The organism is Serratia sp. BFP-2025 (assembly GCF_050880365.1).
In the GTDB taxonomy this organism is placed as follows: Bacteria; Pseudomonadota; Gammaproteobacteria; order Enterobacterales; family Enterobacteriaceae; genus Serratia; species Serratia surfactantfaciens.
This window is the reverse complement of sequence record NZ_JBPAFV010000001.1, coordinates 1,893,245-2,003,394: the sequence shown is the minus strand read 5'-3', so window position 1 is coordinate 2,003,394 and position 110,150 is coordinate 1,893,245. Positions and strand designations below refer to the sequence as shown.

114 protein-coding genes and 1 other annotated feature (1 of these 115 cut by a window edge) are annotated in these 110,150 nt (G+C 60.2%); of the genes, 50 read left to right on the top strand and 64 right to left on the bottom strand.

Translation table 11 applies throughout. The annotated features are described in order from the left end of the window. The 5 genes from ACRAWE_RS09420 to ACRAWE_RS09400 form a co-directional block, all read right to left on the bottom strand. On the bottom strand, positions 1 to 797 hold the 5' portion of the coding sequence (locus ACRAWE_RS09420; protein WP_432525273.1) for a DUF4062 domain-containing protein. It extends 214 nt beyond the left edge of the window; 797 of the gene's 1,011 nt are visible here — the first part of the coding sequence; the start codon lies at positions 795 to 797; its stop codon lies off the left edge, out of view. A gap of 405 nt (positions 798 to 1,202) precedes the next feature. Next, positions 1,203 to 1,739, bottom strand: coding sequence for a GNAT family N-acetyltransferase (locus ACRAWE_RS09415; protein WP_432525272.1), 537 nt, complete (start codon positions 1,737 to 1,739; stop codon positions 1,203 to 1,205). Positions 1,740 to 1,907: 168 nt separating this feature from the next. Further along, a complete protein-coding gene (locus ACRAWE_RS09410; RefSeq protein WP_432525271.1) occupies positions 1,908 to 2,201 on the bottom strand; it encodes a hypothetical protein in 294 nt (97 codons plus the stop codon). 66 nt (positions 2,202 to 2,267) lie between these two features. Beyond that, positions 2,268 to 2,480, bottom strand: coding sequence for a hypothetical protein (locus ACRAWE_RS09405; RefSeq protein ID WP_432525270.1), 213 nt, complete (start codon positions 2,478 to 2,480; stop codon positions 2,268 to 2,270). Between the two features lie 93 nt (positions 2,481 to 2,573). After that, the gene (locus ACRAWE_RS09400; RefSeq protein ID WP_432525269.1) at positions 2,574 to 3,689 is read right to left on the bottom strand and encodes an AI-2E family transporter; all 1,116 of its coding nucleotides are present in this window, start codon (positions 3,687 to 3,689) and stop codon (positions 2,574 to 2,576) included. A gap of 294 nt (positions 3,690 to 3,983) precedes the next feature. Between ACRAWE_RS09400 and ACRAWE_RS09395 the strand changes: the two genes are divergently transcribed. Next, the gene (locus ACRAWE_RS09395) at positions 3,984 to 4,121 is read left to right on the top strand and encodes a hypothetical protein (protein ID WP_019454820.1); all 138 of its coding nucleotides are present in this window, start codon (positions 3,984 to 3,986) and stop codon (positions 4,119 to 4,121) included. Between the two features lie 85 nt (positions 4,122 to 4,206). Here ACRAWE_RS09395 and ACRAWE_RS09390 read toward each other — a convergent pair whose 3' ends face one another. Next, positions 4,207 to 4,416, bottom strand: a complete 210-nt coding sequence (locus ACRAWE_RS09390; RefSeq protein ID WP_063919266.1) for a tautomerase family protein — start codon at positions 4,414 to 4,416, stop codon at positions 4,207 to 4,209. A gap of 16 nt (positions 4,417 to 4,432) precedes the next feature. Continuing rightward, entirely contained in the window at positions 4,433 to 5,173 is a 741-nt protein-coding gene (locus tag ACRAWE_RS09385) for an SDR family NAD(P)-dependent oxidoreductase (RefSeq protein ID WP_154747025.1), read from the bottom strand. Positions 5,174 to 5,295: 122 nt separating this feature from the next. Here ACRAWE_RS09385 and ACRAWE_RS09380 point away from each other — a divergent pair, with 122 nt between their 5' ends. Beyond that, complete coding sequence (locus ACRAWE_RS09380; RefSeq protein ID WP_063919268.1) at positions 5,296 to 6,198, top strand: LysR family transcriptional regulator; 903 nt, start codon at positions 5,296 to 5,298, stop codon at positions 6,196 to 6,198. Here ACRAWE_RS09380 and ACRAWE_RS09375 read toward each other — a convergent pair. Then, positions 6,173 to 7,381 (bottom strand): MFS transporter, encoded by a 1,209-nt coding sequence (locus ACRAWE_RS09375; RefSeq protein WP_063919269.1) that lies wholly within the window; start codon positions 7,379 to 7,381, stop codon positions 6,173 to 6,175. The two genes, ACRAWE_RS09380 and ACRAWE_RS09375, sit on opposite strands and share 26 nt — an antisense overlap. Before the next feature lie 231 nt (positions 7,382 to 7,612). Here ACRAWE_RS09375 and ACRAWE_RS09370 point away from each other — a divergent pair, with 231 nt between their 5' ends. Both ACRAWE_RS09370 and ACRAWE_RS09365 read left to right on the top strand, forming a co-directional pair. Next, positions 7,613 to 8,071: a hypothetical protein gene (locus ACRAWE_RS09370; RefSeq protein WP_019454825.1), complete on the top strand. Its 459-nt coding sequence runs from the start codon at positions 7,613 to 7,615 to the stop codon at positions 8,069 to 8,071. A gap of 98 nt (positions 8,072 to 8,169) precedes the next feature. Beyond that, positions 8,170 to 8,586, top strand: coding sequence for a DUF2000 domain-containing protein (locus ACRAWE_RS09365; protein ID WP_004941246.1), 417 nt, complete (start codon positions 8,170 to 8,172; stop codon positions 8,584 to 8,586). A 12-nt stretch (positions 8,587 to 8,598) separates the two neighbouring features. Here ACRAWE_RS09365 and ACRAWE_RS09360 read toward each other — a convergent pair whose 3' ends face one another. After that, positions 8,599 to 8,949 carry a GFA family protein gene (locus ACRAWE_RS09360; RefSeq protein ID WP_019454826.1) on the bottom strand — a complete coding sequence of 117 codons (351 nt, stop codon included), beginning with the start codon at positions 8,947 to 8,949 and terminating at the stop codon, positions 8,599 to 8,601. 141 nt (positions 8,950 to 9,090) lie between these two features. Here ACRAWE_RS09360 and ACRAWE_RS09355 point away from each other — a divergent pair, with 141 nt between their 5' ends. From ACRAWE_RS09355 to ACRAWE_RS09345, 3 genes are all read left to right on the top strand, one after another. Continuing rightward, positions 9,091 to 9,300 (top strand): hypothetical protein, encoded by a 210-nt coding sequence (locus tag ACRAWE_RS09355; RefSeq protein ID WP_025160266.1) that lies wholly within the window; start codon positions 9,091 to 9,093, stop codon positions 9,298 to 9,300. Between the two features lie 153 nt (positions 9,301 to 9,453). After that, positions 9,454 to 10,527 (top strand): SMP-30/gluconolactonase/LRE family protein, encoded by a 1,074-nt coding sequence (locus tag ACRAWE_RS09350; RefSeq protein ID WP_154747028.1) that lies wholly within the window; start codon positions 9,454 to 9,456, stop codon positions 10,525 to 10,527. Between the two features lie 75 nt (positions 10,528 to 10,602). After that, positions 10,603 to 11,247, top strand: coding sequence for a Qnr family pentapeptide repeat protein (locus ACRAWE_RS09345; protein ID WP_154747029.1), 645 nt, complete (start codon positions 10,603 to 10,605; stop codon positions 11,245 to 11,247). Here the strand turns inward: ACRAWE_RS09345 and ACRAWE_RS09340 are convergent. Further along, complete coding sequence (locus ACRAWE_RS09340) at positions 11,237 to 11,854, bottom strand: LysE family translocator (protein WP_019454830.1); 618 nt, start codon at positions 11,852 to 11,854, stop codon at positions 11,237 to 11,239. The genes ACRAWE_RS09345 and ACRAWE_RS09340 overlap by 11 nt on opposite strands. 269 nt (positions 11,855 to 12,123) lie before the next feature. On the opposite strand from ACRAWE_RS09340, the gene ACRAWE_RS09335 reads away from it, so the two are divergent. Continuing rightward, positions 12,124 to 12,552, top strand: a complete 429-nt coding sequence (locus tag ACRAWE_RS09335; protein WP_019454831.1) for a universal stress protein — start codon at positions 12,124 to 12,126, stop codon at positions 12,550 to 12,552. Positions 12,553 to 12,866: 314 nt separating this feature from the next. Then, positions 12,867 to 13,622 carry an SDR family NAD(P)-dependent oxidoreductase gene (locus tag ACRAWE_RS09330; protein ID WP_016928044.1) on the top strand — a complete coding sequence of 252 codons (756 nt, stop codon included), beginning with the start codon at positions 12,867 to 12,869 and terminating at the stop codon, positions 13,620 to 13,622. Positions 13,623 to 13,665: 43 nt separating this feature from the next. On the opposite strand, the gene ACRAWE_RS09325 is transcribed toward ACRAWE_RS09330, so the two are convergent. Genes ACRAWE_RS09325 through puuD form a run of 4 tightly spaced genes read right to left on the bottom strand, consistent with a single transcriptional unit; the run spans position 13,666 to position 17,785 of the window. After that, on the bottom strand, positions 13,666 to 14,946 hold the full coding sequence (locus ACRAWE_RS09325) for an NAD(P)/FAD-dependent oxidoreductase (protein WP_019454832.1): 1,281 nt from the start codon (positions 14,944 to 14,946) through the stop codon (positions 13,666 to 13,668). 11 nt (positions 14,947 to 14,957) lie between these two features. Further along, positions 14,958 to 16,454, bottom strand: a complete 1,497-nt coding sequence (puuC, locus tag ACRAWE_RS09320; protein ID WP_019454833.1) for an aldehyde dehydrogenase PuuC — start codon at positions 16,452 to 16,454, stop codon at positions 14,958 to 14,960. Between the two features lie 15 nt (positions 16,455 to 16,469). After that, on the bottom strand, positions 16,470 to 17,027 hold the full coding sequence (puuR, locus tag ACRAWE_RS09315) for an HTH-type transcriptional regulator PuuR (RefSeq protein ID WP_019454834.1): 558 nt from the start codon (positions 17,025 to 17,027) through the stop codon (positions 16,470 to 16,472). Beyond that, positions 17,024 to 17,785, bottom strand: a complete 762-nt coding sequence (gene puuD, locus ACRAWE_RS09310) for a gamma-glutamyl-gamma-aminobutyrate hydrolase (protein WP_025160264.1) — start codon at positions 17,783 to 17,785, stop codon at positions 17,024 to 17,026. Before puuD ends, puuR begins: the two co-directional genes overlap by 4 nt. Positions 17,786 to 18,004: 219 nt before the next feature. On the opposite strand from puuD, the gene ACRAWE_RS09305 reads away from it, so the two are divergent. The 5 genes from ACRAWE_RS09305 to ACRAWE_RS09285 all read left to right on the top strand — a co-directional run bounded on the left by ACRAWE_RS09305 (position 18,005) and on the right by ACRAWE_RS09285 (position 23,688). Next, positions 18,005 to 19,423: a glutamine synthetase family protein gene (locus ACRAWE_RS09305; RefSeq protein WP_019454836.1), complete on the top strand. Its 1,419-nt coding sequence runs from the start codon at positions 18,005 to 18,007 to the stop codon at positions 19,421 to 19,423. Between the two features lie 307 nt (positions 19,424 to 19,730). Beyond that, on the top strand, positions 19,731 to 21,101 hold the full coding sequence (locus ACRAWE_RS09300) for an APC family permease (protein ID WP_019454837.1): 1,371 nt from the start codon (positions 19,731 to 19,733) through the stop codon (positions 21,099 to 21,101). Between the two features lie 91 nt (positions 21,102 to 21,192). Then, entirely contained in the window at positions 21,193 to 22,086 is an 894-nt protein-coding gene (gene yddG / locus ACRAWE_RS09295) for an aromatic amino acid DMT transporter YddG (protein WP_432525268.1), read from the top strand. 73 nt (positions 22,087 to 22,159) lie between these two features. Continuing rightward, positions 22,160 to 22,432 carry a hypothetical protein gene (locus ACRAWE_RS09290; RefSeq protein WP_025160263.1) on the top strand — a complete coding sequence of 91 codons (273 nt, stop codon included), beginning with the start codon at positions 22,160 to 22,162 and terminating at the stop codon, positions 22,430 to 22,432. Between the two features lie 374 nt (positions 22,433 to 22,806). Next, positions 22,807 to 23,688, top strand: coding sequence for a nucleoside-specific channel-forming protein Tsx (locus tag ACRAWE_RS09285; protein ID WP_025160262.1), 882 nt, complete (start codon positions 22,807 to 22,809; stop codon positions 23,686 to 23,688). A gap of 54 nt (positions 23,689 to 23,742) precedes the next feature. Here ACRAWE_RS09285 and ACRAWE_RS09280 read toward each other — a convergent pair whose 3' ends face one another. Beyond that, positions 23,743 to 23,922, bottom strand: a complete 180-nt coding sequence (locus ACRAWE_RS09280) for a hypothetical protein (RefSeq protein ID WP_025160261.1) — start codon at positions 23,920 to 23,922, stop codon at positions 23,743 to 23,745. A 442-nt stretch (positions 23,923 to 24,364) separates the two neighbouring features. Here ACRAWE_RS09280 and ACRAWE_RS09275 point away from each other — a divergent pair, with 442 nt between their 5' ends. Continuing rightward, positions 24,365 to 24,871, top strand: coding sequence for an anti-virulence regulator CigR family protein (locus ACRAWE_RS09275; RefSeq protein WP_019454842.1), 507 nt, complete (start codon positions 24,365 to 24,367; stop codon positions 24,869 to 24,871). A 121-nt stretch (positions 24,872 to 24,992) separates the two neighbouring features. Beyond that, complete coding sequence (locus ACRAWE_RS09270; protein ID WP_211130495.1) at positions 24,993 to 25,523, top strand: chorismate mutase; 531 nt, start codon at positions 24,993 to 24,995, stop codon at positions 25,521 to 25,523. 3 nt (positions 25,524 to 25,526) lie between these two features. On the opposite strand, the gene ACRAWE_RS09265 is transcribed toward ACRAWE_RS09270, so the two are convergent. The 4 genes from ACRAWE_RS09265 to hutC all read right to left on the bottom strand — a co-directional run bounded on the left by ACRAWE_RS09265 (position 25,527) and on the right by hutC (position 30,244). Continuing rightward, entirely contained in the window at positions 25,527 to 27,062 is a 1,536-nt protein-coding gene (locus ACRAWE_RS09265; RefSeq protein ID WP_063919276.1) for a serine hydrolase domain-containing protein, read from the bottom strand. A 245-nt stretch (positions 27,063 to 27,307) separates the two neighbouring features. Further along, positions 27,308 to 28,111, bottom strand: coding sequence for an N-formylglutamate deformylase (hutG, locus tag ACRAWE_RS09260; protein ID WP_432525267.1), 804 nt, complete (start codon positions 28,109 to 28,111; stop codon positions 27,308 to 27,310). Continuing rightward, positions 28,108 to 29,331, bottom strand: coding sequence for an imidazolonepropionase (hutI, locus tag ACRAWE_RS09255; protein WP_063919278.1), 1,224 nt, complete (start codon positions 29,329 to 29,331; stop codon positions 28,108 to 28,110). The genes hutG and hutI overlap by 4 nt, the downstream gene beginning before the upstream one ends. 157 nt (positions 29,332 to 29,488) lie before the next feature. Then, positions 29,489 to 30,244, bottom strand: a complete 756-nt coding sequence (gene hutC / locus ACRAWE_RS09250; protein ID WP_025160260.1) for a histidine utilization repressor — start codon at positions 30,242 to 30,244, stop codon at positions 29,489 to 29,491. A gap of 180 nt (positions 30,245 to 30,424) precedes the next feature. Between hutC and ACRAWE_RS09245 the strand changes: the two genes are divergently transcribed. From ACRAWE_RS09245 to ACRAWE_RS09235, 3 genes are all read left to right on the top strand, one after another. Then, on the top strand, positions 30,425 to 31,795 hold the full coding sequence (locus ACRAWE_RS09245) for a formimidoylglutamate deiminase (protein WP_432525266.1): 1,371 nt from the start codon (positions 30,425 to 30,427) through the stop codon (positions 31,793 to 31,795). Then, positions 31,795 to 32,358: a HutD/Ves family protein gene (locus ACRAWE_RS09240; protein WP_432525265.1), complete on the top strand. Its 564-nt coding sequence runs from the start codon at positions 31,795 to 31,797 to the stop codon at positions 32,356 to 32,358. The genes ACRAWE_RS09245 and ACRAWE_RS09240 overlap by 1 nt, the downstream gene beginning before the upstream one ends. A gap of 69 nt (positions 32,359 to 32,427) precedes the next feature. Then, positions 32,428 to 33,429: a LacI family DNA-binding transcriptional regulator gene (locus ACRAWE_RS09235; RefSeq protein WP_432525264.1), complete on the top strand. Its 1,002-nt coding sequence runs from the start codon at positions 32,428 to 32,430 to the stop codon at positions 33,427 to 33,429. 41 nt (positions 33,430 to 33,470) lie between these two features. Here ACRAWE_RS09235 and ACRAWE_RS09230 read toward each other — a convergent pair whose 3' ends face one another. The 5 genes from ACRAWE_RS09230 to ACRAWE_RS09210 all read right to left on the bottom strand — a co-directional run bounded on the left by ACRAWE_RS09230 (position 33,471) and on the right by ACRAWE_RS09210 (position 38,901). Continuing rightward, positions 33,471 to 34,913: a glycoside hydrolase family 32 protein gene (locus ACRAWE_RS09230; protein ID WP_432525263.1), complete on the bottom strand. Its 1,443-nt coding sequence runs from the start codon at positions 34,911 to 34,913 to the stop codon at positions 33,471 to 33,473. Further along, positions 34,910 to 36,169: an MFS transporter gene (locus ACRAWE_RS09225; RefSeq protein ID WP_063919282.1), complete on the bottom strand. Its 1,260-nt coding sequence runs from the start codon at positions 36,167 to 36,169 to the stop codon at positions 34,910 to 34,912. Before ACRAWE_RS09225 ends, ACRAWE_RS09230 begins: the two co-directional genes overlap by 4 nt. A gap of 168 nt (positions 36,170 to 36,337) precedes the next feature. Next, positions 36,338 to 37,642, bottom strand: coding sequence for an MFS transporter (locus ACRAWE_RS09220; RefSeq protein ID WP_063919283.1), 1,305 nt, complete (start codon positions 37,640 to 37,642; stop codon positions 36,338 to 36,340). A 90-nt stretch (positions 37,643 to 37,732) separates the two neighbouring features. Then, positions 37,733 to 38,119, bottom strand: coding sequence for a GFA family protein (locus tag ACRAWE_RS09215; protein WP_154747035.1), 387 nt, complete (start codon positions 38,117 to 38,119; stop codon positions 37,733 to 37,735). 83 nt (positions 38,120 to 38,202) lie between these two features. After that, the gene (locus ACRAWE_RS09210; RefSeq protein WP_019454853.1) at positions 38,203 to 38,901 is read right to left on the bottom strand and encodes a DAPG hydrolase family protein; all 699 of its coding nucleotides are present in this window, start codon (positions 38,899 to 38,901) and stop codon (positions 38,203 to 38,205) included. A gap of 93 nt (positions 38,902 to 38,994) precedes the next feature. On the opposite strand from ACRAWE_RS09210, the gene ACRAWE_RS09205 reads away from it, so the two are divergent. The 3 genes from ACRAWE_RS09205 (at position 38,995) to ACRAWE_RS09195 (ending at position 41,822) form a co-directional block, all read left to right on the top strand. After that, complete coding sequence (locus ACRAWE_RS09205; RefSeq protein WP_154747037.1) at positions 38,995 to 39,660, top strand: TetR/AcrR family transcriptional regulator; 666 nt, start codon at positions 38,995 to 38,997, stop codon at positions 39,658 to 39,660. A gap of 60 nt (positions 39,661 to 39,720) precedes the next feature. Continuing rightward, on the top strand, positions 39,721 to 40,632 hold the full coding sequence (locus tag ACRAWE_RS09200; RefSeq protein ID WP_019454855.1) for a LysR family transcriptional regulator: 912 nt from the start codon (positions 39,721 to 39,723) through the stop codon (positions 40,630 to 40,632). 167 nt (positions 40,633 to 40,799) lie between these two features. Further along, the gene (locus ACRAWE_RS09195; protein ID WP_248004906.1) at positions 40,800 to 41,822 is read left to right on the top strand and encodes an alcohol dehydrogenase catalytic domain-containing protein; all 1,023 of its coding nucleotides are present in this window, start codon (positions 40,800 to 40,802) and stop codon (positions 41,820 to 41,822) included. 56 nt (positions 41,823 to 41,878) lie between these two features. Here ACRAWE_RS09195 and pckA read toward each other — a convergent pair whose 3' ends face one another. Further along, positions 41,879 to 43,498 carry a phosphoenolpyruvate carboxykinase (ATP) gene (gene pckA, locus ACRAWE_RS09190; protein ID WP_198636480.1) on the bottom strand — a complete coding sequence of 540 codons (1,620 nt, stop codon included), beginning with the start codon at positions 43,496 to 43,498 and terminating at the stop codon, positions 41,879 to 41,881. A 432-nt stretch (positions 43,499 to 43,930) separates the two neighbouring features. Between pckA and ACRAWE_RS09185 the strand changes: the two genes are divergently transcribed. Beyond that, positions 43,931 to 45,274: a 2-hydroxycarboxylate transporter family protein gene (locus ACRAWE_RS09185; protein WP_019454858.1), complete on the top strand. Its 1,344-nt coding sequence runs from the start codon at positions 43,931 to 43,933 to the stop codon at positions 45,272 to 45,274. 332 nt (positions 45,275 to 45,606) lie between these two features. Next, positions 45,607 to 47,025, top strand: a complete 1,419-nt coding sequence (locus tag ACRAWE_RS09180; protein WP_432525262.1) for a serralysin family metalloprotease — start codon at positions 45,607 to 45,609, stop codon at positions 47,023 to 47,025. 146 nt (positions 47,026 to 47,171) lie between these two features. Here the strand turns inward: ACRAWE_RS09180 and ACRAWE_RS09175 are convergent, their stop codons facing one another. Beyond that, the gene (locus tag ACRAWE_RS09175; protein ID WP_004931526.1) at positions 47,172 to 47,381 is read right to left on the bottom strand and encodes a hypothetical protein; all 210 of its coding nucleotides are present in this window, start codon (positions 47,379 to 47,381) and stop codon (positions 47,172 to 47,174) included. Positions 47,382 to 47,537: 156 nt separating this feature from the next. Here ACRAWE_RS09175 and ACRAWE_RS09170 point away from each other — a divergent pair, with 156 nt between their 5' ends. After that, entirely contained in the window at positions 47,538 to 47,693 is a 156-nt protein-coding gene (locus tag ACRAWE_RS09170; protein ID WP_019454860.1) for a hypothetical protein, read from the top strand. A 38-nt stretch (positions 47,694 to 47,731) separates the two neighbouring features. Here the strand turns inward: ACRAWE_RS09170 and yniD are convergent, their stop codons facing one another. Both yniD and ACRAWE_RS09160 read right to left on the bottom strand, forming a co-directional pair. Further along, positions 47,732 to 47,824, bottom strand: coding sequence for a small membrane protein YniD (gene yniD / locus ACRAWE_RS09165; protein WP_019454861.1), 93 nt, complete (start codon positions 47,822 to 47,824; stop codon positions 47,732 to 47,734). 24 nt (positions 47,825 to 47,848) lie between these two features. Further along, positions 47,849 to 48,100 carry a hypothetical protein gene (locus ACRAWE_RS09160; RefSeq protein WP_154747905.1) on the bottom strand — a complete coding sequence of 84 codons (252 nt, stop codon included), beginning with the start codon at positions 48,098 to 48,100 and terminating at the stop codon, positions 47,849 to 47,851. 51 nt (positions 48,101 to 48,151) lie between these two features. Here ACRAWE_RS09160 and ACRAWE_RS09155 point away from each other — a divergent pair, with 51 nt between their 5' ends. Beyond that, positions 48,152 to 48,544, top strand: a complete 393-nt coding sequence (locus ACRAWE_RS09155) for an ASCH domain-containing protein (protein WP_019454863.1) — start codon at positions 48,152 to 48,154, stop codon at positions 48,542 to 48,544. 4 nt (positions 48,545 to 48,548) lie between these two features. Continuing rightward, on the top strand, positions 48,549 to 49,148 hold the full coding sequence (locus ACRAWE_RS09150) for a hypothetical protein (RefSeq protein ID WP_063919288.1): 600 nt from the start codon (positions 48,549 to 48,551) through the stop codon (positions 49,146 to 49,148). A 55-nt stretch (positions 49,149 to 49,203) separates the two neighbouring features. Here ACRAWE_RS09150 and ACRAWE_RS09145 read toward each other — a convergent pair whose 3' ends face one another. The 11 genes from ACRAWE_RS09145 to yebS all read right to left on the bottom strand — a co-directional run bounded on the left by ACRAWE_RS09145 (position 49,204) and on the right by yebS (position 61,846). Then, positions 49,204 to 49,443 carry a YebV family protein gene (locus ACRAWE_RS09145; RefSeq protein WP_019454865.1) on the bottom strand — a complete coding sequence of 80 codons (240 nt, stop codon included), beginning with the start codon at positions 49,441 to 49,443 and terminating at the stop codon, positions 49,204 to 49,206. Between the two features lie 134 nt (positions 49,444 to 49,577). Further along, on the bottom strand, positions 49,578 to 50,513 hold the full coding sequence (locus ACRAWE_RS09140; RefSeq protein WP_177342836.1) for a Csu type fimbrial protein: 936 nt from the start codon (positions 50,511 to 50,513) through the stop codon (positions 49,578 to 49,580). A gap of 16 nt (positions 50,514 to 50,529) precedes the next feature. Further along, positions 50,530 to 52,977, bottom strand: a complete 2,448-nt coding sequence (locus tag ACRAWE_RS09135; RefSeq protein ID WP_432525577.1) for a fimbria/pilus outer membrane usher protein — start codon at positions 52,975 to 52,977, stop codon at positions 50,530 to 50,532. 46 nt (positions 52,978 to 53,023) lie between these two features. Further along, positions 53,024 to 53,791: a fimbrial biogenesis chaperone gene (locus ACRAWE_RS09130; RefSeq protein WP_019454868.1), complete on the bottom strand. Its 768-nt coding sequence runs from the start codon at positions 53,789 to 53,791 to the stop codon at positions 53,024 to 53,026. 20 nt (positions 53,792 to 53,811) lie between these two features. Beyond that, positions 53,812 to 54,354, bottom strand: a complete 543-nt coding sequence (locus tag ACRAWE_RS09125) for a Csu type fimbrial protein (protein WP_154747907.1) — start codon at positions 54,352 to 54,354, stop codon at positions 53,812 to 53,814. Further along, on the bottom strand, positions 54,348 to 54,851 hold the full coding sequence (locus tag ACRAWE_RS09120; RefSeq protein ID WP_197667533.1) for a Csu type fimbrial protein: 504 nt from the start codon (positions 54,849 to 54,851) through the stop codon (positions 54,348 to 54,350). Before ACRAWE_RS09120 ends, ACRAWE_RS09125 begins: the two co-directional genes overlap by 7 nt. Before the next feature lie 2 nt (positions 54,852 to 54,853). Continuing rightward, the gene (locus ACRAWE_RS09115; protein WP_063919290.1) at positions 54,854 to 55,390 is read right to left on the bottom strand and encodes a Csu type fimbrial protein; all 537 of its coding nucleotides are present in this window, start codon (positions 55,388 to 55,390) and stop codon (positions 54,854 to 54,856) included. 274 nt (positions 55,391 to 55,664) lie between these two features. Further along, positions 55,665 to 56,201, bottom strand: a complete 537-nt coding sequence (locus tag ACRAWE_RS09110; protein ID WP_019454873.1) for a Csu type fimbrial protein — start codon at positions 56,199 to 56,201, stop codon at positions 55,665 to 55,667. Between the two features lie 259 nt (positions 56,202 to 56,460). Beyond that, positions 56,461 to 57,897 (bottom strand): 16S rRNA (cytosine(1407)-C(5))-methyltransferase RsmF, encoded by a 1,437-nt coding sequence (rsmF, locus tag ACRAWE_RS09105; RefSeq protein ID WP_432525261.1) that lies wholly within the window; start codon positions 57,895 to 57,897, stop codon positions 56,461 to 56,463. A gap of 102 nt (positions 57,898 to 57,999) precedes the next feature. Then, entirely contained in the window at positions 58,000 to 60,630 is a 2,631-nt protein-coding gene (locus ACRAWE_RS09100) for an MlaD family protein (RefSeq protein WP_432525260.1), read from the bottom strand. Continuing rightward, on the bottom strand, positions 60,599 to 61,846 hold the full coding sequence (gene yebS / locus ACRAWE_RS09095) for a membrane integrity lipid transport subunit YebS (protein ID WP_211130011.1): 1,248 nt from the start codon (positions 61,844 to 61,846) through the stop codon (positions 60,599 to 60,601). Before yebS ends, ACRAWE_RS09100 begins: the two co-directional genes overlap by 32 nt. Before the next feature lie 256 nt (positions 61,847 to 62,102). On the opposite strand from yebS, the gene ACRAWE_RS09090 reads away from it, so the two are divergent. From ACRAWE_RS09090 to prc, 3 genes are all read left to right on the top strand, one after another. Continuing rightward, the gene (locus ACRAWE_RS09090) at positions 62,103 to 62,600 is read left to right on the top strand and encodes a GAF domain-containing protein (protein ID WP_019454877.1); all 498 of its coding nucleotides are present in this window, start codon (positions 62,103 to 62,105) and stop codon (positions 62,598 to 62,600) included. Positions 62,601 to 62,696: 96 nt separating this feature from the next. Further along, the gene (gene proQ, locus ACRAWE_RS09085) at positions 62,697 to 63,407 is read left to right on the top strand and encodes an RNA chaperone ProQ (protein ID WP_019454878.1); all 711 of its coding nucleotides are present in this window, start codon (positions 62,697 to 62,699) and stop codon (positions 63,405 to 63,407) included. A gap of 19 nt (positions 63,408 to 63,426) precedes the next feature. Then, complete coding sequence (gene prc / locus ACRAWE_RS09080) at positions 63,427 to 65,475, top strand: carboxy terminal-processing peptidase (RefSeq protein WP_019454879.1); 2,049 nt, start codon at positions 63,427 to 63,429, stop codon at positions 65,473 to 65,475. Positions 65,476 to 65,542: 67 nt separating this feature from the next. Here the strand turns inward: prc and ACRAWE_RS09075 are convergent, their stop codons facing one another. From ACRAWE_RS09075 to ACRAWE_RS09050, 6 genes are read right to left on the bottom strand one after another with little or no spacing between them, the layout of a single operon-like run. Then, positions 65,543 to 66,388, bottom strand: coding sequence for a DMT family transporter (locus ACRAWE_RS09075; RefSeq protein ID WP_019454880.1), 846 nt, complete (start codon positions 66,386 to 66,388; stop codon positions 65,543 to 65,545). Continuing rightward, complete coding sequence (locus ACRAWE_RS09070; RefSeq protein ID WP_063919294.1) at positions 66,385 to 67,692, bottom strand: opine metallophore biosynthesis dehydrogenase; 1,308 nt, start codon at positions 67,690 to 67,692, stop codon at positions 66,385 to 66,387. Before ACRAWE_RS09070 ends, ACRAWE_RS09075 begins: the two co-directional genes overlap by 4 nt. Continuing rightward, positions 67,685 to 68,482: a nicotianamine synthase family protein gene (locus tag ACRAWE_RS09065; protein ID WP_049240002.1), complete on the bottom strand. Its 798-nt coding sequence runs from the start codon at positions 68,480 to 68,482 to the stop codon at positions 67,685 to 67,687. The genes ACRAWE_RS09070 and ACRAWE_RS09065 overlap by 8 nt, the downstream gene beginning before the upstream one ends. Next, on the bottom strand, positions 68,470 to 69,255 hold the full coding sequence (locus ACRAWE_RS09060) for an ABC transporter ATP-binding protein (protein ID WP_211130009.1): 786 nt from the start codon (positions 69,253 to 69,255) through the stop codon (positions 68,470 to 68,472). The genes ACRAWE_RS09065 and ACRAWE_RS09060 overlap by 13 nt, the downstream gene beginning before the upstream one ends. After that, a complete protein-coding gene (locus ACRAWE_RS09055) occupies positions 69,252 to 70,292 on the bottom strand; it encodes a FecCD family ABC transporter permease (protein ID WP_432525259.1) in 1,041 nt (346 codons plus the stop codon). Before ACRAWE_RS09055 ends, ACRAWE_RS09060 begins: the two co-directional genes overlap by 4 nt. A gap of 2 nt (positions 70,293 to 70,294) precedes the next feature. Next, positions 70,295 to 71,386 carry an ABC transporter substrate-binding protein gene (locus ACRAWE_RS09050; protein ID WP_049239999.1) on the bottom strand — a complete coding sequence of 364 codons (1,092 nt, stop codon included), beginning with the start codon at positions 71,384 to 71,386 and terminating at the stop codon, positions 70,295 to 70,297. A 370-nt stretch (positions 71,387 to 71,756) separates the two neighbouring features. Here ACRAWE_RS09050 and htpX point away from each other — a divergent pair, with 370 nt between their 5' ends. Further along, entirely contained in the window at positions 71,757 to 72,641 is an 885-nt protein-coding gene (gene htpX, locus ACRAWE_RS09045) for a protease HtpX (RefSeq protein ID WP_004931482.1), read from the top strand. Between the two features lie 51 nt (positions 72,642 to 72,692). Here htpX and ACRAWE_RS09040 read toward each other — a convergent pair whose 3' ends face one another. Further along, on the bottom strand, positions 72,693 to 74,087 hold the full coding sequence (locus ACRAWE_RS09040) for an MFS transporter (protein WP_432525258.1): 1,395 nt from the start codon (positions 74,085 to 74,087) through the stop codon (positions 72,693 to 72,695). A gap of 231 nt (positions 74,088 to 74,318) precedes the next feature. Between ACRAWE_RS09040 and kdgR the strand changes: the two genes are divergently transcribed. After that, entirely contained in the window at positions 74,319 to 75,110 is a 792-nt protein-coding gene (gene kdgR, locus ACRAWE_RS09035; protein ID WP_025159928.1) for a DNA-binding transcriptional regulator KdgR, read from the top strand. 46 nt (positions 75,111 to 75,156) lie between these two features. Here kdgR and ACRAWE_RS09030 read toward each other — a convergent pair whose 3' ends face one another. The 5 genes from ACRAWE_RS09030 to phnR form a co-directional block, all read right to left on the bottom strand. Further along, positions 75,157 to 75,960 (bottom strand): ABC transporter permease, encoded by an 804-nt coding sequence (locus tag ACRAWE_RS09030; RefSeq protein WP_309531166.1) that lies wholly within the window; start codon positions 75,958 to 75,960, stop codon positions 75,157 to 75,159. A 2-nt stretch (positions 75,961 to 75,962) separates the two neighbouring features. After that, positions 75,963 to 76,826 (bottom strand): 2-aminoethylphosphonate ABC transporter permease subunit, encoded by an 864-nt coding sequence (phnU, locus tag ACRAWE_RS09025; protein ID WP_025159927.1) that lies wholly within the window; start codon positions 76,824 to 76,826, stop codon positions 75,963 to 75,965. 1 nt (position 76,827) lies between these two features. Beyond that, positions 76,828 to 77,952, bottom strand: a complete 1,125-nt coding sequence (phnT, locus tag ACRAWE_RS09020) for a 2-aminoethylphosphonate ABC transport system ATP-binding subunit PhnT (RefSeq protein ID WP_432525576.1) — start codon at positions 77,950 to 77,952, stop codon at positions 76,828 to 76,830. Positions 77,953 to 77,960: 8 nt separating this feature from the next. Continuing rightward, positions 77,961 to 78,971, bottom strand: a complete 1,011-nt coding sequence (locus ACRAWE_RS09015) for a 2-aminoethylphosphonate ABC transporter substrate-binding protein (protein ID WP_019454891.1) — start codon at positions 78,969 to 78,971, stop codon at positions 77,961 to 77,963. A 177-nt stretch (positions 78,972 to 79,148) separates the two neighbouring features. After that, on the bottom strand, positions 79,149 to 79,868 hold the full coding sequence (gene phnR, locus ACRAWE_RS09010) for a phosphonate utilization transcriptional regulator PhnR (protein ID WP_019454892.1): 720 nt from the start codon (positions 79,866 to 79,868) through the stop codon (positions 79,149 to 79,151). Positions 79,869 to 80,023: 155 nt separating this feature from the next. Between phnR and phnW the strand changes: the two genes are divergently transcribed. Both phnW and phnX read left to right on the top strand, forming a co-directional pair. Further along, a complete protein-coding gene (phnW, locus tag ACRAWE_RS09005) occupies positions 80,024 to 81,127 on the top strand; it encodes a 2-aminoethylphosphonate--pyruvate transaminase (protein WP_432525257.1) in 1,104 nt (367 codons plus the stop codon). 9 nt (positions 81,128 to 81,136) lie between these two features. Next, positions 81,137 to 81,946, top strand: a complete 810-nt coding sequence (phnX, locus tag ACRAWE_RS09000) for a phosphonoacetaldehyde hydrolase (protein ID WP_019454894.1) — start codon at positions 81,137 to 81,139, stop codon at positions 81,944 to 81,946. A gap of 63 nt (positions 81,947 to 82,009) precedes the next feature. On the opposite strand, the gene ACRAWE_RS08995 is transcribed toward phnX, so the two are convergent. From ACRAWE_RS08995 to ACRAWE_RS08980, 4 genes are all read right to left on the bottom strand, one after another. Further along, entirely contained in the window at positions 82,010 to 83,401 is a 1,392-nt protein-coding gene (locus ACRAWE_RS08995) for an L-cystine transporter (protein ID WP_019454895.1), read from the bottom strand. 181 nt (positions 83,402 to 83,582) lie between these two features. Then, positions 83,583 to 84,131 (bottom strand): metal-dependent hydrolase, encoded by a 549-nt coding sequence (locus ACRAWE_RS08990; protein WP_049212644.1) that lies wholly within the window; start codon positions 84,129 to 84,131, stop codon positions 83,583 to 83,585. Positions 84,132 to 84,554: 423 nt separating this feature from the next. Further along, the gene (gene hxpB, locus ACRAWE_RS08985; RefSeq protein ID WP_432525256.1) at positions 84,555 to 85,220 is read right to left on the bottom strand and encodes a hexitol phosphatase HxpB; all 666 of its coding nucleotides are present in this window, start codon (positions 85,218 to 85,220) and stop codon (positions 84,555 to 84,557) included. A 68-nt stretch (positions 85,221 to 85,288) separates the two neighbouring features. Further along, on the bottom strand, positions 85,289 to 86,569 hold the full coding sequence (locus ACRAWE_RS08980; RefSeq protein ID WP_432525255.1) for an HdeD family acid-resistance protein: 1,281 nt from the start codon (positions 86,567 to 86,569) through the stop codon (positions 85,289 to 85,291). 193 nt (positions 86,570 to 86,762) lie between these two features. On the opposite strand from ACRAWE_RS08980, the gene ACRAWE_RS08975 reads away from it, so the two are divergent. After that, positions 86,763 to 87,323 carry a YniB family protein gene (locus ACRAWE_RS08975; protein ID WP_004931453.1) on the top strand — a complete coding sequence of 187 codons (561 nt, stop codon included), beginning with the start codon at positions 86,763 to 86,765 and terminating at the stop codon, positions 87,321 to 87,323. Between the two features lie 38 nt (positions 87,324 to 87,361). On the opposite strand, the gene ACRAWE_RS08970 is transcribed toward ACRAWE_RS08975, so the two are convergent. The 6 genes from ACRAWE_RS08970 to ghoS all read right to left on the bottom strand — a co-directional run bounded on the left by ACRAWE_RS08970 (position 87,362) and on the right by ghoS (position 92,447). Next, positions 87,362 to 88,231, bottom strand: coding sequence for a fructosamine kinase family protein (locus tag ACRAWE_RS08970; RefSeq protein WP_025159926.1), 870 nt, complete (start codon positions 88,229 to 88,231; stop codon positions 87,362 to 87,364). Positions 88,232 to 88,470: 239 nt separating this feature from the next. Next, entirely contained in the window at positions 88,471 to 89,325 is an 855-nt protein-coding gene (locus ACRAWE_RS08965) for a metal ABC transporter permease (protein ID WP_063919304.1), read from the bottom strand. After that, positions 89,325 to 90,185: an iron/manganese ABC transporter permease subunit YfeC gene (gene yfeC, locus ACRAWE_RS08960; protein ID WP_019454901.1), complete on the bottom strand. Its 861-nt coding sequence runs from the start codon at positions 90,183 to 90,185 to the stop codon at positions 89,325 to 89,327. The genes ACRAWE_RS08965 and yfeC overlap by 1 nt, the downstream gene beginning before the upstream one ends. After that, the gene (locus tag ACRAWE_RS08955) at positions 90,185 to 91,075 is read right to left on the bottom strand and encodes a manganese/iron ABC transporter ATP-binding protein (protein ID WP_019454902.1); all 891 of its coding nucleotides are present in this window, start codon (positions 91,073 to 91,075) and stop codon (positions 90,185 to 90,187) included. The genes yfeC and ACRAWE_RS08955 overlap by 1 nt, the downstream gene beginning before the upstream one ends. After that, complete coding sequence (locus tag ACRAWE_RS08950) at positions 91,072 to 92,016, bottom strand: metal ABC transporter substrate-binding protein (RefSeq protein WP_432525254.1); 945 nt, start codon at positions 92,014 to 92,016, stop codon at positions 91,072 to 91,074. The genes ACRAWE_RS08955 and ACRAWE_RS08950 overlap by 4 nt, the downstream gene beginning before the upstream one ends. 131 nt (positions 92,017 to 92,147) lie before the next feature. After that, on the bottom strand, positions 92,148 to 92,447 hold the full coding sequence (gene ghoS, locus ACRAWE_RS08945) for a type V toxin-antitoxin system endoribonuclease antitoxin GhoS (RefSeq protein ID WP_025159925.1): 300 nt from the start codon (positions 92,445 to 92,447) through the stop codon (positions 92,148 to 92,150). A gap of 109 nt (positions 92,448 to 92,556) precedes the next feature. Between ghoS and ACRAWE_RS08940 the strand changes: the two genes are divergently transcribed. The 6 genes from ACRAWE_RS08940 to ACRAWE_RS08915 all read left to right on the top strand — a co-directional run bounded on the left by ACRAWE_RS08940 (position 92,557) and on the right by ACRAWE_RS08915 (position 100,212). After that, entirely contained in the window at positions 92,557 to 93,222 is a 666-nt protein-coding gene (locus ACRAWE_RS08940) for a transglycosylase SLT domain-containing protein (RefSeq protein WP_432525253.1), read from the top strand. A gap of 307 nt (positions 93,223 to 93,529) precedes the next feature. After that, the gene (locus ACRAWE_RS08935) at positions 93,530 to 94,255 is read left to right on the top strand and encodes a gluconate 2-dehydrogenase subunit 3 family protein (RefSeq protein WP_015377689.1); all 726 of its coding nucleotides are present in this window, start codon (positions 93,530 to 93,532) and stop codon (positions 94,253 to 94,255) included. A gap of 2 nt (positions 94,256 to 94,257) precedes the next feature. Continuing rightward, a complete protein-coding gene (locus ACRAWE_RS08930; RefSeq protein WP_025159923.1) occupies positions 94,258 to 96,039 on the top strand; it encodes a GMC family oxidoreductase in 1,782 nt (593 codons plus the stop codon). A 12-nt stretch (positions 96,040 to 96,051) separates the two neighbouring features. Continuing rightward, a complete protein-coding gene (locus ACRAWE_RS08925) occupies positions 96,052 to 97,389 on the top strand; it encodes a c-type cytochrome (RefSeq protein WP_432525252.1) in 1,338 nt (445 codons plus the stop codon). Between the two features lie 257 nt (positions 97,390 to 97,646). Next, a complete protein-coding gene (locus ACRAWE_RS08920) occupies positions 97,647 to 98,930 on the top strand; it encodes a serine/threonine protein kinase (RefSeq protein ID WP_025159921.1) in 1,284 nt (427 codons plus the stop codon). A 148-nt stretch (positions 98,931 to 99,078) separates the two neighbouring features. Then, positions 99,079 to 100,212, top strand: coding sequence for an ABC transporter substrate-binding protein (locus ACRAWE_RS08915; protein ID WP_432525251.1), 1,134 nt, complete (start codon positions 99,079 to 99,081; stop codon positions 100,210 to 100,212). Positions 100,213 to 100,246: 34 nt separating this feature from the next. Here ACRAWE_RS08915 and ACRAWE_RS08910 read toward each other — a convergent pair whose 3' ends face one another. Next, the gene (locus ACRAWE_RS08910; protein ID WP_019454910.1) at positions 100,247 to 100,936 is read right to left on the bottom strand and encodes a MarC family NAAT transporter; all 690 of its coding nucleotides are present in this window, start codon (positions 100,934 to 100,936) and stop codon (positions 100,247 to 100,249) included. A gap of 106 nt (positions 100,937 to 101,042) precedes the next feature. Beyond that, positions 101,043 to 101,240, bottom strand: coding sequence for a hypothetical protein (locus ACRAWE_RS08905; RefSeq protein ID WP_156785411.1), 198 nt, complete (start codon positions 101,238 to 101,240; stop codon positions 101,043 to 101,045). A 247-nt stretch (positions 101,241 to 101,487) separates the two neighbouring features. On the opposite strand from ACRAWE_RS08905, the gene ACRAWE_RS08900 reads away from it, so the two are divergent. From ACRAWE_RS08900 to ihfA, 9 genes are all read left to right on the top strand, one after another. Next, positions 101,488 to 102,111, top strand: a complete 624-nt coding sequence (locus ACRAWE_RS08900; protein WP_019454912.1) for a hypothetical protein — start codon at positions 101,488 to 101,490, stop codon at positions 102,109 to 102,111. A gap of 218 nt (positions 102,112 to 102,329) precedes the next feature. Beyond that, on the top strand, positions 102,330 to 104,258 hold the full coding sequence (gene thrS / locus ACRAWE_RS08895) for a threonine--tRNA ligase (protein ID WP_025159696.1): 1,929 nt from the start codon (positions 102,330 to 102,332) through the stop codon (positions 104,256 to 104,258). A 3-nt stretch (positions 104,259 to 104,261) separates the two neighbouring features. Then, positions 104,262 to 104,813, top strand: a complete 552-nt coding sequence (gene infC, locus ACRAWE_RS08890) for a translation initiation factor IF-3 (protein WP_048233542.1) — start codon at positions 104,262 to 104,264, stop codon at positions 104,811 to 104,813. 98 nt (positions 104,814 to 104,911) lie between these two features. Continuing rightward, positions 104,912 to 105,109, top strand: a complete 198-nt coding sequence (rpmI, locus tag ACRAWE_RS08885) for a 50S ribosomal protein L35 (protein WP_004931418.1) — start codon at positions 104,912 to 104,914, stop codon at positions 105,107 to 105,109. A gap of 44 nt (positions 105,110 to 105,153) precedes the next feature. Next, entirely contained in the window at positions 105,154 to 105,510 is a 357-nt protein-coding gene (rplT, locus tag ACRAWE_RS08880; RefSeq protein ID WP_004931417.1) for a 50S ribosomal protein L20, read from the top strand. Positions 105,511 to 105,623: 113 nt separating this feature from the next. Beyond that, positions 105,624 to 105,746 (top strand) — a sequence feature (Phe leader region). Continuing rightward, positions 105,628 to 105,672: a pheST operon leader peptide PheM gene (gene pheM / locus ACRAWE_RS08875; protein WP_139074214.1), complete on the top strand. Its 45-nt coding sequence runs from the start codon at positions 105,628 to 105,630 to the stop codon at positions 105,670 to 105,672. It overlaps the preceding feature by 45 nt. Positions 105,747 to 105,932: 186 nt before the next feature. Continuing rightward, the gene (gene pheS, locus ACRAWE_RS08870; protein ID WP_025159697.1) at positions 105,933 to 106,916 is read left to right on the top strand and encodes a phenylalanine--tRNA ligase subunit alpha; all 984 of its coding nucleotides are present in this window, start codon (positions 105,933 to 105,935) and stop codon (positions 106,914 to 106,916) included. Between the two features lie 14 nt (positions 106,917 to 106,930). Continuing rightward, complete coding sequence (gene pheT / locus ACRAWE_RS08865) at positions 106,931 to 109,318, top strand: phenylalanine--tRNA ligase subunit beta (protein ID WP_432525250.1); 2,388 nt, start codon at positions 106,931 to 106,933, stop codon at positions 109,316 to 109,318. Positions 109,319 to 109,322: 4 nt separating this feature from the next. After that, positions 109,323 to 109,619 (top strand): integration host factor subunit alpha, encoded by a 297-nt coding sequence (ihfA, locus tag ACRAWE_RS08860; RefSeq protein WP_004931414.1) that lies wholly within the window; start codon positions 109,323 to 109,325, stop codon positions 109,617 to 109,619. 189 nt (positions 109,620 to 109,808) lie between these two features. Here ihfA and ACRAWE_RS08855 read toward each other — a convergent pair whose 3' ends face one another. Continuing rightward, the gene (locus ACRAWE_RS08855; protein WP_255427997.1) at positions 109,809 to 109,940 is read right to left on the bottom strand and encodes a hypothetical protein; all 132 of its coding nucleotides are present in this window, start codon (positions 109,938 to 109,940) and stop codon (positions 109,809 to 109,811) included. Between the last annotated feature and the right edge of the window lie 210 nt (positions 109,941 to 110,150).

Below are 110,150 nucleotides of genomic sequence, written 5' to 3'. Positions count from 1 at the left end.
TCAGCATTGTTAGAAACGCCAAATGCCATAGAATACCTTGTGTCTTTTTCAGAATACTCATCGATTAAATATGGAGCTATTGATCTAAATATAGAAAAAAGGGTGGTGTTATAATCTTTGGCTTCATCCCATGATGTATAGTCATCCTTTCTGACAGATAGTTCCACATTATTGTTCTTCAATGTAAAATGTATTTTTTCAAAAACATCCTTATGTCCCGAGCCTTCTTTTTTCAACCTTTCATTCTCTTTTCTAAGTTCATTTAGTTCGGATAATATTTCATCTGATGCGACACGATCTGCTCTGACCCATCCAATCGCAGGAAATGTGGTAATTGTCCTATTTAAGCTGACAGATACTTGACCAGGTATATCATCAATTTTGCTCCAGAATTTAACTAATCTTCCTGAACATACTTTTTTCCTAAATACGTCTAGCTTTTTAGATATAGCCTGGTTTGTCTCTGTTTTATTTTTTGATAAAGCACCAATGTCATTATGGACAATAGCGATTACTTTAATTCCTTGGCTGATAGCATAGTCGTATTCCATTTCAGTATAACTTGTACCGGTATCAGGAGAAATGCTCCCATACTTTCCAGCAATAATTATTAGATAGTAATCACTATCATCAATAACTTTTTTTATAAACTCGAACTGTTCTTGATCAACTGCTGGGAAGTGCTCCATTCCTGCAGGTATGCAATCCATCTCCATTAGTGTTTGAGTGACTCTTTGTCGCTCCTCAATTAAATCTTTATACGTTGAGCTTACAAATACCTGATATCTTTTGTTCATTTCTTGCCTGATTAGTATAAAGTGTATTATGTGGGTATAATATATCATATTTACAACAAAGGCGTGAGTTCTGTTGCGGTTTTTAATCTGGGTGCATCGATTTTAAATGGTCAGTGGCTTATTAATAATGGATGTAATTTAATAGGTGTCTTATGATTGAAAAGCTTATAGTCACCCTTGAGTGTTGGCGATTTTAAGAGAGTGAATAGCTCTGAATAAATTGTTGCTCACCGCCAATACCTACGGTTCACGAGGCGCTTAAAAGCATTACATTGGATTTGTCCTGAGGCGGCCAGATCAGACTCTGGGACTAGGATACCACAGTGTCTTGCAGCGGGATCTTTTAGTAAAAAATTTAGGTGTTCACGTGACCTCCACCAGCCTGTGCGGCTGGTGGATTTAGATTTAAGTCTTTATTGTCCGTCTTAGTTTTAAGCAAGATACTCCTTTGTATTCGCATTGGCCAAATATTTGGTAACCCAGATATTGAGCTATTTTAACGGAAGGCCGATTGTTTTCGCCGATAAGGCAAACTGTTTGAACGGGTGATAACGTGCTGTCAATCCATTGATGCGCTGCGGTAGCCGCTTCTTGTGCGTCTCCCTGACCTTGGGCCTTCCGGGCAATAATCCATGCGGCTTCAGGGCTCCCATCGAAGTCATTGCCCAGACCCCGATGAAAATCCGCCAACCCGGTCTCGCCCAGGAACTGTCCGTCCACTTTGCGAAATATGGCGAACAGCCCATAGCCGAAAACCGACCAGTGGCCAATATAGCGCAGTAGTCTATTCCAACCATCTTCAGGTGAAAGATTGGGGGCGCTGATAAATTTGAACAGTTCCTTATCTGTAAACATGGAATACCAGGCATCGAAATCGGCCAGGTTGTGAGGACGCAATATCAACCGTTCGGTTTCGATGTGCACGGCAGGGAGTAAAGGCATAACGGTTCCTTTTCTGCGTTGCAGCGTATCGTAATGTTACCCTGAGAGAACGAGCGATAATTTCCCGTCTTGGCGCGCAGATGACAAGGTTACGGCTAAGGGGCGGGCAAGCTCTTTGTCGCAAATCACTTTATCATTGTGTTTAACGCGCCGGCTACTTGTTTGGTATTACCGATACATCATCGCGCTCACGCGCTCGCTTCGGTCTTTAAAACCGTTGCTGCGCATCGTTACCACATAGTAGCGATAGTGATGTTTCTGCGCGTATTCGCGCACCAGTTCTTCGGCGAACAGGCCGCTGAAGGTGACGGTGGTGACGAACGTCAGCCCTTTCACTTCGTAGGTGCTGATCTCTTGCGGAGCGCCGATATACGGCGGCGGGGACACGGTTTTGTGATACTGGCAGCCCGCCAGCAGCAGGGTAAACAGCAGGGGGATAACGGATGTTGACGGTAATCTCATCGGGAAATACTTTCCTTTCTTGGCGTGTGTTTTAGTCACTCTATAGGTGTTTTTTATCCCAGCGCGTTAATACAGCCTGACATCCACCGCCTGCTGTTGCAGCCAGGTGCTGACGTAGCCGTAAGCGGCATAGAAGGCCAGCAGCGCGAAGAGCAGCACGGAAAGCGAGGCCAGAAACTTGACGTCGCCGTGCTTCGACAGCTGATAGGCGCAATAAATAAAGGCCAACAGGCACAGCAGGGTGAAGGCGATGGCCAACGTGGCGTAGAGAATAAGCATAACGAAACCCGTTCTTCCTTGTGAGCCGGGCAAGGATACCACAGACGAAAAAAAGGGCCCAAACGGGCCCCTGCCTGATACGGCGCGAGAGCGTTACTCCGCCGCGTCGGGATGGTTTTTGCCTTCCTCGATGAATTCTTCGTCGATCTCTTCGATGTTCTCCTCGCTGTCGCGGCCGGACAGGATGTTCCAGCAGGCGATGAACAGCGCGGCGATCAAGGGGCCGATAACGAAGCCGTTGATACCGTAGACCTCCATGCCGCCCAGGGTGGAGATCAGGATCAGGTAGTCCGGCATTTTGGTGTCTTTGCCCACCAGCAGCGGGCGCAGGATGTTGTCCACCAGGCCGATCACCACCACGAAGAACACCACCAGGAAAATGGCTTTCCACAGCATGCCGGTGGCGAAGAAGTAGATCACCGCCGGCACCCAGATGATGGCGGAGCCCACCGCCGGGATGATCGACAGGAACGCCATCAGCGCGCCCCACAGCAGGCTGCCGTCGATGCCGGTAAAGTAAAACGCCAGCCCGCCGAGCGCGCCTTGCACCACGGCGACCACCACCGTGCCCTTGACGGTGGCGCGGGAGACGGCGGCGAACTTGACGAACAGGTGGTGCTTCACGTGCTGGGAGAGCGGCAGCGCTTCGAGCGCCAGGTTCACCAGATAGGGGCCGTCTTTCAGCAGGAAGAACAGCAGGTAGAGCATCACGCCGAAGCCGACGACGAAGTTGAAGGTGCCCTTGCCGATCAGGAACACGCTGCCCGCCAGGTATTGCCCGCCCTTGAGCGCCACGTCAGAAAGCTGCTTTTGGATCTCGGCGGCGCTGTTGAGGTTATGCTCCGCCAGGAAGCGCTGCGCCCAGCCGGGCAGGTGGCGCATAAAGTCCGCCAGCATGGTCGGCAACTGGCTGTTGTTGGTCTGCAGCTTGGTGTAGATCACGTTGAATTCCATCGCCAGCGACGAGGCGATGATCGCCAGCGGCGTGAACACGATCAGGCAGATCAGCGCCACCGTCAGCAGCGACACCACGCCGTTGCGTTCGCCGACGTACTGCTTCAGCTTCTTTTTCACCGGGTGGAAAATCACCGCCAGAATAATCGCCCACAGCACCGAGGAGTAGTAGGGCCCCAGCACGTCGAGAAAGGCGGCGGTGACGATAAACAGGATCAGAATAAAGAATCCTTTGGAAATGCCTTTAGACATCATAGTCGTCCCTCAAAAGATGAATTTTCAGCATAGATGATCTGAATGAAAACAACACTATCATCACCTTTACTTAACCGGTAGGGGATTTTTAGTGGCGTATTCCATAGGGGTATTAAGGGCAAGGCGGGCACCGCAGGGTGAACAGGTGGCAGCGCGAGAAAAGAAAGAGGGCTAAATAATTAAAAAAATTTATGAATTGTGTTTCATTTTGTGAGCCGAGCTTGTCGCCTGCGCCAGGCTTTCCTAGTGTTGATGAGGGCGGCCGTTCGCCCGAGACCACGAAGGAGTATGCAAATGACTGAACACAAAAGACTTGCCGTTATCGAAAAGGCACTGCTGATCGTTTTCGCCGGCGTGCTGATTTACCTTGCCGCGACCGGTGCCTTGTCATTATCGGGTCTGGACCATCACTGGCCTTATCCTTCGCGCTGAGCGTGATTGATCTCACCACGCAGACCCGATAACGATAACTAGCGGCTGTACCCTACGACACTGGACTCACAGAATAAATCACCCGTCATTCGCCTCGTTCTTTGGCGCGCAGGGCGGTGACGCTCTCGCCACCGACGCCCCAGTTGTCGGTTGCCACCTCGTCAATCACCACGAAAGTGGTGTGGCGCGGTTTATTCAGCACCCGCTCCAGCAGCGCGGTGGATCCCTCGATCAGCATGCGCTTTTGCGCGGCGCTGACCCCTTCGTCGGTCACTTTAATGTTGACGTATGGCATGACGTTTCTCCCCGTTTTACCAGACGCCGGCGGTTGCGCCGCCGTCAACCGCGAGCACCGTGCCGGTGACGAAATTAGCGTCGGTCAGATACAGCACCGCATCGACGATGTCCTGCGGCTGGCCGACGCGGCCGGTTGGCGCCAGTTGCCGCATCTGCGCCAGACTCTGTTCATCATTTTGATGCATCGGCGTGGCGATGATGCCGGGCGCCACGGCGTTGACCATCACGTTGTGCGGCGCCAGCTCCAACGCCAGCTCGCGCACGGCGTGGTTAAGGCCGCCCTTGATCAGCACCGGCAGCAAGGCGGGCACTTTGCTGTTGGGCTGCATGGCGATCGACGCGGTGATGGCGACGATGTGGCCGGCGCTGCGTTGCTGCATATGCCGGGCGGCGGCCTGCGCCGGGTAGAAGAAGCCTTTCAGATTGGTTGCCACCATCGCGTCGACCTCCTCCGGCGTATAGTCGGCGATCGGCTTGGCGATAAATATGCCGGCGTTATTGATAAGAATATCCACCTGGCCAAAAGCTTGTATTGCCAGACTGAACAACCGTTCGGTGGTTTCCGGCAGCGCGATGTCTCCCGGCACCAGCAGCAGATTGGCCGGGCGGCCGAGTTTGTCCGCCGCCGCCTGCAGCCGTTCAAGCGAACGGGCGTTTGCGACAACCTGATAGCCGCGCGCCAGGTAGGCTTGCGCGATGGCGAATCCCAAGCCGCTTGATGCGCCCGTGACAATGACCGTTTTTACTTTGCTCATTTTCTCTCCTCGACAGGATAGTGATTGACCGTATGTGAACGGTAATCCATACCTGTTGGTTGAAAAATGAGGGGGAAAGAACTTTAATTTATACCTCATGTAATGAATTGGCAGAAAGAGATATGCAACGCCATTTTGACGACGTTCAGGTCGGCAGTATCGAGCTGTTTTGCCTGACGGTAGAAACCGGCAGCTTCACCGCAGCGGCCAATGCCGCCGGGATAACCCCTGCGGCGGTCAGCCGCTCGGTCGCGCGGCTGGAGGCGCGATTGCAGGCGAAGCTGTTTATCCGCACGACGCGCCAGATGCGCGTCACGGATGTCGGCCAGCGTTATTACCTGGAATGCCGCCGGGCGCTGAGTCAGCTGATGGAGGCCGAGGCGAGAATTTCCGGCGAACGGGACAAACCGGTGGGCACGCTCAGCATCAGCGTGCCGACGCTGTATGCGCATTTTAGGCTGTTGCCGCGCTTGCCCGAGTTTGCGCATCGCTATCCCGATCTCAAGCTGAATCTGCACGTCAGCAATCAGAATATCGATTTCTCCGAAGATAAATTCGACGTCGCCATTCGCGGCAGCGAGCTGAACGACTCCGGCCTGGCGGCGCGGCGTCTGGAGGAGGCTGAACTGATCGTGGTGGCGACGCCGGGCTATTTGCAGCGACACCCTGCGCCGCTCACGCCGGCGGATCTGGCCCGGCACGATTGCATTCAGTATGCGTTGCCCAGCACCGGCAGAAAAACCGCCTGGACGTTTAAGGTTCAGGGCGAAAATAGCAAAGTGGAAACTGCCGGGCGCTGGCTTTGCCAGGAAGATTACCTCGCTACGCTGACGTTGGTGAAAAGCGGCGCCGGACTGATGCAGGTGTATCGCTTTACCGTCGAACAAGAGTTGAGCAGCGGGGCGCTGGTCGAGGTATTGAAAGATTACGCCGGCGCCTCGCGTCCCTTCATCCTGCTTTATCCCTATGCGCGCTTCGTCCCGCTCAAGGTACGGAAATTCATCGATTTCCTGACGCCAGCGTAGCCGCCAGCGCCAATACCGCTCCAGACACCGCCGCCGCCAACACCAGCCACGCCGGGGCCGCCCAGCCGGCCGCGGCCACGATGGAGCTCAGTGCGATCGGGCCGATCACCTGGCCGAGGTAGTTTCCCTGCATCACCAGCCCGAGGCTCAGCGGCAGCAGCGTCGGTTCCGGCGTCGCCGCCGGCGTGGCGGCCAGAATGGTGGCGGGCAGTATGCCGGCGATGGCGCAGAACAGGAAACACAGCGGGATCAGCAGGCCGTTGGGCGTCATCGGCAGAAAAATGCCGACGCCGAAGGCCCCGATCAACAGGCTGGTGGCGGCGAGCAGCGTTCTGGCGGACAGGCCGCGCGACAGCAGCACGCCGGCGGCGAGGTTGCCGATGATGTTGGCGGCCACCGCCGCCGCGCTGATACCGCCGGCGGCAGCCAGCGACAGGCCGATGCGCTGCATCAGGAAGATCGGCAGAAAGGTCATCACCGAGAAAAACTGCAGGTTGTATGTGGTGAACATCAGCGCCAGCAACAGCGGCTGACGCGCTCGCAGCATCGCTCCCAGCGCTTGCCGCAGCGGCAGAGACGGCGAGTGCGCGTCGGCGGCGCGGCGGGATGTGGTCAGCGGCAGCAGCAGGGCGGCCAGCAGCGTCAGTGCCGCACCGGCCTGCCAGCTCTGTTGCCAGTCGGCCAGATGCGGACCGAAAAACAGCGAAATGGCGATGCCCGCCGGCATAAAGGTGCTCCAGATGCCGAATACCAGGCTGCGCTGCGCCGGAGCGACGATGCGGTTCAGCACCGCCGGCGAAGCGACCACCACGATCACGAAGCCGAGCCCCTCGACAAAGCGGCTGACGATCAGCCCGCTGAAGTCGTGCAGCGTGGCACCAACGAAGCTGGCGGCGCTGATGATCAGCAGCCCGAGCGCCAGCAGGCGCCGGTCGCCCCAGCGGCGCACCAGCAGCCCGGCGGCGATGCCGGCGAACACCCCAACGAAGGGAAAGGCCGAGATGACCCAGCTGAGCGCCTCCAGCGAGCGGCCGAACTCGTCCTGCAGCGCCGGCAGCGCGATGGTGGCCTTGCCTACGTGCAGCGCCGCGGCGATGCCGGCGAACAGCACGTTGATGACGGCCAGCCAGGGCGTGGCGGCGGGGAGAACGCGGTCGATGGCGTCCGGTTTAATCGCGGTCATAACACTCTCCAGTAGCGGCAACGTCATCACTATGCCTCTGCGCTACGGCAAAGGCCGTTCAAATGCTGCGCTATCACGTGGGGAAACTATTCATTTCGAGCTTTATTGACGGTACGCCTTCGTTGTTTGGTGCGCCAGCGTGCCGCCCGGCGTGGACGCTCGCCCCCCTGCAGCGGTTTACTGTTCCGGCACGCAGCAGGCGTGTTGAATTCATTTTATAAGGAGCAGTGTATGTCAGAGATGATGAACGAGAGTGGAGCGCCGGCCATTGAATGGAGCTATGGCGGCCGGGGCGATGATATCAGCAGCAGCCTGAGCCTCGACACGGTTGAGGAGCAGCCGCAGGGCTTTCTGATGACGGTCGATCGGCCGGTGCAGATCTTTACAGAGGCGCTGTCGCCGATCATGGCCTTTGTCACGCTGCTGCGCCCGCTGTATGCCAAGACCAGCGAGGGCTTCCAGTTCGTGCCGGTTTCCAATCCCTGGACCGACGTGCAGCGCCTGCCGGCCAGCGCGGGCTATCTGGGGGTGCAGGTCAACGCCGGCCTGTTCTTCCACGGCGCCAAGCCGACGCACTATAAAGATCGCGACGGCCAGATGAAGCCTATCGACGGCGGCACTATTTTGCAGAACATCACCGTGCTGCATCAGGTGGCCCAGCCGCTGGGGCCTGGCGAAGGCGCGGTCTGAGCCGGCAGTGCTACCACGGGGCCGGACGCGGCCCCTTATCGCGCCTTGAAACCGTGCGCCGGTTGGGTAAAACTGGCTGCCTATTCAAGGAGAAGAGTATGTATAGCGACAACGAGAAAAAATTTTATATCATCCTCAACCGCAATCACGAACCGGCCACGCTGTTTAACGCCTCCTGCCATCTGACGGCGGGCATCACCGATCTGATCGAACAGCGCGAGTTTCACCATTACCCGAGCAGCCTCGACGGCGTCAGCGCCAACATGAGCCATTATCCGATCGTGATCCTGCAGGCCAAGAACAGCAGCCAGCTTAGCAACCTGATCCTGAAGTGCAAGGAAGAGGGCGTGCTGTCCAACTTCTTCACCACCACCATGCTGTCGCATTCCGCCGAGCAGCAGATCGCCGACACCGCCAACACGCCTTACGAGCAGTTGGATTTCGTGGCGGTGGCGCTCTACGGGGATACCGAGCAGCTTAAGCCGCTGACCAAGAAATTCTCCGTCTATCGCTGAAAACGCGCTATCTCAGACGCTGGCGCCGTCGTAGGCGTGGATCTGCAACGTATCCAGCGCAATGGCGGGCACACAGCGCAGGTTAACGGCGCACATCGCGGCGCCGTCCGGCGCGGTGCCGTAGGCGAAAGGCTGGGCGCCGCAGACTCGGCAGAACTGATGGCGGATCTTGTGCTGATTGAAGGTGTAGGTGCTGAGCTGGTCTTCGCCGCTGTTCAGTGTGAAGGCGGCGACGGGAAAGAAGGACAGCAGCAGCCCTTTGCGGCGGCAGATCGAACAGTTGCAGCTGAGGGCTTCGGTAGGCAGTTCGGCGTCGACGGAGAAGGTGACGGCGCCGCAGTGGCAGCTTCCCTGGAATGACATGGCGATGATCCTGTGACAGGGGAGAGTATTTGCCCAGTATAGTGCAATTTATCGTCACTCGGCCGCGCCGGGCGCGGTTTCCTTAGTAAATGCGCGGTTTTCTGTTAGGTTAGAGATTAACGTCATCAAAAGGAGAGCGCGATGTTAGAACATTACTACCCAGCGAATATGGGCGCCAAACCGGTCACGGACGAGCAGCACAAACGGCTGGTGGCGGTGCAGGCGGCGCTGGAATTGATCAAGGCCACGCTGTCGGACACCAACGACGGCAACGGCGTGGACTTTCAGCTGAAGGCGGCGGAAAAGCATATCGGTCCGATGGCCGACGCCATTCAGGAAGCCCTGAAATAACGGCTTGTCGCCAGCTAAACCGTCCATACCGGGCGGTTTTTTTTTGCGCTGATTACTGCGATTTTTTTAGTAGCGCATTGCCTTTTTACCGGCTGGTGCGGCTGCCGGCGCGGCTCTACTCTGAAGATCCCAGTCATCATCAGGTGCCCGCCCATGTTTCGCTTCAGCCTATTTTCTGTCTTATTACCGCTCAGTCGGCGCGTCACCCTGCTGGCCGGCGTAACGCTGTTTTTCAGCGGCGTGCCGCCGGCAAACGCGACGCAACGCATCGAGTTTTCGCCGGATCCCGCCGGCGCCTACCCTGAGGGCATCGCCTGGAATGCGCGCGCCGGCGCGTTTCTGGTGTCCTCCCTGCGCGGTGGCCAACTTGGGTTAGTCTATCCGGATGGTCGCTATCGGCGTTTTTCCATCGGCAAGGGGTTAATCACTACCTCCGGCATGCTGGTGGACGCCGAGCGCAACCGGGTGCTGGTGTGCAACGAAGACGTGGGCGTGTCCCTCCACTCTGCCGCCGGCACGCGCAATCGCGTAGCGCAGGTGTTGGAGTTCAGCCTCGATACCGGCGTGCTGCAGCAGAGGTACGATCTTTCATCGCTAAGCCATGGCCCGACGTTGGCCAACGATCTGACGCTCGACGCGCAGGGTAATATCTACGTGACCGACAGCTTCCAGCCGCAGATTTACAAGATTGACCGTGCAACGCGCCAGGTGTCGATTCTGGTGCGTTCGGCGCGTTTGATGCCGGCCGACGCACCCGCCGCAGCGCAGGGTACGCAGCCTTATCTCAATGGCATCGTCTATCACCCGGACGGCTTCCTGATTGCGGCGGACTACACCCGGGGGCTGCTGTGGAAAGTGACGCTGGATAACGCGCCTGCGGTAAGTGCAATCAGGTTGCCGCAACGCTTAAAAGGGCCGGACGGGTTGCGGCTCAAAAACGCCAACGAACTGGTGATCGTACAGTCTTTTCCGGGGGAAAAGGGGAGCATGTCCGGTGACGTGACGCTGCTCTCCTCGTCCGACGGCTGGGCTAGCGCGCGTACCGCCGCGGTTGCCGCGCCGCCGGAATTGGATGGGCCGACCGGCGCCGCGCTGCGCGATGGCGAGGTGTGGGTGGTCAATTCCCGTTATCCCCGGTTGTTTGCCGACGTCACTCAGGCGGAGAAAACCAGAACGTTCAGCATCGTCAAGGTTGCGTTAGAACAGCCTGCGCCAAAGGCACGCTGATCGACGCCGGTTGCCAACCCTGCCGGAATAGGATTAAATGCCGCACTGACTGTATAAATAAACAGGTGTGCTGCGATGAGTCTGATATTGAAGGGTGAAAAGATTGACCGTAACCGCTTTACCGGCGCGAAGATTGAAAACGGTAGCTTTATGCTGTGCGATTTTTCAGGCGCCGATCTGACCGGCACCGAGTTTATCGGCTGCCAGTTTTACGATAGCGACAGCCGGCAGGGGGGCAATTTCAGCCGCGCGATACTGAAAGACGCGAGTTTTAAAAGCTGCGATTTATCGATGGCGGATTTCCGTCACGCCGACGCGTTGGGCGTCGAGATCCGCGAGTGCCGCGCGCAGGGCGCCGATTTTCGCGGCGCCAGCTTTATGAATATGATCACCAGCCGCACCTGGTTTTGCAGCGCCTATATCACCAAAAGCAACCTGAGCTACGCTAACTTCGCCAAGGTGGTGCTGGAGAAGTGCGAGCTGTGGGAGAACCGTTGGCACGGCGCGCAGGTGCTCGGTGCCAGCTTCAGCGGCTCCGATCTGTCCGGCGGCGAGTTCTCTGGTTTCGACTGGCGCGCCGCCGACGTTACCGGATGCGATTTGAGCAATGCCGAACTGGGCGAGTTGGATTTGCGCACCACCGATCTGCAGGGCGTTAAAATGGACAGCCACCAGGCCGCGCAGCTGCTGGAGCGGCTGGGGATCGCGATCATCGGCTGAGCAACTGCCGCAGCCCCAGTGCGATGATCAAGGTGCCGCAGGCGCGATCGATCCAAGCCTTGCTGCGGCGGTAGGCGCCGGCGACAGGCGCGTGCGACAACACCAGGGCGACCAGCCCGTACCACAAGCTGGCTATCACCGCGACTTCCAGCAGCATGGCGAAAAAAGTCGGCGTAGAAACATGGCTGGGTGCCGCTGATGAGAAGACGGCGGCGTAAAACGCAATGGATTTGGGGTTGGCGATGTTGGTGGCGATACCCTGCAAAAAGGCGGCGCGAAAACCGCTTTTTCCGGCGGCCGCTGGGGTGCCGGAAGAGGGCGCCGCCTGGGCGATAAGCCGATAGCCGAACCACATTAAATAGCCGGCGCCGGCGACTTTAATCGCCACCGCCAACCAGGGGAACAGGGCGAAAACCACGCCGATGCCCAGAAGGGCACTGCTCGCCCAGAACAGATTGACCAGCACAATGCCGGCCACTAAGGCAAACGCCTCTGCCCGGCGTGCGGAAACGGCTTTGTGAGCGACGGCGACGAAATTAGGGCCGGGGATCACCACGCCGACAATATACACGGTGAAAACGGCGAGTACGGCGGACATATCGACCATGAAAGATTGCCTGTTACAACAAGAGTACCGTTAGTTTTATAACGAATCCCGCACAGAATCCACTCGACCAATTGCACCGGCGTCCCGATGGCGGCCGGGGAGAATTACGCATACGGCGCATGCCTGGGGCACCGAGGTGATAGCGCCCGTCGAGCGTTTGCCGAGGGGGCAGGCGAGCGACCCGGCGCTGGGCTAAACTTAAGGTGCATAAGAAACATGCGGCAAGGAGCGCCATCCTGTTCACGGTTTTGATGCGGAGGGCCGCCACTATGGCTTATCAGCATATCGTTGTCGCCACGGATCTCAGCGAAGACGCCGAGTTCCTGCTGGGCAAGGGCGCCAGGTTGGCCGCCGCGCTCAATGCCAAACTCTCCCTGATCTACATCGACATTCATCGCGCCGGTTATTACGTCGATCTGGGCGTGGGAGATTATAACTACACCGATCGCACCTTTTCGGAGCGGGTGAAGAACATGCTCAATGCGATCAAAGGGCAGTCGTCTTATCCGGTCGAAGAAGTGATCGTCAGCCGCGGCGCGTTGACGGAAGAACTGAACCGGGTGGCACAGGAAAAAGGGTTCGATCTGGTGATTTTCGGCCACCATCACGATGTCTGGAGCCGGCTGGTCTCTTCGGCTCGCCAGGCGATCAACGAGCTGAACGTCGATCTGTTGGTGGTCCCCATCGAGAAAAAATAGTCGCGGCCGCCTCTGGGCGGCTGCCGTTTTTCATTCGCATCGCTTATCTCTGTATGACCATAACCGCTGATTCGCAATAATTCCGCCGGCTGACAATCCGGCTTGTGAATAGTGACTGCCCGTAATTTTATTTTCTCTATCAGTATGTTGGCCAAAATCCGATAAAGGTTAACCCAGCGCATTGAAATAGCTGACATACCTCCTTTTGGTTAATAAACCGCACGTTTTGACTGGCTCTCAGGGGGACTGCGACTTATCCTCGGGTCATGAGATTTGTATGACTTATATAAATACGTTCACATGGAGGAGGTCTCATGCGTTTTGACAATAAAGTCGTGGTTATCACCGGTGCGGGCAATGGCATGGGGGAAGCGGCGGCGCGGCGTTTCTCCGCCGAGGGCGCGATCGTGGTGCTGGCCGACTGGGCCAAGGAAGCGGTAGACAAAGTCGCCGCTTCACTGCCGAAGGGCCGGGCGATGGCGGTGCATATCGACGTATCCGATCACGTCGCGGTTGAAAAAATGATGAATGAGGTGGCGGAAAAGCTGGGCCGCATCGACGTCCTGCTGAACAACGCCGGCGTGCATGTGGCGGGCAGCGTGCTGGAAACCAGCATCGACGACTGGCGTCGCATCGCCGGGGTCGATATCGACGGCGTGGTGTTCTGTTCCAAATTTGCCTTGCCGCACCTGCTGAAAACCAAAGGCTGCATCGTCAATACCGCGTCGGTGTCCGGCCTGGGCGGCGACTGGGGCGCGGCTTATTACTGCGCGGCGAAAGGCGCGGTGGTCAACCTGACGCGCGCCATGGCGCTGGATCACGGTGGTGACGGCGTGCGCATCAACTCGGTCTGCCCGAGCCTGGTGAAAACCAACATGACCAACGGCTGGCCGCAGGAGATCCGCGACAAGTTCAATGAGCGCATCGCGTTAGGCCGTGCGGCGGAGCCGGAAGAAGTGGCGGCGGTGATGGCGTTCCTGGCCAGCGACGACGCCAGCTTTATCAATGGCGCCAACATTCCGGTCGATGGCGGGGCGACCGCCTCGGACGGCCAACCGAAGATCGTCTAAGCGTTAACCCACAGGCCCGGCCAGGATGACCGGGCCTGCTATTTTAGACGCCGATACGATCGCGCAGCGTGTAGTAGGCCGCGCCGATGGCGGTGAACGGGATCTGCAGATTGCGCCCGCCGAAGAACGGCAGGTGCGGCAGCTTGGCGAAGGCGTCGAAGCGTTCGGCGTCGCCGCGCATCAGCTCGGCGATCAGCTTGCCCGCCAGATGGGTGCAGGTCACGCCGTGGCCGCTGTAGCCCTGCATGTAATATACGTTATTCTCCAACCGGCCGAACTGCGGCATGCGCGACAGCGTCAGCAGGAAGTTGCCGGTCCAGCGATAGTCGATACGCACCCCTTTCAGCTGCGGGAAGGTCTTCAGCAGCTTTGGCCGGATCAGGTTGTCGATGTCGTCCGGATCGCGCGCGCCATATACCACGCCGCCGCCGTACAGCAGGCGATGATCGGCGGTGATGCGGTAATAATCCAACAGGTAGTTGCAGTCCTCCACGCAGTAGTTCTGCGGGATCAGCGCCTGCGCGATCTCCGGCGCCAGCGGTTCGGTGGCCACCACCTGGGTGCCGCACGGCATGCTGCGCTTGGCCAGCCGCGGCTCCAGCTTGTCGCCCAGATAGGCGTTGCCGGCGACGATGACGAAGCGCGCCTTCACCTGGCCGTTGGCGGTGCTGATGAGCGCCGGTTCGCCGTGGCGGATGTTCGTTACCGCCGATTGCTCGAAGATGCGCCCACCCTGCAGGCGAATCGCCTCGGCCTCGCCCAGCGCCAGGTTGAGCGGATGGATGTGGCCGCCGCTGTGATCGAGCAGCGCGCCGACGTAGCGATCGCTGGCGACCTCCTGGCGCAGCCGATCCGCATCAAGCAGCTCGAGCTGAGTATTGCCGTAGCGTTCCCAGTTGCGCTTTTGCTCGATCAGCGCATGGAACTGCTTGTTGTTCAGCGCGGCGAAGATGCCGCCGGGGCGATAGTCGCAGTCGATGGCGTAGCGGCTGATGCGGCTGCGGATGATCTCCGCGCCTTCGAACATCATGCTGCCGAGCAGGCGGGCGCTTTCCGCGCCGTAGCGCTCTTCAATCACATCGATGTCGCGGCTGTAAGAGTTAACCAACTGGCCGCCGTTGCGGCCGCTGGCGCCGAAACCGATGCGCGCCGCTTCCAGCACCACCACGTCGTAACCGGCCTCTACCAGGAACAGCGCGGACGAGAGGCCGGTATAGCCGCCGCCGATCACGCAGACGTCGCATTCGATCGATTCATTCAATTGCGGATAGGGCTGATGAGCGTTGGCCGTGGCCGCATAGTAGCTTTTTACGTGTTCAGTCATGATGTAAGCCCTTATTCCAGCGAGATCCAGGTGGTTTTCAATTCGGTGAATTTGTCCAGTGCATGCAGCGATTTGTCGCGGCCGTTGCCGCTCTGCTTATAGCCGCCGAACGGCACGGTCATGTCGCCGTCGTTGTAGTTGTTGACGAACACAGTGCCGGCTTTCAGTTGGCGCGCCATGCGGTGCGCACGCGCCAGATCGCGGGTCCAGACCGCGGCGCCGAGGCCGTAGTCGCTATCGTTGGCCAGCTGCAGCGCCTGTTGCTCGTCGTCGAACGCCGTCACCGCCAGCACCGGGCCGAAAATTTCATCGCGCGCCACGCTCATGGCGTTGTTCACCTGGGTGAGGATGGTCGGCCCCAGATAGCCGGCGTGGTCGCCCTGCGGATGGTCGCGCCCGTCGAGGAACAGCGCGGCGCCCTGGCTCAGCCCCCGATCGATATAGCCGGCCACTTTCTCGCAGTGGCCGCTGTCGATCAGCGTGCCCATCACCGTGGCGGGATCGAGCGGGTCGCCGGGGATGAAGGCCGCCGCGTGTTTGCGCAGCGCTTGCAGGAATTCTTGCTGAATGCTCGCTTCGACCAGCAGGCGAGTGCCGGCGATGCACACCTGCCCCTGATTATAGAAGATGCCGGCGGCGGCGCTGCGGGCGGCCTGATCGAGATCCGGGCAGTCGGCGAAGACGATGTTGGCGCTTTTGCCGCCGGCCTCCAGCCAGACGCGTTTCATGTTCGACTCGCCGGCGTAGATCATCAGCTGCTTCGCCACCAGCGTGGAGCCGGTGAAGGTGAGGGCGTCGACGTCGCGGTGCAGCGCCAGCGCTTTGCCGGCGTCGTGCCCATAGCCGGGTACCACGTTCAGCACGCCGTCCGGCAGCCCGGCCTGCTGCGCCAGTTTGCCGAGCAGGATGGCGCTCAGCGGCGATTTTTCGGAGGGTTTGAGCACCACGCTGTTGCCGGCAGCCAGCGCCGGGCCGAGCTTCCAGCAGGCCAGCAGCAGCGGGAAGTTCCAGGGCACGATGGCGCCGACCACGCCGATCGGCTCGCGCTCGATCAGCGCCAGCGCGTCGCGACCGGTGGGGGCGATTTCACCGTACACCTTATCGATTGCTTCGGCGTACCAGCGGATGCAGCGGATGGCGCCCGGCACGTCGTCGCGCAGGCTGTGGCGAATCGGTTTGCCGGTGTCCAGCGTTTCCAGCAGTGCCAGCTCTTCGTGATGCTGCTCCATCAGCTCGGCGAAGCGCAGCAGCGTGGCCTTGCGCTGCGCCGGCGCGGCCTGGGCCCAGTCGCCGCGCTCAAAGGCGGCGCGCGCTGCGTTGACCGCCCGATCGATGTCGGCGGCTTCGCCGCGCGCGACCTGCGCCAGCTCACGGCGGCCGGCAGGATCTTCCACGGCGAAACTTTTCCCCGCGGCGGCCGGCTGGTAGCGGCCGTCGATAAACAGCTGGTGCTCAATCTTCAGGGCCTGCGCCCGTTGTTGCCAATACTGCAAATGGTGAAAGTTCATGCCTGGCTCCGTTGATCAGAATGTCGTCGGCGTATGGGCGCTGATAATCCGGCAAATGCGCGCCGACGTGTTGCTGAAACTGTGGGGGATGCCGGTATTGATGGCGTAGCTCTGCCCGGCCAGCAGGTGATAGCTCTGGCCGTTGACCTGCAGCACCACTTCGCCTTCCAGCAGCGTGCCGATCTCTTCCCCCTGGTGTTTGATGCGCTCACCGGTAGTGGTGCCCGGTTCGTAGGTTTCGATCATCATCGCCAGCGTGCGGTTCGGGTCGCCGTTGTGGATAAGCTTCATCGAAACGCCCTGGCTGCCGATTTCGATCAGATCGTCACTGCTTATCACGATCTGCGGTTCTGCCGGTTTTTCCGGCTCGGCGAAAAACGCCGACAGCGACAGACCGTATACCGTCAGCAACTTTTGCAGCGTGCTGATGGCCGGGCTGACCTTGTCCTGCTCGATAGTGCTGATGGCGCTGTGGGTTAACCCAGACAGTTCGGCGACCCGGCGCTGCGACAACCCCAATTGTTGACGGATCTGCGACAGACGTTTTCCCGGTGCCAAGCTGACGTCGCTCATGGGCGTTTTTCCTTTTGATAGTTCCGACAGGCGGTGATGAAACCATCAAACAACAGGCGCGACAGGGCGTACTCGTCGCTGTTCCACTCAGGGTGCCACTGCACGCCGAGCGCAAAGGGCTGATCGCGCACGCTGATCGCCTCCACCAGCCCGTCGGCGGCGTGCGCCTCGATGCGAATACTGGCGCCCAGGGTTTTGGCACCCTGGCCGTGCAGCGAGTTCACCCAGAATCTGTTGCAATCCGGTATCAGTTGCGAAAGCAGCCCCCCTTCCTGAACGATCACTTCGTGGGCGGGGGCGTATTGCTGTTCCAGCGGCAGGTCGTGATCTTCACGATGTTCCAGCAGCTCGGGCAGTTCATACAGGCGGCGATGCAGGGTGCCTTGAGTGGCGACCACCATCTCTTGCATGCCGCGGCAAATGGCGAAAAGGGGAATGCGCCTGTCGAACGCCTGGCGGATCAGCGCCAGGCTCAACGCGTCTCGACCAGGATCGGCGTCAGGCTCATCGCCGTTTTCACCATAAAGGTGCGGCTGCACATTACTGGGGCTGCCCGGCAGCAAAATACCGTCGAGGCGCGGCAACAGTTCCGCCAGCATTTCCGGCTCCGCCAGCGCGTGTGGCAGGGCGATCGGCAAACCGCCGGCGGTGATAACGGCATTCAGGTACTTTTCTTGCAAGGTCTGTGTGAGGTGCCCGTTTAACCTATACCTGCACATGACGACACCGATGACTGGCCTGTTAAATATATTGTCCATGCTATCCCCTTGGTACGTTCGAAATTATGAACGACAAGCTGTCATACCGCCTATTTCGTTCAATATTCTATAAATCTAGCAGTCGATTGGCCAATATTCAAACCAAAAGTAACACTTGCAAAACAAATTTGTTTCATCTACGTTTCATTTGTGGGCATTATATTGAACAATACGGTCAATAAACATCGACGACAGCAAAACACAAACGGCGGGTGAACCATGCAGACCAACATCGTAGAAGTGGAAAACTTTGTTCAGCACAGTGAAGAGAGACGAAGTAGCGCGTTCCAGCGCGAAGTGAAGAAGTACCTGGAACGTTATCCATTAACGCAACATGTCGACGTACTGTTGACCGATCTGAACGGCAGCTTCCGCGGCAAACGCATCCCGGTCGGCGGCCTGAGCAAGCTGGAGAAGGGCTGTTACTTCCCGGCGTCGGTATTTGCGATGGATATTCTCGGCAACGTGGTGGAAGAAGCCGGGCTGGGGCAGGAGCTGGGAGAGCCGGATCACGTGTGCGTGCCGGTGCCGGGCACGTTGACGCCGTCGGCGGCGGATCCGCAATATATTGCGCAGGTGCTGCTCACCATGCTGGATGAAGATGGCACTCCCTTTGACGTTGAACCGCGCAATGTGCTGAACCGAGTGTGGCAGCGTTTGCGTCAGCGCGGGCTCTCCCCCGTGGTAGCGGTAGAGTTGGAGTTCTATCTCATCGATCGTCAGCGCGATGCGGAGGGCTATCTGCAGCCGCCGTGCGCGCCGGGCACCCAAGAGCGCAACACCCAAAGCCAGGTCTATTCCGTCGATAACCTGAACCATTTCGCCGACGTACTGAGCGAGATCGACGAACTGGCGCGTTTGCAGGGCATTCCTGCGGACGGCGCGGTGGCGGAGGCGTCGCCGGGGCAGTTCGAGGTCAATCTGCATCATACCGACGACGTGCTGCAAGCCTGCGACCACGCGCTGGCGCTGAAGCGGCTGGTACGCATGGTGGCCGAGAACCACAACATGCAGGCGACCTTTATGGCCAAGCCTTATGAGGAGCACGCCGGCAGCGGCATGCACGTGCACATCAGCATGCTGAACGCGCAAGGCGACAACGTGCTCGCCGACGACGACGGTGAAGATTCGGCGCTGTTGAAACAGGCGCTGGCGGGCATGATCGCCCTGATGCCGTCCTCGATGGCGCTGCTGGCGCCGAACGTCAACGCGTATCGCCGCTTCCAGCCCGGCATGTATGTGCCGACCCAGGCTTCCTGGGGGCATAACAACCGCACCGTGGCGCTGCGCATTCCCTGCGGCGATCGCGACAACCACCGCGTGGAGTACCGCGTGGCGGGCGCCGACGCCAACCCGTATCTGGTGATGGCGACCATTCTGGCCGGCATCGTTTACGGCCTGGAAACCGCGCTGCCGCTGCCTGAACCGGTGACCGGCAACGGTCTGGAACAGGACGGGCTGCCGTTCCCGATCCGCCAGAGCGACGCGCTGTACGAGTTCGAACACCAGCCGGTGCTCAATGCGCTGCTGGGTGAACGCTTCAGCCACGTCTACCTGGCCTGCAAAACCGATGAGCTGGTGCAGTTTGAGCGCCTGATCACCGAAACCGAAATCGAGTGGATGCTGAAAAACGCCTGATCCCGCTCACCTGGCACTACCGCGCGCGTCCGGCGCATTTCATCGGCTCTCCTGTGGCCGGTGAGGCTGCGCGCTGCGGTACAGAATTTCTTCTATCACGGCGTACAGGACGCCGACGAGGAAATAACCATGACTCAGTCATCCCCATGCGCAGGCGTTTGCCTGTGCCGCAGTGCCTACGGGCCGGTCGCCGGCCGCCCGACAGTGACCCCAAACCGTTTTTCCCGCCGCCTGAACTGCAGTTTCCCCGCGGCCTCTCTGAATCACGTTGCACGATTGACAGCAGAGGACCAAGAGGGGAACTGCCATGACGATTAAAGCCATCGACAGCGGCCCAGCGGGCAAACCGCAGCTGCGCAAATCCCTTAAGCTGTGGCAGGTGGTGATGATGGGCCTGGCCTATCTGACGCCGATGACGGTGTTCGACACCTTCGGCATCGTCTCCGGCCTCACCGACGGCCATGTGCCGACCTCTTATCTGCTGGCGCTGGCCGGCGTGCTGTTCACCGCCATCAGCTACGGCAAACTGGTGCGCCAGTTTCCCACCGCCGGCTCCGCCTACACCTATGCGCAGAAAGCGATCAACCCGCACGTCGGTTTTCTGGTGGGGTGGTCGTCGCTGCTGGATTATCTGTTCCTGCCGATGATCAATACGCTGTTGGCGAAGATTTACCTGACCGCGCTGTTCCCGGAAGTGCCGCCCTGGGTGTGGGTGGTGGGCTTCGTTATCCTGATTACCGCCATCAACCTGAAAAGCGTCAATCTGGTGGCCAACTTCAATACCCTGTTCGTGCTGGCGCAGGTGGCGATCATTCTGGTGTTCATCTATCTGGTGGTGCGCGGCCTGCACAACGGCGAGGGGATGGGCACGGTGTGGAGCCTGCGGCCGTTCCTCAGCGAGAACGCCCACCTGTTGCCGATCATTACCGGCGCCACCATTCTGTGCTTCTCGTTCCTCGGCTTCGATGCGGTCACCACGTTGTGCGAAGAGACGCCCGACGCCGCCAAGGTGATCCCGCGCGCCATCTTCCTGACCGCACTGTACGGCGGGGTGATCTTTATCAGCGTGTCGTTCTTCATTCAGCTGTTTTTCCCGTCCATTCAACGTTTCCACCAGCCCGACGCCGCGCTGCCGGAGATCGCGCTGTACGTCGGCGGCAAGCTGTTCCAGTCGATCTTCCTGTGCGTGACCTTTATCAACACGTTGGCTTCCGGCCTGGCGTCGCACGCCAGCGTGTCGCGCCTGCTGTACGTGATGGGGCGCGATAACGTGTTCCCGGAAAAATTCTTCGGCTATATCCACCCCAAATGGCGCACGCCGGCGCTGAACGTGTTGATGGTCGGGCTGGTGGCGTTGTCGGCGCTGTCGTTCGATCTGGTTACCGCCACGGCGCTGATCAACTTTGGCGCACTGGTGGCCTTCACCTTCGTCAACCTGTCGGTGATCAGCCACTTCTTCATCCGCGAAGGGCGCAACAAAAGCTGGAAAGATCGCTTCAACTTCCTGTTCCTGCCGCTGGTGGGGGCGCTGACGGTGGGGGTGCTGTGGCTGAACCTGGAGAAAAGCTCGCTGACCATGGGGCTTATCTGGGCGACGCTGGGCTTCGGCTATTTGGCCTGGCTGACGCGGCGTTTTCGCCAGCCGCCGCCGCAGCTCGAGCGGCAGCCGCAGCAATAAAATCACAGGCGGGAATTTCCCGCCTTTCTTTTTGACGCGTGCGGCAGTAGAGTGAAAAACTCGATAAAAAATAACCCATTGGACCTGTCTTATGCCCGCTTTGCCCTCGCGTACCCGCGCTACGCTGTTCGGTTTGTTGGCTATCGTGTTGTGGAGCAGCGTCGTTGGCCTGATCCGCAGCGTCAGCGAAGGGCTGGGGCCGATCGGCGGCGCGGCGATGATCTACAGCGTCAGTGCGGCGTTCTTGCTGGTGGCGCTCGGCGTACCGAAATGGCGCAGCTTTCCTCGGCCTTACCTGATCGTCGGCAGCCTGCTGTTCGTCAGCTACGAGATCTGTCTGTCGCTGTCGCTCGGCTATGCCAATACCCGCCTGCAGGCGATAGAAGTGGGCATGATCAACTACCTGTGGCCCTGTTTCACCGTGCTGATGGCGCTGGCGCTCAACGGGCAACGGGCGAAATGGTGGCTGCTGCCGGGGCTGCTGCTGTCGCTGTTCGGCATCGGTTGGATCATGAGCGGCGAGGGCGGCTGGTCGGCGGCGCAGATGCTGGCCAACGTGCGCAGCAACCCGCTCAGCTACGCGCTGGCGTTCAGCGGTGCGGTGATCTGGGCGCTGTATTGCAACCTGACCAAGAAGATCGCTCAGGGCAGCAACGGCGTGGTGCTGTTTATCGTGCTGACCGCGCTGGCGCTGTGGCTGAAGTACGCCTTCAGTACGGAGAGCGGCATGCAGTTCAACGTCGGGGTGACCGTAACGCTGCTGTGCGCCGGGGTAGCGATGGGCGCGGGGTACGCCGCCTGGAACGTCGGCATTTTGCACGGCAACATGACGCTGCTGGCCACCGTCTCCTATTTTACCCCGGTGCTGTCAGCGGTGTTCGCCGCGCTGGTGTTGCACACCTCGCTGACCGTCAATTTCTGGCAGGGCGTGGCGATGGTCATCCTCGGCTCACTGATCTGTTGGCGGGCAACTCGCGGAAATTAACGGAAATTATCTGCCGTCGGCGCAATGTTGGACTAGAATTTAACTAGCCATGTTGCCTGAAGGAACGACGATGATGAGAAGCGACATTCAATTTATTCAACAACCCGATATCGACGCGCATCACTATGAGCGCGGCGATACCGTGCGCCTGACCACGGCGAATCTGCGGCACGAGTATCAGCTAGATGTGTATATTTTGCGCCGCGACGACAAGCTGATTTACGGTTCGGTCGTCGCGGCGGCGCCCAAGACCGATATTCCGGTCGCCAGCTGGGAGGTCAAAAACGGCGAAGAGGTGGCGTTCCGCCAGGAAAACATCGCCAAGGCGGTGCCGGCGGTGAACTGACTTCGCTGTGCGCGTTTTCCCCCGATTCTGATGAATGCCGACGTTTATGCGTCGGCTTTTTCTTTTCCACGCTGCGATGACGAGCAGGGTGACGTCCTGATGACATTTGGCTCAAAAACTGCGCTAAAAATCGATGTGCATGACAAAAATCACAGCGAATGTGAATTTGCATGAAACATAATTTGACAAATGTGAACGCAATCGATTACCTATTCGCGAAATGCGTAACTGGATCACAGATTCTTACAGTCAGTGGTTTCTATAATGCGCGCGTCATCCGAGTTTCTGTGTGAAGACAACGCCAGGTGTCGGCAGACTCATTGTCATCTTTTCTAAACGGGCAGGAAATGGCCCTTTAAGCATGTGGTAATAAAATGAAAAAAATAGCTCTCGCAGCAGGTGTACTGCTCGCAGCGTCTTACAGTGCATCATCAATGGCTGATAGCAAAGACAGTCAATATGTCTCCGACTGGTGGCACCAGAGCGTTAACGTGGTGGGCAGCTACCACACCCGCTTCGGACCGCAGCTGAACAACGACGTGTATCTCGAATATGAAGCCTTCGCCAAGAAAGACTGGTTCGATTTCTACGGTTACGTTGACGTGCCGAAATTCTTCGGCGTGGGCAACACGCCGGATCGCGGCATCTGGAACAAAGGTTCGCCGCTGTTTATGGAGATCGAACCGCGCTTCTCCATCGACAAGCTGACCGGCACCGATCTGAGCTTCGGTCCGTTCAAAGAGTGGTACTTCGCCAACAACTACATCTATGACCTGGGCCATAACGCCGACGGCCGTCAGAACACCTGGTACATGGGTCTGGGCACCGATATCGACACCGGCCTGCCGATGAGCCTGTCGATGAACATCTATGCCAAATACCAGTGGGAAAACTACCAGGCTGCCAATGAGAACAGCTGGGACGGTTACCGCTTCAAGGTGAAGTACTTCGTGCCGCTGACCCAGGTGTGGGGCGGCAACCTGAGCTACATCGGCTTCACCAACTTCGACTTCGGCTCCGATCTGGGCAAGGACAGCCACTGGGTTGACGGCACCGGCAAACAGGTGCGCACCGGCAACTCGATCGCCTCCAGCCACATTTTGGCGCTGAACTACGATCATTGGCACTATTCTTTCGTGGCGCGTTATTTCCATAACGGTGGCCAGTGGCAGGATGGCGCGGATATCGGTACGCCGCAGGGCCCGATCAAGTCTACCGGTTGGGGTTATTACCTCGTGGTTGGCTATAACTTCTGATTTTCCGTGTTATCAGAAACAGAAAACCCCGCCTGGCGGGGTTTTTTTTCGTCATCACTGGGCTTGTTCAACCGGGAGATGCTTCACCGGCATAAACAGCCTGCCTTTGATCACGTGACATTCATTATTTATCCAACTAATGATTTGTTCACGGCTGACGCCTTCCGACTGCGCATAACGATGAAGATCGCCGTTAAAGTGCCGAGTGATGTATTCCATGAGGGTCATTTGCACGTCTCTTGCTCCTGAACGCCCACCCGTTGCCAGACTGGCCACCGCGGGAGGTTGAGGTTTCTCAGACAGCGAATGTAAATTATCGGCAACTAAATCTCAACATAAAGCACCACATTGGTGCGGCGGAAAGGGTAAAAAGAGTCCCGCACGGAGAGGCGGGAAGTGTTCGCTATTATCATTATGGATGATAAGAATAAGATTTGAGGTGCGACGAAAAAGAGCACGCTAACTCTTTCTTGTTACTCTGCCAAATTAACGAAAGGCTTATTTTTCTTCAAGAAAAATCCGAAGTTGGTTTCGGAATTTTCGAGGGATTTTGCGTCAGAGCAAGCTTTGGACGCGATCGCCGTAAAACCGCACCGCCATCTCGGAGTTTTCCTTATACTTTGTCTGGAAAAGGCCAACTATAGTAAACAGAGTCACCCATGCAGGAATACATAACATGAACAAAGGTCGTACGACGCTTACGGTGTTAGCGCTGATTGCATCGCTGGGATTGTCATCCGCACCGGCTTTGGCCGACAAAGGCGGTAACGGCAACGGTAACGGCCATGGCAACAGCGGTAACAACGGTAACCATGGCAATAACGGTAATCACGGCAATAATGGCAATCACGGTAACAAAGGCAATAAAGACCAATACGATAACGGCGTCTATCGCAACGACAACAATCTGATCACCGTCACCCTCTCGCGCGATCGCGCCCGTTCGCTGGCGCACAACCATGGGCTGACCGGCTACCGTTCGTTGCCGCCGGGCATCGCCAAGAATCTGGCGCGCGGCAAGCCGCTGCCGCCGGGCATCGCCAAAAAAGTGGTGCCGTACTCGATGCTGCGTGAACTGCCGCAGTACCCGGGTTATGAGTGGCGTATCGCCGGCGATGATCTGGTGCTGGTTGCGCTCAGCACCGCGATTGTGGCTTCCGTGATCAATGGCGTGTTCAACTAACGCCTGTGGAGCATGATCAGGCCTCGCTGCGGCGGGGCCTTTTTATTTGCCAGCGTCGGGCTGACGTGGTGAACTTTGTGCCTGACGTTTTCACTGCATGACATGATGATAAGGAGATGCCATGTTCAGGGCGTTGTTGATAGCTTGTTGTTTGACCAGTTTTCCGGCGTTGGCGGACGGCACCGCCGCTCTCGGCGAGCTGGTGAACCAACGATTGTCGCTGATGAAAGACGTCGCCGGTTACAAGGCGCAGCAGCATTTGCCGATCGAAGACCTGGCGCAAGAGGCGAAGGTGTTGGCCAGCGCGCAGGAGGAGGCGGGGCGTTTGGGGCTGGAGCCGGCGTCGGTGCGGCCTTTTATCGCCGCGCAGATGGATGCCGCCAAGGCGATTCAGTACCGCTATCGTGCCGACTGGCTGGCGAGTCCGGAAACCGGTTGGCAACCGCGCCCGTTGGCTCAGGTGCGCGCGCAGATCGCGCAGCTGAGCAGCCAGATACTGCAGCGTCTGGCGGAGCGGCTGCGCGCCGGCCCACTCGACGAGGCGGATCGGGCGGCGTTTATGGCGTCCGTAGATCAGATGAATCTTAGTGCCGCCGACAAACGGCGGCTGGCGGATGCGCTGTTGACGGTCAAAGCCGCGCGCGCACGCTGAGCGTCAGTCGCGGCCGACGGTGCTGCGACGGAAGGTCAGCATTCGGCTGCGGTTGGCGATGAGATCCACGTTGTAACCGCGGAAATAGAGGCAAAAGCGTTTCAACCACGGGCCGTCCTGGCACTCGACCAGCATGCGCCCCTGGCCCAACGGGCTGAGCGTGCCGGTCTGCGCCGCCGGGCCGACGCCGATATGCACCCGATCGCCGCAAATTTCAAAGGCGGTACGATAGTGCGGGTGATACCACAGCCCCTGTACATGCTTCAGGCAGTCGCCGTTGGCCGTCACCGGCAGGAAACGGCGTGCCACGTGGCCGACCTCGCCCTCGACCGCTTCGCCGGTCCACTTCAATTTGATTGGCATATGGGCGGACAGCGACACCGCATAGCCGTCCTCGCCCTGATACAGCGGTTCGCCGCTGCCCAGATAGGCCAGGTTGCCGTCTTTGACCTCCAGCCAGTGCGGCTCGGCCAGCGTGGCGTAGAGGCCATCGGGGATCGCCGCGCTGCGCTGCGGCAAAGGTTCGCCCAGCAGCGTCGCCATCACCTGTAAGACCATACCGAAGCTGTCGCAGTCTTCGCGGTTGGCCACCAGCGCCACGCCGGCCTGGCGGTCGGGCGCCAGCAGGAAATAGGTTTTGTAACCGGCGTGGGAGCCGCCATGGCCCAGCAAGCGGCGGCGGCCCAGCGGCGTCTGCGCCAGCCCCAGGCCATAGGCGCTGAGCTGGCCCTGATTGAGGCGGCGCGGTGCGCTGAGTTGCGCCAGCACGCCCTGGCCGGGCCCTTCGTCGGCCAGCAGCGTCTGCAGCCAGCGGGTGAGGGCGTTGACGCTGCCGGTCAGGCTGCCGGAGGCGGAAAGGTGCAGGCCGGCACTGGCGTGCTGCCAGCCCTGCGGCGCCCGCCAGTAACCCGGCACCAGCCCCGGCACCACGTCGAACCAGCTTTCCGGCGCCCGCATTTGCACCTGCAGCGGTTGGGCGATACGCTGTTGCACCAGCTGGTCGAAATCAAACCCCTTGCTGCGCAGCGCCGCTTCCAGCAGCCGATAGCCGGTATTGCTGTAGGCGATCTCGCTGCCGGCTTCATAATTCAGCTTTTCCAGCCCCTCGACAAACTGCATCACCGGCTGCGCCTCGCTGACGGCGTGCAGCGATATGCCGAGCAAGCCGAGCGTTTCGCGCACGTCGGGCAGGCCGCCGGTCATGTCCAGCGCCTGGCCGACGGTGACGTCCGCCAACGCGGGCTGCAGAGCGGGCAACAGCTCACCCAGACGCTGCTCCAGCCGAATGGCGCGATCGGTGGCGTTCAGCGCCAGCGCGGCGAAGATGTGCTTGGTCACTGAGGCATAACGCACCACGCTGTCGGCGGTGAAGGGCGTATTTTGCGCCAGATCGGCCAGGCCGGCGCAGGCGGTGGCGCGGAGTTGTTCGGCGTCAAACAGGGTGATGGCGCCGCCGGGTTCACCACGCCGTTGCCAGCCGGCCAACAGTTGTTCGGCGACGGCGCCGGCAGCGCGCCAGTTTAACGGTGTTACAGACATAGGGCCTCCAGAGTGATGGTTCGAAACGGGCCAGCTCGGCCACACGCCGCCCGATGCTGGTAAAGAGCGCGGGCTTTTCGGCTGATTGTGGCGCAGTGCGTTTTTCGTCGGCCGCTGTTTTGTGCGCTGTTTAGACCAGTTAGCGAGGAATCACGCGAAACTTTGATATAGAGCGCAGATTGCTGGCGGCGTTGCGGTTAAGGCGGGAGAAAAACAGGCGCCCTGCGGCGCCTGTAAAAGGGGGATTAATTCAGTCTGGCGGCGCCGTCCAACAGGCTTTCAATCATCTGCTTGAGCAGACGCTGCAGCGAGGCGGCGCGCTGCGGTTCAAACGCGTAAGGATACTGTTCGGACATGTAGTTCACCTGCGCCAGTTCAAGCTGGATCGCATGCTGTTGCTGCTGCGGCTGACCGTAGGCACGGGTGATGTAACCGCCCTTGAAACGGCCGTTCAGTACGTGGGTGTACTGTTGTTGTTGCTCACAGCAGGCAACCAGTCGATCGCTCAGCGCCTGAGCGCAGCTTTCGCCGCCGTTGGTACCGAGGTTGAGATCCGGCAGCTGGCCGTCGAACAGCCGCGGGATTACCGAGGCGATGGAGTGCGCGTCGAACAGCAGCGCGTAGCCGTGCCGCGCTTTGAGGCGCGCCAGCTCGTTTTGCAGCTGCTGATGGTAAGGCTGCCAAATCTGCTGCAGATAGCCGGCGCGTTCTTCGTCCGTCGGCGCTTGGCCCGGCAGGAAGCTTGGGCGGCCGTCGAACAGCACGTCGGGATACAGGCCGGTGGTGGCGGTGGTGTACAGCGGCTTGTCGTCCGCCGGACGGTTCAGGTCGATGACGAAGCGCGAATAGTTGCCGACCAGCACGCTGGCGCCCATTGCCCGGGCGAAATCGTACAGCTGCGGAATGTGCCAGTCGGTATCGGGCAGCGGACGGGCGTCGTCGGTCAGCCCGGCCTCGACCGCCGGCGTGAGTTGCGTACCGGCGTGCGGGATGCTGATCAGCAGCGGCAGGCTGCCGGTCTGGAAGCTAAAAGGATCGCGAATGGTCATTGACGTACTTCTCCTCGGAAAATCACCGTACAGGGCAGCTGGCCGCCCAACCAATAAGCCAGTTCCGCCGGCCGCGACAGCGGCCAGTGAACGAAGTCGGCTACCTTGCCGGTTTCCAGCGTGCCATGGCTGTGTTGCAGCCCCAGCGCTTTGGCGGCGTGGGTAGTGACGCCAGCCAGCGCTTCTTCCGGCGTCAGACGGAACAGCGTGCAGGCCATGTTGATCATCAGGCGCAGCGACAGCGCCGGCGAGGTGCCGGGGTTGGCGTCGCTGGCGATCGCCATCGCCACGCGGTGCTGGCGAAACAGCTCCACCGGCGGGCACTGGGTTTCGCGCAGCAGGTAATAGGCGCCGGGCAGCAGCACCGCCACGGTGCCGGCGTCGCCCATGGCGCGGGCGTCTTGTTCGGTGGCGTATTCGAGGTGGTCGGCGGAGAGCGCGTGATGGCGCGCCGCCAGCGTGCTGCCGCCGAGCGCGGAAAGCTGCTCGGCGTGCAGTTTGACCGGCAGACCGGCGGCTTCGGCGGCGGCGAAGACCCGCTCCACCTGCGCCGGGGAGAACGCCAGATGTTCGCAGAAGGCGTCAACCGCATCCGCCAGGCCGGCGGCCGCGGCCTGAGGAATGATGGTGTCGCAGACCAGATCGATATAGTCGTCGGCGCGGTTGGCGTACTCCGGCGGCAGCGCATGGGCCGCCAGACAGGTGGTTTTCACCTCGACCGGCAGCAGCTCGCCCAACTTGCGCGCCACCCGCAGCATTTTCAGTTCGCTTTCCGGGCTGAGGCCGTAGCCGGATTTGATTTCCACGCAGGTGACGCCTTCCGCCAGCAGCGGCCGCAGGCGGAACAGCGCCTGCTCCAGCAGCAGCGCTTCGTCGGCTTCGCGGGTGGCTTTGACGGTGGAGATGATGCCGCCGCCCTGCGCGGCGATGTCGGCGTAGCTTACGCCGTTCAACCGTTGTTCGAACTCGCCGCTGCGGTTGCCGCCGAACACCAGGTGCGTGTGGCAGTCGACAAAGCCGGGGGTGATGATGCCGCCGTCGAATTTCACCGTTTCGTCCGCGATCAGGCCTGGTGGCAGCGCCGCATGTTCGCCAATCCAGACGATCTTGCCGTCGCGCACGGCGATCGCGCCGTCGGTCAGGGTGTGATATTTGCCGTCGCGCATGGTGACGATATCGGCGCCGTGCCACAGGCTGTCGCAGTGAATCTCAGACGTCATTGCTTTCCTCCGCCGGAGCCGCAGCTCCCACATGGTTGTATATACAATTAAAAACAACCTAACGCATTCACCGGGATGCCACAAGAGGCGGGCGAGATTTTGTTATCAGGATGTGATCGACAGCGGAGATGCGGGCGCAGGGCGCGCCCGCCGGGGGTCAGACTTCGCTGGTGAAGCGGCCGAACAGCTGATAGCGGCTGCCGGGGTACAGCAATCGTGCCGAGGTCACCACGGTTTTACCGGACCAGGTGCGGCGGTGGATCAGCAGGCCGGGTTCGTGATCCTCCAGCTGCAGCAGCTCTCGCTCGCGCCGGGTAGGGATCACCGCTTCGACGATGTGTTCGCCGGCGGTCAGCGGCGCGGCCTGGGTCAGGTAGGTGTAAGGGGTGACGCGGTCGAAATCCTGTTTAAGGTAATCCGGCGCCACCAGCGGGTTGACGCAGCGGTCTTCCACCTGCACCGGCACGTCGTTTTCGTAATGCACGATCTGCGAATAGAACAGCCGCTGGCCGGGCTGAATGCCCAGCGCCGTCGCTTCTTCATCGCTGGCCGCCCGGGCCTTCAGTTCGAGGATTTTGCTGCTGTGGCGATGGCCGCGCGCGGCGATCTCGTCGGCGATGTTGTGCACTTCCAGCAGCGCGGTATGCGCCTTGGCTTCGGCGACGAAGGTGCCGACGCCCTGCATGCGGATCAAAAAACCTTCGCTGGTCAGCTCGCGCAGCGCGCGGTTGATGGTCATGCGGCTGACGCCCAGTTCCGCCACCAGTTCACTTTCGGAGGGCACGCGCTGGTGCGGTTGCCAATGCCCCGCACGAATTTGATTCACGATCGCCTGTTTGACCCGTTGGTAGATCGGGGCGGGGGCATCGCTCATTGCAGCCGCCAGTTGTAACACGGTCTGTTGTTCAGCCACGACGTTAACCTCGTCAAATAAAAAAATAATAACACCAGTTTACTGTTGATGTTGGCGTATGTATATGTATATACAACTAGGGGCCGTCGCGCCAGAAACTTGCCGACGACCGACAAAAATTCCTGAATGCGCGCCATCGCCGCGCCTCATTCACCGTTACACCAACAGTGGAATACTGCCATGCCTGCTTATTTTGCCCCACGCGCTTTGCTCCCTGAGGGCTGGGCGCATAACGTCCGGCTGGACGTCGATGCGCAAGGTTATCTGACTCAAGTCACCGCCAACGCAGAACCGCAAGGCTGCACCCGGCTGCACGGCGACGCGGTGCCGGGCATGCCGAACCTGCACTCGCACGCTTTCCAGCGCGCGATGGCCGGGCTGGCGGAAGTGGCGGGCAACCCGCAGGACAGCTTCTGGACCTGGCGCGATTTGATGTATCGCCTGGTGCAGCGCCTGACGCCGGAGCAGGTGGAGGTGGTCGCCCGTCAACTGTATATCGAAATGCTCAAGGGCGGATACACCCAGGTGGCCGAATTCCACTACCTGCATCACGACGCCGACGGCAAGCCTTACGCCGATCGCGGTGAGATGACCGGGCGCCTCAGCGCGGCCGCGCATCAGGCCGGCATCGGCATGACGATGCTGCCGGTGCTGTACAGCTACGCCGGTTTTGGCGCGCAGCCGGCGCAGCCGGGGCAGAAACGTTTTATCCAGGATACCGAAGGCTATCTGCAACAGCAGCAGGTGATTGCCCGCCAGCTGGCGGATCGCCCGCTGCAGAATCAGGGGCTGTGTTTCCACTCGCTGCGCGCGGTGGAGCTCGGCCAGATGCAGCAGATTTTGGCCGCGTCGGATCGCACCTTGCCGGTGCATATTCATATCGCCGAACAGCAAAAAGAGGTGAATGACTGCCTGGCGTGGAGCGGACAACGCCCGGTGGCCTGGCTGTATGACCATCTGCCGGTGGATCAGCGCTGGTGCCTGGTGCACGCCACTCATCTGGATCGCAGCGAGTTGGAAGCGTTGGCGCGCAGCCGCGCGGTGGCCGGCTTGTGCCCGACCACCGAAGCCAACCTCGGCGACGGCATTTTCCCCGGCGACGCCTATCTGCAGCAGGAGGGGCGCTGGGGCATCGGTTCCGACAGCCATGTTTCGCTCAACGTGGTGGAAGAGCTGCGCTGGTTTGAATACGGCCAGCGGCTGCGCGATCAGCGCCGCAACCGCCTGACCACGCCGCAGCAGCCGGCGGTGGGCGATGTGCTGTACCACCAGGCGCTGCAGGGCGGCGCGCAGGCGTGCGGCGCGCCGATCGGCCGATTGCAGAGCGGTTATCGCGCCGACTGGCTGGTGCTGGATGGCGACGATCCGTACCTGGCGGTGGCGCCTGACGCCTCGATCCTCAACCGTTGGCTGTTCGCCGGCGGCAAGGAACAAATTCGCGACGTGTTCGTCGGCGGCCGACAGGTGATCGAGCAGGGGCGGCATGCGTTGCAGCAGCAGAGCGGCGCCGAGTTCCTGCAGGTGTTGAAAACCTTCCAGCAGGAGGCGTAATGAGCCTGAACCGTTTCAACTTCGCCGCGTTGCCGGTCAGCCCATGGCGCAACGGCGGCGGGGAAACCCGTGAAATCGTCAGCTGGCCGCCGGGCGAGCAGAATTTCGACTGGCGCGCCAGCATCGCCACCATCGCGCAGGATGGGCCGTTTTCCGCCTTTGCGGGCATCGACCGTTCGATTACGCTGCTGGAAGGCGACGGCGTGCGGTTGTACAGCGCCGGGCATATCGATCATCAGCTGGCGCAGGTTGGGGAGCCGTTCGCATTCTCGGGCGACGTGGCGCTGGAGGCGACGCTGCTGGGCGGCGCCAGTCAGGATTTCAACATCATGACGCGCCGCGGCCGGCAGGCGGCCGAGGTGCGGCGCAGCACGGCGCCCGTCACCCTGTCACCCAACCGGGCGGGCGTGCTGTATGTGCTGAGCGGGGTCTGGTCGCTGCCGGGGGGCGGCGAACTGAGCGCGCGCGAGGGCGTCTGGTGGGCGGCGCAGGCGGTGAGCGGCGAGGTGAAGCCGTTGACGGCCGACGGCGCTATCCTGTGGGCGAACATCACAGCCTGCTAACGCAAGGTAGAGTCCTGCGCCCGGTTATGGGATTATTCACTTTTCCCCATTAATCATAAAGAAGGGCGCATGGCTTCGCTGAAAGACGTCGCAAAACTTGCCGGAGTCTCGCTGATGACGGTGTCCCGCGCCATCAATGAACCCGGCAAGCTGCGGCCGGAAACCTACCGCCGCGTCAAACAGGCTATCGACCAGTTGGACTACGTGCCGGATCTGTCGGCGCGGCGTATTCGCGGTGACGGAAATCGCGTGCAGACGCTCGGCGTGCTGGCGCTGGACACCGCCACGACGCCGTTCTCGGTGGAAATGATCCTGTCGATTGAGAAAACCGCCCGCGAGCGAGGCTGGAACAGCTTCGTCGTCAACCTGTTCGCCGACGACAACGCCGAACAGACCGTCGATCTGCTGCTGGCGCATCGTCCGGATGGGGTGATATTCACCACGATGGGGCTGCGCGAGGTGACATTGCCGGCCAAACTGCTGGACAAAAAGCTGGTGCTGGCCAACTGCGTTAGCCCGACGCATGCGATCGCCAGCTATATTCCTGATGACGAGCAAGGACAGTATGACGCCACGCGCGCGCTGATCGCCAAAGGCTATCGCGCGCCACTGTGCATTCATTTACCGGCGGATACGCTGGCGGCGGGCCTGCGCCGTCGCGGTCTGGAACGCGCCTGGCGCGAAGCGGGGCGCGATGTTGAACAGCTGCGGCAGTATCATCTCGATCTGAGCGGCGGCGACCAAAGCTATCGCGACTGCGTCACGCTGCTGGAGCGGCATTTCTCTGCAGGAAGGCGCGATTGCGATGTCGTGGTGTGCGGGAACGATCGGATAGCCTTTCTGGTGTATCAGGTATTGCTGGCGCAAGGATGGCGCATACCGCAACAGGTAGCGGTGCTGGGTTACGACAATATGGTCGGCACCGGCGAGCTGTTCCTGCCGGCATTGACGACGGTGCAGCTGCCGCATTACGAGCTGGGCCGCCTTGCGGCGCTGCATGTGATTGGGCAGCGGGAGCAGCGTGATACGGTGAAAGTGCCTTGCCCACTGTTGGAGCGTGGTTCGCTGTAAGCGCACCGGATGCGTCGCTGTGCGCCCGGTGCTTATTCCCATTATCCCCAGATGCTTGCCAACTGCCATCCCGTGATGGGCTCGAACTCTGCCCGGCCGCCTTCGGCGAACAGGCTGGGGCGGCGATCGCCCTTCGTCGGATAAATTCGGCTGGTCAGGCAGGCTTGCCCCTGATTGACGAAGATCTCCAGCGATGAGCGGTCAATGAAGATCCGTAGCGACAGGGTCTCACCTTCTGGCAGCGGCACGCTGCGGCAGGTGCACAGGGCGCGGTTTTCATGAAAACGTTCCAGCGCCAGCCGGTGCGCCTGATTGTCGACGAACAGCCGCGCCGCACTCCCGATGGCCAGCCCGTAGCGCTCGGCGTCGTTGTCGGCCGGTCTCAACGTCAGGGTGAGTTCCTGCACGTCGTCCGCCAGCGGCAGATGTTGATTGGTCAGCGTCTGTGCCAAAAACGTGTGCGATTCTCGGCGCAGCGCCGCCAGTTCACGCGCCGGGTGCATGCGGACGCTGCCGTCGGCGGCCAGCGTCAGCTCACGCGGCAGGGTGAGGGCGCCGGCCCAACGGTGCGCTTTGCTGGGCATTGGGGATTCCCACATATCCATCCAGGCAAGCAGCAGCCGACGGCCGTCGGCTGCGGTGAAGGTCTGCGGCGCATAGAAATCGTGGCCGGCATCCAGCTCGCAGAAGGGTTGGGTCACCCTAAAGTCGCTGTCAGGCCGCCAGTGGCCGAGCAGATAGCCGCTCTGGAAGCGATTGCGGTAGCGGTAGCCCTGTGCCGCCAGTCCCTGCGGGGAAAACAACAACAGGTGTTGTTCCCCCAGCGGGAAGAAATCCGGGCATTCCCACATATACCCTTGATGCGCCGCCTGCGCACCGGCCAGCACCCGATCGAAGCACCAGGCGCGCAGATCTGCAGAACGGTACAGGCGCACCTGGCCCAGGCCGTTTTCTTTGGCACCGATCACCAGCCACCATTCGCCGTTCTCGCGCCAGACTTTCGGATCGCGGAAATGCTGAATGCCGTCCGGCGGGGCCAGCACGGGCCCGTGCTTGACGAAGCGTATGCCATCTTCGCTGGTGGCCAGACATTGCACTTCCCGCACCTGGCTGTCGTCGCCGGGCTCGCCCAGCCACACGTGGCCGGTATAAATCAGCGTCAGCACGCCGTTGTCATCCACGGCGCAGCCGGAAAAGCAACCGTCTTTGTCATAGGGCGCATCGGGCGCCAGGGCGATGGGCTGGTGCTGCCAGCGGATCAGATCGCGGCTGGTCGCGTGCCCCCAGTGCATGGGGCCCCAGTGCTCGCTATAGGGGTGATGCTGGAAGAAGGCATGATAGACGCCGTCAATACAGATCAGGCCGTTGGGATCGTTGATCCAGCCGGCGGGCGGCGCGAGATGGAACTGCGGGTAGTATTCGTCTCGGCGCTCTGCGCGCAGGGCTTCGACCGCATGGTCGGCTTGAGCTAAGGCAGTGTTCATTGGACAGACTCACTTGATTTAATGGCGGATTGAAAGGGGGTTGCGCTGGCGGAACGTTCGCCGCGCAGCAGGAAACAGGAGACAAGCGTCGTGGCGGCGACCGCGCACCCCATCAGCAGATAGGTGTCGGCAAAGCCGATGCGGTCATAACCGTAGCCCGCCAGTGGCGACAGGAAGCTGGCCATCACCTGGGTGATGAACTGAAAGCCCACCAGGTAAAGCGTTGAGGAGAGGCGACTGTCGAAGCGGCTGGCGATGTATTTGAAGATAGCGATCAGCAGGATAGGCAACTCCACGGCGTGCAGCAGTTTCATGGCAGAGATCATCAATGCGCCGCTGACCAAGCCTGAGCCGAACATGCGCAGCGCCATCACGCCACCGGCCAGCAACAGCCCCTGTTTGGCGCCGATGCGGTTCACCAGCAGCGGCGCCAGGAACATGCCGCCGGCTTCGAGGAAGACCTGCAGCGAGTTGAGGAAGCCGTACATCTCGTTGCCCTGTTCGCGAGAAGCGAACTGCGAAGCGAAGTAGACCGAAAATTGCTGATCGAAAACGTTGTACACGCTGATACCGAGCACAAACACCACCAGCGCCCAGAAGCCCGGCATACGCAGCAGCGCCAGCGCATCCTGCAGCCGCAGATTTTCCGGTTTGCCGAACGCCAGGCCGGCCATCGCGTTCGGCTTCAGCTCGCGCACCTGGCTGAGCAGCAACAGGAATACTATGGCGGCGGCGGAGGCCAGCCAGAAATTGATGTTCGGATCGATATTGAAGATAAAACCGGCCAAAAAGGTGGCGCTGGCCCAGCCGAGCGATCCCCACATGCGGGCGCGGCCGAATTCGAAACCGCTGATGCGGCTGACTCGCTCGGTATAAGATTCCAGCGCGCCGATGCCGGCGAAGAAGGTGGCGCCGATAAATACCCCGCCGACCAGCGCGCCGAGCGGCAGGCTGCTGGCCAGCAGCGGAGCGTATACGTAGATAAAAAACGGGCCGGTCAGCAACAGCATCACGCCGAGAAACTGCAGCAGGTGCTTGCGCAGCCCAAGTTTGTCCTGAATAAACCCGTACAGCGGCTGTGCGCACAGCGCCACCAACGAGATAGCGGAGAAGATCAGGCCGGTTTCGGCGCCTTTCAGGCCGATCTTCTGATTCAGCCACAGCGAGATCAGCGAAAAGCTGGAAGACCAGGTGAAGAAAAAGAAGAACAGCAGGCCGCTGAGCAGCACGTAATATTTTTTAGTTTCGCGGTTCATGGGTAGGGCCCCGGTGAGTGAAGTTAGCTCTATTGTTAACGTTAACTCGCAAAGGGATGAAGCTAGCAGATATCACGCGTGCGATGTTAATCACAAAAGTTAACGTTAACATTTCGGCGTTGTGATCGAGGTCACGAGTTGGCAAGGGGGCGATGTGCCCCCGAAGGATTAACGATCGTTCAGCGAGCGCAGATGGTCGTCGCGGCGCAGCGTCATCAGCGCAAACAGGCTGACCACCGAGGTGGCGACCACGTAGTAGGCGGGAATGTCGATATTGCCGGTCTGCTTGATGAGACCGGTGATAATCAGCCCGGCCGAGCCGGAAAACACCGCATTGGACAGCGAGTAAGCCAGCCCCAGACCGGTATAGCGCACCCGAGTCGGGAACATCTCCGCCAGCATCGCTGGGCCGGGGCCGGCCAGCAGCCCGACCACCGCACCGGCGATCAGCACCGCCAGCCCTTTGACCCACAGTGAGCTCTGCGCATCCTGCAACAGATGCAGCAGCGGGAAGGTGAACAGGATCACTGCCGCCACCGCCGTCAGCATCACCGTTTTACGCCCCAGCCTGTCGCTGATGATGCCCGCCGGCAGGATGGTCAGGGCGAAGCCGACGTTGGCCAGCACCGTCGCCACCAGCGCTTGCTGGAAGGTGGCGTGCAGCGAGGTTTGCAAATAGGAAGGCATGACCACCAGGAAGGTATAACCGGCGGCTGACCAGCCCATCATGCGACCGATGCCGATCAGAATGGTTTTCACCACGCCGCTCAGTTTCGCTTCCTGCGGTGTGGCGGCCTGTTCCACGCGTTGCTGCGCCTGGGTGAACGTGGGTGTCTCCTCGAGCTTGAGCCGCAGCCACAGCGCCACGGCGCCCATCGGCAGCGCCAGCAAGAACGGAATGCGCCAACCCCAGTCATGCAGCTGCTGCGCGCTGAGCAGCGCGGCCAGCAGCGCCACCAGTCCGGCGCCGGCCAACAGGCCGAGCGCGACGGTCAGCGATTGCCAGGCGCCGAACAGCCCGCGCTTGCCCTTGGGAGCAAACTCGGTCATCAGCGACACCGCGCCGCCGAATTCGCCGCCGGCGAACAGCCCCTGAAACATGCGCAGCAGCGTCAGCAGCAGCGGGGCTGCGACGCCGATAGAGGCATAGGTTGGCATGACGCCGATCAGCGCGGTGGCCAGCGTCATCAACAGCAGTACCGCAATCAGCGTCGGCCGGCGGCCGATGCGATCGCCGATGCGGCCGAAGATCACCGCGCCGATCGGTCGGCAGAAAAACGCCAGCGCAAAGGCGGCGTAGGTGAGGATCAGGCTGGTGATTTCATTTTCACCCTGCAGGGTGAAAAAATTGGCGGCGATAACGGTGGCCAGGAAGCCATATACGCCGAACTCATACCATTCGATAAAGTTGCCGACCGAGCCGGCCAGCAATGCCTGACGCGAGCGGCGCGCGTCGAGAGTCTGTTGATTCATCCCCGTTCCCATACTTTTGAATTATTGTTCGTCTGTTCTAAATTTATACGACAAAACAATCAATTGATTTCAGCGGGAACTGTGAGGCACTCAGCGCATGCCGTCGATGCGCCACCATCCGGGGCACACATCGGCGAAAGCATGTGAGACCGGGCGCAGCTCCGGCAGATCGGCGAGGTCGAAGCTGCCGGTGGCCAGCGCCACCGTCGGTTCGTCGTCTACCGCTCCCAGCGTGCTGCCGCAGCGCGGGCAAAAGGCGCGGCTGGAGTAGGGGGAGGAGCGGTACAGCGCGGGCATGCCGCCAGGGCCGTTCCACTCGACGGCCTGACGCGGGAATTCGACCCAGCACAGCGTTGGCGCGCCGGAGTGGCGGCGGCAAAAATCGCAGGAACAGCTGTGCGGGTTGCCTGGCAGGCCGTGTGCCTGAAAGCGAATATGTCCGCACAGGCAGCCGCCGCTATAGCGTAGATTTTGCATGATTTCTCCGTCATCAGCGCGGGGGAAACGATGAAAATCACTATAGCCATATCGCGAAAAAATAACAGGCCTCCACAGGGCGATTACCAGAGCAACGGCGCCGGCTCGCGGCCATTTTCGGCGTAGTACAGTGAGGGCAGGAACTGCGCTAAATAGCTGAACTCGTTGTAGCAGTGGCGCATCAGGTTAAACCCGATGTCGTCCGCCAGTTCGTCGTGGGCGTTGGCGCAGGCTTTACCCAGCAGGAAGCGGCTGCGCAGCACGCACCCATAGGGCGTATCGCGCACCAGATGCAGCATTTCGCCGTCGCAGGGATCGCCGTTGTCATCCAGCGCCACCTGATCGCCGAAGCCGATGCGCGCGCAAACGGCGGCGGAGAGCGCCTGCGCGTCGCGCGCCTGGCGCAGCGGCTGCGGCGCGAAGAAGTCCTCGGCGGCGTGAAACTTGAGGCGCGCCGCGACCGGCGGCAGCTCCGCCAGCCATTCGACCGCTTCGATGCTGGCGCCGACGTAGCTTTCCCCTTTTTTCCAGTGGCGATCCCAGCCGCGATGTTCGACGTGATCGTGCGGGTGCCACCAGTTGATGTGCTGGGTGCTCTCGAAGAAGGTGAACCACCAGTCCAGCATGCGCCCTTTACAACCGTGCAGATCGGTTCGAACCGCTACGGTGAGCAGGCCGTCGGCGCTGCGGCTCAGCCCCATTTCCAGCCGCAGCGGCTCGGGCCTGAGCAACTCGTTGATATCGTTGACGCCCCAGGGCGCCAGCAGGGAAGGATGTGTCATAATGGGTTCCTGTTTTATTTTGGAAACGAAATATGTTTCCAAAATAAAGCTATGCCGTTATGCTGAGTCTGTCAACGCTTGTGAGGAACAAATATGGCGAACCCGAATGAAGAACCGCTGCGCGCTCGTGGCCGGCCGGCCACGCCGGAAACGGCGCTGCGCGCCGCGCTGACGCAGGCGACGCTGGCGCTGCTGCTCGACGGCGGATACGCCGCGGCAACGGTGGATGCGGTGGCGAAACGCGCTGGAGTGGCTAAAAAAACCCTGTATCGCTTTGCCGCCAATCGCGATGAGCTGGTGGCGCAGGCGGTGAGCGGCTGGACCGAGGCGTTTCAGCCGGCCTTCGCACAGGATGCCGGGCGGCGGGAAGCGGTAGCGCCGCTGTTGGAAACGGGACTGAAGGCGGTGGCGCAGCAGGTGCTGAGCGCCGAAGCGGTGGGCATGTTTCGGCTGCTGCAGAGCGATTTCCCGGGGCGTGAGGCGCTGCTGGACAGCTACCTGCGCAACGGCATTCAGCGCGGGCGGTCGACGGTGGCGGATTGGCTGCGGCGCCAGCAGCAATACGGCTGGTTGCTTGCGCGCGACTGGGCGCAAACCAGCGACCTGTTGCTGGCGATGACCATCGCCGAACCGCTGCGCCAGATGACGTTGGGGCTGCTGCCGCCGGGCAGCGCGATCGACGAACGCATCGCGGCGGCGGTGGCGCTGGTGATGCCGGGGTTGCTGCGCGGCGAAAACGCGGAGTGCGCCACATTGTGAGCCGTATTCATCTGTGGCATGTTGATTGTTCAGTCCATATCACTTTTTCGCGATGCCCACATGAATGCTGCTTACCCGTTCAAGCAGGGCGATCTGTTCGCCTTGACCGTTTTTCTGGCTGTTGCCACCCATCGCAGCTTTCACGCGGCGGCAGTGGAGCTGGAGGTGACGCCGTCGGCGGTCAGCCACTCGATAAAAAACCTGGAACAGCGGCTTGGGGTGAGGCTGTTCAACCGCACCACGCGCAGCGTGGCGCCGACCGAGGCGGGTGAGCGTTTGGCGGCGCAGTTGCGCCCGGCGCTGTCGTCTATTTCGCAGGCGCTGCATGAAGTGGATGAATGGCGCGCCACGCCGAGCGGCACCGTGCGCATCAACGCCAGCGAAGGGGCGGTCAGGCTGGTATTGCGTCCGTTGCTGGCCGATTTCCTGCGCGAGTACCCCCATATCCATCTGGACATCGTTTGCGACGGCAAGCTGAGCGATATCGTCGCCGAGGGGTTTGATGTCGGCATTCGGCTGGCGGAAGCCGTGCCGCAGGACATGATCGCGATGCGCGTCAGCCCGCCCGTGCGTTTCGCCGCCATCGCCGCACCCGGCTATTTCGCCGTCCATGGGCGCCCGGCGACGCCACAGGATTTGCTGCGTCATAACTGCATCCGTTTTCGCTTCGACAGCGGCACGATTTATCGTTGGGAATTCGAACGCGATGGCCTGAGCGAGTCGATCGGCGTCACCGGCGCGTTGACGCTGACCGATCAACCCCTGATGGTGGAGGCCGCCATCGATGGTATCGGCATCGCTTTCGTTCCCGAACATTTGGCGCTAGAGGCGTTGCACGACGGGCGACTGGAACGGGTGCTGGAGGCGTGGTGTCCGGCTTATCCGGGGCTGTGTCTCTACTACTCCGGCCATCGCCATGTTTCGGGCGCGCTGAAGGCGTTGATCGAGTATCTGCGCGCGGCGCAGTCCTGATGCGTGCTTCTTTCGGTTACGCCAATTAGTGAGCCGCCTTCATCTCGACAGTGAGGTTCGCTTGCATTGTTGCGGCGTGGGGCCTGCCTTACGCTCATGAGGAGATGCCGGGCAATCGTCCGGAACCCGCACCACAATGCAGCGAGGAATCGATGATGGATAAGAAGATGAAAGCGGTAGTTATGACCGGCGCCAACCGGCCCTGGGAAATCAGACAGGTGCCGATGCCCCGCGCAGAACCGGGTCAGGTTCTGGTCAAAGTACACGCCTCGGGCATGTGCTACACCGACGTGTGGGCGACGCAAGGATACGGTGGCGATATTTACCCGCAAACGCCGGGTCATGAAGTGGTGGGGGAAGTGGTTGAGGTGGGCGCCGGCGTGCATACGCGGCAGATCGGCGATCGCGTCGGCACCACCTGGGTGCAATCGGCCTGCGGCCGCTGCCCGTATTGCCGTGAAAATCGGCCGCTGACGGGGCAAACGGCGATGAACTGCCCGGCGCCGCGCACCACCGGTTTTGCCGCCCAGGGTGGCCACGCTGAGTATATCGCCATCGCCGCGGAAGGCACGGTGTTACTGCCGGACGGGCTGTCTTATATCGACGCCGCGCCAATGATGTGTGCGGGGTATACCACCTGGAGCGGCCTGCGCGACGCGGCGCCGTTGCCGCATGAAACGGTCGCGGTGTTGGGTATTGGCGGGCTGGGGCATGTCGCGCTGCAGCTGTCGAAAGCCTGCGGTTTCGATACCGTTGCCATCACTCATTCACCGGACAAGCACGCGCTGGCGAAGCAGTTGGGCGCCGATCGCATTGTCGCCTCCGGCAAGGCGCTGCGGGAGAGCGGCGGCGCGGATATTCTGCTGGTGACCACCAATGACTTCGACTCCGCGCAGGAAGCGATGAACGGCTTGCGGGTTGATGGCCGAGTGGTGTTGTGCGGGCTGGACTTCAGCAAGCCGTTCGCTATCTCTTCGGAAGGGGTGCCGTTCCATATGATGCGTCAGCGGGTGATCGGATCGACCCATGGCGGGCAGCACTACCTGAGTGAGGTGCTGAACCTGGCGGCGAAAGGCAAAGTGAAGCCGATTGTCGAGACGTTTACGCTGGAACAAGCCCGGGAGGCTTATGAACGGCTTGCCTCGGGTAACATGCGTTTTCGCGGCGTCTTCGTGCCATCGGCGGCGTGAGAAAAGGGCCGAGAACTCGGCCCTTGATGGCAGGGCGCCGCGGCGCCCTGATTCAGTTACAGCTTGGGCCCGGCGTTCACCAGTTTTTCGCCCGCCTGGGTGACGGTGTATTTAGCGAAGTTGTCGATAAAGCGCTGTGCCAGATCCTGCGCCTTCTCCCGCCACAGCGATTCGTCGGCGTAGGTTTTGCGCGGATCGAGGATGGACGGATCGACGCCCGGCAGCGCGGTCGGCACTTCCAGCCCGAAGATCGGCAGCGTGAAGGTCTCGGCCTGTTCAATGTCGCCATTCAGAATGGCGTCGATGATGCCGCGCGTATCTTTGATAGAAATGCGCTTGCCGCTGCCGTTCCAGCCGGTGTTCACCAGGTAAGCCTGGGCGCCGGCGGCCTCCATGCGTTTCACCAGCACTTCGGCGTACTGCGTCGGGTGCAGCGTCAGGAACGCGGCACCGAAGCAGGCGGAGAAGGTTGGCGTCGGCGCGGTGATGCCGCGTTCGGTGCCGGCCAGCTTGGCGGTGAAGCCGGACAGGAAGTGATATTGGGTCTGCTCCGGCGTCAGGCGCGACACCGGCGGCAGCACGCCGAAGGCGTCGGCGGTCAGGAAGATGATCTTGCGCGCATGGCCGGCCTTGGATACCGGCTTGACGATGTTCTCGATGTGATAAATCGGGTAGGAGACGCGAGTGTTCTCGGTTTTGCTGGCGTCGTCGAAGTCGATGCTGCCGTCGGCCAGCACGGTGACGTTTTCCAACAACGCATCGCGGCGGATCGCCTGATAGATTTCCGGCTCCGCCTGCGGCGACAGCTTGATGGTTTTGGCGTAGCAGCCGCCTTCGAAGTTGAACACGCCGTCGTCGTCCCAGCCGTGCTCGTCATCGCCGATCAGCTGGCGTTTCGGATCGGTGGAGAGGGTGGTTTTGCCGGTGCCGGACAGGCCGAAGAACACCGCCACGTCGCCTTGCTCGCCGACGTTGGCCGAGCAGTGCATCGAGGCGATGCCCTGCAGCGGCAGCAGATAGTTCATGATCGAAAACAGGCCTTTCTTCATCTCACCGCCATACCAGGTGCCGCCGATCAGCTGCATGCGCTCGGTCAGGTTGAAGGCGACGAAGTTTTCCGAGTGCAGCCCCTGCTGCTGCCAGTCCGGGTTGGTGCATTTGGCGCCGTTCATCACCACGAAGTCCGGTTCAAAGTCCGCCAGTTCGGCTTCGGTCGGGCGGATGAACATGTTTTTCACGAAGTGCGCCTGCCAGGCCACCTCGGTGATGAAGCGCACCTTGAGGCGCGTGTCGGCGTTGGCGCCGCAGAAGGCGTCGACCACGAACAGGCGCTTGCCGGAAAGCTGATTGCCCACCAGCGTCTTCAGATGCTGCCAGACTTCCGGTGAGAGCGGCTGGTTGTCGTTCTTGCCGGTGCCGCTGTCGGACCACCAGACGGTGTCGCGCGTGGTGTCGTCGCGCACGATGTATTTGTCTTTCGGCGAACGGCCGGTGAATTCGCCGGTGGCGACGTTGACCGCCCCCAGTTGGGTGAGGGTGCCGCGCTCCAGCGGCGGCAGGTCGGCGCGGGTCTCTTCGGCGAACAGCAATTCATAGCTGGGGTTATAAACGATGTCGGCGGCCTGATGGATACCGTAACCAGCGAGGGTTTGTGGGGTAACAGCGCGTGAAGACATATTCTACTTCCTTATGAGTCATATTATGCCTTTTTCCCGCGCGGTGCCGCGCGCAGGGTTAAGGATCGGATCAAGCTGACCGGATTCAGCTAATGGCGTTTCCGGTTCTTTATTAATAAAACAGAGGGCTTTTTTGCCCTCCTATAGCATAGCAGCGAATTTAAACTTGATTACTTTAATTACAAAATGCTGACGATAATTAATTAAAACTAACCTTGGCGGAGGGTCACAATATTGAATTCCACCCGCGTAATTTAGTTTTGCATTTTTATTTTTTATCATATCGTCAGGGCTGTCTACTGTTTTATTTCTTATTAGAAAAGGCGAAGTCCGCAATAGGATTTTTCGTAATCATTTGTTTTTGCTTGGCTATGGCGGGTTGTTGCGCCAGGTGAATCTAACCGTACTGTACGCTTGTCAGCAGGGTGAATAATGAAACAGATAAATGCAGAACTGGCCTGTGATAAAAATACGGCCTCGTCCGAATCTTCAGGGTTAATTAATCAACTTCGTCAAATAGATATCGGTGCGGTGCCGATCGCGTTGTTTATCACCATTTGTGCGATCGTGGCGATTTCCGCCTACGCCAACTTCCTGCCGAAGAATATGATCGGCGGCCTGGCGGTGATAATGACGCTGGGCTTTGCATTGGCGCAGTTGGGTAAAAGCATTCCCGTGCTGCGCGATATCGGCGGACCGGCCATTCTGTGTTTGATGGTGCCGTCGGTGCTGGTCTATTTCAACGTGTTCCAGCCCAACGTCATGGGCACCGTCCATCTGCTGATGAAAGACGCCAACCTGCTTTATTTCGTGATCGCCAGTCTGGTGGTCGGCAGCATTCTCGGTATGAACCGGGTGATCCTGATCCAGGGGATGATTCGCATGTTCGTGCCGCTGGTGGTGGGCACGGTCACGGCGGTGATCACCGGGCTGCTGGTAGGCAAACTGTTTGGCTTTACCTTCTATCACACCTTCTTCTTCATCATCGTGCCGATCATCGGCGGCGGCATCGGCGAGGGCATTTTACCGCTGTCGCTGGCCTATTCGGCGATCCTGGGCTCGACGCCGGACGTCTATGTCGCGCAGTTGGCGCCGGCGGCGGTGCTGGGCAACATTTTCGCCATCGTCACCGCCGGGGTGCTGGCGCGCATCGGTATGCAACGCAAGGCGCTGAGCGGTGACGGCATGCTGATCCGTTCGGCGCAGGAGAACGCGATGTTCGCCATCAAGGAGCAAAGCGGCAACGTCGATTTTCAACTGATGGGGGGCGGGCTGCTGGTGATTTGCGCCTTCTTTATCGTCGGCGGCCTGTTCGAGCACATCGTGCATATCCCCGGCCCGGTGCTGATGATCCTGTTTGCGGTGCTGTGCAAATACTGTCGGGTGATCCCGGCCTCGATGGAGACCGGCGCGCACAGTTTCTACAAGTTCGTCTCCACGGCGCTGGTGTGGCCGCTGATGATCGGCCTGGGCATGCTCTACGTGCCGCTGGAAAGCGTGGTGGCGGTGTTCTCTGTCGGTTATGTGGTGGTCTGCGGCTCGGTAGTGCTGTCGATGGGGCTGGTCAGTTTTCTGATCGCGCCTTATCTGAAGATGTTCCCGGTGGAAGCGGCGATCGTCACCTGTTGCCACAGCGGCCTGGGCGGCACCGGCGATGTGGCGATCCTGTCGGCGTCGAACCGTATGGGGTTGATGCCGTTTGCCCAAATCGCCACGCGTATCGGCGGCGCTTCCACGGTCATTGGTGCGACGCTGCTGCTCGGTTGGTTAGTCTGAGTCCAGAGTTTCTTATGGATAACCGGGGTTGGATTGCCCCGGTTTTTTTATGCGTCTTTTTCGCCGATCGTGATAATGCTGATTATTATCTTGAAAATCATTCATGTGGCGAAAATGCATAGCCGTATTTTATCTAAGAAAATTCTGTACTCGGCGAAAATGTGTCTATTCTTTTCTCTTAAGGGATTATCGTTCTCATTCAGAGTGCCGAGGGAAGGCGCCAGCGCATTACCGATATCCCCGTATTGATTCAACACCGGGCCGCTGCCGTTCAGGCAATCCGCCAGTTGGGGCATCCCCCCGATTGAATTGACGAATATGGAGATAAGGTTATGTCATCAAGTAATGCTTCCGTTAAAGCCGAAGGCGTATTAGCCCTGCTGGGCGCTTATAAACCCGATGAAGACGACACCATTACCGTGCTGCATCCGTCGAAAACGTTCGAAAATGCCGGCCTGGAGTTGGTGCGCGGCGATCGCAGCTGGCACGACAAGGGCGTGACCGACCAGCCGGTTGCCCTGACGTACAGCATCTGGGAAAAGGCGCCGGGCAACATGTCGAGCATGAGCATCAGCGGCTTCAGCAGCTTTAACGCGGAACAGCGCGAGCAGGCCAAACTGTCGTTGCAGTCATGGTCTGACGTGGCCAACATCACCTTCACCGAGACCAGCAATACCGCCGCCGCCAACATCAAATTCGGCCTGTTCGACTACAGCTCGCGTGGCTCCTATGCTTTTGCGTATAACCCGGATTCCTCGCCTTCGGTCGCCGGCCAAACCTGGTATAACGCCACCAACTCTACCTTCGTCAACAACCGGATACATGAAAACGAATACGGTCGCCAGACCTTTACCCATGAAATCGGCCATGCGCTGGGGTTGCAGCATCCGGGCGACTATAACGCCGCGCCGGGCGTCAGCATTACCTACGGCAAAGACGCGACCTATTTCGAGGACAGCCGCGCCTACAGCCTGATGAGCTATTTCAGCGAAAGCAACACCGGGCAAGACTTTAAGGGCGCGTACTCGTCAGGGCCGCTGCTCAATGACATCACGGCGATCCAGCATTTCTACGGCGCCAACATGAACACCCGTACCGGCGATACGGTTTACGGTTTCAACTCCAACACCGACCGCGACTTCCTTACCGCCACCGGCGCGCAGGACAAAATAATCTTCACCGCCTGGGATGCCGGCGGCAACGATACCTTTGACTTCTCCGGTTTCGGCCAGAATCAGCGCATCAACCTGAACGAAAAAGCGTTCTCGGACGTCGGCGGCCTGAAAGGCAACGTGTCGATCGCGGCGGGCGTGACGATTGAAAACGCCATTGGCGGTTCAGGCAACGATGTGCTGGTGGGCAACGCCGCCGATAACGTGCTCAAGGGCGGCGCCGGTGATGACGTGCTGTACGGCGGCAAAGGGGCGGATCAGCTGTGGGGCGGCGCTGGCAAGGACACCTTCGTCTACTTTGCGGCGGATGAGTCGACGGCGGCGGCGCCGGACTGGATCCGCGACTTCGTACGCGGCGAGGACAAGATCGATCTGACATTGTTCAACACCGGCAGCGCCGACGGCATCCGCTTCGTCGATCAGTTCAGCGGTAAGGCGGGCGAGGCGAAGCTGAGCTATGACGCGCAAAATCATGTCAGCGATGTGGCGATCAACCTGGGCGGCGCTTTTGGCGGCAGCGATTTCCTGGTGAAGGTGGTGGGGCAGCCGCTGGATGCCGGCGATTTTGTGCTGGCTTAAATCGGGCAACAAAAATAGGGCGTTTTGGGCAAAAACCCGACAATTCCTATTAATTCCGTCATATTAGCGTGACATAGTAGCGCGCAGAAGGCCGGGCTTGCATACCTCGGGCTTCTGTCGGATCGCCAACCTTTTCGGTTGGCGATTCATTTTCCGCCTTTCAGCATGTTGATGGCGGCGCCGAGCAGGATGCGCCGTTCGATATCGTTGCTGTCCGCCAGCTGCCGCGCCAGATGTTTTTCCAGCGTTTCCACCGACAGCGCTTCGCCACGATGGCGCAGCTGCATCACGCCGTCGCCGATCAGGCGGGCGACCTCATCCCATACGGGTTTAATCTCCTGTTCCGAGAACGTCATGGCCTACCTCGGCTGGTTGATTTTTGCCCAATGTAGCAGTTGAACTGCGGCTTCGCTACCGGCCGCCTAAAACAGGAAGCATAAAAAACAAGCCATCAGTATTTCTTCTGGTTTTTACGCCCAATACTTACGGTGTTGAAATCAGGAGGACACATCATGAACTGGGTCGAAACTTTGGCGGAGTATTACCGCCTCAGCCGCACGGGTGAAACGCAGCATTGGCTGTGTCGCCGCTGGTTGCCGCAGGGAGAAGCGCGGCTGGCCTATCTGCGAGAATTGCTGGAACCGACCGCGGCGCCGCAGCGGCGGTGAACAGGGCGCCGGCGTTTGGCCGGCGTCGTTTCGCTGAGTTAACCGAAGGCTATCGCCGCCCAGCGCAACAGCAGCAACGCCAGGCAGATCAACAGCAGTACCACCACCATTTTACTGAGCTTGTGGCCCATGCGTTTTGTCGCCACTCCGCCTCCTTAACTGAAATACCAGCCGCCGACGAGCGCGATGAGAAAAAGCGTCGCCAAGGCGACGCCGTTGAGTAAATCGCTGAAGGTATCGTCAGCATCGATGTCGTCTTGTCGCATTGCCGGGTCGCCATTGGGTGAATAATAACCACAGTATGCGCCCGGCAGGGCGGCAGGCACAGCGAAGAACGGTAAAAACTCGTAAAGGCGGCGGTGGCGGAACGCGCAGTCGCGCTTGCGACGGATGCAGACGGCCGGCAATACGTTGTACTATCCTGTCTGCATTAAGGCATTTTTCCAAAAGGTATAATCATGGCGACGGCAATTCCACAGAAATACGAGCACCTTGAACGCTGGGCGTTCGGCGATACCGAACAGCAGGCCGATGAAGTGGTGCAATTGATCCTGAATGGCACCAAAACGGCCACCTGTTCCAACCTGGATGGCGAGGGGATCCCGCAGGCTGGCGATCTGTTCCTGGTGGTGGACGGCAAGGGCGAGCCGGTCTGTGCGGTTGAACTGACCGCGGTAGAAATGAAAACCTACGATCAGGTGGATGAGGCGCACGCCTATGCTGAAGGTGAGGGCGACCGTTCACTGGCGCATTGGCGCAAAGAGCTGCAGCGTTTCTTCGAAGAATACGATCTGTTCTCGCCGGATATGACGCTGGTGCTGATGAATTTCAAAGTCGTCGACAAATTCTAACCTCATGCGCGCCGTTCCTTACGAGTGCCAGTGGGCGAGCCCGGAGCTGGCCGCCGATCTGATCGCCGGTCGCACCACGCTGGCGCAAGACGAGAATTGGGCGCGCAGCGGCGCCCGCGATCGGGCGGAGTACGTCGAGTGGGCCAACCACGTGTGCGGTATGGCGTGCCTGAAAATGGTGCTGGGCCATCGCGATGGTGAAGCGCCGTCGCTGCTGGAGCTGGCGCGCCGCAGCCTGCCCTATGGCGCCTACGTACGCGAAGGCGAACGGATAAAGGGGCTGATCTACGCGCCGTTCGTCGAGTACGTGCGCGAACAGTTCGCGCTGCGGGCGACGGTGAAGGTAGGGCTGGAGGCCGCCGAGGTACCGGCACTGTTCAGCGAATGCCGCTACTTTATCGCCTCGGTGCATCCTTCGATTCGTCGGCCCGAGAGCGTACCGCCGCAGCGGGGCGGGCATCTGGTGCTGATCACCGCCGCCGACGCGCAGAGCGTGACCTTTCATAATCCTTCGGGCGACAGCCCGGCGACGCGGGAGCGGGTACGGTTGCCCCTCAACCGCTTCGCCCATTTCTTTGCCGGCCGCGGCATCGCCATCGCATAAAAAAACGCGCTGTTTCTGATGAAAGCAGCGCGTCGTCAGCAGCTCTGGTGCATTTTCATGCCAGCCGCATTACCCAGGCGTCCGCCTGCCGATCGTAGTGTTGCTTGTACAGCAGCGACCGCTTGCCGTTGAGGATCGCCGGAATGCTGGTGTGTTCATCCCAGCCGTCGAGCTGCATGCACAGGTCCGGATCGGACTTGCAAGGGATGCTCAGGGTGCCGGCGCGATCGGCGGTAGCGTGAAGATGGGCGTCATCGACCTCGAAGCTGCCAATTTTTACGACGGTTTTGCTCATGGAAACTCCTTGCTCAATGATGTGGTAGGAGGTTAGACCAGTAAGGCCATCGGTATGAGCATAGCCAAATGAGCAAAAAATGCCACATAAAAAATACATTCTGGCAACATTCTTCCTGGGCGCTAGCGGCCGCCCTAATAGGTCACGACATAGCTGACGTTATCCTGATAGGTGCCGACCGGCACTTCGGTCTGCGCCGGGTTGATGGCGGCGGTAAAGGGAATGCTTTGCGCCAACCCGGTGCCGGTGCCGCTTTGCGCGTTGGTGCTGCTCCACACGGTGCTGGTATTGGGTAGGTAGATCTGATACTGGAGGAAGTTGCTGGTACCGCTGAGCATTTGCCGCCAACCGGTGATGGGGTTGTTGCCGTTGGTAAAGTAGGAACTGTACGCCTGCGATTTGGTGCAGGTGAGGGTGATGCTTTGGTTGATCGGATTGAATTGCCCCACCAGCGCCATACTGCCGAAGTTGACGTTGTTGGCGGTATTGATCAGGCAGCTCTTGGTGATGATTGCGGTCACGGTCACGGTGCTGGGCTGGTTGGTGCCGTCCCACCAGATGCACAGGCCGATCAGACCCAGGCCGCAAATATGGTAGTTCCACACCAGGTTGATGGTGTCGGTATAGGTGCCGGCGCTGACGTTCGCCCCAGCGACGGTTTTGATATATACCGGAAAGTTGACGTTGGACGAGATCAGGATCAGCGACAGCAGGTTCAGCGAGCTGTAATCGATGGTCTGACCGACGCTGTAAGGGTACTGGTAGTTAGAATCTGGATAGATCAGGTAGGAAATTTTATCGCCGGAGCCATTGGTATTCAGCAAAGCCATGTTATTGGTGGTGGATGCGATCTTGACCGTGACGGTGTTTTGCGTCAACAGGTTGAGCCCCAGGCCGGTGCAGTTCAGCCCAGCGGTGCCCTGGGCGCTTATCTGGCCGTTGTAGACGGCGAAAGAGTTGCTGCTGGGCAGAGTAACCGTGCCGTTGGTGGTGGCGCAGTCCGCCATCGCGCGTTGCCCGCACATCAACAGCAGCGCCGCCAAAAAGATTTTCACTTGCCGAGACATCATTCTTCTTCTCCGTGTGTTACTGGCAGACGAGAGGGCCGACGCGTTGCAGCCCCTGCGGATTGGCCAGGCTGAAACTGACCTGGCACGGCGGGCCGCCGTCGGCCGGGATTACGCTCAGTCGGTTGTGTTGCTGTACCGGATCGATGTAAGTCATGCCATCCCATCCGACGTAGCTCTGTTGATTGCCGCCAATCACCGCGACCTGGCTGCCGTTGGCCAGCGGTTTGCCTTGCGCGTCGACCAGCTCCACGTCGGCGGCGGAAAGGCGCTGAACGGGGAACTCGACCAGATAGCCGCTGTGATCGCGAATGGCGACGGTTTTTTCCACCGACGGCAAATTGACGTCCGCCGGCAGGTTGAGCGGATCGATCTGGAATTTGGCGTGGTAATACGAGGTGACGGTGGGCACCAGCAGGTAGCCTCTATCGTTAGTGACGCCGATGCGCTGGTTCTCGTAGCTGACCGGAATGCCGGCGTAACCGTTGGTCGATACCAGGGCGAAAGCGTCGTTGATGGTGTTGGTGGCGTACACGCCGCCGTTCATCGCCACCAGCGAACCGCTGACTTCCCCCCAGCGAGTGTAGTCGTTACGGCTGCCGTACAGCCCGGCGCGGGTTTCCAGCAGCGAGGTGCGCCAGGTCAGGTCCGCCTGACGATAATCGCTGTTGCTGCCCTGGCCGCCGGCATAGGCCAGGTTCCAGCCGAAACCGCCGTCGGTCGGCGCGGCGCGGCTATAAGCGACGCGCTCGCTCCAGCGGTTGCCGGCGTCGCGCGCGGTGCTGACGTTGGCGGTGCCCCAGGCATCGAACGGAATGCTGATCTGCAGCTGCGAGCTGTAGCCGTCGCCGCCAATTTCGCGGTTTGCCGAGGCGTACAGGCTGATATTGCGCCACAGCGTCAGGCTGTATGACAGGTTGATCAGACGGGTGCGCTGGCCGATGGCGTCGCGCACGTCGAAATAACCGGCGCCCAGGCTGCCGAAGCGGCTCAGGCCGATGCTGCCGGTCAGCTGATCGGTGCGGCGGCTCAGCCGGTAGCTGCTCTTATAGGTGGAAAGATCGCCAAAGTCCGCGCTGCGCAGCACCCGTTGGGCGTTGAGGCTGAAATACTGGTTGCTGTAGGTGTAACTCAGGCTGGTTTGATCGCCGTGGCGGCCGGTGTACTGATAGACCGGCCCGGCATCCGGTTGCTGTACCGGCTGGCCGGTGATCGGATCGTAATACAGCGGCGTGACCGGCGGGGCGTTGAAGGCGTCGCTGCCCGCCTGGCTGTAGCTGTAGGAGGCATTGAGCACCCCCAACTGCCCAAGGCGCACCCCGGCACCGGCGCCGGTGACCGCCAGCTCCGCCGCACCTTCCGCTCGCCCTTCGAGCGTGAGCCAATCGGTGACGCCGTAACGACCGCTGCCGCTGGCCACCCACTGGCCATAGTCAGCGGAGCGGTAACCGTAGTTTTGGCGCAGCGCGCCCGCCGACAGGCTGAAATCGCTTAACCCGGCCTGCAGCAGTGAACTGGCGACGTAGAACGGCACCGTGGTGCTGATCTGGCGGCCGAGCGCATCGGTGGTCACCACCGTCGCCTGACCGGCGCCGTTGATGTAGGGCACGGTGTTCAGGGTGAACGGGCCAGGGTTCACGTTGGCGGAGGTGTTTTTATAACTGTTGATGTACAGATCGACGCTGCTCGGCACGGCGGCCTGGCCGGAGAACTGCGGCAGCGGGTAGGTTATGAGGTCCGGGCGGGTCGCGAAGTTGCGCGCCACCTGCAGGCCGCCGATGCGCACCGAGCTGGTCCAGGGCAGCGAACCGGTCGTGAGATCGCCGGCGGTATAGCTGAGCATGGTGTCGTCGTCGCTGTAGCGCCAGCTGCTGTCGTAGCGGATATAGCGATTGTTCTGCTGCGCGGCGGTCTCACCGTTGAAGCTGCTGCGGAAGATGCCGGTGTTGGCGAAAACGCCGAAGCCATCGAACAGCCGCTGTTCGCTCCAGGCGGAAAAATAGCCCGGATTGCCGCGCCCGCCGCTTTGGCTGACGTAGGCGTCGTAATTCAGCAAAAAGCCCAGGCTGCTCTGCGCCGGCAGACGCTGTTCCTGATTCGTGTCGCCGAGGGTTTGCTTGGGCAGCCAGTCGTTGGGCACCGAAATCAGCAACTGCTGCGTTTCGCCGCTGTAGGTCACCTCGACCTTATCCAGCAGATCGACGGCGATCTCTTTCGCCTGCTTGTTCGCCACCGGCAGGCCGGCGTCGATCAGCTGCTGCGGCGTTAAATAATAGTGGCCGCCGCGGTAGGCGACCGGCACCACTTTACCGGTCTGGCGGCCGTTCACCACCGGCTCCAGATACAGCGTGGTATCCGGCATGCTGATGGCGCTGGGCGGCGGCGGCAGATCGTCGGCGGCGGCGAACGTCGGCCACAGTTCCACCGCCACACAGAGTACGGCCAGGGCCAGCGGCTTGAGCTGCATGCCGCGGGTGGCCGGCGACGACATCCGCTTCACCTGCACCTCAGGCTCAGTAAGCCGGGATGGTTACGGGTTGTTTGTTGTCGTTGACTATCGCCTGCAGCTTGCCGGCGGCGAAACTGCCCGACGACGGCAGGGCGAAGCGCATCTGCGAACCCGGCAGCACATACCCCAGCAGCCCGTTGTTGAGCGGCTTGCCCTGGATGCTGACCTGCGACAGACGGGCGTGCACGATGCCGTCATTGCGCACGTCAAGCCAGCGCTGGCTGTTTTGCTGCAGCAGGCGGTAGCTGAGCTTGGGTTGGTTGGCGGTGGCATAGTCGCGCGGGTGTTCGAAGTCCTGCTTGGTCCACACGTCTTTGCCGCTGACGAACAGCGGCACCGAATAGCGCATCTGGAATTTCAGCCCCATCTGCGCGCCCTTATCGGGCGCCGCGCCGTCTTTATCTTTGATCGGCACCTCATCGACCAGTATCCGGTAAGCCCGTTCTTGCCCGGCGGCGACCGGCGTCTGCTTGATCAGACGAATCAGTTGGCGTTTGCCGGGGAGAATGGTGGCGACCGGTGGGCTGGCGACCACCTCGCTTTGGTTGCGGTAGTCGTCTTTGCCGCCGGTTTGTTGCCAGCCGAGCACGCGAATTTGCATATAGACCGGCTTGCTGTCACGGTTTTCGAGCCACAGGGCCGTCGCCTGCTGATTGTCTTCGATGACCGGATCGATGGGCCAAATCAGAATGGAGGCGGCGGCGAAGGCCTGCGGCTGGCCAGCTAACAGCAATCCTGCCAGCAGGGGCAGGCGGAGCAGAGTACTACGCATAATGTGATCCTTTTAAAAGCTCAATAACTCACTGTCACTAAGACCGTATCGTTGTAGGTGCCGCTGGTGGGCAAGGTGCTGCTCGCCATTAAACTGGCGTAGATTTTTATTTCTTGCGTGCTGCCGGTGGAGGAGACGGTTTGGACGGCGCCGCCGTTGCCGCCGTCGCCCCACAAAACGGTGTAGTTGGTATCCTGGTAGAGCTGATAAACCAGCGTTTCCGAGGTGGCCGAGTTCAACAGCTTTCGCCCGCTGGCGATGGAGCCGGTGACATTATTGCCGACGTTCAATGCCAGGCTGACGCTGAGTCCAGGGTTGCAGCGGATCAGGATCGAGCCGGCGCCGGCGCTCGAGACAATTTTTATCGGGCTGCTTAAGGACGCCACCTGGCCAAAACTCATGCTGCCGAACGAGGTGACGTTGGTGACGCCGCTGCCGAGCACGCAGCCTTTGATGATCGAGGCGTTGACCGTAAAACCCTGGCTGACGGTGTCGGCATGGGCCGCAGGGGCGCCGATCAGCGCCGTCAGCAGCAGAGTGCGCAGCGTTCCGTTAATCACCAATTTATCGTCACCTGCACCGTATCCGTGTAGGTGCCCGTCGCCGGTGTCGTCTGCACCGGGATCATGCCGTACACCGGCAGCCAGACGCTTTGGCCGGTAGCGGTCTGCGTCACGCCGGTGACATTATCCCAGACGGTAGCGTAGCTGCCGCTGGTATACAGGTTGTAGTTCACGCGGGCGCCCGCTGAGCTTTGCAGATAGCGCGCAGCGGTATTGCCGCTCTGCCCACCGCTGAGCAGCACCGTGTAACTGGTGCCGTTGTTGCAGTTGATCTGCAGCGCGCCGGCGTTCGCCTGGCCGGTTACCTTTATCGCCGTATTCAGGAAGTAGACCGTGCCGAAGTTGAAGGTGCCGAACGTGGTGTTGCCGCCGCTGGTGGTGCCGGCGACACAGGATTTGACCAGGGTGGCGCTGACGCCCACCGTCGCGGTGCTGACGTCGGCGCGGCAAACGCCCGCCAACGACAGCAGCATGCAGGTGACGGCCAGGCGCGCCATAGTTACCAGGCGACGGTCATGGTGACGGTGTCGCTGTACGCGCCGGCCGCCGGGGTGGTGCCCGAGGCGGGCACCAGACCGTAGACGATCAACGGTACCGCCGAACCGGTGCCGGTACCGGTCAACGTGTTGGTCGTGTTGTTCCACGGTAAGGAGTGGGCGCTGTCCTGATAGAGGTTATAGCTGATGTAGGCAGGCACGCTGCTGGCCATGCGCCGCTGGCTGCCCGAGGCGTTGAGGCCGTTGTCGAGCGTCACGGTATAGTTGGTGCCAGTGGTACAGTTCAGCCCCAGGGTGCCGGTGCCGCCGCTGCCGGTGGCGCTGGCGGTGATGACGTTAGCCAGCGACGAGTAGGTGCCGAAGCTGAGAGAGCCGAAGTTGTTGGTGGTGCCGGAGCTGTTGCCGCCGGTGACCACGCAGCCGGCGCCGATGGTCAGGGTCACGCCCAGCGTGCCCTGAATGGTGCCTGCCGCGTAGGTGGCACCAGAGGCGCACAGCAGAATAGCTGCCGAGGTTAATGCCGCCAGAGTCTTTTTCATCATGGTTCCTTGCCGTAGTAGAGAAGCCTGCCAAAAAGCCCGAAAAATGAGTCAAATGCATTAATCTATTTACAGATTAATTAATAGAATAAGAACGCGAGAATGTCTCGCTAAAAGATTAAAAACTTTATTTATTTTTAAGCGGGTCGCAGGTTTCATGCAAACAAGGCGTCAGCCTGGATGAACTGGTTTGGGATAATGAAAATGATGAATGGGAATATTATTACTCGAATGAATAAAGGAGCGCCACGATGGCGCTCCAGAGTCGGCGAGATTACCAGGCAACGGTCATGGTGACGGTGTCGCTGTACACGCCGGCCGCCGGGGTGGTGCCAGCGGCAGGCACCAGACCGTAGACGATCAGCGGTACCGCCGAACCGGTGCCGGTACCGGTCAAGGGACTTGTGGTGTTGTTCCAGGGAGTGGCGTGAGCGCTGTCCTGGTAGAGGTTATAGCTGATGTAGGCGGGCACGCTGCTGGCCATGCGCCGCTGGCTGCCCGAGGCGTTAAGGCCGTTGTCGAGCGTCACGGTATAGTTGGTGCCGGTGGTGCAGTTCAGCCCCAGGGTGCCGGTGCCGCCGCTGCCGGTGGCGCTGGCGGTGATGACGTTAGCCAGCGACGAGTAGGTGCCGAAGCTGATGGAGCCAAAGTCGTTGGTGGTACCGGAACTGTTGCCGCCGGTGACCACGCAGCCGGCGCCGATGGTAATCGTCACGCCCACCGTGCCCTGAATGGTGCCCGCTGCGTTAGCTGCGCCGCTGACGCACAGCAGAGAGGCTACCGAGGTCAAAACCATCAGAATTTTTTTCATCGTGATTCCTTGCCGTGTCAGAGAAAGCCCGCAAAAACGCCACCCAGAGCTGAGTTGAACGCATTAATTTACTTACATTTAAATTAATAGGATAAGAACGCGAAATTGTCTTGATCAAAGGCCAAAAACTTTTTTATTTAGCGTGGAGGTGAGAATAAGGAGGCGCAATAACGAAAGGTGAAATGATTAGAATAATAACGAATGAGAATACTATTAGCGTTATTTTAACGCCGGGGGATAGCCCCCGGCGCCCGGACGATTACTGGTGGAAATCCAGCACCCCGTCGCGCACCAGCTCGCGCGGCAGGTTGTTCTTGATGCGGCTGCCGATGCGTTTGGCGATGCCCAGCGGTTGCCCCTGATAGGTGACGATGCACTCGTCGCCTGTCGGTGGCTGCTCTGGGTAGAGATCGCGGCCGTGATACCACTCCTGCGCCAGCGCGGCGTCCAGCTCGAAATGCTGTTTGCCGTCGCTGCCCGCAAGGACGATCGCCGCCTCATGCTGCCAGCGGAAACCTTTCGGGAAACGCTCGGCCAGTTTGAGGCCGATGCGTGAAAAGCGCACCTTGCCGAACAGTGGCTCCAGCTCGGCCGGAAACAGCCAGATCTCCTTGTCGCGTTCCCATAGCCGGCTGTCATCGCCCCAGCTTAAGCCGGATGCGGCGGCAGCCTGGGCGACTTGCGCCGTTTCCTTGCCGGACAATGGGCCGAACGGGAAGTTACCGACTTTATAGGTCGGTTTCGGCAATGGCGCCACGGCGTGCTGTTTACGCAGGCGAGCGACGAAAAAGCCTTCGCTGTCGTAAATCTGCGGAAACACGTGCAGGAAGCCTTCGGCGGTCAGCGCCTTGTCGGCTCCGGGGAACAGCTCGCCCAGCGGCTCGACGCTGACCGCGTCGCCGTAGGTGTCCAGCAGCCAGCGCACCACCTGCTGGTTTTCCTGCGCATTGAGGGTACAGGTGGAGTAAACCATCACGCCGCCCGGCGCCAGCGCATGGAACGCGCTGTCGATCAGCTCGCGTTGGGTGGCGGCGATTTCGGTCACGCTTTCCGGCGACCAGTTGCTCATGGCGTCCGGATCCTTGCGCACCACGCCTTCGCCGGAGCAGGGGGCATCGAGCAGGATGGCGTCGAAACTCTCCGGCAGCGCGGCGCCGAACACCCGGCCGTCGAAGTGGGTCAGCGCGGTGTTCTTCACGCCGCAGCGGCTGATATTGGCGTGCAGCACTTTCACCCGGCTGGCGGAGTATTCGTTGGCGACGATGCCGCCCTGATTACCCATCAACGCGGCGATCTGGGTGGTTTTGGATCCCGGCGCCGCCGCCACGTCCAGCACCCGATTCGGCGCCGCACCGCCGGCAAACAGCGCGCTGACCGGCAACATCGAACTGGCTTCCTGAATGTAAAACAGGCCGCTCAGGTGTTCGGCCGCGCTGCCGAGGCGCAGTTCCTCGTCGTCACGTTCGATCCAGAAACCTTCCGCGCACCAGGGGATAGGCTCCAGTCGCCAGTCGTAATCCCGCACCAGCGCCAGGAAGTCGGCGACGCTGATTTTCAGCGTGTTGACGCGCAGGCTGCGGCGCAGCGGGCGCTGGCAGGCGGCGATAAAATCTTCCATCGCCAGCTCGGCGGGCATGATGGCGCGGGTGGCGTCAAGGAAAGCGGGGGGCAGAAAAACGGCGGTGGATTTGGCCACGGGGCGAACTCTCAGGGTGCAATAAAGACAAGGGCGAGAGTTTATCACAAAGCGGAAAAAAACAGGGCCCGGCGTTGCCGGGCCCTGAGGAAATCGCGAAAGTTAATCGCGTGGAATGGCGGTGCCCCAGGTTTTCCAGTCCTTCGGCTCTTCCGGATTCAGCAGGAAGTGCTTGTTCGGCGTGGCCTTCGGCGCCAGCGGAATGGTCGGCGGCGTGGCGAAAGCGATGCCGCCGCGAATGAACTGCTGGAAGGTGCCGCTCTTGATCACACCGCCGGTCAGGCCGAACTGCAGGTTGTAACCCGAAGCCAGCCAGAACACGCTGTTGTTGCGCACCAGATGCTGGTACTTCTTGCTGATGCGCAGCGCGACGTGCACCCGGTCGGACATGGCGCCCAGGTAGAAACCGGTGATGGTGCCGACCTCCACGCCGCGGAACAACACCGGCGTCCCGATCTGCAGCGAGCCGGTTTCGGCGGCGTCGAGCACCACGCTCAGGCCGTCGAGATAGCGCGAATCGGTGATGCTGGCCTGCTGCAGCTCGAAAGTGCGCAGTTCGCGGCCACGCCCCGGCTCCACGTTGATATAAGGCTGGAGCAGGGTATCGAGATTGCTGACGCCGGCGGCGGAGATCTCCGGCGAAACGATCGAGAAGCGGCTGCCCAGGCGCGCGAAGGTCTGCACGTATTCCGGATACAGCACCGCCTTGGCCAACACTTCGTTGCGCTCAGGCGCCAGCTGCAGCGACTCCACCTGGCCGACGTCGATGCCGAGGTAGCGCAGCGGCATGCCCGCCGACAGCTTGCTGGCGTCGTAGGTTCTCAGCGTGATTTGGCTGCCTACCGCGCGCGCGGCGGTTTCGCTGGCGTACAGCACGCGGTTGGCTCCTTTGTTCAGCGTCACGCCCTGCAGGTTGTCGAAGCTGATGGCGCCCTTCAACGCGCGGTTGAGCGGCGAAGCCTGCACCGTCAGCCCGCTGCCGTTGAGCTGCACCTTGGCGCCGCCTTCGGCCCAGAAGATGCTTTCGCGGGTCAGCAGCTTGCGGTATTCCGGGCTGATGTAGACGTCCACCTCAAACTCGTTGGCCTTGGGCCGGACGTTGACGATCTCGCCCACCTGAAACTTGCGATACAGCACCACCGAACCGGCCTGTACGTCCGGCAGGCTGGTGGCGCTGAGGGTCAGGGTGGTGGCTGGGGCGTTGCCGACGATGCCTTCCTCGGCCTTTTCGCTGTTGGCGTACAGCGGATATTGGCCGCCCGGTTCCCCCTTGCTGCCGGGGATGATGCGCACGCCGCCGTCTACCCACTCCTGCGCGCTGGCGCCGAGCACCTCCATGCCGTCGATGCCCAGCTTGACGTCGAGGCGGCTGTTGACCACGAATTTGCTGTCTTTGTGCAGCAGGCCGCGGTATTGCGCGTCGATGGCGGCGGTGAACACCACGCCGCCGGCGGTCAGGGTGCGGCTCAGAATTTGGCCGACTTTCACGCCGTGCACTACCAGCGGCTGCCCGACGTCGATGCCGTAGCTTTGCGGCGCATTCAGCGTGACGGTCAGCACGCCCGGCTGTTGCAGCAGCGTTTCGCTGCTGTCCAGCACGTTGAAGCGCTGCTGCGGTTCGCCTTCACCGGGCACCAGCTCCAGCGTGGTGCCGGTCAGCAGCTGGCTGAGCTTGGCGTCGTTGAGGCTGATGCGCGGGCTGCGCATCACGATGCGGGTACCGCTGCGCATCAGATCGACCACCGAAGGATCGATGGTCAGTTCACCGATCACTTTGCTGTCCTGCTGCAACGTCAGCTTGGTCAGGGTGCCGACCTGCAGCCCCTGGTATATCAGCGGCGTGCGGTTTTCGCTCAGGTTGTTGCCGCTCGGCAGGTCCAGCAGAATATTGACGCCGCGCTGGCTGTGGGCCAGATCCGGATACAAGGTATAGCTCTGATCGCCCTTGGCCTGCTGGCCATCGGCCGGCGAATCGAAGGCGATGGCGCCGTTGACCAGCGCCGCCAGGCTTTCCATCTGCACCGTGGCGCCGGACAGGCTGAAATCGCCCTTGAAGCCGGAAACATTCCAGAAACGGCTGTTGTTCTTCACCAGGTTGGCGAAACGACGGTCGATCAGCACGTCGATGGTCACGCCCTTGTTGCCTTCGCTGATGGTGTAGTCGTACACCTTGCCGACCGGAATTTTGCGGTAGTAGACCAGCGAGCCGCTGTTGAGCGAGCCCAGATCGTCGGCGTGCAGGTGAATCATCAGCTCGCCGGTGTTCAGGCGGTACTTCGGCTGGGTATCGAGCGCGGCGAAGTGGGTTTGCGCCTTGCCGCTGCCGGGCATCATGCCGATGTAGTTGCCGCCGACCAGCGCGTCGAGCCCGGAGACCCCGGCCAGCGAGGCCTTGGGCGTCACCAGCCAGAACTGGGTGCCTTCGCGCAGCGAGTCTTCCAGATCGCTTTTGATGCTGGCTTCCACCACGATGCTGCGCAGATCTTTGCTCAGGCTGATCTTTTGCACCGTGCCGACGTCAACGCCCTGGTAGCGCACCGGCGTACGGCCGGCGACGATGCCCGCCGCCGATTGGAAATCGATGGTGACGGTGGTGCCGCGTTCCTGGAAATTGTTGTAGACCAGCCACCCGGCGATCAGCAGGGCGATGAACGGCAGTAACCAGAACGGTGAAATGCGGCGCTTGTTCTTGACCCGCGCTTCAGTCGATGTAGTCGGCGTTTCCTGTTGCATGTGCATCCCAAATCAATCGGCTATCCAGCCACTCAACGGCAAGAATAGTCAAAATGACCGCCGAGCCAAAGTAAAACGCGGCCGGTCCCATAGTAAAAGATAACAGCTGGTCGCGATTCACCAGCGACATCATCAAGGCGATAACGAACAGATCGAGCATCGACCAGCGGCCGATCCAGGTGACCAGGCGCAGCAGACGAATGCGCGTCTTCAGGCTGTGCGAGGTTTTGAAGTGGATGCTGAACAGCAGCGTGATCAGCACGATCACCTTGGTAAAGGGCACCAGTACGCTGGCGATGAACACGATAGCGGCGATCGGCACGTTGCCGGAGGTGGCCAGCGAGACCACGCCGGAGAAGATGGTGTCTTCGAGCCGCACGCCGTTGGCGTAAATGATGGAGATCGGCAGCAGGTTGGCCGGGATCAGCAGGATCATCGCTGCGATCAGCGCCGCCCAGGTCTTCTGCAGGCTGTAGGGCTGGCGGTGGCACATCGGCACGTGGCAGCGCGGGCAGCGGCCGCGCGTGTCGGGATAGCCGGTATAGTGGCAGGACAGGCAAATGTGCAGCGCCGCCGGCGGGCCTTCCGGCTGCTCCTGCGGGTAGTAACGCTCCCAGAGCTGCTCCAGGTTGGCGTGGATCAGCGTCAGGATGCTGAGCAGGGTGAGTGACAGGTAAGCGATCAGCGCGCTGCCGGCCTGGATGTCGGCGTAATCCTGCACCTTGATCGCCGCCACCGCCATGCCGATCAGATAAATGTCCAGCATCACCCACTCTTTCAGCCGCTCCAGCATCAACAGCACCGGGCGCAGGTTCATGCCGAGCGCATGCCCGAAGCGCAGGTACAGCAGCGACAGCGCCAGCGTCAGCGGGGCGCCGATGGTGCAAAACGCCACCATGCTGGCGGTGAGCGGATCGCCCTGGCGGCTCATCTGCCAGATGCCCTCCAGCAAACTGGCGTCGATGCGCGTGCCGAGCAGACGAATGCTGATCAGCGGCTCGGTGAAGGCGAACGGCATCAGCAGCAGCATGGCGATCGCCATGGCGGTCAGGCGCGTCATCGACCAGTCGCGGCCGCTCACCACCTTGGCGTTGCAGCGCGGGCAATAGGCGGCCTGGTTGCCGCTGAGCGGCGGCAGCACGAACAGCAGGTCGCACTCGCAGCAGCGCTGGTGGCGCGCTTTGGAAAGGGGGGCGGTGATCGCGTGTATTTTCATTTTTGACAAGTAGCTGCCCTTGAGCCCGCCGGAACTGTCAGCGTAGCTGAAAAATAAACCGGCCGCGTCACCGGCGATCGGGCGCCGGACGGTAAAAACGAGGTAAACCGGGATTCTGAGCGGCAAACATACCCTGAGCGGCGGGGTTTTGTGAAGCAACAGATGATTAACCTTGTGGCTATACGCATTTAATGCTTATTTTATAGGGCCTAAGCTTTGGGCTTCTGGCCATCTTCACTGTTGCAATGGTTAACACATGACAAAAGAACAATTCTACGCGGAATTAAAACGTGACCTGAGCGCGTTGCTCGGCGGGGAAACCAACTTTATCGCGGCGCTGTCCAACGCCAGCGCGCTGATCAACGAGCGTCTGGATGACGTGAACTGGGTCGGTTTCTATCTGATGGAGGGCGACCAGTTGGTGCTGGGGCCGTTCCAGGGCAAGATCGCCTGTGTGCGCATTCCGGTGGGTAAGGGCGTGTGCGGCACGGCGGTGGCGGAAAATCGCGTGCAGCGCGTCGGCGACGTGCATGCGTTTCCGGGCCATATCGCCTGCGATGCGGCCAGCAACGCGGAAATCGTGCTGCCGCTGGCGGTTGGCGGCCGGGCGATCGGCGTTTTGGATATCGACAGCACGGTTTATCAACGCTTCGACGAACAGGACGAAGCGGGCCTGAAAGCAGTGGTGGCGGGGCTTTGTGAGCAACTGGAACAGTGCGACAGTGCGAAATATGTGACTGTGGCGGCAAGTTGATCGACGGTTAACGTGGCAATTACCGATGGCGTCATTATAATGACGCCTGTTCATGCCTGTGGCTTGTTGGCAATACCGTTGTAATCAGGAAATTTCATGGAAAATCAACCTAAGTTGAACTCTAGTAAAGAAGTCATTGCTTTTCTTGCCGAGCGTTTTCCGCTCTGCTTTAGCGCCGAAGGCGAAGCTCGTCCGCTGAAAATCGGTATTTTTCAGGATTTGGTAGAGCGCGTGCAGGGGGAAGAGAATCTCAGCAAAACGCAATTGCGTTCTGCCCTGCGCCTATACACCTCAAGCTGGCGTTACCTGTACGGCGTCAAGGTTGGCGCTCAGCGCGTCGATCTGGACGGCAATCCGTGCGGTGAACTGGAGCAGCAGCATGTCGATCATGCTCGCCAGCAGCTTGAAGAAGCCAAAGCGCGCGTTCAGGCACAGCGTGCCGAACAAAACGCCAAAAAACGTGAAGCCGCCGGCGAATCCGCCGATGCCGCTCCGCGCCGTCCGCGTCCAGCCGGTAAAAAGCCCGCTGCACGTCGCGAAGGCGGAGCCGCGCCGGAAACCCGCAAGCCGCGCCCACAAACTCGCCCGCAGCCCGCTCGCCAACCTCGTGCAGCAAAAGAGGAAAGCCAGCCGCGTTATGCGCCAGTCACGGATATCTCTACACTGCAAATTGGCCAGGAAATCAAAGTCAGAGCAGGCAAGAGCGCGATGGATGCTACCGTACTCGAAATCGCTAAAGATGGCGTACGTGTGCAGCTCTCTTCCGGTCTGGCGATGATTGTGCGCGCAGAACACTTGCAGTTCTGATACGGAGGCCAACCAAGGCATGAACAAATTCGTCAGATTAACAGCGATTGCAGGGCTGCTGTGGGCGGGTGTCAGTTACGGTGCGGAAACAGCCAACATCCGCATCGGCCAATTGCCCCAACTGCAACAGGAACCTCAGCACGCTACGGTGAGTGAGCGCGTTACCTCGCGCTTCACTCGCTCTCATTACCGCCAGTTCGCGCTCGATGCGGAGTTTTCAGGCAAGATCTTCGATCGCTACCTGAACATGCTGGACTACAACCATAACGTGTTGCTGGCCTCCGACGTGGCGCAGTTCGCCGGCAAACGCAATCAGGTTGGCGAAGAGCTGAAAACCGGCAAGCTGGATACCTTCTACGCGCTGTTCAATCTGGCGCAGAAACGCCGTTTCGAGCGTTACACCTATGCGTTGTCGCTGCTGGAAAAGCCGATGAACTTTACCGGCAACGGCACTATCGATCTCGACCGCAGCAAAGCGCCGTGGCCGAAAGACAAGGCCGAGTTGGATAGCCTGTGGGATGCGAAAGTCACCTATGACGAGCTGAACCTCAAGCTGACCGGCAAGACCGACAAAGAAATCCGCGACACGCTGACCAAGCGCTATCAGTTCGCCATCAAGCGCCTGACGCAAAGCAACAGCGAAGACGTTTTCCAGCTGGCGATGAATGCCTTTGCGCATGAAATCGATCCGCACACCAACTACCTGTCGCCGCGCAACACCGAGCAGTTCAACACCGAGATGAGCCTGTCGCTGGAAGGCATCGGCGCGGTGCTGCAGATGGATGACGATTACACCCTGATCAACTCGATGGTGCCGGGCGGCCCAGCGGCGAAGAGCAAGGCGATCACCGTGGGCGATCGCATCGTCGGCGTCGGCCAGGCCGGCAAACCGATGGTGGACGTGATCGGCTGGCGTCTGGACGACGTGGTGTCGCTGATCAAAGGGCCGAAGGGCAGCAAGGTGCGCCTGGAGATCCTGCCGGCCGGCAAGGGCACTAAAACCCGCGTGGTCACCTTGACCCGCGAGCGCATCCGCCTGGAAGACCGCGCGGTGAAAATGACCATCAAGACCGTCGGCAAAGAGAAGGTGGCGGTGTTCGACATCCCTGGCTTCTACGTCGGCCTGACCGATGACGTGAAAGTGCAGCTGCAGAAGATGGCCAAGCAGAACGTCAAGAGCGTGATCATCGATCTGCGCACTAACGGCGGCGGCGCGCTGACCGAGGCGGTCTCGCTGTCCGGCCTGTTCATTCCAAGCGGCCCGGTGGTGCAGGTGCGCGACAACAACGGCAAAGTGCGTGAAGACGCCGACACCGACGGCGTGACCTACTACAAAGGCCCGCTGGTGGTGCTGGTCGATCGCTTCAGCGCCTCCGCCTCCGAGATCTTCGCGGCGGCGATGCAGGATTACGGCCGCGCGCTGATCGTCGGCGAGCCGACCTTCGGTAAAGGCACCGTGCAGCAGTACCGTTCGCTGAACCGCATCTACGATCAGATGCTGCGCCCTGAGTGGCCGGCGTTGGGGTCGGTGCAGTACACCATTCAGAAGTTCTACCGCGTCAACGGCGGCAGCACCCAGCGCAAAGGTGTGACCCCGGACATTCTGATGCCGACCGGCGTCGATCCGGCGGAAACCGGCGAAGCGTTTGAAGACAACGCCATGCCGTGGGACAGCATCAATGCGGCGACCTACAGCAAGACCGGCGATCTGACGCCGTTCGAGCCGGAGCTGCTGAAAGATCACCAGCAGCGCATCGCGCAGAATCCGGAGTTCCAGTACATCGCGCAGGATATCGCGCATTACAAGGCGCTGAAGGATAAACGCAACATCGTGTCCCTCAATCTGGCGGTGCGCGAGAAAGAGAACCACGATGACGATGCGACCCGTCTGAAACGCATCAACGAGCGTCTGGAGCGCGCCGGCAAGAAGCCGCTGAAATCGCTCGACGATCTGCCGAAGGATTACCAGGAACCGGATCCGTACCTGGATGAAACCGTGCATATCGCGCTGGACCTGGCTCATCTGGAGAAGGATCAGCCCGCTCAGCAACCGACGCCGGCCAAATAAGGCGGCGGTTGGCAGAATGAAAAACGCACCCTCGGGTGCGTTTTTTTATGGCTGCGGTATGCGCGGTTCAGACGGTTTTCTTGCGGTGGCGCAGCCCGAGCCGGATGCAGGAAACCACCACCAGCAGACAGCCGACCAGCGACAGCAGCAGTGGGACTTCGTGCCAGAACAGCCAGCCCCAGGCGATATTGAACACGATGCCGATATAGCGCACCACCGAGACCACGATCAGGTTATCGGAAGAGAAGGCCTGGGTTAAGACGACCTGTCCCAGCAACGACACCAGCGCTATGGCGAGCAGAATGGCAAACTGGTATGCGTTGGGCCAGACGAATGACTGCCACATCAGCGGCAGCGAGATCAGCGTTGCGATGAACAGGAAGTAGAACACGATCTCGTAGTTATGGTGGCGTTTGCTGAGTTTGTTGACCGACAGATAGGCGATCGAGGCGAACACCGCGCTCATCACGCCGACCAGCGACGCCAGGGTATAGGCCGAGAAGTGCCACGGCCGCACCAGCAGCACCGCGCCGATGATGACCATCGCCAGCCAAAACGCGGTATTGGCGTTGACCCGCTCACGCAGCACCAGCAAGGAGAGCAAAATGGAGAAAAACGGCGACAGGTAGGCCAGCATGCTGGCATCGGCCAGCGTGAGGTGGGCGATGCTGTAAAAATAACAGATCAGATACAGCCCGCCCATGGTGCCGCGCAATACCAGCAGCGGCCGGTCTTCACGGCTGAAGGCGACGCGGTGGCGATACATCAGCAGCAGAACCAGCAGGCAGCCGATGCTGCTGCGAAAGAACACGATCTCTCCGGTGGGAATGACGTCGGCGATGGTTTTGACCAGCGCGTTCATGACGCTGAAAATCAGCGAGGCGAAAATGGCCAGCAGCGCACCCTGATTCATGCTTGCCTCCGCCACTGCCGGTAGGTGATATCCGCCTGCTCGCGGCAGGTATCGTCCAGCAATGAACGATGACAATGCTCGGCGCCGATCCGGGTGACGAAGCTGTGCAGCGCCTGCTGAAAGCGCGCCAACAGGCGCTGGGCGGCGGGCATCTCGACGCCCAGCCGCTGCGCCAGCAAGACCAGAACGCGCAGTTTGCGCACGTCCTCTTGCGGCACGCGCGGCAGTCGCCATAACCCCTGCGCATCCTGGAAGACGCGGGCGACCCTGACGGCGGAAAAATCATAGTAGCGGCCCTGCGCGTCCGGTTCGGAATAGGGATCGACCAGCAGCGCGGTATAGCGCGCAAACAGCGCGTAGCGTTGCTCCGCCGGCGCGAGCTGCGGGAATTGGTCAATCCAGCGGCGGCTTACCATACGAGGCGGCACCGGGTAATTGTCGTCATTCAAAAAGCGCAGCAGGTTGATGGCTTCGACGCCGAGCCGGTTGAGCAACTGCCGGTAATCCTGCGAGAGCGCCAGCATGTCGGCGATCGTCTCGGGGCAGATAGGGCCTTCGGGGTAGGTCTTATACAGGTACTGTATCGGCGCCTGCGGCTGAAAGATCGCCTGTAGCGTGGTATCGGCCAGCGCCAGCGGGGGATGAACATAGTTGGTGATGCTGAAGCGTTCGGCGGCCAGCAGGCTGTCGCAGCGCTGGGCATCGATGCCGTGACGCGCCAGCACCGCGCAAAGCCAATCGAGTTCGGCGCGGTCTGACGATGGGCTTTGGCCGGCCAGATAAATCCGCTGCTTGAATGCCTTGGTGTAAGCGCGGTAAGGCTGCGCGGCATCCTGGTATTTGGTATCGGCGTAGTAGCTCGACAGGCTGATGATCCCGACGTGGGATTGCCCGGCGTCCTGCAGCAGGCTTTGCACCATCAGGCCGGAACCGATGGAAGGAGAGAGCAGGATCAGTGAGCGCAGCTGGGGCAACGCCGCCCATGGCACCTGCCGCAGCACGTCATGATATTGATCGGCGGGGACGGCAAGGATCAGTCGGTGCCAGTCACCGCCGACCAGTGACAGGTCATCGCAATAGCTGTCGATCGTCACTTGCGTATCGCCTTGGGTGCGCTGCGCCTTACCGGCGCCCGTCAGAGACAGGCTGGGCGCGTGAGCCAAATGATGCCGCAGGCGTTGTCCTTTCTCGCTGGGGCGGTTGTACAGGCCGATGCGCGCATTGGCCGCGGCCTTGATATCCGCCGCCAATTGGATAGCCGCCGGGCCGGCGCCCAGAATCAGGGTGGAAAAGGCATTATTCATGGCGGAGAGGCTCCAGAATCAACAGATCGTACAGCGGGGTGGCGAGCGGTTTACCGCTGATGCGCCACGGCGAACCGGCGGCCTGGTGATGGTAAGGGCAGTTAAAGAGAGACTTGAGGCCATTGCCATAGCGCACCAGCAATTTGCCGCGTTGCGGCAGCAAAGGCCGCAGCTCCCTCAGCAAGCCCTGCTTGTCGGCTACCAGAGAGGCGATGATGATGTGATCGACGTCATTGCGGGTCAGGCCGTGCAGCTTGTCGATGCAGGGCATCTGCCGCACCAGCCCCAGATGGCGCGTGAGGCGGCGGGCAAACCGCTGGGCCGCCGGATCGCAATCGTAGCAAATGACGGTGGCGGCAAGCCTGGCGACCAGCGCCAGCGCCGTGGTGGGCAAGGCGCCGCTGCCCACCAGCAACACCCGCTCGCCCGGTTGGATGCCGGCGGCGGCGATCTCCAACTGCAGGGCGCGATCGAAACTGTTCAGGTAGGCGTTAGTCTGTGCCGGTTGCCGACAGAGTGCCGAGACGCGATGCTTCTCGTAGTCGCACAATGCGGCATTGGCTGTTGCCCGCAGTTGGGCGATCTGCGCCGTTATCAAACGGTCGTTTTCCAGTTTTCGACGGTAGGCCTGCAGCTGTGGTTCGTCGTTAAAGGCTTGCAGGCGGCTGAAGCGGCGTTCCAGCAGGGAAAAATTACGCCGATCTTGCCGGGCGGAGCGGTGTAGCTGGTGAATTTCCTGTTGCAAACCGGCGAGTTGCGCCAGCATGTCCGCCTTGGTCAGGGTGTACATGGGGATTCTCCGTGTGCGTGTAACAGCTGTGTCGGCAGCAGATAGGGGTAGCCCTGCGGGCTGACGCCGTTTTCGATACCGACGCCAAATACGCGAGACATCATTGGGTGTCCCATCATCTGATGAGTCTCGCCGTGGCAAACGACGCGTCCGTGCTCGAGCAGCGTAAGTGAGTGGCAATAACGCAGCGCCAGCCCCAGATCGTGGATCACCAGCAGCGTGATGCAGCGATGACGCCGGCCGTAGTCGGCGATCTGATTGAGCACGCGCAGCTGGTGATGGATATCCAGCGCGCTGGTGGGTTCGTCGAGTAAAATGAGCTGCGGTTGAGAGACGAACGCCTGAGCCAGCATCACCAACTGTCGCTGGCCGCCGCTGAGACGGTTGAAGGGGCGATCGGCGAGCGCGGAAATGCCGCATTCCGCCAGCGCCTGTTCGACCGCATCGGCCTGGGCGGCGCTGACGCGCCATCCCAACTGCCGTACCTTGCCCAACAGCACCATTTCAAAAGCGGTCAGTGCCGAATCGCAGCGATTAAGCTGCGGTACATAGGCGATGCGGCTGGTTTTCGGATCGAGAGGGCGCTCGCGGTAGGCAATCTCGCCGCTGTACGGCAACATGCGATTAATCGCTTTCAGCAGCGTGGACTTGCCGGCGCCGTTGGGGCCGATGATGCCGCCAAGTTTTGCCTCCGGCCAGCTCAGGGAGACGTCGGCCAATAGCGGGCGGCGATGCAGCGTGACGTCGACGCCGGTGAGGGTCAGCTGAGTCATGGGCGTTTAACCTGTCGGGTGACGAAGTAAAACAGCACCGGCACGCCGATCAGGGCGATGACGATGCCGATGGGCACCACGCCGTTCGGCATCACCAGCTTGGCGACGATCGACGCGCACAGCAGCAGCAGGCTGCCGCAGAGGGCGGAAATGCAGATCAGGTAACGCTGATCCTCCCCGACCAGAAAACGGGCGAAATGGGGGGCGATCAACCCGACGAACCCGATGGTGCCGACAAAAGAGACCGAGGCGGCCGTCAGCAAGGTCGCCAGCAGAAAGGCCAGCTTGCGCAGCGCGCTGACGTTGATGCCCAGCCCCTGTGCCTGCTCTTCGCCGGCGGACAGCGCCGTAAGGCGCCAGGCCTGCCGCAGGCTGACGATCAGCGCGCAGAGCAACACGGCGCCGGTGATCGCCACCCCGTGCATATTGGCTTTGAGCAGGCTGCCGAACAGCCAAAAGACGATTTGCTGCATGGCCTCCGGCGCGGCCAGAAACAGCAGCAGCGATTGCAGCGACTGAAAGAAAAACAGCACGACGATGCCGCTCAACACCAATATTTGCGGCGTCATGCCCCGGCGTTGTCCCAGCAGATAGATAGGCACGCAGGCGATCAACGCCATCAGCGAAGCCAGCAACGGCGTGCCCAGCGCCAGCGCGCCGCCCAGGCTGAAGCCGGTGATGATCGACAGCGCCGCGCCGAACCCCGCCGCAGCCGAGATCCCTAGCGTATAGGGGCTGGCGAGGGGGTTGGCCAGCACGGTCTGCATCAGCAGGCCGGCCAGCGCCAGGCTGGCGCCGACCACCAGGGCGGTGAGCGTCATCGGCAAGCGAATCGACCAGAAAACCACCTGATGCAGCTCGTTGCCTGGCGTAGAACCGGGCCGGAGCATTCGCACGATATCCGCGAGGCCAAGATGCGCGGCGCCGACGGTCAGATCGATGGCGGCCGCCGCCAACAGCGCGCCGAGCAGCGCCAGCGTCAATAGCCCGCGGCGCAGCCTGCGCCGTTGCAAAAAATCACGTCCTGTGCGGGCCACGACTACTCTCCTTGCCAGCGTTGCAAGAAGACGCCGTCCGCCTCAATCGGCAGATATTGGCGGTAGAACCGGGCCAGGTTGCGCGCGGGGTCTACGTCGGCAAATGCGGTGGGATAGAGGGCTTTCGCCAGATACTGGACAAAAATAAAGTCGTAAATCGTGCGCGCGCCGCCATGATAAAGCGCATAAAGCCGTTGGTTTTTTATCGCCGGCAGCTGCGGCCATCCCGCCCGCCGGGCATACTGCGTCAGGCGCGCCTGTATGGGGGCGGCCTGTGTGCCGTAGCCCATCGGCACGGCGTTCGGCATATTTTCCCAGTCGCCTCCGGCGAGAAAAATGACGTCGGGCCGTTTGGTCAGGACATAGTCGGCGCGCAACGGAGAGGGGCTGCCGACGACGCCGGCGGCGATATTGTCGGCGCCGGCCAACTGCAGCAGCGGCCCCCAGATCGAGGCGCCATAGCTGCTGCTGTATTCGCCGGGGCCCTTGTCTCCCAGTTCAATATAGGTGATCGGCGGCGGCAGCTGCGCCTGGCGGATGCGCCGCCGGGTATCTTCGAGGCTCTGGCGATATTCGTCGGCCAGCCGTTCCGCTCGCTCGGCGTGGCCCATTGCCTGGCCCATCAACCGAATGCTGGCGAGCTTGACCTCGACGCCCTGGTTGAAGTCGACGACGATGTAAGGAATGTTGAGCCGTTGCAGCACCGGCAGGTAGTTGGCGAAGCCGTCGAGCTGCCACTTCGCCAGGATCAGCAGGTCCGGCCGCGTGGTCAGCAGGCGTTCAAAATCGAAGCTCTGGTTATAGAGCGAACCGACATCGACCAATTGAGCGAGCCGCGGCAGCGCGGCCTGATAGCGCGCCCATTGGCTGGTGCGCAAGGCCCAGTCGCTTTTGGAGAAGGCGACGACCTGTTGATAGCTCTCCGGGCCGTTCACTGCCAGAAAATCTTCGTAGTAAAAGCCGATATAGGCGCGCTGTGCGGGGGCGGTCAGGGTGACGCGACGTCCTTCAACGTCGGTGAGGTGAATTTCAGCTTGTGCGAGGTGGCAGAAAAGCAGCCACGTCGCCAGCATCCAGGCGATACGCGATAACATGATTGACATCCCTTTACGATTAATTGTGATGTTATAATGTAACAATTAATCGTAAGATTCAAACTTTCGTCGTCGATGAATCGGCTGCGGGCACGTCGGATCGCACCCAGCGGATATTGACCCAGAAAGGGTGTGGATAAAATCGCCCGCCGCGATCCTGCGCGGGCGAAGAATTTTTTGTGAGAAATCCCTCCGCCTTGCGCAACAATCGTTTACAATTTGCCAAATCCCGGTCGCGCGCCGTTTTTGTAAAGTTTCGTATTTTTAGTAGGTTAATGACGCGCGACTCTTGAAACTGTGACGAATGCCCATACGATCTAGGGTATCTTGGACAGCGTTTTGTTAACATTTATGAGGAAGTAAACATTTTATGATGCGTATAGCTCTGTTCCTGCTCACCAACCTGGCGGTGATGTTGGTTTTCGGGCTGGTGCTCAGCCTGACAGGAATCCAATCCAGTAGCGTTCAGGGCCTGATGATCATGGCCGGTCTGTTCGGCTTCGGCGGCGCTTTCGTGTCGTTGCTGATGTCCAAGTGGATGGCGCTGCGCTCCGTCGGCGGAGAAGTGATTGAACAGCCGCGTAACGAAACCGAAAACTGGCTGCTGGAAACGGTGCGCCGTCAGTCGCAGCAGGCGGGCATCGCCATGCCGCAGGTCGCTATCTACCATGCGCCGGACATCAACGCCTTCGCCACCGGCGCGCGCCGCGACGCCTCGCTGGTCGCCGTCAGCACCGGCCTGCTGCAGAGCATGAGCCGTGACGAAGCGGAAGCGGTCATCGCGCACGAAATCAGCCACGTCGCCAACGGCGATATGGTGACCATGACCCTGATTCAGGGCATCGTGAACACCTTCGTGATCTTCATTTCGCGCCTGATCGCGCAGGTCGCCGCCGGCTTCCTGGGCAACCGCGACGGTGATGGCGAAGGGGAAGGCAACGGCAACCCGATGATTTACTTCGCGGTGTCGATGGTGCTGGAACTGGTGTTCGGCATCCTGGCGAGCATCATCACCATGTGGTTCTCGCGTCACCGCGAGTTCTACGCCGACGCCGGCTCCGCCAAACTGGTGGGCCGCGAGAAGATGATCGCTGCCTTGCAGCGCCTGAAAACCAGCTACGAACCGCAGGAAGCGGGCAGCATGATGGCGTTTTGCATCAACGGCAAATCCAAGTCGTTCAGCGAACTGTTCATGTCGCACCCGCCGCTCGACAAGCGCATCGAAGCGCTGCGTACAGGTCAGTACCTGAAGTAATCGGCTGAATATCATGAAAAACCCCGGCTTGCCGGGGTTTTTTTATGTCCGCTATTTCATCTCGCGGCTGGGCTGCACCGTCTGCGTCGTCGACTGGGTGATGCGCAGGCTGCTGACCGCCGCTGCCAGGGTGGCGAACACCCCGGCCAGGATCAGCGAAGCGTGGGTGCCGGAGGCAGGGAACAGGTTGAACATCAGCGCCACCAGCGCGGCCCCCGAGGTTTGTCCCAGCAGGCGAGCGGTGCCCAGCATGCCGCTGGCGCCGCCGCTGCGGTTGCGCGGCGCGGCGGAAATGATGGTGTGGTTGTTGGGCGACTGGAACAGGCCGAAACCGGCGCCACACAGCACCATGCGCCAGATGATGTCCACATTCGACGGCGCCGCGGGCAGCAGCGCCAGCGAGAACAGCCCGAGCGCGAACACCGCCAGCCCGATACAGCCCAGCAGGCCGGCGTGCACGCGCTCCACCAGCCGGCCGGCGATCGGTGCCATCACCACGATCGCCAGCGGCCAGGGCGTCAGCAGCAGCCCGGTCGCCACCTCATCGCGGCCCAATGCGCTTTGCAGGAAGAACGGCAGCGACACCATCGCCAGCATCTGTGCGGCGAACGAGCAGATTGAGGTGCCCATCGACAGGGCGAAGATCGGAATGCGCAGCAGGTCGACCGGCAGCAGAGGAAATTCCTGACGCAGCTCGCGGCGAACAAACACCGCGCCAATCGCCAGCAAAGCGGCGATCTCGCTGAAGATCAGCGTCAGGCTCTGCCCCTGGGCGAAGCCGCTGATGGCGGTGATCAGCAGGCCAAAGGTCAGCGCATTCAGCACGGCGCTGGTGGGATCGAAACGGCGGTTATCGTTTTTCTGGCCGTTGGCCGGCAGGAACTTCATCCCCAGCAGCAGCGCGACGATGCCGATCGGCAGGTTGATGGCGAACAGCCATTGCCAGGACGCGACCGACAGGATAGCGGCCGCCACCGTCGGCCCGGCCGCCGAGGAGCAGGCGACGATCAGCGAGTTGATGCCCATGCCGCGGCCGAGAAAGCGTTGCGGGTAGATGATGCGGATCAGCGCCGTGTTGACGCTCATGATGGCGGCGGCGCCAAAGCCTTGCAGCACGCGAGCGATAGTCAGGGTGAGCAGCGAGTCGGACAGGGCGCAGAACAGCGAGGTGATGCTGAACACCAGCAATCCGGCCTGATAGATGCGACGATAGCCGACCAGATCGCCGAGCGACGCCAGCGACAGCAAAGACACGGTGATCGCCAGCTGATAGGCGTTGACCACCCAAATGGAGCTGGCCGGGCTGGCGTTGAGATCGCGCGCGATGGTGGGCAGCGCCACGTTGGCTATCGCGCCGTCGAGCACCGATACGGTAATGCCGAGGGCGATGGCGAGGATCGCCCCATAGCGTTGCGGGACGGGGAGGCCGTCGGAACAAGAACGCATGTTGGTCTCAGCGGTGTTTATTCAGGGGAGTATTATCATGCTAATCATAATCGCCTGCGATTGCATGCCCGTTGTCCGCTTAATTGTAAATAGCGGTGAGCGGGCCGGCGGTTATCCATTTGGCTTCAATCGCTTAGCGCCTATGTGCGTTGCGCGTCGCGATCTGTTCCGATTATACTGAAACCCTTGTTTAAATTTCCTGAAACAAAACCGTTAAGTAGGGTATTCACCATGGCTAACGCAGATTCAGACAAGCAACCGGATGCCGTCTCATCCGTGATGAAAGTGTTCGGCATTTTGCAGGCGCTCGGCGATGAGCGCGAGATCGGCATTACCGAGCTGTCCCAGCGGGTGATGATGTCTAAAAGCACCGTCTACCGTTTTCTGCAGACCATGAAAGCGCTGGGCTATGTTTCGCAGGAAGGCGAGACGGAAAAATATGCGCTGACGCTCAAGTTGTTCGAGCTGGGCGCCAAATCGTTACAGAACGTCGATCTGATCCGCAGCGCGGACGTAGAGATGCGCGAACTGTCGAACCGTACCCGCGAAACCATCCACCTCGGCGCCCTGGACGAGGACGGCATCGTCTATATCCACAAGATCGACGCGATGTACAACCTGCGCATGTATTCGCGTATCGGCCGCCGCAACCCGCTGCACAGCACCGCCATCGGGAAAGTGCTGCTGGCCTGGCGCGGGCGGGATGAGGTGGCGCAGATTTTGTCGCAGATTGACTTTACCCGCAGCACCGAGCATACCCTGACCAGCGCCGCCGAACTGTTGCCGGTGCTGGATCGGGTGCGGGCTCAGGGATACGGCGAAGACGCCGAGGAACAAGAGGCGGGGATCCGCTGCATCGCGGTGCCGGTTTTCGACCGGTTCGGGGTGGCGATCGCCGGGCTGAGCATCTCTTTCCCGACGCTGCGCTTTTCCGACGCGGCGCGGGAGGAGTATGTGGCGTTGCTGCACGTCGCCGCCCGGCGCATATCCGAACAGCAGGGCTATCACGACTACCCGTTTTGACCCTTCGCAATAAACAACAAGGCGCTGCGACGGCAGCGCCTTGTTGCTATTTCACGCCCGGCGTCAGCCGCTGCGAAATTCGCTCCAGCACCAACATCAGCAATAGCGTGGCGGCCACCAGGATCATGGTCAGCGTCGCGCCGTTGGCGATGCTGCCGCGATCGGTCAGGCTGAAGATAGTGACCGGTAGCGTCGCCCAGCTTGGCGGGTAGATCATCATGGTCGCGCCCAGTTCCCCCATCGACAGCGACAGGCTGAGAGCGAAGGCGGAGATCATGTAGGGGGCGATCATCGGCAGGGTGACGTGGCGCAGGCGGAACAGCGGCGACGCGCCCAGGCTGGCAGCGACGTTCTCGTAGTCGCCAGGTAGCCGGGTCAGCCCGGCCATCACGTTGCCGAAGGTAAAGGCGGAAATCAACACGAAGTGGGCGGCGGGCACGATCAGGAAGGTGCCGTTCATCTGCAGCGGCCCTTGGCTGAACGCCACCAGCATCCCCAGACCGATGGAGACCGAAGGCACCGCGCTGGGAATGAAAAACAGCGTGCCCAGCAGCCGCTGGCCGCGCCCCTGATGGTGGCGCAGCGCCAGCGCCGCCCAGGTGCCGCACAACAGCGCGAACAGGCTGGCGCTGAAGCCGATAGCCAGACTGGCGACCAGCGCGTCCCAGGAGGCGCCGCTGAAGGCCTGGCGAAAGTGGTTGAGGGTGAAGCCGCTCGGCAGCACGCCGTTCCACTGTTCACTGAGGCTGGACATCAGGATCACCGCCAGCGGCAGGCAGAAGAACAGGGCGAACAGCGTGACCGTCAGCGTGCAGGTCAGGGTGCGGCCGGTGCGAGACCAAATCAACATCGTCAGTTCCTCAGCCCGGCGCGTGCCGCGGCATAGCGGTAAAGGGAGAACAGCCCGAGCGACAGCGCGATATTCACCACGGCGATGGTGCAGGCGACGGCGTAATCCGCCTCCAGAATCGCTTTGGAGTAGACCATCATCGGCAGCGTGGTGACGCCCTTGGCGCCGATAAACAGCACGATGCCGAACTCATTGGTGGTCAACAACAGACACAGGCTGCCGCCGGCCAGCAAGGCCGGCAGTGCGGCCGGTAAAATCACCTGGCGCACCACGCGCCCCGGCCGGGCGCCGAGGATGCTGGCGGCCTCAAGCTGGCTGCGGTCGATCTGCGACAGCGCCGCCATCAGCGGGCGCATCACCAGCGGCGTAAACACGGTGATTTCCGCCAGGATCACTCCCCAGATGGAGTAAAGAAAGTCGACCGGCGGCAGGGTGAAGCCGAAGGTCGCCATCAGCGTGCCGTTCAGCAGGCCAGCGGAGCCGTAGATAAAGGTGAAGGCCAGCGTGATCAGAAAGGTCGGCATGGCGATAAAGGTATCGATCACTCGGGCGATCAGCCGGCTGCCGGGGAACGGCGTGAATACCAGCAGCAGCGACAGCAGCGTGCCGAGCACCAGGCAGCCCAGCGTCGCCAGCAGCGCGATCTGCAGCGTGTTGAGCAGGGCACCGACAAAGCGGCGGGATTCGAACACCTGTTGCAGCGCGGCGGCGCTGAACAGCCCCTGGTCGTCGGTAAACGCCTGTTTGACGATCAGCGCCAGCGGGTAGAAAAACAGCGTCGCCAGCACCAGCAGCGGTAACAGGATCCACAGGCGGCGCGGCAAACGCAGCCGCAGGGACGGGCGAGTAAGCGTAGAGTCGGTCATGTCAGTCCTCGATCAGTACCGCATCGTCGGGGGCGAAATAGAGCGGCACGCGCTCGCCGATCTGCGGCATCTGGCTGCGATGAGTGGTGACCACGCGCAGCGGATGGCCTTCCGCGTCGAACTGCAGGTGCGTCAACTCTCCCTGCCAATGAATATCGCGCAGCGTGCCGATGATGCAGTTGCTGCGCTGGGCATCGGCATCGAGCGCAATGTGCTGTGGCCGGATGCACAGCAGCTTGTCGAAGCCGCGTTGTGCGCCATAAGTGAAGCAGCCGATCACTTTGCCGGCGCAGCTGACGGTGGTCATACCTTGCTGCGCGGTAGTCTCCAGGGCGGTAGCCGGCAGCAGGTTGGCGCGGCCGAGGAACTCAGCGGTGAAGCGGTTCGTCGGATGATGGTACAGCGCGCGGGTTTCGCCGTGGGCGATCAGATGGCCGTCGCGCATGATGCCGATCTTGTCCGCCAGCGTCAGCGCTTCGCCCTGATCGTGGGTGACGTACAGAATGGTCAGGTCCGGCAGCTCGCGGTGCAGGCGGGCTATCTCTTCCACCATGCTGTGGCGGATTTGCGCGTCCAGCGCCGACAGCGGCTCATCCAGCAGCAGCACCTTGGGGCGCACCGCAATGGCGCGGGCGATCGCCACCCGCTGCTGTTGGCCGCCGGAGAGCTGGCTGGGATAACGCTTGGCGTAGGCCGACATGCCGACGATGGCCAACGCCTCTTCGACGCGCTCGGCGATAAGGCCGCGCGGCTTGCCCTGCGCGCGCAGGCCGAACGCCACATTGTCCTCGACGCGCATATGCGGAAACAGCGCGTAGTTCTGCACCACCATGCCCAGACCGCGCTCATAGGGCGGCACGTCGGTGACATCGACGTCGCCGATGGCGATGCGTCCGGCGGAGGGCTGCACGAAGCCGGCAATCGCCCGCAGCACGGTGGTCTTACCCGAGCCGGAGGGGCCGATCAGCGCCAGCACTTCGCCGGGAGCGATGGTGAGCGTCAGGGGTTTCAGCACCTCGGTGCCGCGATACGACACGCTGACGCGGTCGAGCTGGATGCACGACGGCCCGGCGATATCCTGGCTGTTATCCCGCGCCTCGGCGCGAGATGAGAGAAGAGAAGGCATGGCCAGAGTCATTCGGTCACCTTGTGCCAGCGAGAAATGTCGGCGGACAGGCTGCTCACCACCTGATTCCAGTCCGGCGCCCAGATGTCCACGCCTTGCAAAGCGGCCTGCGACTGCCTGAAGTTATCGTCGGTCGGAGTGACGTCCTTACGCACCGGCATGCCGTAGGAAATGGCGCTGACGCTGCTCTGCGCTTCCTTGCTCAGCAGGAAGTCGATCAGCTTTTTGCCGTTGGCGCTTTGCGGCGCGCCCTGCACCAGACCGACGTAGTAAGGCAGCACCAGCGTGCTGCGCTTGCCGTCCGGCCCGGCCGGCCAGAACACCTTGACGTTCGGGTTGCTGCGCATCTGCGCCAGATTCATCTGCAGATCGCCGTTGGCCACCAGCAGCTCTCCCTTATTGACCAGCGCGGTCAGCTTGCCGGTGGAGGCGGAAGGGCCGACGTTGTTGCTTTGCAGCTTGCCGAGATAGTCGAAACCGGCGTCTTTGCTACCGAAGCTGTGAAATGCCTGCAGCATCACCGCAGTGCCGTCACCCGCCTGTCCCGGCGTGGAATACTGCAGCTTGTTGCGGAACTGCGCGTCCAGCAGCTGCTGGTAGCTGGCGGGCGCCTGCGGCAGCAGTTTGGCGTTATAGATGAAACTGAGGTAGTTGTTCACCAGCGGCACGAACTGCGGCTGCGCATCGGCGATCTGCGCCGCCGCCTGCGGGGTAAAGTCCTGCAGCAGTTTTTCCGCGGCGGCGCGCTGGATGAACGGCGGCAGCGTCACCAGCACGTCGGCCTGCGGGTTGCTGCGTTCTTTCGACAGCCGTTCCACGATGGCGCCCGAGCCGCCTTCAACATACTGCACCTTGATGCCGGTCGCCTGGGTGAAGGCGTCGAACTGGGTTTGATACCAGCTGTGGTCGCCGTCGTGCAAACCGTCGGCGGAGTAGACGGTCACCACCGCATCGGCGGCCCAGGCCGGCGCGGAACCGAGTGCGATGGCGGTCATGACGACCAGACGAGAAAGTTTCATAGCTTCAGCCTCACTGTGGCAAGTTAATGCGAAACTGGTATACACCAGATATGCGGCCAAGCTAATCGGCGAATATGACAAACAAATGAAAGCGGCAAAATATATTTGCCTTAAAAGGATGATCGAGCGTGGGTGAGGAAGGCGGGGCGGCGGACGCCGGCCCCGTGATAGCCGAGGTTAGAGCGTATCGACTTCGATGCGCAGACTGTCGTGGCGCCAGTATTCAATATCGAAATCGAGGATGCGGCCGTGCTGATCGTAATTCAGTCGACGCAGCAACAAGGCGGGCAGACCGACCATGGCGCCGAGCGCATTGGCGGCGCGGTAAGGCAAGGCCGTCGGGTAGAACGACAGGTGCATGTTGCTGTAAATCAACGAGTAATGTTGCTGATAGACCTCGGTCAGGCTGCCGTTGAGATCGTGGCTGAGCAGTTCCGGCACCCGCTGCGGCAGACAGTGATTTTCGCAATAGCAGATGGCGCGGCCGTCGGCGTAGCGCACGCGGCGCAGCAGATACACCTGATCGAACGGTTCGAGCGCCAGCGGCTGCATGACGTCGAGCGGCACCGTGGTTTTTTCGCCGGACAGCAGCGCGGTGCGCGGCGTGCGCCCCTGCTCCTGACACAGACGGTGGAAGTTGGTGTTTTGCGTCGGGTCCAGCCACAGTCGCTCCGGCGTGACGAACCAGCCGCGGCGATCGGCTCGATAGATGGCGCCGGTGGCTTCCAGCTGCGCCAGGCTTTCGCGGATGGTGACGCGGGTGGTGGAGAAGATGGCACACAGCTCGCGCTCCGAAGGCAGCTTGTCGCCGGCCTGCAGCGCGCCGCGGGTGATGCGCGCCTGAAGCTGATCCTTGATCTGCAGGTAGTGGGGCATATCGCCCTGATGTTCTTTCATTTCATCTCGCTATGGCATCGGCCCGACATTCCGGCACGCGCTTATTATACATAGCCAGATGAATTTTTTGTTTCACCGCGCTTTGTCGTTTGACCGGGGCAGGAATTTGCCGCCACAATGAGCGCAATCTGGTATAGACCAAATAGGTGAATAACATGTCCGACCGTAACTACCTGCTGTTGACCCCCGGCCCGTTGACCACCTCGAAAACGGTGAAAGAGGCGATGCTGTTCGACAGCTGCACCTGGGATGAAGATTACAACCTCGGCGTGGTGCAAAGCATCCGCCAACGGCTGGTGGCGCTGGCGACGCCGTCCGCCGGCTACACCTCGGTGCTGCTGCAGGGCAGCGGCAGCTTTGCGGTAGAGGGCGTGCTGGGCACGGTCATCGGCCCGCAGGACAAGCTGCTGATCGTCAACAACGGCGCCTACGGGGCGCGGATGATCGAAATGGCGCGGCTGATGGATATCGACCACTACGCCTTTGACTGCGGCGAGGTGAATGAACCGGACGTGGCGGCGATGGAAGCGGTGCTGAAAAGCGATGCGCGCATCAGCCATATCGCCATGGTGCACTGTGAAACCACCACCGGCATGCTCAACCCGCTGCAGAAGGTGGCCGGCCTGGCGGCGCGCAACGGCAAGACCTTTATCGTCGACGCCATGAGCAGCTTCGGCGGCATCCCGTTGGATGTGGACGCGCTGGGCATCGATTTTCTGATCAGTTCCGCCAACAAATGCATTCAGGGCGTGCCGGGCTTCGCTTTCGTCATCGCCCGCCGCAGCGAACTGGAAAAATGCGCCGGGCGTTCGCGCTCGCTGTCGCTCGATCTGTACGCCCAGTGGCGCTGTATGGAAGACCAGGCCGGCAAATGGCGCTTTACGTCGCCGACCCATACCGTGCTGGCCTTCGCGCAGGCGCTGAAAGAGCTGGAGCAGGAGGGCGGCATTGCCGCGCGCCACCGTCGCTATCAGACCAATCAGCGGCGGCTGGTGGCGGGCATGCGCGAACTGGGCTTTGAAACCCTGCTCGATGAGGCGTTGCATTCGCCGATCATCACCGCGTTCTATTCGCCAAAGGCCGACACTTATCGCTTCGCCGAGTTTTATCAGCGCCTGAAGCAACAAGGCTTCGTGATTTATCCCGGTAAAGTGTCGCAGAGCGACTGCTTCCGCATCGGCAACATCGGGGAGATCTACCCGCAAGATATCGAACGTTTGCTGGCGGCAGTCGGGCAGGCGATGTACTGGAATCAATAAGGACTGACCATGAAACAGATCAACGCCGTAATCCTCGACTGGGCCGGCACCACGGTGGACTTCGGCTCCTTTGCGCCGACGCAGATTTTCGTCGAGGCGTTCAAACAGACCTTCGATATCGACATCAGCCTGGCGGAAGCGCGTATTCCGATGGGGCTGGGCAAATGGCAGCATATCGAGGCGCTGGGGAAACTGCCGGCGGTCGACGCGCGCTGGCGGCAGCGGCTGGGGCGCTCGATGAGCCACCAGGACATCGACGCGCTGTATCAGGCGTTTATGCCGCTGCAAATCGCCAAAGTGATCGACTTCGCCGATCCCATCGAGGGCGTGCCGCAGGTGATTGCCGCTTTGCGCGAGCAGGGGATTAAAATCGGTTCCTGCTCCGGTTATCCGCGCGCGGTGATGGAAGTGCTGGTGCCCGCCGCCGCAGAGCGCGGCTACGCGCCGGATTACTGGGTCGCCACCGACGATCTCGCGGCCGGCGGCCGACCGGGGCCGTGGATGGCGTTGCAGAACGCGATCGCGTTGGGTATCGATGCGGTGGCGCATTGCGTGAAGGTGGATGACGCGGTGCCGGGCATTGCCGAAGGGCTGAATGCCGGGATGTGGAGCGTCGGGCTGGCGCTGTCCGGCAACGAGTTCGGCGCCACCTGGCCGGAGTATCGACAGATGGCGGCGGGCGAGATAGAGCGCCGCCGTGCGGCGGCCGCCGATAAGCTGTACGCGGCGGGCGCGCACTATGTGATAGACACGCTGGCGCAATTGCCGGCAGCGATCGCCGACATCAACCGGCGGTTGGCGAAGGGCGAGCGGCCGTAACGACCGAACGCGGGGCATAAAAAAACCGGGGATAATCCCCGGTTTTTTCGTTATGAGACGGCGTTAGCGATGCGCCAATTCGACTTCGTCTTCGCTGTCCATCACGGCTTTGTCGGTTTGTTTCATCAGCTGGCTGGTGATGGTGCCCGCCGCCATGGAGCCGTTGACGTTCAGGGCGGTGCGGCCCATGTCGATCAGCGGTTCGACCGAGATCAGCAGCGCGACCAGCGTCACCGGCAGGCCCATCGCCGGCAGCACGATCAGCGCAGCGAAGGTGGCGCCGCCGCCCACGCCCGCCACACCGGCGGAGCTGATGGTGACGATGCCGACCAGGGTGGCGATCCATACCGGATCCAGCGGGTTGATGCCGACGGTCGGCGCAACCATTACCGCCAGCATCGCCGGGTAGAGGCCTGCGCAGCCGTTCTGGCCGATGGTGGCACCGAACGACGCCGAGAAGCTGGCGATGGATTCCGGCACGCCCAAACGACGGGTCTGCGCTTCCACGTTCAGCGGAATGCTGGCGGCGCTGGAGCGGCTGGTGAAGGCGAAGGTGATCACCGGCCACACCTTGCGGAAGAACTTCAGCGGGTTAACGCCGGTGAAGGCCAGCAGAGCGGCGTGTACCACGAACATGATGGCCAGGCCGATGTACGAAGCCACCACGAAGCTGCCGAGTTTGACGATGTCGTGAATGTTGGAACCGGCGACCACTTTGGTCATCAGCGCCAGCACGCCATATGGCGTCAGTTTCATGACCAGACGCACCAGCTTCATCACCCAGGCTTGCAGGGTGTCGATAGCCACCAGTACGCGCTCGCCTTTCGGCTTGTCGTCTTTCAGCAGCTGCAGTGAGGCCACGCCGAGGAAGGTGGCGAAAATCACCACGCTGATGATCGAAGTCGGGCTGGCGCCGGTCAGGTCGGCGAACGGGTTTTTCGGAATGAACGACAGCACCATCTGCGGCACGGTCAGATCGGCCAGTTTGCCCACGTAGTTGGTCTGGATCGCCGTCAGACGCGCGCTCTCCTGCGCGCCCTGCACCAGGCCTTCGGCGGTCAGGCCGAACAGGTTGGTGACCAGCACGCCCACCAGCGCCGAGATCAGCGTGGTGAACAGCAGCGTGCCGATTGTCAGAACGCTGATCTTACCCAGAGAAGAGGCGTTATGCAGTTTGGCGACCGCGCTCAGGATCGAGGCAAACACCAGCGGCATGACGATCATTTGCAGCAGTTGCACATAGCCGTTGCCGACGATGTTGAACCAGCTGATGGATTCTTTCAGCACCGGGTTGTCGGAGCCGTACACCAGCTGCAGGCCCAGACCGAACACCACGCCGACCACCAGGCCGACCAGCACTTTTTTCGCCAGGCTCCATTGCTTGTGGCGGGTTTGCGCCAGCAGCAAAAGGAGCGCGACAAACACCAGCACGTTAATCACGAGCGGAAGATTCATCCCCAATGTCTCCAATAATCTTTCTTATAAAAACGACTACGCATCACGTATGTCGCGATGTAAATATCGTAACAGTTTGCTGAGTGGGCTACTTATATCCAAATGGAATTTGATATAGCTTTTTGCGCTTTTTTGTTCTTTTTATATACGCATGGGTGATGGGTTGAACGATTTTTTGTGATCAGAGCCTGATATTTCTGATTTGCTCGACATAGGATTGCACCGGGAGGGTGAAATCACCTTGCCAGCAGATGGCGAAGGCCACCAGGCACAGACACAGTACGCGCTCCAGTTGGTTGCCTTTTTGCGAGTTGAGCAGCGGCAGACGAAAACGCCAGCGGCACGGCCACAGCAGCGGAACGCCGGCGGGGGTGAGCATATCGGCCAGCAGGTGGCTGAAGTAACCGATGATCATAGCGTGCAGCGCATCGGCCGGGATCGGCCAGCTGCGCGGCACGTCCAGCTGAAACAGCGCCATGCCGCCGGCGATCGCCAGCAGGCTGTGGGTGAAACCGCGGTGGCCGAAGGCGCGGGCGATGGGAATGGCGAGCCAGCGCAGACGCTGGCCCAGCACCGACTTGGGGTGATCGATGTCCGGCAGCAGCGAAGTCAGCAGCGCAGCGGGTATGATGTGCCACCAGTCGCCGGTAGCCAGCTCTGGCGTCACTTCCGCCTTCTTGGCGAAGATCGCGCAAGCGACAGAGAATATAAGATGTCCTTCCGCGGTCATGCTGTTGCGATTCCTGCTGGTAAACTGTTAATTTATCCAGTATATGGGAAAATTCCCAGTAGTGGAAGCAGTTACCCTGTAACCAATTGTTTATTTTCCCCGGTTTTACAACGGCTTGTTACGCCAATGCGTAACAAATCATCGATTTTGGCGGGCGAAAACAAAAAGGCGGCGCTGGGGCGAATGAAACGGAAAGCAACGAGGGCGGTTTTTCGGCGTGCGGCGGGAGGAAGCGGCGGCCTTGAACAGCGCTGCGTGGCAGTGACAACGCTGCGCGGACCGTCGCTTTCCCTGCCGTCCAGCATAATGAGAACGTCACGGCAATTCAATAATAATGAAACGGTGTTTCGTTTATTTTCGGCAGAGATCTCTTGGCCGGCGGCGATGAGGAAAACCAGGGCGCCGGTGGCCGGCGCCCCAGGATCAGGCGAAGTGGGCGGGAGTAAGCTGTTCCAGCGTCTCCAACTGGTGGTCAGCCAGCGCCCAGCGCGGATCGTGGCGGTATTCGGCGGCCGGGATCACGATGGAGCGCATGCGCGCGGCTTTGGTGGCGATCATGCCGTTGAAGGAGTCTTCCAGCGTGATGCAGCGCAGCGGATCGCTGCCCAGGCGTTCGGCGGCGATCAGATAGACCTCCGGGTGCGGTTTGCTGTACGGCAGGTATTCGGCGGAAACCAATTGATCAAAGTAGCCTTCAAGATCGAACATCTTCAGCACCTGCTGTTGCATGTGCAGCGGCGAGGCGGAGGCCAGGCCGACGTTCAACCGCTGACTGCGGCACAGCTCCAGCGCCTGCCGGACGCCAGGCAGCAGCGGGCGCGTCTCGTGCACCAGCTCGATGGCGCGCTCGATAATCCGCGCCGACACCTCATCAAGCGAAACCCCTTGCCAGGGCATCGCCTGATACCACATTTTCACCACCAGATCGATGCGCAGCCCCAGGGTGTCCGGCAGCTTGTGACGATCGGACAGATCCAGTCCCAGCGCGCCGAAGATATCCAGCTCGGCCTGCAGCCACAGCGGTTCCGAATCGATCAACAAGCCGTCCATATCAAAAATTGCGGTTTCAATGCGTTGCGAATAAGCCATTAGCGGTTAACTCCTGCCGGCGCGGATGAATGAATGTGCCCGACACTTTATCATCGCCGACGGAGAGACTAAAACCTTTGCCTGCGCGTTGGGTTTTTGCCAAAGCGCAGAATAGTCCACATCTCGCGCAGCTTAAGCCACCAGCGTTGGTGTTGGCGCTCGGAGACCTGTTGCAGCATGCGCGCATAATCCAGCACCAGCCCCGGCGTCCAGGTCATGCTTTCACCGCGGCTGCGCAGTACCGCCAGCATCCACAGATTGGGATCGAGCACCAGCAGCAGAAAGCGGCGCCACAGGTGTTTATCGCCCAGCACGCCTTCCAGCGCGCTGTCGAGCGCCGCGATGACCGTGGTGGAGCAGTTGCGCCGTGTCAGGTTGTAGGTGTCGTCCTGCCGATAGCGCAGCCAGAACGCGCGCAGCGCCGCCGGGTTATAGCGACAGAACTGAATTTTTTTGTCCGGCGGGCACCAGGCGGCGATCTCGCCCGGCAGGTCGGGCAGGAAACGCCCGTCGACGTTGTTTTGTTCGCCGGCGTGCAGCAGCTGGCGGAAATCCTGAACGGAATGGCTGATGTCGTTGAGCGGGTAGTGACTGATATACACGTCCGGCGCGAGCGCCAGAGCGGCATGGCCGGTGGAGATATTGCCGCCACCGTCGACTGCCGCGATATATCGATCGACGATGTAACGCCGGCGTGGATCTTTAGCCGCGCCAAGCGGTGTCCAGACATACACCGTGAGCGGCGTGGCCTCCGAGGTCGGGGGCGCTGGCCGCTGCGCTGGGGGCTGATTCAGAGAGAAGCTCGTCAGTCTGCGGGCGATGCGCAATAAAGCCCAGCCGGAAAGCACCATCATCACCCCGAGGCAAAAGGGTACCGTCATCCGATGCGGCGCCGGCCAGCCGACAAAAATCATCAACGAAAGCAGGATCTCGCCGCCGCCCGCCAGCGCCACGGTCTTCCATCGGCTGTGTTGAATCACCGTGGAGGAGGCGATGCGTACGGCGCCGTCAAGCAGCAGCGCGCTGCCAAACATCACGGTGGCGACGATGTTATCGTCTGCGGGCACGTCCAACATTAAAAAGGCCATAAACACGAAGCCCAGCCCCTTAAGCAGCACCGGCCGGCTGGCGGAGGAACCGATCACCAGCGCGGCGGATATCGCCACCAGCCCCTCCAGCGCCAGGATGACCGCCAGCGCATCCAGCGCCAGCATGGACCGGCCATCTTGCAGGATGTCGAACAGCATCAGCGCCCCCGCGGCTATCCACAGCCAGCCGAACAGCACCAGCAGGCGGCGCTGGCCGTGCAGTGCCTGCGCGCCCAGCAATAAGATAATCAGTCGAATCATGGCGGCCTCTGCCCAAAGGGATAGCGTTATCTTTTCAATATTTCAATAATAGTGCCCGGACATCGTTAAGCAGTTGATTTCGGCGAATTCGGCTAAGCTTGTAGCACAGCGGGAATGAAGAAAACGGTGGGCGAGTTTCGCCAACTGCAGGTAGACTTAGCCGATTCGGTTACGTCGCTAACAAGGGGAACACATGACGTATCAACAGGCCGGGCGTATCGCCATTTTGAAACGCATTCTCGGATGGGTGGTTTTTATCCCGGCGTTGCTGTCGACGCTGATTTCCGTGCTGGGCTTTATCTATCAGCACAGTGAAAAAACCAAAGGCATCAACGCAGTGATGCTGGATTTTGTCCACGTGATGGTGGACATGGTGCGTTTCAATACGCCGTTCCTGAACCTTTTCTGGTACAACTCGCCGGTGCCGGACGTGGATAAAAGCCTGTTCAGCGGCGCCAATTTGATGTTCATCATCATCTATATACTGATCTTCGTCGGGCTGGCATTGCAGGCTTCCGGCGCGCGCATGTCGCGCCAGGTCAAGTTCATTCGCGAAGGGCTGGAAGATCAGATGATCCTGGAGCAGGCCAAAGGCAGCGAAGGGCACACGCGTCAGCAGTTGGAGGAACGCATCACGCTGCCGCACCACACCATTTTCCTGCAGTATTTCCCGCTGTACATTCTGCCCATCGTGATTGCGGTGATCGCCTGGTTCGTGATCCGCCTGTTGGGGCAGTTGGCCGGCGCGGCCTGAACCCTGAACGGGGCGCCGATCGGCGCCCCGGAACCTGATTACGACGCTTCCGGCTGCAGCAGCGCCTCTACCGCGCGCTGCGCCGCCACCCAATGCTGGCCGCCGAACAGGTTGCTGCGGTTGAGCAGGTAGTACAGCTGATACAGCGGCTGACGCTCGATAAAGCCGGCCCCCAGCGGCCATACGCTCTGATAGCCGTCGTAGATCTGCGGCGGCAGCTCCGGATACAGCGGCAGCATCGCCAAATCGCACTCTCGGTCGCCCCAGTAGCTGGCCGGATCGAACAGTATCGGCCCGTTGGCGGTCATCGCGCAGTTGCCCGGCCACAGGTTGCCGTGCAGCAGGGAAGGCTGCGGCTGGTGGTGCTGCAAGCGCAGATACACCCGATCGACAATGTCGTCGATGTCGCCGAAGGTCATGCCTTTCTCCGCAGCCAGCTGCAGCTGCCAGCCGATGCGCTGCTCGGCGAAGAATTCCGACCAGCGGCGTTGCCAGGCGTTGGGTTGCGGCGTGGTGGTCAGATCGCTGTCGAAGTCGAGACCAAACTGCGGCTGCTCGCTCCACTGATGCAGATGCGCCAGCTGCTGGCCCAGGCAGTAGGCGCCGTGGGCATCGAGGGGTTTCAGCTGCTGATACTCCAGCAGCAGGAAGCTGTAGTCGCGATCGCTGCCGACGCCGTACACCTCCGGCACCCGCACGCTTTTGCTGCGCGCCAGCAACGCCAGCTGATCGGCCTCGGCGGTGAATATCGGCAGTTGTTCACGGGCGTCGCATTTCACGAACACCTCGTTGTCACCGTAACTCACGCGCCACGCCGGGTGAATGTCGCCCCCGGGCAGTTCAATCCTTTCGCGTATCTCTGCGCTGCCAAGATGTTCACTTAACAGACGGCTAACGGCTTGCCACATGGTATTTCCCCCTCTGTGCTGCCTGATAATTCATTAGGTTAGCGTCTTTCCCTTGGTGAAAACACGACGCGGCGCACAGCCGGCGTCAAAGGCGGCGATTTTTTCAGCGCCTCGCCAGCTCAAAGTATATACCCTATTGATTAATTTAAGCGCAATACCGATTGCAACTTGATGACAACGACGCAATGAGCGGGGGGAATGTGATGCGGCGAGCAGAAGGCTTCGCCGCATCGGGGGAATTAACCGCCGGTGAGCGCGGTTTGGTTACGCTGTAACGGGCGTAATTTACTGTACAACAAGGCGATCACGAACAGCACGGCCTGCACGATGACGATGCAAGGCCCGGTTGCGCCGTCGATGTGGAAGCTGATCAGCGTGCCGAGCACGCAGGAGAACACCGACACCACCGTCGCCACCATCAGCATGCGATCGAAGCGACGGCACAGCATGAAGGCGATGATGCCGGGGGCGATCAGCATGGCGATCACCAGGATCACCCCCACGGCCTGCAGCGAGGCGACGATGGTCATCGCCAGCAGGCACAGCAGCCCATAGTGCAGCAGCTTGACCGGCAGGCCAATCACCCGCGCATGGTGCGGATCGAAGCAGTACAGCATGAAGTCTTTGCGCTTGAGCAACACCACCGCCAGGGTGATGCCGGCGATCAGCAGGGTTTGTTTCAGTTCGCCGTCGGTGATGCCCAGCATGTTGCCGAACAGAATGTGGCTCAGATGCTGGTCAGTGTCGATGCGCGAGAACAGCACCAGCCCGAAGGCGAACATACCGGAAAAGACGATGCCCATCACCGTGTCCTCTTTCACCCGGCTGTTCTCTTTCAGGTAGCCGGTGGCTACCGCGCAGAAGATGCCGGAGAGGAAGGCGCCAATCGCCAGCGGAATGCCGACCACGAACGCTACCACGATGCCGGGCAGCACCGCGTGCGAGATGGCGTCGCCCATCAGCGACCAGCCTTTGAGCACCAGATAGCAGGAGAGCACGGCGCACACCACGCCGGTGACGATGGCGGCGACGATCGCCCGCTGCATGAACGGGTAGGCGAAGGGTTCGCTGAGCAGTTGATACAGGGTGTCCATCAGCGGCCTCCAGTTTGCGATTGCGCCACGCGGCGTTTGGCCGCCAGCAGGCCGTGTTTCGGCGCGAACAGGAACGCCACCAGGAACACCAGCGTTTGCAGGGTAACGATCACGCCGCCGGTGGCGCCATCCAGGAAGAAACTCAGGTAGGCGCCGACGCCGCTGGTCAGCGCGCCGATGATGATGGCGATGATCACCAGCCGGCTGAAGCGATCGGTCAGCAGGTAGGCGGTGGCGCCCGGGGTGATCACCATGGCGATCACCAGAATGGCGCCGACGGTTTGCAGCGCGGCGACGGTGCAGGCGCTGAGCAGGGTGAAGAACAGGATCTTCAACCGCAGTGGCGACAGGCCGATCGACACCGCGTGGCTTTCGTCGAAGAACACCGCCAGCAGGTCTTTCCACACCAGGCACAGGATCAGCAGCGAGACGCCGATGATGATCTCCACCTGCAGTACGTCTTCGTCGGCGATGCCGAGGATATTGCCGAAGATGATCGACTGTACGTTGACCGACGTGGGGTTGAGCGACACGATCAGCAGGCCGACGGCGAAGAAGGTGGAGAAGATAAAGCCGATGATGGCGTCTTCGCGCAGCCGGGTGATGTGGCGCACCAGCGTCATCGCCAGCGCCGCCAGCATGCCGGTGAAGAAGGCGCCGGCGGCGTAGGGCAGGCCGAGGGCGTAGGCGCCGGCCACGCCGGGCACCACCGAGTGCGACAGCGCATCGCCCATCAGCGACCACCCTTTCAGCATCAGGTAGGCGGACAGGAACGCGCAGGCGGCACCGACGATGGCGCTGACCCAGATGGCCTTCACCATGTAGTTATAACCGAAAGGTTGCAGCAGAAGGTCCAGCATCAGGATTGTTTCTCCCTGGCCTGGCTGTTGGCCGGCGGATCGCTCTTGGTATGGCCGTAGAACACCGCCGGGCGCTCATCGTCGGTCAACACCGTGACGGTGCGCGGATCGTTATCGTCGTGCAGATCCGGGCCGGAAAGGTTGATATGGCGCAGCACGCCGCCGAACGCCTGCTCCAGGTTGCTCTGGGTGAAGGTGGTTTCGGTCGGGCCGGCGGCCAGCACCGTGCGGTTGATGAGGATCACCCGATCGCAAAACTCCGGCACGCTGCCGAGGTTGTGGGTGGAGACCAGAATGAGATGGCCCTCGTCGCGCAGCGCGCGCAGCAGCTCGATAATCGCATTCTCGGTTTTCACGTCCACGCCGGTGAACGGCTCGTCCAGCAGCAGCACCGTGCCCTGTTGCGCCAGCGCGCGCGCCAGAAATACGCGCTTCTTCTGGCCGCCGGACAGCTCGCCGATCTGCCGGCCGCGCAGCTCGCTCAGGCCAACGCGCTCCAGCGCCTTGTCGACCCGCAGCCGATCCTCACGCGACGGAATGCGCAGGAAGTTCATCTTGCCGTAGCGGCCCATCATCACCACGTCTTCCACCAGCACCGGGAAGTTCCAGTCGACGTCTTCGGTTTGCGGCACGTAGGCGATCAGGTTCTTTTTCAGCGCGTCCGCCACCGGTTTGTCGCTCAGCGACACCTGGCCGGCGGTGGGCCTGACCAGGCCCATGATGCTTTTGAACAGCGTCGACTTGCCGCTGCCGTTGACGCCGACCAGCGCGCAGATCGAACCGCCGCTCAGGGTGAAGCTGGCGTTATGAATGGCGGTGTGCCCATTGTTGTAGGTCACGGTTACGTCGTCCACGTTCAGCTCAGGGCGGACAAACGGCTCATGGCTCATTGATCGAATCCTTTGGCGATGGTTTGCACGGTGGTGTTAAGCAGGTCGATATAGGTCGGCACCGGGCCGTCGCGGGTGGACAGCGAGTCCACGTACAGCACGCCGCCGTATTTGGCGCCGGTTTCTTTCGCCACCTGTCTGGCCGGCTTGTCGGAAATGGTGCTCTCGCTGAACACCACAGGAATATGGTGAGCGCGCACCGCGTCGATCACCCGGCGCACCTGCTGCGGTGAGCCTTGCTCGTCGGCGTTGATCGGCCACAGGTAAACCTCTTTCAACTGATAGTCTTGCGCCAGGTAGCTGAAGGCGCCTTCGCTGGTCACCAGCCAACGCTGCGCGGCCGGAATGCGCGCCAGGCGTTCGCGCAGCGGGGCGTCTAACGCGCCGATTTTCTCTGCGTAGGCCTTGGCGTTGCGGTTATAGGTTTCCGCGTTGGCCGGGTCGTGCTCCACCAGCGCTTTGCGGATGTTTTCGATATACACCAGCGCGTTGCTCGGCGACATCCAGGCGTGCGGGTTCGGGTTGCCGTTATACGGCCCTTCGCGGATCGGCAGTGGGGTGATGCCTTCGGTTACGACCGCCGCCGGCACCTGTTTGATGTTCTCGAAGAAACGTTGGAACCAACGTTCCAGGTTCATGCCGTTCCACAGGATCAGGTCGGCGTGCTGCGCCTTGACGATGTCGCGCGGCGTGGGCTGGTAGTCGTGGATCTCGGCGCCCGGTTTGGTGATGGATTCCACCACGGCGGCGTCACCCGCCACGTTCTGGGCGATGTCCTGAATGATGGTAAAAGTGGTCACCACGCGCAGCTTTTTTTCCGCCAACGCGTTTTGACTGGCCAAGGCGGCGCCCAGCAATAAACAGGCGAGCGTGAAGGGGCGCAACAGTGCGGCGGCGCGGGGAAGGCGACCGCGAAGAAAAACGCAATTAATCAAAGGCATGATGACGTCTCCTGGTTCAAATGAAAATGATTATCAATATCAATTGAAGCGAAGTCAAGCGTCACTTGCCCACCGCCGGCGGGGTATTTCTCCAACTGAAAAAATAATACCGTCCGGGGAGTTATAGCATTTTATGTATCAGTATGTAACCGCTGAAGGTAGTCCTGACAGGTGCAGATCGCCACCTCCGGCTGTTTTCCCAATGCCAACTGCCCGAACCCCTGCGCCAGGCGCTGTACATCTTCTTGATCCAGAACGGTTATGAACGCAAAACTGTTGCTGCCGAGTTCGTGGTGAACGCCATTTTCATCTGTCACCGACGTGACAAAACCCTCACGCGTCAATTGCCCGGTCAGCTTGGCCAGGTCGGTCAATCCCTCTTCCTGATAGCGAAAAGTCACGACAAAGCAGCTTGTTGCAGATTGACTCATAAATCACCTCTTGGTATATGGATAGCTTGAGATTAGTCCAAAAAATTACTGCAGGTGTCCTTACAAGTTGTATATGCTACGCAACTCATTGAAAGGAGTGAGGGATTCTGTGAAAACAAAAATAGGTTGCCTTACGGCAATTTTGCTTTTGTCGGGGTGCGCCAAAGACCCGCAAATGGCAAGCAACATTTCAGGCAGTGGCACAACGCGCGGCGGCTGGTTAAAACCCCCTCCGCAGGCACCGGTAAACCGCACAGGCACTCCGGTTGTTTATAACGATTACATTCGTCAGGCCGCCAGCAACTATGGCGTCGACGAAACGCTGATTAAAGCGATTATTCAGGTGGAGTCCGGGTTTAACCCGAACGTGGTCAGCACCTCGAACGCAGTGGGATTGATGCAGCTTAAGGCTTCTACCGCCGGCCGCGACGCCTATCGCATGAAAGGACGAAGCGGGCAGCCCAGCTCGCGTGAGCTGAAGGATCCGGCGGTCAATATTGATCTGGGAACGGCCTATATCAATATTCTTCAAAGCCAGCAGCTAGCCGGGATCAACAACCCACAGACTTTGCGTTATGCCACCATCGTTTCGTACGTGAACGGGGCGGGCGCCATGTTGCGCACCTTCTCCTCGGACAAGCGCGTGGCGGTTAATCGCATCAATCAGATGAGCCCCGACGAGTTTTATCAGCACATCCAGAAAAAGCACCCGGCCCCGCAGGCGCCGCGCTATTTGTGGAAGGTGACCACCGCCTACCAGGCGATGTCGCAGTAACCCTTCATCCTGTCGAATCGGCCGCAAAACGCGGCCGATTTGCTTTCCGTTGTCGCTTTAGAGCGCGACACACCTCTCATTTTTCGTTATTTCCTCACCGCTTATCGAAAAAACCGCACAAAAAGTTAAATTTACGTTAGCAGATAAATCTTTACGTTCATTCAATAAGTTACCGGTAACATTTTTGCTTTTGCGCGCATTCTGACCTTCAATAAATATACAAATAAGTAACAAATTATTTTAAAAACCCGTATCGATCGCAAGGTTGCGGTTAAATAGTTGTGACTATCTTTGGATGGAATGTGACATGTCGAATCATAAAACCAACAATTCGCGGCGCGATTTCTTGTTGAAATCGATGACCTTAATTCCTGCGGCGGTAATTGGTGGCAGCGGCGTTGGCGCGCTGACGGCACCGACACCGGCGGTCGCTGCCTCGAACACTTCAACGCAGAACGATTACCAACCGACCTTTTTCACCCCGGAAGAGTGGGCCTTCATCAAGGCCGCCGTCGCGCGCCTGATCCCGGCCGACGATCGCGGCCCCGGCGCGCTGGAAGCCGGCGTGCCGGAGTTTATCGATCGTCAGATGAACACTCCGTACGCCACCGGCTCCATCTGGTATATGCAGGGGCCGTTTAACCCCGATGTGCCGAAGGAGATGGGCTATCAGCTGCCGCTGGTGCCCAAGCAGATCTACAACCTCGGCATCGCTGACGCCGACGCCTACAGCAAAAAAACCGCCGGCAAGCCCTTCGCCGAACTGGATGGCGCGCAGCAAGACGCCATGCTGCAAAAGTTCGAATCCGGCGAGGCGGAATTCCAGCAGTTGCCGTCGAAACTGTTCTTCTCCTATCTGCTGCAAAACACCCGTGAAGGTTTCTTCAGCGATCCGATCCATGGCGGTAACAAAGACATGGTTGGCTGGAAGCTGATTAATTTTCCGGGCGCGCGCGCCGATTTTATGGACTGGGTTGAGCGAGGGGAACGTTATCCCTTCCCACCGGTATCGATTCGTGGGGAGAGGGGCTAATCATGGCAACGGTAATGAAAAAAGTAGACGCGGTGATCGTCGGCTTCGGCTGGGTGGGCGCGATCATGGCCAAAGAGCTGACCGAGGCCGGCCTCAACGTGGTGGCGCTGGAGCGCGGCCCGATGCGCGACACCTATCCGGACGGTTCCTATCCTCAGGTGATCGACGAGCTGACCTATAACATCCGGCGCAAGCTGTTCCAGGATCTGTCGAAAAGCACCGTCACCATTCGCCACAACAGCAGCCAGACCGCGGTGCCTTATCGCCAGCTGGCGGCGTTCCTGCCGGGCACCGGCGTCGGCGGCGCCGGCCTGCACTGGTCGGGCGTGCATTTCCGCGTCGATCCGATCGAACTGCGCATGCGCAGCCACTATGAAGAGCGCTACGGCAAAAACTTCATTCCGAAGGACATGACCATCCAGGACTTCGGCGTGACCTACGACGAGCTGGAGCCGTTCTTCGACAAGGCGGAGAAAGTGTTCGGCACCTCCGGCACCGCCTGGACCATCAAGGGTCAGAAAGTGGCGCAGAAGGGCGGCAACCGCTTTGCGGCGGATCGCTCCAGCGACTTCCCGCTGCCTGCGCAGAAGAATACCTACTCCGCCCAGCTGTTCGAGAAAGCCGCGCTGGAAGTGGGCTACCACCCTTATAACCTGCCGTCCGCCAACACCTCCGACTCTTACACCAACCCGTACGGCGCGCAGATGGGGCCGTGCAACTTCTGCGGTTTCTGCAGCGGCTACGCCTGCTACATGTATTCCAAAGCCTCGCCGAACGTCAACATCTTGCCGGCGCTGCGGATGGAAAAACGCTTCGAGCTGCGCACCAACGCCAACGTGCTGAAGGTCAACCTGACCGACGACAAGTCCCGCGCCACCGGCGTGAACTACGTCGATGCGCAGGGCCGCGAGCTTGAACAGCCGGCCGATCTGGTGATCCTGGGCGCGTTCCAGTTCCACAACGTGCACCTGATGCTGCTGTCCGGCATCGGCAAGCCTTACGATCCGGTGACCGGCGAAGGCGTGGTCGGGCGCAACTTCGCCTACCAGAACATGACCACCATCAAGGCGTTCTTCGATAAAGACGTGTTCACCAACCCGTTCATCGGCGCCGGCGGCAACGGCGTGGGCGTGGACGACTTCAACGCCGACAACTTCGATCACGCCAAAGAAGGCTTCGTCGGCGGTTCGCCGTTCTGGGTCAACCAGGCGGGCACCAAGCCGATCTCCGGCCTGCCGACCCCGCCGGGCACCCCGGCCTGGGGCAGCAAGTGGAAAGCGGCGGTGGCGGATGCCTACACCCACCACGTCTCGATGGACGCCCACGGCGCGCACCAGTCGTACCGCAACAACTATCTGGATCTCGATCCCAACTACAAGAACGTGTTCGGCCAGCCGCTGCTGCGCATGACGTTCGACTGGCAGGAGAACGACATCAAGATGGCGCAGTTCATGTACGACAAGATGGCGCCGATCGCCAAGGCGATGAACCCGAAACTGATCGCCGGCAGCCCGAAAAACGCCAACAGCCATTTCGATACCACCAGTTACCAGACCACCCACATGAACGGCGGCGCGGTGATGGGGGAAGATCCGAAGACCAGCGCGGTAAACCGTTATCTGCAGAGCTGGGACGTGCACAACGTGTTCTCGATCGGCGCATCGGCCTTCCCGCAGGGGCTGGGCTACAACCCGACCGGCACCGTGGCGGCGTTGGCTTACTGGTCTGCCCGCGCTATTCGCGAGCAGTATCTGAAAAACCCAGGCCCATTGGTGCAGGCATAAGGACGGCGAACGATGAAAGCATTTGTACCGGCACTGGTTCTCAGTGCAGTGAGTTTTTCCGTTTGGGCGCAGGACGCCACCGTCGGCAGCGAGCTTATCAAGCGCGGTGAATACCTGGCGCGCGCCGGGGACTGCGTGGCCTGCCATACCGACGGCAAGAGCGGCAAGACCTTCGCCGGCGGTCTGGCGATGGAGACGCCGATCGGCACCATCTACTCCACCAACATTACGCCGGACAAGAAAACCGGCATCGGCGATTACAGCTTCGAGGATTTCGACAACGCGGTGCGTAAGGGCGTAGCCAAAAACGGCAGCACGCTCTACCCGGCGATGCCGTACCCGTCGTTCGCGCTGGTGAAAGAGGACGACATGCGCGCCATGTATGCCTATTTCATGCACGGCGTGCAGCCGGTTGAGCAGGCCAACAAGGACTCCGACATCCCGTGGCCACTGTCGATGCGCTGGCCGCTGAGCATCTGGCGCGGTATGTTCGCGCCGTCGCCGGCGGACTTCGTCGCCGACGCCAAGGCCGATCCGGTGATTGAGCGCGGCCGCTATCTGGTGGAAGGCCTGGGCCACTGCGGCGCCTGCCATACCCCGCGCAGCATCACCATGCAGGAAAAAGCGCTGAGCAACAGCGACAGCGACGACTACCTGTCCGGCAGCAACGCGCCGATCGACGGCTGGGTCGCTTCCAGCCTGCGCGGTGACCGTAAGGACGGCCTGGGCAGCTGGAGCGAAGCCGAACTGACCGAGTTCCTGAAAACCGGCCGCAACGACAAGGCGATCGTGTTTGGCGGCATGAGCGACGTGGTGGAACACAGCCTGCAATACCTGAGCGACGACGATCTGACCGCCATCGCACGCTACCTGAAATCGCTGCCGCCGAAAGACGGCAAGCAGCAGGCGGCGCCGGTCGAAGACAGCGTGGCCAAGGATCTGTGGCGTGGCGACGACAGCAAGCCAGGCGCGGCGTTGTATGTCGATAACTGCGCGGCCTGCCACCGCACCGACGGCGTGGGCTACAAGCGTGCCTTCCCGTCGCTGAAGGGCAATCCGGTGGTGCAGACCGAGGACGCGACCTCGCTGATCCACATCGTGCTGACCGGCAACACCACGCCGGCGGTGCAGGGTGCGGTATCCAACATCACCATGCCGCCGTTCGGCTGGCGTCTGAACGATCAGCAGGTGGCGGACGTGGTGAACTTCATCCGTTCCAGCTGGGGCAACAGCGCCAAGCCGGTGAGCGCCTCCGACGTGGCCGACGTGCGTAAAGACCGCTCGATGATCCGCGACGAGAAGGAGATGGGCAGCGCCGAGGTGCCGGACCACCCGGACGCGAAGAAATAAACCGCTTAAGGGCTCCGCAAGGGGCCCTTAGTTTTTTCTGCCTGCGCCGGTTTTTTCAGCATTTCCTGTTCGCAAATCGTTCGCTTGGCCGATAAAACATAGACCCGCAGCGGATTTTTCATTATCCTTTGCCGTCCTTTCATCAGGCGTAAGTATGAAATATCGCTTTAATTCACTGATTACTATTAAAAAATTCGCGGAGAAGGATATCCCGTTAGGCGCAATCGTTGGCGCCGCAGATTAAGGTAGACTGTCTCATGAGTACGATTTCTCCCGATTCAGGCACGCTGACGGCCGCTCAGCCTGCCAAATGGAACAAAACCGACACCGTCTGGATGTTCGGTCTCTATGCCACCGCGGTGGGTGCCGGCACGCTGTTCTTGCCGATCAATGCCGGCTTGAACGGCCCGCTGGTGTTGCTGTTGATGGCGTTGTTCGCTTTCCCACTGACCTATTTGCCGCACCGCGCGCTCAGTCGCTTCGTGCTTTCCGGCTCCAGCCGCGACGGCAACATTCACGATGTGGTGGTGGAACACTTCGGCGTGCTGGCCGGCAAAATCATCATGGTGCTGTATCTGATGGCGTTCTTCCCGATCGTGCTGGTGTACAGCATTTCGATCACCAACGCGCTGGACAGCTTCCTGATCCACCAGTTCCACGTGGCGCCGCTGCCGCGCATCTGGCTCAGCCTGGCGGTGGTGGTGGTGCTCAATCTGGTGTTGCTGCGCGGCAAAGACAGCATCGTGGCGGCGATGGGCATGCTGGTGTTTCCGCTGCTGGTGTTCCTGATGGGCATTTCGCTCTATCTGATGCCGAGCTGGAATACCGCCAACTTCGTTCACGGCCTGGCCGCCACCCGCTTTGACACGCCGGGGCTGTGGCATTCGCTGTGGCTGGCGGTGCCGGTGATGGTGTTCTCCTTCAGCCATGCGCCGATCATCTCTTCCTTCGCCTCGACCCAGAAGAGCCTGTACGGCGACAAGGCGGAACGCCGCTGCGCACGCATCATGCGTTACAGCTATGTGCTGATCTGCGTCACCGTGCTGTTCTTCGTGTTCAGCTGCGTGCTGAGCCTGTCTCACGAAGACATGCTGCAGGCGAAGGAGCAGAACATCACCGTGCTGACTACGCTGGCCAACAAGTTCTCCAATCCGCTGATCGCCTATCTTGGCCCGGTGATGGCGATGTTGGCGATGGCCAAGTCCTATCTCGGCACTTCGCTGGGGGTGACGGAAGGGGCGACCAGCCTGATCGACGGCGTCACGCGCGCGGTCGGCAAGCCGCTCAGTTCGCGCCTGACGCACCGCATCTCCGCGGTATCGCTGTTCCTGCTCACCTGGGCGGCGACGGTGTGGAACCCCAGCGCGCTGCACATTATCGAAACCATCAGCGGCCCGCTGATTGCGGCGATCCTGTTCATCCTGCCGATGTACGCCGTGCGTGCGGTGCCGGCGATGCGCCAATACCGCGCGGCGAGCAACGTCTTCGTGCTGGTGATGGGCCTGATCGCGCTGTCGGCGCTGATCTACGGCCTGGTGTGATCCCTGGGCGCGCCACTTCCGGCGCGCCTCTTAACGTCCCTCTACACATCCCTTTGCAATTAATCGCCGATTTGCCGGGCGTTATCTTTGATAATGCAAGCCATTCTCATTAGTATTTCCCGATTGCGTTCTTGACTAAGGAGTTTTCGTGCACCGTCGAATCACCTTGCCGGCGCTGGTTTGCGCCGCCTTGCTCGCCTCTCCGGCGATGGCCACCACTTATCCGCTGACGCTGACCGACACTTCCGGCCAGACGATCACCCTCCCGCAAGAGCCGAAACGCATCGTGGTGCAGGACGGGCGCGACATTCTCACGTTGGCGCTGCTCGATCGCGCCAACCCGTTCGGCCGGCTGGTGGCCTGGAATAACCTGCTGAAGAAAAGCGATGCGGCGACCTGGGATATCTTGCAGAGCAAATGGCCGGCGGCGAAAAACATCATCGATATGGGATTCAGCGATAAGGGCGAAGTGAACCTGGAGAGCGTGATCGCCAAGCGGCCCGATCTGATGATCGCCCAGCTGCGCTCCAAGCCTTCGCTGAACCAGACCGGCGTGCTGGATCGGCTGAAGGCGCTGAACGTACCGGTGCTGTTCATCGACACCATGCTCAAGCCGGTGGCAAACACGCCGAAAAGCGTGACGCTGCTGGGGGAAACCCTCAACCGCGAAAGCGAGGCCCGGCAATATACCGATTATTATCAGCAACATTATCAGGCGATTCTGGCCAAGACGCAGGCGGTGGAACCCAAACCGCAGGTGTTCTTCGAAGCCAAGGCCGGCCTGAACGGGCTGGAATCCTGCTGCTTCACCCATGCGCACGTCGGCTGGGGGGCGCTGGTTGAGGCGGTCGGCGCGCGCAACATCGGCTCCGCGCTGTTGCCGGGCGCGACCGGCGATGTCGCGCTGGAAAAAGTGATCGCCATGAAGCCGGACGCCTACATCGTTTCCGGCTCGCAGTGGGCCAGCAAGACCAACGCCGCGGTGCCGTTCGGCTACGGCGTGACGCAGCAGCAGGTGGATGAGGCTTTCAACCGCATGAAACAGCGCCCGGGCTTCTCTCAGGTGTCGGCGGTTAAGGCGGGGCGGTTCTACGGCATCTACCATAACTTCTACAACCACCCGTACAACATCGTCGGGCTGGAGTATCTGGCGAAGTTTATCTATCCGGCGCAGTTCCCGGATCTGGACCCGGCCAAGACCTACAGCGAGATCCTCAGTCGCTTTACCGAAGTGCCGGAAGGCAAGGGCATTTTGGGCGCGCAGGCGCCGGCGGGGAAATAACGGCAACGGGCGCGATCGCGCCCGTTTTTGATCCTTAGGCGGCGGCCGGCGTATAGGTGGAGATGATCTCTAACACGCCGTTGATGATGAACTGCACGCCCATACACACCAGCAGGAAGCCCATCAGGCGCGAGATCGCCTCAATGCCGCTTTTCCCCACCAACCGCATGATAGCGCCGGAGCTGAGCAGACAGGCCCACAGGATCACCGCGACCGTCAGGAAGATGGCGACCGGCGCCACGGCCAGCACCCAGGGTTCAAAACCCAGCGTGTTATCTTTGACGCTCGACGCCGAGCTGATGATCATCGCGATGGTACCCGGCCCGGCGGTGCTCGGCATGGCCAACGGCACGAAGGCGATGTTGGCCGAGGTTTTATGGCGCAGCTCGTGCGACTTGCTCTCCACCTCCGGCGCCTCGTCGGCGCTTTGTTGCGGGAACAACATGCGGAAACCGATGAAGGCGACGATCAGGCCGCCGGCGATGCGCAGGCCGGGGATCGAAATACCGAAGGTGTTCATCACCACCTGGCCGGCGTAAAACGCCACCGTCATGATGCAGAACACATAAACCGAGGCCATCAGCGACTGCTGATTGCGCTCCTCACGCGTCATATTGCCGGATAACCCGAGCAGCAACGCCACCGTGGTCAGTGGGTTGGCCAGCGGCAACAGCAGCACCAAACCCAGTCCGATGGCCTGGAATAACTGCAAAATACCCGTCATAAAATAACTCCCTGTGCAACGTTCAAGCCGCCAGGCGGCGGCCCATGAGCTCCACAGCCTAGCCTGCCGTACGGCCGGCGGCAATGGGGATAGCTCGTAACGTTAATTAACCGTCGGCGGGCGCTTCATCTTCACCGCTGCACTCGGCGGTGAGTTCTGGTTCATCCTCACACCCCAGCGGCGCTTCGTTGACCGCGATCGCCCGCGGCACCGAACGCGCGCCAAAATGCACCAGCCCATACAAGGTCGCCAATACCGCGCACACTACGCCGAGGACTGCGAGTAACCGGTTCATCTTCTGCATAAGTCTCGATTGGAACAGACTGGTTTCAGAATAGCGGCTGGCGGCGAAGATCGCCACGCGAAGCCGGTATACCGCCGAACGGCGGCGACAAAGCGAGCGGTGCCTGGAAAATGCGCACATTTTTTGTGTTTTATGGCCTTTTTCGCCGCAGTTGGCCGGTAAAGGCCGACGTTTCGCATCAATTGCTACACCCTGCAGGCTCAGCTGCCTACCATAGGCGCGCTTTAAAACAAGAATGAGACTGACTATGCAAGACGAACTGAAACTTTTACTGGGGAAAATTGGCGCCTTCGCGCTTTCCGGCGCTTTTTTGGCGGCCTTGGTCGGCCTGGTGTTTATCGACGTGCACTGGTTGCATAATTTCGTGCATGAAACCTCGCTGACCGAAGCGGCGCAGGAGCTGTTGCTGCTCGCCATCGCCGGCGGTTTTTTCGCCGCGGCCAGACGGCAGGCTGAACGCCGCTCCGCCTGGATGCTGGTCGGCGGCTTCTTTCTGTGCATGCTGATCCGCGAGATGGACTTCGCCTTCGATGCGCTGTGGCACGGCGCCTGGGTGTGGTTTGCGCTGGCGGTCGCCTTGGCCTGTCTGTGGCATGCCGCAAGGCACGTCGCGGCGACGGTGCGTGGGCTGGCCTATTTCGCGACGCATCCCGGCTACGGCATGATGTGTGCCGGTCTGCTGTGCATTCTGGTGTTTTCACGCCTGTTCGGCATGGGTGCGCTGTGGCAAACGCTGATGCTGGACGGTTACAACCGGGTGGTGAAAAACATGGTGGAAGAAGGCTGCGAACTGTTGGGTTACGGCCTGTGCCTGTTGGCCACCTTCAGCTACCTGAAAAGCGTTTTTGTGTCGAATAAAGCGAAAATGTGAGGGCGGCGGCACTTTATTTATCCGGAACAATTTTAGTGATACTATTCGCTTAGCCGAATGCGGCTGAGAAGGTATGCGTTCCATTCTGTATACCCAGTGAGGTTTCAATCTGGCAATTGTGGGCGAGATCTGAAACCTGGCTGACCAAACCCAAAACCCAATTTTCGTACTGCATGTGATCTGTCGTGTGGGTCACCACTGTAGATAAGGAATTATTAATGCCTGTTATTACTCTTCCTGACGGTAGTCAGCGTCATTTCGACCACCCCGTTTCCCCGATGGATGTCGCGCGCGATATCGGCCCTGGCCTGGCGAAAGCCTGTATCGCCGGCCGCGTCAACGGCGAGCTGGTTGACGCCGGCGATCTGATCGAATCGGATGCGCAGCTGGCCATCATCACCATCAAAGATGAAGACGGTCTGGAAATCATGCGCCACTCCTGCGCGCACCTGTTGGGTCATGCGATCAAGCAGCTGTGGCCGGATACCAAAATGGCGATCGGTCCGGTGATCGACAACGGTTTCTATTATGACGTGGATATCGACCGCACCCTGACGCAGGAAGACCTGGATCTGCTGGAAAAGCGGATGCACGAGTTGGCCGATAAGGATTACGACGTCATCAAGAAGAAGGTCAGCTGGCAAGAAGCCCGCGACACCTTCGCTGAGCGCGGCGAAATCTACAAAGTGGCGATCCTGGATGAGAACATCAGCCATGACGATCGTCCGGGCCTGTATCACCACGAAGAATACGTCGACATGTGCCGTGGTCCGCACGTGCCGAACATGCGTTTCTGCCACCACTTCAAACTGCAGAAAACCTCCGGCGCTTACTGGCGCGGCGACAGCAAAAACAAAATGCTGCAGCGTATCTACGGTACCGCCTGGGCAGACAAGAAGCAGCTGAACGCCTACCTGCAGCGCCTGGAAGAAGCGGCCAAGCGCGATCACCGCAAGATCGGCAAACAGCTCGACCTGTATCACATGCAGGAAGAAGCGCCGGGCATGGTGTTCTGGCACAACGACGGTTGGACGATTTTCCGCGAGCTGGAAGCCTTCGTGCGCATGAAGCTCAAAGAGTACCAGTACCAGGAAGTGAAAGGTCCGTTCATGATGGACCGCGTGCTGTGGGAAAAAACCGGCCACTGGGAAAACTACAAAGACGCCATGTTCACCACCGCGTCGGAGAACCGCGAATACTGCATCAAGCCGATGAACTGCCCGGGTCACGTGCAGATCTTCAACCAGGGCCTGAAGTCGTACCGCGATCTGCCGCTGCGCATGGGCGAATTCGGCAGCTGCCACCGCAACGAGCCTTCGGGTTCCCTGCACGGTCTGATGCGCGTGCGCGGCTTCACGCAGGATGACGCCCACATCTTCTGTACCGAAGAGCAGGTGCGCGCCGAAGTGAACGAATGCATTCGCATGGTTTATGATGTGTACGGCACCTTCGGCTTCGACAAGATCGCCGTCAAGCTGTCCACGCGTCCGGAAAAACGCATCGGTACCGACGACATGTGGACCCGTGCGGAAGAAGACCTGGCCGCCGCGCTGACCGAGAACGGCATTCCGTTCGAGTACCAGCCGGGCGAGGGCGCCTTCTACGGACCGAAAATTGAATTTACCCTGCATGATTGTTTGGATCGCGCATGGCAATGTGGTACCGTGCAGCTCGATTTCTTCTTGCCGGGCCGTTTGGGCGCCTCGTACGTTGGCGAAAACAACGATCGCGTCGTGCCGGTAATGATTCACCGCGCCATTTTGGGCTCCATGGAACGCTTCATCGGTATCCTTACCGAAGAATACGCCGGGTTCTACCCGACCTGGATCGCTCCGGTGCAGGTGGTGGTGATGAATATCACCGACAGCCAGTCTGATTACGTCCAGCAATTGACCAAAAAACTGCAGGATGCAGGTATTCGCGTGAAAGCGGACTTGAGAAATGAGAAGATTGGCTTTAAAATTCGCGAACATACTTTACGTCGGGTCCCTTACATGTTGGTGTGCGGCGACAAAGAGGTCGAAGCAGGCAAAGTTGCCGTTCGTACCCGCCGTGGCAAAGACCTGGGAAGCCTGGACGTAAACGAAGTCGTAGACAAGCTGCTGAAAGAGATTCGCAGCCGTAGTCTTCATCAACTGGAGGAATAAAGTATTAAAGGCGGAAAACGAGTTCAACCGGCGCGTCCTAATCGCATTAACAGAGAAATTCGCGCGCAAGAAGTTCGCCTAACCGGCGTCGATGGCGAGCAGATTGGTATCGTCAGTCTGAATGAAGCTCTTGAAAAAGCTGAGGAAGCGGGCGTTGATTTAGTAGAAATCAGCCCAAATGCCGAACCGCCAGTTTGCCGAATCATGGATTACGGCAAATTCCTCTACGAGAAGAGCAAGTCGACGAAAGAACAGAAGAAGAAGCAAAAAGTTATTCAGGTCAAGGAAATCAAATTCCGTCCTGGCACCGATGATGGCGACTATCAGGTCAAACTACGCAACCTGATTCGCTTTCTGGAAGATGGCGATAAAGCCAAAATCACCCTGCGTTTCCGTGGGCGTGAGATGGCGCACCAGCAGATCGGTATGGAAGTGCTTAACCGCGTCCGTAAAGACCTGTGTGAAGATATGGATCTGGCAGTGGTCGAATCCTTCCCTACGAAGATCGAAGGCCGCCAGATGATTATGGTGCTCGCTCCTAAGAAGAAACAGTAAGGCTTACAAGTAATGGAACCCGCGCGGCGCTTGCGCTGTGTGGGTTTTATTCGCCCAACTGATTCGTTGTTTAACAATGCGAAGTGGATTTAATTAAAATGCCAAAGATTAAAACTGTACGTGGTGCAGCCAAGCGCTTCAAAAAGACCGGCAGCGGTGGTTTTAAGCGTAAACATGCCAACCTGCGTCATATTCTGACCAAAAAAGCAACCAAGCGTAAACGTCACCTGCGTCCGAAAGGCATGGTGTCTAAAAACGATCTGGTCCTGGTTACCGCGTGCCTGCCGTACGCATAAGCCATTTTTTTTTGAATTTAGAATAAGACTTTAGGAGAGAGCATATGGCTCGCGTAAAACGTGGTGTAATTGCACGCGCACGTCACAAGAAAATCATGAAGCAGGCGAAAGGCTACTACGGTGCCCGTTCGCGCGTATATCGTGTTGCCTTCCAGGCAGTAATCAAAGCAGGTCAGTATGCTTACCGTGACCGTCGTCAACGTAAGCGTCAGTTCCGTCAGCTGTGGATTGCACGTATCAACGCAGCTGCTCGTCAGAACGGTCTGTCTTACAGCAAGTTCATCAACGGCTTGAAAAAAGCCTCGATCGAAATTGACCGTAAGATCCTGGCTGACATCGCAGTCTTCGACAAAGTGGCCTTCGGCGCACTGGTTGAGAAAGCGAAAGCAGCTCTGGCGTAAGTCAGTAGAAGAGGGAGCTTGCTCCCTCTTTTAATCTTTGTTTTCAGCGACAAATATTGACTTTCATTGGCCGCCGCTATATCACTGGTGGACAATCATCGACAAGGTACCGCAATCATGCACGCAGCTCTTTTTCGTTTCTTTTTTTACTTTAGCGCCTGATTTCAGGAGGCTTTGCGCGTAAGAAAAGAAACGAAAAGTAGCGCCTAAGCCTCCCTCGTGGAGGCTTTTTTGTTTTTGGCCATCGTCCCGCCTTGCCAGGCGTTGCGGTGAGGGCGGCAGACGCAACGCGGGCCATGCGGCGCGCAGGCGAGCCGACCGGTCGGCAACGTATTGAAAAGTCTTTGAATAATGGTCAAAGGCGTGTTCGAATATAGATAACAATTACTTAGGGCCATCCCGGCCAGAGGAAGAGGAAAGCAATGCCACATCTCGCAGAGCTAGTTGCCAATGCCAAGGCAGCCGTAGAAGATGCCCAGGATGTTGCCGCGTTAGATTTGGTGCGCGTCGAATATTTTGGCAAGAAAGGTCATTTCACCTTGCAGATGCAGTCTCTGCGCGACGTACCGGCGGAAGACCGTCCGGCGGCCGGCGCGGTGATCAACCAGGCCAAGCAAGAGGTGCAGGACGCGCTGAACGCACGTAAGAACACGCTGGAAAGCGCCGCGCTGAACGCGCGCCTGGCGGCTGAAACCATCGACGTTTCCCTGCCGGGCCGCCGTATGGAAAACGGCGGTCTGCATCCGGTGACCCGCACCATCGACCGTATCGAAACCTTCTTCGGCGAGCTTGGCTTCTCCGTGGCCACCGGCCCGGAGATTGAAGACGATTATCATAACTTCGACGCGCTGAACATCCCGGGGCACCACCCGGCGCGCGCCGATCACGATACCTTCTGGTTCGACGCCACGCGCCTGCTGCGCACCCAGACCTCCGGCGTGCAGATCCGCACCATGAAGAACCAACAGCCGCCGATCCGCATCATTGCGCCGGGCCGCGTTTATCGTAACGACTACGATCAGACTCACACCCCGATGTTCCACCAGATGGAAGGACTGATCGTCGATAAAGACATCAGCTTCACCAACCTGAAGGGTACGCTGCACGACTTCCTGAACAACTTCTTTGAAGAAGACCTGCAGGTTCGTTTCCGTCCGTCCTATTTCCCGTTCACCGAGCCGTCCGCTGAAGTGGACGTGATGGGCAAGAATGGCAAGTGGCTGGAAGTGCTGGGCTGCGGCATGGTGCATCCGAACGTGCTGCGCAACGTCGGCATCGATCCGGAAGTCTACTCCGGCTTCGCCTTCGGCATGGGCATGGAGCGCCTGACGATGCTGCGTTACGGCGTCACCGATCTGCGCGCATTCTTCGAAAACGATCTGCGTTTCCTCAAACAGTTTAAGTAAGGCGGGAATATCACATGAAATTCAGTGAACTCTGGTTGCGCGAGTGGGTAAACCCGGCCATCAGCAGCGAAGCATTATCCGATCAAATCACCATGGCCGGCCTGGAAGTGGACGGTGTGGATCCGGTCGCCGGCACGTTTAACGGCGTTGTGGTGGGTGAAGTGGTCGAGTGCGGCCAGCACCCGAACGCCGACAAACTGCGCGTCACTAAGGTCAACGTCGGCGGCGATCGCCTGTTGGACATCGTCTGCGGCGCGCCGAACTGCCGTACCGGCCTGAAAGTGGCGGTCGCCACCGTGGGCGCGGTGCTGCCGGGCGACTTCAAAATCAAGGCCGCCAAGCTGCGCGGCGAACCTTCGGAAGGCATGCTGTGCTCGTTCTCCGAGCTGGGCATTTCCGACGATCATGACGGCATTATCGAGCTGCCGCTGGATGCGCCAATCGGCACCGACATCCGTGACTATCTGCAGCTGAACGACAACACCATCGAAATCAGCGTCACGCCGAACCGCGCCGACTGTCTGGGCATCATCGGCGTCGCGCGCGATGTGGGCGTACTGAACCAGGTTGCGCTGACCGAGCCGGATATGAGCCCGGTGGCTGCCACCATCGACGCCACGCTGCCGATCCGCGTTGACGCGCCGCAGGCGTGCCCGCGCTATCTGGGCCGCGTGGTGAAAGGCATCGACGTCACCGCGCCAACCCCGCTGTGGATGCGTGAAAAACTGCGTCGCTGCGGCATCCGCTCTATCGATGCGGTGGTTGACGTCACCAACTATGTGCTGCTGGAGCTTGGCCAGCCGATGCACGCTTTCGATCTGAGCCGCATCGACGGCGGCATCGTGGTGCGCATGGCGGAAGAAGGGGAAACGCTGACGCTACTGGACGGCAGTGAAGCCAAACTGAACGCCGACACCTTAGTGATCGCCGATCATCAAAAAGCGTTGGCGATGGGTGGTATCTTCGGCGGCGAGCATTCCGGCGTTAACGGGGAAACTCAGGACGTGCTGCTGGAATGCGCCTTCTTCAGCCCGCTGTCGATCACCGGCCGCGCGCGCCGTCACGGCCTGCACACCGACGCTTCTCACCGCTATGAGCGCGGTGTCGATCCGGCGCTGCAGTACAAAGCGATGGAGCGTGCCACGCGCCTGCTGCTCGATATTTGCGGCGGCCAGGCCGGCCCGATTATCGACGTGACCCACGAGAACGCACTGCCGAAGCGCGCCACCATCACGCTGCGCCGCGAGAAACTGGATCGCCTGATCGGCCACGTGGTGCCGAGCGAGCAGGTCAGCGACATTCTGCGCCGCCTGGGTTGCCAGGTGACTGAGCAGGGCGACAGCTGGCAAGCGGTCGCGCCGAGCTGGCGTTTCGATATGGAGATCGAAGAAGATCTGGTGGAAGAAGTGGCGCGCGTTTACGGTTACGACAACATCCCGGATGTGCCGGTCCGCGCCGATCTGGTGATGACCCAGCATCGCGAAGCCGATCTGACGCTGAAGCGCGTGAAGACCATGCTGGTCGATCACGGTTATCAGGAAGCGATCACCTACAGCTTCGTCGATCCGAAGGTGCAGGCGCTGTTGCACCCGAATGAAGAAGCGCTGATCCTGCCAAGCCCGATTTCGGTAGAAATGTCGGCGATGCGTCTGTCGCTGTGGACCGGCCTGCTGTCTGCGGTGGTGTATAACCAGAACCGCCAGCAGACGCGTCTGCGTCTGTTCGAAAGCGGCCTGCGCTTTGTGCCTGATAGTGCGGCAGATCTGGGTATCCGCCAGGACGTCATGCTGGCGGGGGTGATCGCCGGCCATACGCACGATGAACATTGGGATCTGGCGCGCAAGCCCGTCGACTTCTATGATTTAAAAGGGGATCTGGAGTCTGTCCTCGAACTGACCGGTAAATTATCCGAAATTCAGTTCCGGGCGGAAGCCAATCCGGCCCTGCATCCAGGGCAAAGTGCGGCGATTTATTTGCACGGCGAACGCGTAGGTTTCATCGGTGTGGTTCACCCGGAACTTGAACGTAAACTGGATCTTAACGGCCGCACCGTGGTGTTTGAACTGGAGTGGAACAAGCTTGCGAGCCGCGCTGTGCCTCAGGCGCGGGAGATTTCGCGCTTCCCGGCAAACCGCCGTGATATCGCCATTGTGGTGGCTGAAAACGTCCCCGCAGAAGATATTTTGGCCGAGTGTAAGAAAGTTGGCGCAAATCAGGTAGTTGGCGTAAACTTGTTTGACGTGTACCGTGGCAAGGGCGTGGCAGAAGGTGACAAGAGCCTGGCTATCAGTCTGGTATTGCAGGATACCGCTCGTACACTGGAAGAAGAGGAGATAGCCGCTACCGTTGCAAAATGCGTAGAGGCTCTAAAACAGCGATTCCAAGCATCCTTGAGGGATTGAACCTATGGCGCTTACTAAAGCTGAAATGTCAGAACACCTGTTTGAGAAGCTTGGGCTTAGCAAACGGGACGCCAAAGACCTGGTGGAACTGTTCTTCGAAGAGGTCCGTCGGGCCCTTGAGAACGGTGAACAGGTAAAACTGTCGGGTTTTGGCAACTTTGATCTGCGTGACAAGAACCAACGTCCGGGGCGCAACCCGAAGACCGGCGAAGACATTCCGATTACGGCGCGCCGCGTGGTGACTTTCCGTCCGGGTCAGAAGCTGAAAAGCCGGGTAGAAAACGCCAGCCCGAAAGGGTGAGTGACGTGACATCAAAAAAGGCCGCTTGCGCGGCCTTTTTCTTTTTTGGGGCAAAATTCAGTTTATTCCTAATCGAGCAGGTAGAGATTAAATATATTTATTAAATCACTACGGCGAGAATTTATTTAATCTTAATTGCGGAATATTCTTATATCTTATTTTTCTTGGGTGGTAATTTTATTTCTCTCTTCAATAACGACCATAATAATGGCCAGGGCCATCGCCGCGGTGACCACCGCCCCAGTGTGGGCCCCAGCAGCAGGCACTGAGGGTTGAGGCCAGGGCCACCACGGCCAGCAGCATACCTATACGTTTAATCATCCTATTATCCTCCGGTGGGAATCCACTTAATTATAATTGTCGCGCGGCTTAAGCGGCGTCAGTTATTTGTTAAGCCTTGTCAGCGACTATGATAATTAAAGGCGGTGGCAAACAGTGTAGGGATTGTGTAAGGCCGTCGAAAACGATCTGAAAATAGGCATCGGTGAGATAGTCGCTAAATAAACGCACTGATATAACCACTGCAGCAAG

Excerpts from the sequence above, each read along its gene's own strand:
- ACRAWE_RS09415 (WP_432525272.1), bottom strand. The coding sequence starts at position 1,739 with ATGCCTTTACTCCCTGCCGTGCACATCGAAACCGAACGGTTGATATTG.
- ACRAWE_RS09410 (WP_432525271.1), bottom strand. The coding sequence starts at position 2,201 with ATGAGATTACCGTCAACATCCGTTATCCCCCTGCTGTTTACCCTGCTG.
- ACRAWE_RS09405 (WP_432525270.1), bottom strand. The coding sequence starts at position 2,480 with ATGCTTATTCTCTACGCCACGTTGGCCATCGCCTTCACCCTGCTGTGC.
- ACRAWE_RS09400 (WP_432525269.1), bottom strand. The coding sequence starts at position 3,689 with ATGATGTCTAAAGGCATTTCCAAAGGATTCTTTATTCTGATCCTGTTT.
- ACRAWE_RS09395 (WP_019454820.1), top strand. The coding sequence starts at position 3,984 with ATGACTGAACACAAAAGACTTGCCGTTATCGAAAAGGCACTGCTGATC.
- ACRAWE_RS09390 (WP_063919266.1), bottom strand. The coding sequence starts at position 4,416 with ATGCCATACGTCAACATTAAAGTGACCGACGAAGGGGTCAGCGCCGCG.
- ACRAWE_RS09385 (WP_154747025.1), bottom strand. The coding sequence starts at position 5,173 with ATGAGCAAAGTAAAAACGGTCATTGTCACGGGCGCATCAAGCGGCTTG.
- ACRAWE_RS09380 (WP_063919268.1), top strand. The coding sequence starts at position 5,296 with ATGCAACGCCATTTTGACGACGTTCAGGTCGGCAGTATCGAGCTGTTT.
- ACRAWE_RS09375 (WP_063919269.1), bottom strand. The coding sequence starts at position 7,381 with ATGACCGCGATTAAACCGGACGCCATCGACCGCGTTCTCCCCGCCGCC.
- ACRAWE_RS09370 (WP_019454825.1), top strand. The coding sequence starts at position 7,613 with ATGTCAGAGATGATGAACGAGAGTGGAGCGCCGGCCATTGAATGGAGC.
- ACRAWE_RS09365 (WP_004941246.1), top strand. The coding sequence starts at position 8,170 with ATGTATAGCGACAACGAGAAAAAATTTTATATCATCCTCAACCGCAAT.
- ACRAWE_RS09360 (WP_019454826.1), bottom strand. The coding sequence starts at position 8,949 with ATGTCATTCCAGGGAAGCTGCCACTGCGGCGCCGTCACCTTCTCCGTC.
- ACRAWE_RS09355 (WP_025160266.1), top strand. The coding sequence starts at position 9,091 with ATGTTAGAACATTACTACCCAGCGAATATGGGCGCCAAACCGGTCACG.
- ACRAWE_RS09350 (WP_154747028.1), top strand. The coding sequence starts at position 9,454 with ATGTTTCGCTTCAGCCTATTTTCTGTCTTATTACCGCTCAGTCGGCGC.
- ACRAWE_RS09345 (WP_154747029.1), top strand. The coding sequence starts at position 10,603 with ATGAGTCTGATATTGAAGGGTGAAAAGATTGACCGTAACCGCTTTACC.
- ACRAWE_RS09340 (WP_019454830.1), bottom strand. The coding sequence starts at position 11,854 with ATGGTCGATATGTCCGCCGTACTCGCCGTTTTCACCGTGTATATTGTC.
- ACRAWE_RS09335 (WP_019454831.1), top strand. The coding sequence starts at position 12,124 with ATGGCTTATCAGCATATCGTTGTCGCCACGGATCTCAGCGAAGACGCC.
- ACRAWE_RS09330 (WP_016928044.1), top strand. The coding sequence starts at position 12,867 with ATGCGTTTTGACAATAAAGTCGTGGTTATCACCGGTGCGGGCAATGGC.
- ACRAWE_RS09325 (WP_019454832.1), bottom strand. The coding sequence starts at position 14,946 with ATGACTGAACACGTAAAAAGCTACTATGCGGCCACGGCCAACGCTCAT.
- puuC (WP_019454833.1), bottom strand. The coding sequence starts at position 16,454 with ATGAACTTTCACCATTTGCAGTATTGGCAACAACGGGCGCAGGCCCTG.
- puuR (WP_019454834.1), bottom strand. The coding sequence starts at position 17,027 with ATGAGCGACGTCAGCTTGGCACCGGGAAAACGTCTGTCGCAGATCCGT.
- puuD (WP_025160264.1), bottom strand. The coding sequence starts at position 17,785 with ATGGACAATATATTTAACAGGCCAGTCATCGGTGTCGTCATGTGCAGG.
- ACRAWE_RS09305 (WP_019454836.1), top strand. The coding sequence starts at position 18,005 with ATGCAGACCAACATCGTAGAAGTGGAAAACTTTGTTCAGCACAGTGAA.
- ACRAWE_RS09300 (WP_019454837.1), top strand. The coding sequence starts at position 19,731 with ATGACGATTAAAGCCATCGACAGCGGCCCAGCGGGCAAACCGCAGCTG.
- yddG (WP_432525268.1), top strand. The coding sequence starts at position 21,193 with ATGCCCGCTTTGCCCTCGCGTACCCGCGCTACGCTGTTCGGTTTGTTG.
- ACRAWE_RS09290 (WP_025160263.1), top strand. The coding sequence starts at position 22,160 with ATGAGAAGCGACATTCAATTTATTCAACAACCCGATATCGACGCGCAT.
- ACRAWE_RS09285 (WP_025160262.1), top strand. The coding sequence starts at position 22,807 with ATGAAAAAAATAGCTCTCGCAGCAGGTGTACTGCTCGCAGCGTCTTAC.
- ACRAWE_RS09275 (WP_019454842.1), top strand. The coding sequence starts at position 24,365 with ATGAACAAAGGTCGTACGACGCTTACGGTGTTAGCGCTGATTGCATCG.
- ACRAWE_RS09270 (WP_211130495.1), top strand. The coding sequence starts at position 24,993 with ATGTTCAGGGCGTTGTTGATAGCTTGTTGTTTGACCAGTTTTCCGGCG.
- ACRAWE_RS09265 (WP_063919276.1), bottom strand. The coding sequence starts at position 27,062 with ATGTCTGTAACACCGTTAAACTGGCGCGCTGCCGGCGCCGTCGCCGAA.
- hutG (WP_432525267.1), bottom strand. The coding sequence starts at position 28,111 with ATGACCATTCGCGATCCTTTTAGCTTCCAGACCGGCAGCCTGCCGCTG.
- hutI (WP_063919278.1), bottom strand. The coding sequence starts at position 29,331 with ATGACGTCTGAGATTCACTGCGACAGCCTGTGGCACGGCGCCGATATC.
- ACRAWE_RS09245 (WP_432525266.1), top strand. The coding sequence starts at position 30,425 with ATGCCTGCTTATTTTGCCCCACGCGCTTTGCTCCCTGAGGGCTGGGCG.
- ACRAWE_RS09240 (WP_432525265.1), top strand. The coding sequence starts at position 31,795 with ATGAGCCTGAACCGTTTCAACTTCGCCGCGTTGCCGGTCAGCCCATGG.
- ACRAWE_RS09235 (WP_432525264.1), top strand. The coding sequence starts at position 32,428 with ATGGCTTCGCTGAAAGACGTCGCAAAACTTGCCGGAGTCTCGCTGATG.
- ACRAWE_RS09230 (WP_432525263.1), bottom strand. The coding sequence starts at position 34,913 with ATGAACACTGCCTTAGCTCAAGCCGACCATGCGGTCGAAGCCCTGCGC.
- ACRAWE_RS09225 (WP_063919282.1), bottom strand. The coding sequence starts at position 36,169 with ATGAACCGCGAAACTAAAAAATATTACGTGCTGCTCAGCGGCCTGCTG.
- ACRAWE_RS09220 (WP_063919283.1), bottom strand. The coding sequence starts at position 37,642 with ATGAATCAACAGACTCTCGACGCGCGCCGCTCGCGTCAGGCATTGCTG.
- ACRAWE_RS09215 (WP_154747035.1), bottom strand. The coding sequence starts at position 38,119 with ATGCAAAATCTACGCTATAGCGGCGGCTGCCTGTGCGGACATATTCGC.
- ACRAWE_RS09210 (WP_019454853.1), bottom strand. The coding sequence starts at position 38,901 with ATGACACATCCTTCCCTGCTGGCGCCCTGGGGCGTCAACGATATCAAC.
- ACRAWE_RS09205 (WP_154747037.1), top strand. The coding sequence starts at position 38,995 with ATGGCGAACCCGAATGAAGAACCGCTGCGCGCTCGTGGCCGGCCGGCC.
- ACRAWE_RS09200 (WP_019454855.1), top strand. The coding sequence starts at position 39,721 with ATGAATGCTGCTTACCCGTTCAAGCAGGGCGATCTGTTCGCCTTGACC.
- ACRAWE_RS09195 (WP_248004906.1), top strand. The coding sequence starts at position 40,800 with ATGAAAGCGGTAGTTATGACCGGCGCCAACCGGCCCTGGGAAATCAGA.
- pckA (WP_198636480.1), bottom strand. The coding sequence starts at position 43,498 with ATGTCTTCACGCGCTGTTACCCCACAAACCCTCGCTGGTTACGGTATC.
- ACRAWE_RS09185 (WP_019454858.1), top strand. The coding sequence starts at position 43,931 with ATGAAACAGATAAATGCAGAACTGGCCTGTGATAAAAATACGGCCTCG.
- ACRAWE_RS09180 (WP_432525262.1), top strand. The coding sequence starts at position 45,607 with ATGTCATCAAGTAATGCTTCCGTTAAAGCCGAAGGCGTATTAGCCCTG.
- ACRAWE_RS09175 (WP_004931526.1), bottom strand. The coding sequence starts at position 47,381 with ATGACGTTCTCGGAACAGGAGATTAAACCCGTATGGGATGAGGTCGCC.
- ACRAWE_RS09170 (WP_019454860.1), top strand. The coding sequence starts at position 47,538 with ATGAACTGGGTCGAAACTTTGGCGGAGTATTACCGCCTCAGCCGCACG.
- yniD (WP_019454861.1), bottom strand. The coding sequence starts at position 47,824 with ATGGGCCACAAGCTCAGTAAAATGGTGGTGGTACTGCTGTTGATCTGC.
- ACRAWE_RS09155 (WP_019454863.1), top strand. The coding sequence starts at position 48,152 with ATGGCGACGGCAATTCCACAGAAATACGAGCACCTTGAACGCTGGGCG.
- ACRAWE_RS09150 (WP_063919288.1), top strand. The coding sequence starts at position 48,549 with ATGCGCGCCGTTCCTTACGAGTGCCAGTGGGCGAGCCCGGAGCTGGCC.
- ACRAWE_RS09145 (WP_019454865.1), bottom strand. The coding sequence starts at position 49,443 with ATGAGCAAAACCGTCGTAAAAATTGGCAGCTTCGAGGTCGATGACGCC.
- ACRAWE_RS09140 (WP_177342836.1), bottom strand. The coding sequence starts at position 50,513 with ATGATGTCTCGGCAAGTGAAAATCTTTTTGGCGGCGCTGCTGTTGATG.
- ACRAWE_RS09135 (WP_432525577.1), bottom strand. The coding sequence starts at position 52,977 with ATGCAGCTCAAGCCGCTGGCCCTGGCCGTACTCTGTGTGGCGGTGGAA.
- ACRAWE_RS09130 (WP_019454868.1), bottom strand. The coding sequence starts at position 53,791 with ATGCGTAGTACTCTGCTCCGCCTGCCCCTGCTGGCAGGATTGCTGTTA.
- ACRAWE_RS09120 (WP_197667533.1), bottom strand. The coding sequence starts at position 54,851 with ATGGCGCGCCTGGCCGTCACCTGCATGCTGCTGTCGTTGGCGGGCGTT.
- ACRAWE_RS09115 (WP_063919290.1), bottom strand. The coding sequence starts at position 55,390 with ATGAAAAAGACTCTGGCGGCATTAACCTCGGCAGCTATTCTGCTGTGC.
- ACRAWE_RS09110 (WP_019454873.1), bottom strand. The coding sequence starts at position 56,201 with ATGAAAAAAATTCTGATGGTTTTGACCTCGGTAGCCTCTCTGCTGTGC.
- ACRAWE_RS09100 (WP_432525260.1), bottom strand. The coding sequence starts at position 60,630 with ATGCAACAGGAAACGCCGACTACATCGACTGAAGCGCGGGTCAAGAAC.
- yebS (WP_211130011.1), bottom strand. The coding sequence starts at position 61,846 with ATGAAAATACACGCGATCACCGCCCCCCTTTCCAAAGCGCGCCACCAG.
- ACRAWE_RS09090 (WP_019454877.1), top strand. The coding sequence starts at position 62,103 with ATGACAAAAGAACAATTCTACGCGGAATTAAAACGTGACCTGAGCGCG.
- proQ (WP_019454878.1), top strand. The coding sequence starts at position 62,697 with ATGGAAAATCAACCTAAGTTGAACTCTAGTAAAGAAGTCATTGCTTTT.
- prc (WP_019454879.1), top strand. The coding sequence starts at position 63,427 with ATGAACAAATTCGTCAGATTAACAGCGATTGCAGGGCTGCTGTGGGCG.
- ACRAWE_RS09075 (WP_019454880.1), bottom strand. The coding sequence starts at position 66,388 with ATGAATCAGGGTGCGCTGCTGGCCATTTTCGCCTCGCTGATTTTCAGC.
- ACRAWE_RS09070 (WP_063919294.1), bottom strand. The coding sequence starts at position 67,692 with ATGAATAATGCCTTTTCCACCCTGATTCTGGGCGCCGGCCCGGCGGCT.
- ACRAWE_RS09065 (WP_049240002.1), bottom strand. The coding sequence starts at position 68,482 with ATGTACACCCTGACCAAGGCGGACATGCTGGCGCAACTCGCCGGTTTG.
- ACRAWE_RS09060 (WP_211130009.1), bottom strand. The coding sequence starts at position 69,255 with ATGACTCAGCTGACCCTCACCGGCGTCGACGTCACGCTGCATCGCCGC.
- ACRAWE_RS09050 (WP_049239999.1), bottom strand. The coding sequence starts at position 71,386 with ATGTTATCGCGTATCGCCTGGATGCTGGCGACGTGGCTGCTTTTCTGC.
- htpX (WP_004931482.1), top strand. The coding sequence starts at position 71,757 with ATGATGCGTATAGCTCTGTTCCTGCTCACCAACCTGGCGGTGATGTTG.
- ACRAWE_RS09040 (WP_432525258.1), bottom strand. The coding sequence starts at position 74,087 with ATGCGTTCTTGTTCCGACGGCCTCCCCGTCCCGCAACGCTATGGGGCG.
- kdgR (WP_025159928.1), top strand. The coding sequence starts at position 74,319 with ATGGCTAACGCAGATTCAGACAAGCAACCGGATGCCGTCTCATCCGTG.
- ACRAWE_RS09030 (WP_309531166.1), bottom strand. The coding sequence starts at position 75,960 with ATGTTGATTTGGTCTCGCACCGGCCGCACCCTGACCTGCACGCTGACG.
- phnU (WP_025159927.1), bottom strand. The coding sequence starts at position 76,826 with ATGACCGACTCTACGCTTACTCGCCCGTCCCTGCGGCTGCGTTTGCCG.
- phnT (WP_432525576.1), bottom strand. The coding sequence starts at position 77,952 with ATGCCTTCTCTTCTCTCATCTCGCGCCGAGGCGCGGGATAACAGCCAG.
- ACRAWE_RS09015 (WP_019454891.1), bottom strand. The coding sequence starts at position 78,971 with ATGAAACTTTCTCGTCTGGTCGTCATGACCGCCATCGCACTCGGTTCC.
- phnR (WP_019454892.1), bottom strand. The coding sequence starts at position 79,868 with ATGAAAGAACATCAGGGCGATATGCCCCACTACCTGCAGATCAAGGAT.
- phnW (WP_432525257.1), top strand. The coding sequence starts at position 80,024 with ATGTCCGACCGTAACTACCTGCTGTTGACCCCCGGCCCGTTGACCACC.
- phnX (WP_019454894.1), top strand. The coding sequence starts at position 81,137 with ATGAAACAGATCAACGCCGTAATCCTCGACTGGGCCGGCACCACGGTG.
- ACRAWE_RS08995 (WP_019454895.1), bottom strand. The coding sequence starts at position 83,401 with ATGAATCTTCCGCTCGTGATTAACGTGCTGGTGTTTGTCGCGCTCCTT.
- ACRAWE_RS08990 (WP_049212644.1), bottom strand. The coding sequence starts at position 84,131 with ATGACCGCGGAAGGACATCTTATATTCTCTGTCGCTTGCGCGATCTTC.
- hxpB (WP_432525256.1), bottom strand. The coding sequence starts at position 85,220 with ATGGCTTATTCGCAACGCATTGAAACCGCAATTTTTGATATGGACGGC.
- ACRAWE_RS08980 (WP_432525255.1), bottom strand. The coding sequence starts at position 86,569 with ATGATTCGACTGATTATCTTATTGCTGGGCGCGCAGGCACTGCACGGC.
- ACRAWE_RS08975 (WP_004931453.1), top strand. The coding sequence starts at position 86,763 with ATGACGTATCAACAGGCCGGGCGTATCGCCATTTTGAAACGCATTCTC.
- ACRAWE_RS08970 (WP_025159926.1), bottom strand. The coding sequence starts at position 88,231 with ATGTGGCAAGCCGTTAGCCGTCTGTTAAGTGAACATCTTGGCAGCGCA.
- ACRAWE_RS08965 (WP_063919304.1), bottom strand. The coding sequence starts at position 89,325 with ATGGACACCCTGTATCAACTGCTCAGCGAACCCTTCGCCTACCCGTTC.
- yfeC (WP_019454901.1), bottom strand. The coding sequence starts at position 90,185 with ATGCTGGACCTTCTGCTGCAACCTTTCGGTTATAACTACATGGTGAAG.
- ACRAWE_RS08955 (WP_019454902.1), bottom strand. The coding sequence starts at position 91,075 with ATGAGCCATGAGCCGTTTGTCCGCCCTGAGCTGAACGTGGACGACGTA.
- ACRAWE_RS08950 (WP_432525254.1), bottom strand. The coding sequence starts at position 92,016 with ATGCCTTTGATTAATTGCGTTTTTCTTCGCGGTCGCCTTCCCCGCGCC.
- ghoS (WP_025159925.1), bottom strand. The coding sequence starts at position 92,447 with ATGAGTCAATCTGCAACAAGCTGCTTTGTCGTGACTTTTCGCTATCAG.
- ACRAWE_RS08935 (WP_015377689.1), top strand. The coding sequence starts at position 93,530 with ATGTCGAATCATAAAACCAACAATTCGCGGCGCGATTTCTTGTTGAAA.
- ACRAWE_RS08930 (WP_025159923.1), top strand. The coding sequence starts at position 94,258 with ATGGCAACGGTAATGAAAAAAGTAGACGCGGTGATCGTCGGCTTCGGC.
- ACRAWE_RS08925 (WP_432525252.1), top strand. The coding sequence starts at position 96,052 with ATGAAAGCATTTGTACCGGCACTGGTTCTCAGTGCAGTGAGTTTTTCC.
- ACRAWE_RS08920 (WP_025159921.1), top strand. The coding sequence starts at position 97,647 with ATGAGTACGATTTCTCCCGATTCAGGCACGCTGACGGCCGCTCAGCCT.
- ACRAWE_RS08910 (WP_019454910.1), bottom strand. The coding sequence starts at position 100,936 with ATGACGGGTATTTTGCAGTTATTCCAGGCCATCGGACTGGGTTTGGTG.
- ACRAWE_RS08905 (WP_156785411.1), bottom strand. The coding sequence starts at position 101,240 with ATGCAGAAGATGAACCGGTTACTCGCAGTCCTCGGCGTAGTGTGCGCG.
- ACRAWE_RS08900 (WP_019454912.1), top strand. The coding sequence starts at position 101,488 with ATGCAAGACGAACTGAAACTTTTACTGGGGAAAATTGGCGCCTTCGCG.
- thrS (WP_025159696.1), top strand. The coding sequence starts at position 102,330 with ATGCCTGTTATTACTCTTCCTGACGGTAGTCAGCGTCATTTCGACCAC.
- rpmI (WP_004931418.1), top strand. The coding sequence starts at position 104,912 with ATGCCAAAGATTAAAACTGTACGTGGTGCAGCCAAGCGCTTCAAAAAG.
- rplT (WP_004931417.1), top strand. The coding sequence starts at position 105,154 with ATGGCTCGCGTAAAACGTGGTGTAATTGCACGCGCACGTCACAAGAAA.
- pheS (WP_025159697.1), top strand. The coding sequence starts at position 105,933 with ATGCCACATCTCGCAGAGCTAGTTGCCAATGCCAAGGCAGCCGTAGAA.
- pheT (WP_432525250.1), top strand. The coding sequence starts at position 106,931 with ATGAAATTCAGTGAACTCTGGTTGCGCGAGTGGGTAAACCCGGCCATC.
- ihfA (WP_004931414.1), top strand. The coding sequence starts at position 109,323 with ATGGCGCTTACTAAAGCTGAAATGTCAGAACACCTGTTTGAGAAGCTT.
- ACRAWE_RS08855 (WP_255427997.1), bottom strand. The coding sequence starts at position 109,940 with ATGATTAAACGTATAGGTATGCTGCTGGCCGTGGTGGCCCTGGCCTCA.